Here is an 89393-nt window from a genome sequence, read left to right on the forward strand (position 1 = left end):
TAAGGTTGATGTTTTCGTTTTGAGCTTTGTTTGTAATATGTTTCCAACCTTTTCCCCCAGGTTGTATTTTTTTATAAAAATTATATAAAACTTTATCTTTTTCAGGAGAGGTTAAAAAGGTTGTTATTACCCATACTAAAGTTGTTATAAGTACAATAAACGGGAATTTAAACCAGCTAGGAAACACCCCTGTTTCTGAATTAAAAAGAACCTCGCCAAATGAAGTGAAATTTAATAGTATTGAAATTATACCAGAAGAAAACATTGCAGCAATTTCACTCCAGGCATTAATACGCCACCAAAACCAACGTAAAATAAATATAAGCCCTGTACCAGCTCCAAACATTAAAATAACTTCGAATAACTGTAGGGCATTTGTTAATAATAATGCGAATAAAGCACTAAATAACATTAAAACAACTGTTGAAACTCGACCTACTAGAACTAGCTTTTTTTCCGAAGCATTTGGATTAATTTGTTGTTTGTAAAAATCATTTACTATATAAGACGCTCCCCAGTTTAAATGAGTTGAAATAGTACTCATATATGCTGCTACCAAAGAAGCTAAAACAATACCTAATAAACCACTAGGTAGTTTTGTTAGCATGGCAGAATATGCTAAATCATGCCCTAACTTATTGTCAGCTACATTAGGAAAAGCTTCTTTTATACTAGCTAAATCAGGGTATAAAACTAAAGAAGCTAAAGCAACTAAGATCCATGGCCATGGGCGTAAAGCGTAATGCATAATATTAAAAAAGAATGTAGCACCTATAGCATGATTTTCGTTTTTTGCGGCAAGCATTCGTTGAGCAATATAACCACCACCACCAGGTTCAGCACCTGGGTACCAGGCACTCCACCATTGAACAGCAAAAGGTATTACTAATAAGGTAATAACAGCTTCAGTATTACTAAAGTCAGGTAGTATTGATAGTTTGTTTATAACGTTTTCATGTGTAACTAAGTTTTTTAAACCTCCAATTTCTGGTAAGCTAACTAAATACCAAGCAGCACCAATTGCACCAATCATTGCAACAAAGAACAATAAGAAATCTGTATAAACGACACCTTTGAATCCTCCTATAGCACTGAAAATAACTGTAATTACTCCTGCGTATACAATGGTTTGCCAAGGTTCTAAGCCAAGCATTATTTGACCAATTTTTATAGCGGCAAGTGTTACTGCAGCCATAGCCATTATATTGAATATGACACCAAGATATACGGCACGTAGCTTTCTAAGAAATTTTGCAGGTTTTCCACCATAACGCAGTTCATAAAATTCAATGTCTGTATTTACATTTGATTTTCGCCAAAGTTTAGCGTAAACAAATACTGTTAGTAAACCTGTTATTAGAAAAGCCCACCAAACCCAATTTCCAGAGACTCCGTTTTTTCTAACTATATCTGTAACTAAGTTAGGTGTATCAGTTGAAAATGTTGTTGCTACCATTGATAATCCTAATAACCACCAAGGCATGTTTCTTCCAGATAAAAAAAACTCTTCTGAATTTTTACCAGATTTTTTAGATACATATATACCTATTGCCAATACAATAGTGAAAAATAATATGATTATAGTGTAATCAAGAGAGCTTAAGTTAATCATTAATTAGTTTTTAAAAGTTGAAATCTAATGAAATTGAAAGGTTTATGGTAAATTAATTCTACCAACAACTATGTTTTTTTGATAAACAAAATAAAAACAAAGACAAAAAGCCTTTATTTTCATTAATTAATTATTGTTTAAAATAATTTGTTTTGTATTGTTTATGTATTTTCTACCTATAGGTATTCTTTTATTGTTTATATCTACTGAATTTCCTTCAACAGAATTTACTTTGTCAATAGCAATTGTATATGATCTATGAATACGTAAAAAGTTATTGCTTGGTAGTTCTTCTGTTATACTTGTTAATGATTTATGTACGATGTAGTTTCCATCAGTAGTACAAACTTTTATGTAGTCTTTTAAACTTTCTATGTACAAGAGGTTGTCATATTTTACCTTAACTAGTTTTTTGTCTACCTTTAAAAAAATATAAGAATCTTCATTTGTATGAATATTTTTCACATTTTGATTTAAATGTAGTTGTTGAGTAAGTTTATTAATCGATTTTAAAAATCGTGGAAAAGGTATAGGTTTTACTAAGTAATCAAGAACATCTAGATCGTAACTTTCTGCAGCAAATTCTCGATAAGCAGTTGTAATGATTACATGTGGTTTTACAGGGATATTTTTTAAGAATTCTAACCCGTTCATTTTTGGCATATTAATATCTAAAAACAAAACATCTATAGGGTCTTTCTCAAGAGTGTTTATTGCTTCTAAAGGGTTATTAAATGTATCTACAATATTTATGTTTTGAAATTCTTGTAGGTGGTTTTTTATAACATTAATAGCTAAAGGTTCGTCATCTATAATAACACAATTAATTTTCACTTTATTGTTTTTTGGTTAGAGGAATCTCTAAATTAACAGAATATAAATTATTTTCTTGTGAAATATCAAGTTTATAATTTTTTTTGAATATTAAATCAAGCCTTCTTTTCGTATTTGTATTTCCAATCCCTCTTTTTTTCTTTTGATTTAAAGAAGGCTCGAAACTATTTTTAAGACTAAAAATTAAATTGTTTTCTTGAGTTATTTCGAAACTAATATAGATATAAAAATCATTATTATTTTTATTTCCATGTTTAAAACAGTTTTCTATGTATGATAAAAAAATTAAAGGAGGCACTTTTGCGTTGGCTATATTTCCTTTTATGTTTAAATCTACTGTTGAATTTTTATTGCAACGAAGTAATTCTAAATCTAAATAGTTTTGGATGTATTCAATTTCTTTTAAAAGCTTTACCTTGGGTTCTTTTACATCATAAATAACGTATTGCATTATATCAGATAGTTTTAATACGACTGTTGATGCTAAATCTGATTTTTCCAAAGTTAAAGCATACAGGTTGTTTAATGTGTTAAAGAAAAAATGTGGCTGTATTTGGGTTTTTAAAAAGTTTAATTCACTTTTTAAATGCTCTTTTTTTAAATTTTCTATTCTATTGCGTTGGTTTACCCAGTCTACTGTTAGTTTTATAGCTGTAGCTAAAGCTAAAACATATAGTTCTCCCAGTGTAACAGCTATAATATGATTAAAGGTAAAGGCCTCTTGGTATCCTTCAGATTCTGGCCATATGTTTTTAGTGACTAGGAAATAATTAAGAGCTGTTCTAGCAGTGTATAAAAAACTTAGTGATATAAATAATGATGTAATATATCTTTTATACTTTTTTTGTATTAGGTATTTTGGAATAAAAAAATACAAATTAGCATAAACAATAAATATATGTAGAGGGAATTCTATTAAGTTAGATTTTAATGAGTACCAATAATCATCAAAATAGCTTCCCCATCTAATAACGTTAAAAAGAAAATAGCCAGCCCAAAAAAGGATATGGTACTTTCTTTTTATGGTTCTATTTGAGTATTTATTTTTTCTAAAATTCAAAATTAAAGTAAATTGAGTGTGTAATTTATACCATTTTTTTGGGTGTACCAAACAAGACTTAACATCTAAAATAGACTGATTTATGATAATCTATAAAATAGAGTCATTCATTGCCTATTTGATGTTGTTTGTATATAATATTTTTTTAACATTTTCAGAAGTGCATAACTTTAAGCAAACAATTAATTAACTTATTCATGAAAAAAAATAAAATTTTACTACTATTTTGTTTTTCTTTTTTAGTAACACAACTGGCTTTAGGTCAAGAAAAAACAATAAAAGGGGTAGTGACTTCGAAGTCAGAGGGGGGACCTCTTCCGGGGGTAGGAGTAATTATTAAAGGAACTACTAAAGGGGTTGAAACCGACTTTGATGGGAAATATCAAATTAAAGCCTCAGTAGGAGATGTTTTGCTTTTTACTTATTTAGGTATGAAAGCACAATCAAAAGCTGTAACCAATCAGTCAGTAACTATTAATATAGCATTAGAAGATGATAATGTTTTAAATGAAGTAGTTGTAACTGCTTTAGGAATTAAAAAAGAAAAAAAGGCACTTACTTATTCAGCTCAGGAAGTAAATGGAGATGAATTAACAAAGGTAAAACAAACAAATCCTATTAACAGTTTATCAGGTAAATCAGCAGGGGTAACTATCACAAGAAGTTCGTCTGGTGTAGGAGGAACTGCAAAAGTTGTATTAAGAGGTAACTCTTCTACTACTAATAATGATCCTTTATATGTTATTGATGGAGTACCAATGTTAAATAGTGGAAATGGATCTAATGGTTCAGAACCAGGAACTGATATTTTTGGTAGTCAAACAGGGAACAGAGATGGAGGAGACGCTATGTCTTTAATTAATCCTGATGATGTTGAATCTATAACAGTATTAAAAGGAGCGTCAGCTTCTGCTTTATATGGAAGTCAAGGTGCAAACGGTGTAATTCTTGTAACAACAAAAAAAGGAAAAGAAGGTAGATTGTCTGTAAATGTTTCATCTAGTTTTACAGTTGACAATGTAATGTCTTTACCAAAATTGCAATCTGAATATCAATCAGCTTCAGTGGGAAGTCCAATAGCTGAAAATGGTAGAGTAACTGACCCTAAATCATGGGGTGCAAAAGCTCAAGGATTAAGTAACGATGCTAAAAGTTTTTTTAATACAGGTTATACAGCAATAAATTCTGTAGCTTTAACATCAGGAAATGCTAAAGTACAAACCTATTTTTCATATGCTAATACATTAGCTGAAGGTGTTGTTCCAGGAAATAGACTAGTTAGAAATAATGTAACATTACGAGAAACGGCTAAATTTTTAAAAGATAAAATAAATATTTCTGCAAGTGTTAATTTATCTGATCAAAGAATATGGAATAGACCTACAAATGGTTTGTACTCGAATGCGTTAACAGGTGTGTACTTACATCCAGTAGGAATTGATAGAGATATTTATAAAAATAAATTTGAATATTTTAATCAAACAACTAATATGATGGATCAGTATGCTTCTTCTTTTGATGAAAACATTCAGCAAAATCCATATTGGTTAATAAACAGAAACCCGAGTCAAGATATTGTACAAAGAGTATTAGCAAATGTATCTGCTAAATATCAAGTAACAGATAACTTCTCATTACAGTCGAGAGTAAGTTATGATAAGTCATTTTTTACATTTGATAAAAAGCAATATGCAGGAACAGATCCTGTAAATTCTGGAGATAATGGAAGGTATGTTTTAGAGAAAACTGAAAACACACAACAATACATTGATTTAATAGCTAATTATTCTAAAGACTTTTCAGAAGATTTAACTTTTACGGGTTTATTAGGAACTAGTTTAACAAAATATTCTATTGGAGATCAAATTTTATTAGATTCTGGTAGAGATGGTAAAGGATTAAACTTTCCAAATGTTTTTACTATTGCTAATTTTGAAACAACTAATAATATAAGACAATCAGTTGGAAATAGAGAAGTGCAATCTGTATTTGGATCAGCAAATTTTGGGTATAAAAAAATGTTATTCTTAGATGTAACAGGAAGAACAGATTGGTCATCTACCTTAGTAAATACAAATTCAACTTCATTTTTCTATCCATCTATTGGTTTAACGGGGGTTCTTTCAGAAATGTTTGAAATGCCTGAGTCAATTAATTTTGGAAAGCTTAGAGTTTCTTATGCTGAGGTGGGTAAAGATATACCTGTATATGCTACATTACCATTAAATAAAATAAATCAAACGAATACAGGTATTAGTACGGCGCCTTTTGCTCCAATTGAAGGAGAAACATTAGAGCCAGAAAGACAAAAGGCATTTGAAATTGGAACTGAGTGGAGATTTTTAAACAACCGCTTAGGTTTTGAGTTAACGTACTATAGTACAAAAACATTGAATCAAATATTTTTTATTCAAGCTGAGCCTAATCCAAATGGATACTCTCAAAACATTGTAAATGCTGGAGAGATTTCTAATAAAGGTATAGAGTTAGTTTTAAATGGAAAGCCAATAAGGAATGAAAACTTTACTTGGAATACAGTATTAAATTTTGCACAAAATAAAAACAAAGTCGTTTCAGTTCACCCTTCATTACAAGATGGAGAGGCTATTGTTACTGCTAGAGGTGTAAATGGTTATGAGTTTTCATTAATAGAAGGAGAAGATTTTGGTAGTATAAAAGCAAGATCATTAGTGAGAGATCAAAATGGTGTGCCAGTAATTAATACTTCTGGAGCTTTAAAATCAACGGAATTTAAAACAGTAGCACATGCTCAACCTGATTTTACTTTAGGATGGAGTAATAGTTTTGATTACAAGAATTTTACTTTTAGTTTTTTAATTGATGGTAAATTCGGAGGAGATGTAGTAAGTGTTACAGAGGCTGTAAACGATAAATATGGTGTTTCTCAAGCAACAGCAGATGCTAGAAATACTAATGGAGGAATGATTAATGTAGTAAATGAAGCAGGTGTTGCATCTCAAATAACGGCTCAAGATTACTATAATGCTATTGGAGGTAGAGATGGAATGTTAGGTGAATATGTATACGATGCAACTAATGTTAGTTTAAGAGAATTATCTATAGGGTATAAGTTACCTGTAAAAGGAGACTTCTTTAAAAGCGTAAGATTGTCTTTAATAGCAAATAATTTATTCTTTTTCTATAAAGAAGCTCCATTTGATCCAAACATATCTGCAAGTACAGGTTTAGGTTTACAAGGTGTTGATATATTCAATCAACCATCAACAAGAAGTATAGGGTTTAATGTTAATATAAACTTTTAAGAAATGAAACGAACTTTTAAATATATACAACTATTAATAATTTTAGTAATTGTTAATGCGTGTACAGAAGATTTTGCTAAGATAAATACCGATCCACATGGTATCTCACAAGAAAGCTTAACACAGCAAAATAACCATATTGGATCTAGGTTTTCACCAATGTTTTCTAATATAATTCGTGTAGAGCCTGCATGGAACTACCAGTTACAACAGAACTTAAATGCTGATGTTTTTTCAGGGTATATGACAGCTCCAACACCATTTGCAGGAAATATAAATAATCAAACATACGCTTTAGTTAATGGGTGGAATGGTTTTATATGGAACGATGCATATGATGCAAATAACGGAAATGGAGTAATGCCATATGCAAGAGAGATAAAAGAGCAAGTAGAATTATCAAATTCACAAGGAGGAGAGAAATTTGTTTTCTTAGCCAATGTTATAAAAGTAATGGCAATGCATAGAGTATCAGATGTTTTTGGACCTATTCGTTATTCAAAATTTAATGATTACGGTACTACAGGTGAATACGATTCTCAAGAAGATGCCTATAAAGCGTTTTTTAAAGATTTAGATGATGCTATTACAGGATTAAAAAAATATGAAGGTGACATGCAATTTGTTCCGTTTGACGAGTCAAACTTAGCAGGAGATGTTGCTTCATGGAGAGCATTTGCTAATTCTATACGATTACGATTAGCTATTAGAGTATCTAAAGTAAATCAGGCTATGGCTAAAACTGAAGGAGAAAAAGCATTAGCTAGTGATGCAGGATTTATAGCAAACACAATGACAGTAAACATGGGTGGTTTTTCACATCCATTAGCAACTATTAGTGGAACTTGGGGAGATATTTGTATGAGTGCAGAAATGGAAGTGATTTTAAAAGGATTCAATGATGGAAGAATTTCTAAATATTTTAATGCACCAGCAAATGCAGCATTAGGAAATTATAAAGGAATTCGTCAAGGAATTGATATTAATGCGAAATCTCAATATGGTAGCCATTCTTTATTAGGAGAAGTTGTGATGACAGCTACTCAAAAAGTATGGATGACAACTGCTGAAATTCATTTTTTGAAAGCTGAAGCAGCGTTAAGAGGCTGGGCTGGAGCAGGAAATGCTAAAGTAAATTATGAAGAAGGTGTAAAGGCTTCTTTTACACAGCATGGTGTTGCAGGGGCTAGTACTTATTTAGCAGATGCAACGAGTACTCCAAACGATTTTGTTGATGCAATTAATGCAACTAATAATGTAGCATATTCAACAGATGTAAAAATAGCTTACAATCAGGCAGGAACAAATGAAGAGCAATTAGAGCAAATAATTACTCAAAAATGGATTGCAATGTTTCCTGATGGTCAAGAAGCATGGAGTGAATTTAGAAGAACAGGATATCCTAAAGTTTTTCCTGTTGTAGTTAATAACAGTGGAGGAGAAATAGATACCAATATTCAAATACGCCGTATCAATTTTGTGGATAGTGAGAAGAACACCAATTCAGCAAATGTTCAAAAGGCAGTTAGCTTCTTAAAAGGTTTAGATAATGGAGGAACCAGACTTTGGTGGGATACCGGAAGCAGTAATTTTTAACCAGTAAACTTTGTTATAAATAATCGGGGATGTAAGTATGCATTCTCGATTGTTTTTAGTAGCAGTTTTATGGCTATTTGTCGAAAAAAATCGCAAAGAGAGAACTGGTATTCTACATTTACAAAGTAATTTATTTTAAGATTAAGGTAAGCATGGTTATGTCAAATAATAAAGAAATGAAATATCATCTAGCAGGACAGTTTGAAGAAACACGTTTTGAAAAGAGTCATAACGTAATATTTGAAAACTCATTAGAAGCATCAAAATTAGTTGCTTCAGAAATAGCTCAGCTTATAAAGCAAAAAGCTAGTGTAAACCAAAAGTGTGTTTTAGGTTTAGCTACGGGTTCATCACCGATTAAAGTGTATGAAGAGTTAGTAAGAATGCATAAAGAAGAAGGGTTAAGTTTTTCTAATGTAATTACTTTTAATTTAGATGAATATTGGCCAATGCAACCAGATGATATTCAAAGTTATCATCATTTTATGCATGAGCATTTATTTAATCATATTGATATAGTTCCAGAAAGTGTTCATATACCTGATGGAACAATTCAACCAGAAGAGGTGTATCAATATTGTGTAGATTATGAATTAAAAATAAAAGAAGCTGGAGGATTAGATTTTCAATTACTTGGAATTGGAAGAACTGGTCATATTGGTTTTAATGAACCAGGGTCTCATTATAATTCTAGTACAAGAAGTATAACTTTAGATCATATAACAAGAGAAGATGCTGCGTCAGATTTTTTAGGAATAGAGAATGTTCCTAAAAGAGCCATAACAATGGGGATTAACACCATAAAAAAAGCAAAAAGGGTTATATTACTTGCTTGGGGTGTTAATAAAGCTGAAGTAATTCAACAGACGATTGAAGGGAAAATAACTTCACAAGTTCCAGCAACATATCTTCAAGAGCATACTAATGCAACTTTTGTATTAGATAAAGAGGCTTCTTCTGAATTAACAAGAATAAAATCACCTTGGTTAGTTTCATCATGTGTTTGGACAGAAGAGCTAAAAAAGAAAGCAATTTTCTGGCTAAGTGATAAAGTAGGTAAACCAATTCTTAAGTTAACAGATAAAGATTATAACGAGTACGGAATGTCAAGTTTGTTGGTAGAAGAAGGGAGTTCTTATGAATTGAATATAAAAATATTTAATGCATTGCAAAGAACAATCACTGGATGGCCAGGAGGAAAGCCAGGTGCAGATGATTCAAGACGTCCAGAAAGAAGTACACCAGAGAAAAAGCGAGTAATTATATTTAGTCCTCACCCTGATGATGATGTAATATCAATGGGAGGAACTTTTGATAGGTTGGTAGAACAAGGACATGAAGTACATGTAGCGTATCAAACATCAGGGAATATTGCAGTTTCAGATGACGATGCATTAAAATTTGCTGAGGTATTTAAAATGTTTGATCCAAATTCTAATAATACCGAAAATATTATTTCTTCTATTTTAAATAAAGAGGCAAACGAGATAGATACACTTGAAGTTAGGAAGTTAAAAGGAGGGATTAGAAGAGCAGAATCATTGGCTGCAACTAGGTATTTAGGAGTACCAGATGATAATATTCATTTTTTGAATCTTCCGTTTTATGAAACAGGAAAGGTTAAGAAAAACAATTTATCAAAAGAAGATATTGATATCATGTGCGCTTTGATTGAAGAGATTAAGCCACATCAAATTTATGCAGCTGGAGATTTGGCAGATCCTCATGGAACTCATAAAGTATGTTTAAATTCACTTTTTGAAGCATTAGAGGTTCTTAAAAATCAAAAATACATGAATGACTGTTGGGTTTGGTTGTATAGAGGAGCTTGGTTTGAATGGCAACCTCATGAAATAGAAATGGCTATTCCAATGAGTCCTGATCAGGTAGTGAAAAAAAGACATGCAATATTCTATCACCAGTCTCAAAAAGATAAAGTAATGTTTCAAGGAAACGATGCGAGAGAGTTTTGGGTTAGGGCAGAAGATAGAAACAAGTTAACTGCTGAAAAGTATCGTAACTTGGGTATGGCAGATTATGCAGCTATTGAGGCGTTTAAACGCTATTTCTTTTAATATGAAATATAGTGTATTAATCTTTTTATTACTATTACTGGGGTGTGGCATTGAAGAAGAGTCTAAAATAGAAGGAACTTGGCAACTAGTTTCAGCAAAAACTATAACAAAAGATTCTACCTTTTCTACAGTATCGCCCAATCAGGAGATGATTAAAATTATTAATAAAACTCACTTTTCTTTTTTAAGACACGATTTAAATAAAGGTAAAGATTCTTCAGCTGTATATGTAGCAGGAGGAGGAAGATATGTCTATAAAAAAGGTGTCTATAAAGAATATCTTGATTATTTGAATTATAGAGAATGGGAAGGGAAAGTTTTTGAATTCAATGCTAAAATAAATAATGATACTCTTATAATAACAGGGGTAGAGAAGATTGAAGAGCTAGGAGTGGATAACAAAATTATAGAAGTTTATAAAAAACTTTAAAAATATTATATGATAAAAAGAATAATAAATAACCTATTAACAATTTTATTATTTAGTGTTATAATGGTTAATGGTCAAAATAAATTATCAGAAACGTATAATTTAATGCCTTGGCCAAAGGAAATAAAAGAGAATAATAATAAGGTATATATTAATGAAGACTTTACTGTTTCTATTAATAATAAAGATGGAAGAGTTCACGGGGCGGCTATAAAATTTATAAGAAGGCTGACTAATAGAACTGGTGTTTTTGTAAAAGAAGGCTTTCCTTTTTTGAATAAAAAAAATGCAACTATTAAAATTACCTTTAATAAAGTTGCTGATATTCAGTTAAATGTTGATGAATCATATGAGGTTTTAGTAACAGGGAAACAGGTTGAGATTTTAGCTAAAACTGATGTAGGAGCTATAAGAGGATTAGAAACAGTATTACAATTAATAAGATATAATGAAAACTCTTTTTATGTAGGAGGAGTTACCATTAAAGATTCTCCACGTTTTATATGGAGAGGGTTAATGATTGACGTTGCAAGGCATTATCAACCATTAAGTGTTTTAAAAAGAAATTTAGATGCTATGGCGTCTATGAAAATGAATGTTTTTCATTGGCATTTGTCAGATGATCAAGGGTTTAGGGTAGAGTCAAAAGTGTTTCCTAAATTACACGAGCTAGGTTCTGATGGTCAGTATTATACGCATGAAAATATTAAAGATATTGTTTCTTATGCTAATAAATTAGGTATAAGAGTGGTTCCTGAAATTGATGTTCCTGGACATGCTACAGCAATATTAACAGCATATCCTGAATTAGGAAGTAAAAAAGGATATGATTATAAAATTGAAAGATTTTCTGGAGTTTTTCATCCCACATTAAACCCCATTAATCCAGAAGTATATGTTTTTTTAGACAAATTGTTTGCTGAATTAACGCCATTGTTTCCTGATAATTACTTCCATATAGGAGGTGATGAAAATGAAGGTAAGCATTGGGATGAAAATCATGAGGTACAAAAATTTAAGAAGAAAGAAGGTTTAAATAGTAATCATGATTTACAAACATTTTTTAATATCAAATTACAAGAGATATTAAAAAAATACAACAAGAAATTAATGGGGTGGGATGAAATAATGACTAAAGACATGCCTAAAACTGCTATTATTCATTCGTGGAGAGGTGTAAATGAAGGCTTTAAAAATGGAACATTAACTGAGGCTGTAAAAAATGGATACCAAGCAGTGCTATCTAATGATTACTATATTGATAGAATGCAATCTGTTGAGCATCATTATTTATTTGATCCTGCAGGAAATGGAAAGCTTACGAAAGAAGAAGAAAAAAGAGTTTTAGGAGGTGAAGTAACTATGTGGAGTGAACTTGTTACTTCGTTAACTATAGATTCTAGAATATGGCCAAGAACGGCAGCAATTGCAGAAAGATTTTGGTCGGTTAAAGAAGTGAAAAATCTTGAAAACATGAGAAAAAGACTGCGTCCAATTAGTCTTCAGTTAGAAGAGTTAGGAATTAGTCATTTTAAAAACAGAGATGTCATTTTAAGAAACATAACTAAGAGTAATGATATAAGTTCTTTAAAAGTTTTAACAGGTGTTTATGAACCTGTAGAGATCTATACAAGAAATAAAGGAGGAACAGAGTATAAATCATTTTCACCATTTACGCTTTTTGCTGATGCTTGTTTTGCTGATGCAATTGATGGGTATAACTTTAAAAAAACAATGAATTCTTATTTAAAAACACCTAGCGTAATTAAAAAGAAAGAGTTGATAAATTATTTTAATAAATGGATTAAAGGGTATAACGACTTTTTGAAATTACAGTCAAACCCTAACACAGGTTTAATAAAAAATCATTATAAGAAACTTAAGGAGTTATCACTTGTTTGCGTTGAGGTTCTTAATGGTAAGAAGATTACAAAAAAGGTAAAAAAGGAGGTAAATGAATGTGTAAAAGTTCTAAAAGAACCACTAGTAGATACTGAATTAGTTGTTTTACCTGTAATAGAAAAGTTCTTGAATGAATAGATAGTAAGGATCTATGACGTAAAGTTATGCCAAATAAATATTTTCAATAGGTTTATAGGTAAGGTATCTATAAAATTAATATAACCCCAAATTAATAGCTTAATTATATGAATTATAACGTAACATTAAAAGAAATAGCATTAAAATCGGGAGTATCAGTGTCAACAGTTTCAAAGGCATTAAATGATAGCCATGAAATTAGTAGTATAACTAAAGAAAGGATTTCTAAAATAGCAAAGTCATTAAACTACAGACCTAATTTTTTTGCTAAGAATTTAAAAAGAAAAACGAACTTTATTATTGGAGTTATACTACCTGATTTAAAAAATGATTTTTTTTCTAACTTATTAGTAGGTATTACTGAAGAAACATGTGAAAAAAAACATAGAATTATGGTTTATCAAACGTGTAATAGCCCAGAAAAAGAAATTACGTACACAAAATTATTATCTGAAAATATTATTGATGGTTTAATTATATCACCTTCATTATTTCCTGAACGCCATGCTGAAGATAATAAATATCTGATCAAACTTTCTGAAAGACATTTACCAATAATAGTTATTAATAAAATGGTTGATAATGTTGTGTATACAAATACGCAATTAAAGCAGTCTAATAACGGACTTAAATTAGGTAAAGATTTAGTAAGTAATATGATTAGTAAAATCAAAAATTATAATTTACAGTTAGAAGTTTCTTAGATAAAATGATATTAATTGCAGATAGTGGGTCAACAAAATGCGATTGGATTTTGTTAGAAAGCCTAGATTATAATATAGTAAGAAGAATTAGAACAAAAGGGGTGAATCCTTCTGTTTTAAAGAAAAAAGATATAGAAAATATTCTTGAAAACTGTAGCGAATTATCGTTTTATAAAAAGTTAGTAACAACTATTTACTTTTTTGGAGCAGGGTGTAATAATAAAAAAGGGAGTGATAAAATAAAGAATATTTTTGAGAAAAAATTTACCAACCTATCAAAAATTGCCATAAAAGAAGATTTAATGTTAGCTGTTTTTGCTGCTTCAAGTAAACCTTCGGTGGTTTGCATATTGGGTACTGGGTCTAATTGCTGTTTTTTTAATGGAAAAGTAATTGAGCAAAAAGTAAAAGCAATGGGCTACATCTTAATGGATGAAGGAAGTGGTAATCATTTAGGAAAAGAACTCTTAAAAAGTTATTATTATAGAAGTTTACCAGAAGACCTTAAGTTTTCTTTGGAAAAAGAGTTTAAGCTAGATGATGATATGGTTTTATCAAAACTCTATGGGTCAAAAATGCCTAATAAATATTTAGCGCAATTTGCACGTTTTTTATTTGAGAATATTGAGCATCCTTACGCAAAAGAAATGATAAGTTCTTGTATAGGGAACTTTATAGATAGACAATTAGTTAATTATAAGAATGAATTAAATGAAGTCCCCCTTTATTTTATTGGCTCTGTAGGATATCATGCAAGAGATATTATTAATGAAGAACTTAGAAAAAGAAAAATGAAGCCTCCCGAAAACTTCATAAGGAGACCTTTGAAAGCTTTTATTGAATCTATTAAAGAAGATAGACTCTTCTTAAAAGAGGTAGTGTAAAGTAAATATGAAGGATACTCAACCAATGAAATAATTTTATTGATGTTGTTGTGTAGTCTATAGTTTTGCCAATAGTTTTGTATAACATAAGTGAGGAGGTAGGCAATTCGAGAATTGTTAGCCGAGCTTCAAGCACTAAATTTAATAAATAAATTACAGATAGAAAGTCCGTAAGGATTTTCGTAAGTAGGCTTGCGTTAGCAATTTATTTTATATGGCTTAAGTTTACAAAGTAGTAAATTTAAGTATTAAAAAAGAAAACTTTATAGGTGTATGGTGATTTTGCTACGTCCATACTTAATTAAAAAACGTTCATGTATTTTTTATATAATAATAGTTGATTTATTGTAAATTTAAAGAGTTGTGTGTGGTTATGCATCGTTTTTATTTACCAACTAATTAATTTAAAAATCACTCTTTATTAAAAAGAGAAATGAATAAAAAAATGATAAAATCAAACTCTAATAAAGAGCCATTTAAAATTGTAGACAGTTCTCAACCCGCAAATGATTTAATAGATAAAGTATATTCTTATTATAATGAAATGCCAATTGCATGGGGAAGGTATTTTACTACTGGTTACCCTGTGGAGTATTCGCATAATTTAGAAAATAATACTTTACATGAAAATAATATAAAACTACTACCTATTGCAAGGCATACAAACCATGTAGGAGGTTCTTATTCACAGGGGGTAACAGATGCTAAGCAAGGAGTAAATGATCTTTTTTCTACCTTTACTGTCAATTATTGGAAGTCACAAGGGAGTGAGTTTTTCTTTTTTTTAGATGTTGAAGGAAATGTAAGTGGAAGTAATGGCTCCATATCTGAAGAGTACTATAGAGGTTGGTCAGAGACTTTAATTTCCTATAGTAAGGAAAAAAGTGAAAATTCTGTAACTATTCTTCCATGTGTTTATGCAAATTATCATGATAATACTACATTTTCAATATTAATTAAAGGTGAAATAACATGCTATGGTTTATGGATTGCTAGGTATCACAGTTCTCCTGAAAAATGGCCTTCATGGAATGAGAATTTTGCAGTGCCTAAATTAATACAAAACTCATCAATACCAGTTTTTTTGAGGCAATATGCAAGTGGAGAGCAAGTGAATGAAGAATTTGACCTTGATCAAACGAACCCCAATATTATTGGATTTAAAGAAAGGTTTTTAAACAAACTTATTCTTCCTCCTTCAAGTAATATATCTTAAATTATTGATTTTTAGGATTTAAGAGAGGAGTTAAAAGTCGGGATGAGAGGATTCGAACCTCCGATCTCTGGTCCCCCAGACCAGCACTTTAACCGGACTAAGCTACATCCCGAGTTTAATTTGGTTAGTATACAAAACTAAAAAAAATTCTAGGAAAAGACCTAGAATTTTTATCAAGAATAAATATCATATTTAAGGGTTTAGATAATTAATTATAGCACCCTTAATTTTATAACGTGCTTTTTTAGGAAAAAGTATTAGGCCGTTAATGGTTTTCCTTTTAAACGTTTGTCTATACGTTGTTTAACAACGGTTAAACGTTTCATTAAGTCCATTAAGTTACTATCTTTAGTTTCTTTATAAACTTCATTAATTTCTAAAATTAACGCTTTAGCTTCTCTTGAAGCTAATATTCTATCACTAGTAGTAACAAATTTGAATTTTCTGGTTTCAAACTCTTCTCCTTTACTAATTAACTCTGAATTCATATTAAGTGCTTCTTTCGTTTTAAATTAAAATAATCTTTACAATTTAGGTTTGGTGTTGATTTAAAATTGAAAAAGATATAACTCTTATAGTCTATTTAAGACATCTCATTAATTTTTTTATAACAATATTGTAATAAAAAACTGGGGGTCAAATATAGCGTTATTTACGGTTTTATATGTTAAAAAACAATCAAAATATATTATTTTTTTATAAGTTTTTCTTATTTAGGAAGATAAACTCGTTTTTTTACCACTTATAATGCTATAAATTAGTAGGTATTTAACCAAATATAATAAAACTTGTTAATTTTTCAAAAAAGAATTAAATGTTTTTTTTATAAGATTAATAAGATTTGATGTTTAATATTGTTTTTTTATGTGAAAAATGTAATGAAGTTAGGCTATATAAGTAAATAGCACAAAGAAAAAAATAGTATGTAGAATTTATTTTTAAGTATAAACAAGTTTTTTTTTAAAAAAAGAAATCTTAGTTTGTGTTATGTGTTTGGTATTTAAATGTTTATAATGTATATTTCTTGTTGAAAAGCAAAGAGATTGTTCTTGGTAATTTTTAAATAATTACTCTATTTAAAATAGATGTTTATATATTGATAAAGTGGAATTTGTTAATTTTAAAAAAAGTTATTGTAACATAATTTAACTCTAGTATCTTCACCAATAATTGAACTTATTAAACATAAATTGATGAAACATTTTTTTGTATTTATTACTATGATAACAATGGTATCATGTAATTCTCAAGGAAAAAGAAAACAACTTGGTAAAACTGATTTTCAAAAGTCATTAAATTCTAAATTTAAAGATGCTACAACTTCTCCGTTAACAAAAAAAGGATTGAAAAGTTTTACAGGGTTAGATTTTTACCCAGTAAATGAAACTTATAAGGTAAAAGCAAAGATAGAAAAGACTCCAGATTCGCCTACTTTTAATTTTCCAACAACAACAGATAGGGTGGCTGTATATGAAAAGTATGGAGTAATTACTTTTACAATAGAAAATAAAGAATTAAAATTAGCTATTTATAAAAATAAATTTTCAACAGAAAAATATAAAAACCATTTATTCTTACCTTTCTTAGATAAAACAAATGGAACAACTTCGTATGGAGGAGGAAGGTTTATTGATGTATTAACTACCGATGAGCAAAAAGACGGTACTATTGAAATAGATTTTAATAAAGCTTATAATCCATACTGCGCTTATAGTGATAGATATTCTTGCCCAATAACTCCAAGAGATAATTATTTAGATATTGAAATAAAAGCGGGAGTAAAAGCTTACAAAAAGTAAAGAAGTTTAAAACTTCTTTACTTTTAGTTTTGAATTTTTAATATAATTATTTAGAAGGAGGAGTTAAACCTTCTTTTATGTCTTGCTGTATAGCTTTTTCTATCTTTTCTAAAGAAGTTTGTCTTACTTTTAGTTTCGTAGCGGCATGTGCTTTAGGATTTAATTGTGTGAACATTTCAGCAATTTTAATTGCAGTTGGTAATATATGTTCTTGTGGAACAATTTTGTCTAAAAAACCAGCGGAAATAGCATCTTTAGGAGTGTAGATTTCTGAGTTATTTACACTACGATTAAGAGATACTGGAGTTAAGCGAGCTTTTGCAATTTCGATTCCTGCATTATGCATAGTCATTCCAATCATTACTTCATTTAACCCTATTTTAAAATCACCATCGGTACCTAAACGATAATCAGCGGATAATAATAAAAAAGCTCCTTTTGCTATAGCATGACCGTTACAAGCTATTATAATTGGCATAGGGAAAGAAAGCATTCTAAGTGATAATTTTGATCCTTTAGTAACAAGGTTTAATGCTGATTCTGGAGATGCTGTCATGGATTTTAAATCGTACCCTCCTGAGAAAACTCCAGATTTTCCTGTTAATATAACAACTTTTTTATTGCTTTCAGCTTTGTCTAAACATAGGTTTAAATTATCAATAACTTCATGAGAAATAGCATTTACTTTACCATTATTTAAGGTAATAATTGCATAGTTCTCTTCTTCTTTATACTCTGTTAAATTGGTCATTATTATAAAAATTTAGTTAAAAAGATTCCGCCAAAAACGGCCAAGAATCCAACAATAAAACTAGTTATTGTGTATATGACAAAAGTTGTAAAATCTCCAGCTTTTAAAAATACATGATTTTCGTATGCAAAGGTTGAAAATGTAGTAAACCCACCACAAAAACCTGTAGCTAGTAAAAGCGTATAGTTTTGAGTTAAGGTTTCGTTTTTTGCAGCAAACCCTAAAATGATACCAATTAATAAACTACCTAAAATATTAGCAACAAAAGTACCATAAGGAATACCAGTTTGAGAATTGTTTAAAAGCTTACCTACTAAGTATCTTAATACGCTTCCAGTTCCTCCACCTATAAAAATTAATAGCAGTTGTTTCATTATATGCGAATATAATAAAACCTCACAAAATTTGTGAGGTTTTAAGTATCTATAAAAAGTTGTTTTATTTTAATGTTATAATTCTACATCATCAGCATCTGTCCAATTCCATTTACCATCAATAATACCTTTTTTAACAGTTACTATTCCTGGGTTAGCTCTAATTACAGTTTTTATAGCTTTCTCGTCACAGCTACCAAAAGTGTATGGTAAATTGTACTCTTTTTTGAAAGCATTTAAAGCTTCATAGTTTTCTTCATAAATAACGTCTGCCATCATCATATCTGATGTTAGAATATAAATTTCATAACCGCTGCTCTTAGCTTTGGCAGCAACTTTTGAAATTTCAAGCATACCTTCTTTGTTAACTTTTTCTGTAGTGGTCATAAGAATTAGCATTGCTTTGTCTTTAGATAGCATTTCTTCTAATTTATCACCATCTACTGTACTAATTTCAAAATCATGAATAGGAGGAGCATCATCACTTCCTTCTTGGTATTGCATACCTTGTTCAATATTTGTTCCTATAGCATAAGCTCTAAAATCAACAATTGGTAAATGGTTTAAAACATAATAAGCAATAATTAAAGAAATGAAAACAGAAATATAAGTAGATAATGAAGCTATTTTATTTGATATTAAGGGTTTAATGAATTTTATACCTAAAATTAAAATTACAATAAACACCATAAAAATAACATTCTTGTAAAAGGTTTCTTTAGGAGTTAGCTTTATAGCGTCACCAAAACAACCACAGTCAGTTACTTTGTTGTATGTATATGAATACCAAGTTAAAAATAAGAAGATTAAATTTAAACCAAATAAGCTCCAAACAGTAAACTTAGGTTTAAAACCAACTAACAGCATAACACCTAAAACTAATTCAGAAACTATTAAAAGAATGGCAAAAGGCAGTGCAACTGGAATTAAAAATTCTAAATTTAAAACTCCTTCACTAAAATATTCTTCAAATTTATATTGAGACCCTATTGGGTCAACTAATTTTACAAATCCAGAATAAATAAATAAAAGACCTACTAGTATTCTTGAAATATGAGTTAGTAATTTTAATATCATAATTAAGGGTGTTTTTTAATATTGTTAACTGTCTAATTCTGAGTGATGAATTAAAGCAAAAATAGCATAATTTATCATATCTTGATAATTTGCGTCAATTCCTTCAGAAACTAATGTTTTTCCTTTATTGTCTTCAATCTGCTTTACTCGAAGTAATTTTTGCAAAATTAAATCTGTTAATGATGAAATACGCATGTCTCTCCAAGCTTCACCATAATCATGATTTTTGTTTTCCATTAACTCTTTAGTAATGCTTAAATGTTTATCGTATAATTCACCAGCTTTTTCAGTTGATAGATCTGGTTGATCTACAATACCCAGTTCTAACTGTATCAAAGCCATGATAGAGTAATTGATAATTCCTATAAATTCAGATTTCTCTCCTTCATCAACTTTACGAACAGTATTTTCCTGTAATTGACGTATACGTTGAGCTTTAATAAAAATTTGATCTGTAAGAGAAGGTAACCTTAAAATTCTCCAAGCACTGCCATAGTCAGACATTTTTTTAACAAATAAACTTCTACATTCATCAATAACTAAGTCGTACTGTTTTGAGGTATTTTGCATTTTTTGTTTTCTGAAATAATAAGGTAAAAATAATAAAACCATTAGGTTTTCCTTTATTTTTACCTAATAATTTATTTTTAGAGTATGAAATTAAATAACATTGTTGTTTTTTGTGGTTCTAGTCTGGGCTTCAATGAAGTCTATAAAAATATTGCAGTTAATTTAGGTAGTTATTTTGCAAAAAATAATATTACCCTAGTTTATGGTGGTGGTAAAATAGGAATGATGGGTGCTATAGCCAGTGAAATTATTGAAAAAAGAGGTAAGGTTGTTGGGGTAATTCCTGATTTATTAAAGAAGGAAGAAGTAGTACATTCTAATATTTCAAAAATTATTATTACTAAAACAATGAGTGAACGTAAAGTAATAATGAGCAAAATGATTGATGGTTATATAACATTGCCAGGAGGATTTGGTACTTTAGATGAACTTTTTGAAGCTTTAACGTTACAGCAGTTACATATTGAACAAAAACCTGTTGGAGTATTAAATGTGAATGGTTTTTTTGATGCTACAATTAAACAGTTAGATTTTATGGTTAAAGAAGGGTTTTTGAAACCTGAAAATAGAGCTTTATTGTTAATTGATGAGACTATAGACGGATTAATGGAGAAGATGAAAAATTATACAGCTCCTGAAAAAACACATGTAATTAATAAAGTTGTAAGCTAAATGACGATTAATTGTAAAGGAAATTTAATAGATCTATCATCTCCAAAAGTTATGGGGATTTTAAATATTACTCCAGATTCGTTTTTTGATGGTGGAAAATATAATTCAGAGAAAGATATAATACACCAAGTAGAAAAAATGTTGAACGAAGGTGCTACTTTTATTGATGTCGGCGCTTATTCGTCTAGGCCTGGTGCAAAGCATATTTCTGAACAAGAAGAATTACAACGAATTGTACCAGTAATAGAGTTGTTAACGAAAGAATTCCCTGAAATTCTTATTTCAATTGATACTTTTAGGAGTAAAGTAGCTGAAGAAACAATTTTAAAAGGAGGTGCAATTGTCAATGATATCTCAGGAGGTGCAATGGATGCTAATATGTTTACAACAATTACAAAATTACAAGTACCTTACATAATAATGCACATGCAGGGTACTCCACAAAACATGCAAGCCAATCCGCAGTATGATAATATAGTAAAAGAAGTGATTTCCTTTTTTGCGGCGCAGTTATTTAAACTTAAAGAAAAAAAAGTGAATGATGTTATTATTGATGTTGGTTTTGGTTTTGGAAAAACAATAGCTCATAATTTTGAATTATTAAAAAATTTAGAGTTATTTAAAAACTTAGATGCACCTATATTAACAGGTGTCTCTAGAAAATCTATGCTATATAAAACCTTAGGTTGTTCAGCCAAAGAGGCATTAAACGCTACTACAGTGGCGAATACAATTGCTTTAATGAATGGTACACATATATTGCGTGTACATGATGTGAAAGAAGCTGTAGAAGCTGTTACTATTTTTAATCAATTGTAGAAAATTAAATGTAATGAAAAGAAGAAAATTTTTAAAAAAATCTATTTTTGGTACTATAGGCTTAGGTTTGTTAACTGGTTTGTATACATGGCAAATAGAACCTTTTTGGTTAGAGTTTGTTAAGAAAAAAATGCCAATTAAAAATTTACCTTCCGCATTAGAAGGCAAAACATTAATGCAAATAAGCGATGTGCATATTGGTAACAGATTTGACTATCAGTACATCATAGATAGTTTTAAAAAAGCGCAAAAGTATAATCCTGATTTTGTAGTATATACTGGAGATTATGTTAGTTATGAGAATGAAGAACAATTTACTCAGTTAGAAACAGTTTTAAAACATGTAGTAAAAGGAAATTTAGGAACAGTAGGGGTTTTAGGAAATCATGATTATGGACATAATTGGCTAGAACAAAATGTAGCAGATAAAATAACAAGTTTACTTGAACAATCTGGAGTTACCATTTTAAGTAATACTCATAAAGAAGTAGCTGGTTTAAATTTTATAGGATTTGATGATTATTGGGGGCTTAATTTTAATCCTGAAAAGGCGATGGCTACTTTTGATATAAACAAAGCGAATGTAGCATTATGCCATAACCCAGATGTATGCGATATAGATATATGGAGGGGGTTCAATAGCTGGATACTTTCTGGACATACTCATGGTGGGCAATGTAAAGCACCTTTTTTACCACCACCTATGCTTCCTGTTAAAAATAAAAAGTATTCTTCAGGTGAAATTGATTTAGAAGATGGTAGAACTTTGTACATAAATAGAGCAGTGGGACATTTATGGCAAGTGCGATTTAATGTAAGGCCAGAAATAACTGTTTTTGAACTAACAAATGCTTAAAAAGTGTTGTTTTAAAAATTAGTACATTTACAAAAACTCTACTAAAAACATAGATTTGGATTTTATTGATTTTTCTTTTTTAGATGTATTAGATATTATTTTAGTAGCTGCTCTTTTATATTATATATACAAGTTATTAAAAGGTACAGTAGCTATAAATATCGTAATAGGTATTGCATTTATTTTTATAATATGGAAGATGACTCAAGCACTAAATATGGAAATGTTGAGTGGTATTTTAGGGTATTTATTATCTGGTGGAGTTATTGCTTTAATTATTGTATTTCAGCAAGAAATAAGAAAGTTTTTATTAATGATAGGAACTACTAATTTTTCAACTAAAAGAGGTTTTTTAACTCAGTTAAAATTTTTACAATCTGAAATTAGTTTTGAGGTTGATACAGAAGTAATTTTAAATGCCTGTGTTAATTTATCAAAAACGAAAACAGGAGCATTAATTGTAATTGAACGAACTAATAATTTAGATTTTTTAGTAAGTACAGGTGACAAAATGAACGCATTAGTAAACGAAGCAATTCTTGAAAGTATTTTTTATAAAAACAGCCCTTTACATGATGGAGCTACAATAATTAGAGATAATTATGTGGTAGCAACTCGTGTGATTTTACCAATTTCTGATAATTCACAAATACCTTCTCGTTTTGGTTTACGTCATAGGGCAGCAATAGGAGTTTCAGAGAAAACGGATGCTATTTGTATGTTAGTCTCTGAAGAAACAGGGGAAATTTCATATATAAAAGATGGAGGTTTTGAGCTATACAACAGCTTAGAAGAATTATCAAAAAAACTCCAAAAAGACGTAATGGAATAAAAAAAGATTCTTCAATATGAAGAACCTTTTTTATAACTAAATATAGTTAAATATGCTTATTTAGCTGGTGCCATTTTTGATTGAATAGCACTCATTACGCTGTTAAATTTCTTAACACCATCAGCATCTAAAGTTTTTACTAACTCAGCACCTTTAGTAGCTAATTCAACACCTTTAGTAGCTAATTTAGAACTTTTAAGAACATCACCTTTAGCAGCAATATAATCTTTAGCATAAGTAGCATAATCTTTTAAGTGTTGTTCTACTTTTTCGTTATCAAAACTAGGAATAGAAATACCTTCTAAAGCAGATTGTACAGCTTCAGCAGCTTTATCAACAGTTTCTTCAGCTTTTTCAACTACTTTAGTAGCAGCTTCTTTTGTAGCTTCAGTAACTTTTTCAGTAGCCTCTACAGTTGCTTCTTTTGCTTCCTCTTTTGCCTTTTTACATGAAGTTGCTAATAATGAAGCAACAACAAACGCAGATAAAATTACTTTTTTCATCGTTTTATGATTTTTAGTTTTTAAGATTGAGTAACAAATGTAACATTTTGAAGTTTGTAATCAAACTTATTCAGTGCTTTCATCACTAAATTGTTTGTCATATAAGTTTCTGTAAAAACCATCTTTTTTCTGTAATAAATTTTTGTGGCTACCTTGCTCTACAATTAAGCCTTTATCCATTACAATTATCGTATCTGCTTTTTGGATAGTTGCTAATCGATGTGCAATAACAATAGAGGTTCTATTTTTTGTAATTAAATCAGTTGCATCTTGTATCATTTGTTCTGAATGAGAATCTACCGATGAGGTAGCTTCATCCAAAATTAAAATACTAGGTTTACTAACATAAGCTCTTAAAAATGCAATTAATTGGCGTTGACCAGATGATAGCATAGCACCTCTTTCTTTTACATTATAACTATAGCCATTAGGTAAGCTCATAATAAAATCATGAATACCAATTTGTTTAGCAGCAGTTATTACTTCTTCAGCTGAAATGGTAGTATCATTTAAAGTAATATTGTTATGAATAGTATCAGAAAACAAAAAAACATCTTGTAAAACTACAGCTACTTTTTTTCTTAGCGAGCTAATATTATACTGTTCTACAGGAATGGTGTCTACGGCAATTTCACCACTATCTATTTCGTAAAACCTACTAATTAAATTAATAATGGTAGACTTTCCAGCGCCTGTAGCACCTACAATAGCTACTGTTTCCCCTTTTTTAACATCAAAACTAATTCCTTTAAGTACTTCTTCACCTTTAATATAGCTAAAATGCACATCATTAAAAGTTATATTTCCTTTTAAATTAGTAGCTTCAATAGTTCCTTTTTTATCAATAGAACTTTCAGTGTCTATTACTGCAAAAACTCTTTCACCAGATACAATTCCCATTTGTAATTGGTTAAATTTATCGGCAATTTGACGCAAAGGGCGAAATAACATTTGTGCCATTTTTATAAATCCAATAATAGCACCAACAGTTACTGTGCTATTTTCTACCACTTGAAAACCTCCATACCAAACAATTAAACCTATAGCTATAGATGATAAAATTTCAGCAATAGGAAAAAATATTGAATAGTACCATACTGTTTTTATATGTGCTTTTTTATGTTTGTCATTAATTCCAACAAAATTTTTATATTCTATTTTTTCACGATTAAAAAGTTGAACAATTTTCATACCTGTTACCCTTTCTTGTACAAAACCATTTAGGTTAGCAACCTGGTTTCTAACATCTTGAAAAGTTGCTTTTATTGCAATTTGAAAAAGCTTAGTGGCGTAAATTAAAATTGGTAAAACAGCAAGAGCTATAAGTGCTAATTTCCAATTAATAACAAGCATAACTACAATAACAACAAGCATTTTTAAAATATCACTTACAATCATAAAAACACCTTGTGTAAAAAAATTGGCTATAGTTTCAATATCAGAAACTACTCTGGTTACTAGTCTACCAACCGAAGTTGTATCAAAGTAACCCATTTTAAAGTCCATTATTTTTTTAAAAACAGTTGCTCTTATGTCTCTAATAATGTGTTGTCCAACCCAGTTAGCATAGTATATAAACAAGAATTGCAAGGCAACTTGTATTAATAAAATAACTAACATTATTACTGTGTAGTTCAGTAACTGATTAAGGTTTTTTGTTGTTGTAAAATCATTTACAGCATGCATTAAAACATACGGGCTTGCCGCTGATGCAATAGCTAATAATATTGTTGAAATTACAGCTGTACCAAATTTTAATCGGTACTGTTTTGCAAAACTCATTAGTCTTACAAAAATTTTTAGATCAAATGCTTTTCCTGATTCTGTGCTCACTATATATAGTTATATGCTACGTTTGTTAAAAATAATCCTTTTGCTGGAACTGAAAGTCCTGCATTACTTCTGTTTTTACTCTCAATAATTTTTTTAAAATCATTAACTGATATTTTACCCATTCCAACATCTAATAAAGTACCTACAATTGCACGTACCATATTCCTTAAAAATCGATTGGCAGTGATATGAAAGGTTAATTCATTTTCATTAAGTACCCACTTAGCATTACTTATTTCACAAATAAAAGTATGAACATCTGTTTTTACTTTTGAAAAGCATTCAAAGTCTTCATATTCAAGTAATATCGTAGCTGCCTCATTCATAAGTTCAATATTAATATTCTTGTATTTATGATGCAGTTGCCAAGTAGTATCTAATAAAAAAGGATTCCTTCCAAGCCAAATTTTGTATTCATAACTTCTGCTAACAGCATCAAATCTTGCATGAGCATCTTCTTCAACAGGTATGGTATTGTAAATAACAATATCATTAGGTAAAACAACATTTAATTTATAGGTAAAATTAGCATCAATAATTTTTGATGTATCAAAATGAGCATACATTTGTGATGCATGAACTCCAGCATCTGTTCTACCTGCACCTACAACAGCAATATTACTTTGTAAAATTTTATTTATTGCGTTATTAATTTCTTCTTGTACGCTTATAGCATCTGGTTGAATTTGCCAGCCATGGTAGTTTTTTCCATTGTATGAAAGCTCAATAAAATACCTCAAAAAAATAATGTTTTAAATAGCTAAATTATGGAATTTTAACCGCATGATTTAGAAAAAGGAAAAGTTAATTTAAACAAGAATATTGATAAATTATATAAAACATAAAAATATGTGCAAAAAATTATGTTTTTATAATGGTTAAATAGTTTTTTTTTAGTATCTTTAGGGTATAAGACAATAAGTCCCCCCGTAAGTCTGACCCCTTAAGATATTGAACCCGCAATATATTTATATATTGCGGGTTTGCTTTTTTAATAATAAATTGCGCCATTATGAAAAAAGTCTTATTGTTATCAGATACTCATAGTTTTATTGATGAGCAAATACTAAAATTTGTAAAACAGGCCGATGAAGTTTGGCATGCTGGAGACATCGGTAATTTAGAGGTAACAGATACCTTAAAAAAGCACAAACCTTTAAGAGCTGTTTATGGAAACATTGATGATAAAGATGCCAGAGCTGAATTTCCGTTAGATGCTAAATTTATGGTTGAAGGAGTTTCTGTTTGGATAACACATATAGGTGGCTACCCGAATAAATATAATCAAAGAGTTAGAGAGGCTTTAAAAAATGACCCTCCTAAATTATTTATATGTGGCCATTCTCATATTTTAAAAGTTCAGTTTGATAAAAAACTAAACTTACTACATTTAAATCCTGGGGCAGCTGGTAAGCACGGATTTCATCAAGTACGAACTATGTTACGATTTGAATTAGAAAAAGGTGATATAAAAAATTTAGAAATTGTTGAGTTGGCTAAGCGGTAACCAAACTTCTGTTTTTTATAGGAACAGTAATAGTAGCTTTTGTTCCTTTTTCTTTGGCAGATTCTATTAAAAAATTTCCATTCATCATTTGAATTCTAGCTTCTATTTGATTTAAGCCTAATCCTGTTTTTATTTTATTGTCTTTATAATTAAAACCAATACCATCGTCTTCAATTAAAACAGAAAGAAATCCATTTTTATCTTCTAAAACAATATGAGCATTACTAGCTTTACTATGTTTTAAAATATTATTAATCAATTCGTGAATAACATTGTATAGTTTTATTTCAAATTCTTGATTATACCTACTAATGTTACTAATATTTGTATGAAAATGAAGCTCAGAATTTGAATATTTGCTACCAATATCTTTTATGGCATATCCTAAACCAAATTTTAAAAGAATAGACGAAACTAAATTATGAGAAAGATCTCTAACTTTTTGTGACGCTTCTAGAATAATTTGTTGCGTTTTTTCTAATTCAACAGGAGTATTACCGTTAAATTGTTTTTTTGTAGCACGTAAATGCATGTTGGCAGAAGATAGTAAAGCACTTACACTGTCGTGAAGAGTTTCTGCAATTTGTTTTCGCTCAGTTTCTTTACCGTCTATGGTAGCATTTAAAATTTTAATTTGAGATTCTGACTTAATACGGTCAATATTTTGCTCTTCTATTAATTTATTTTGAGATATTTTTAATTGTAAGTTATTTTGACGTAGTCTATAATTATAAATAACAACACCAGAGATAATTAAACCAAGAATACTTAAAATACTTACTAATAAAGTTGACTTATTTTTCTGAACTTTTAATAATTCGGTTTGACTTTTGACCAAATCAACTTTTTGTTGCTCCAATGTTTGTTGATGACCAGTTGTTATTTGAGCTATTATTTTTCTTACTTGTTTTTCTCTTTCTTTATCTTCAATTTCATAAGATTTTTCTTGGTAGTCATATGCTTTATAATCTTTTAAATTTCGAAGAGCCCAAGCTAAGTTGTAAAATAATTCAGCCTTTAAGCCAATTAGTTTTTCACTACTGTCATCTTCAATTAAGTCAATTCCTTTAAAATATAATTCTTTAGATTTAGAGTATTGATGCTGTACCAAATAGATATTTCCTAAGTTATTATATGCTCCTCCTAGATTTTTTTTATCATTATTTTTTTTATGAATTATAATTGATTTATTAGCATAATCCATTGCTAAATTATAAAGAGAATCAACTTGATAGATGCCAGAAATATTATAGTATGATATAGCCTTTAGTCTAGTAATTTTTTTATTTAAATCTTTTATGTTTTCTAATTTATTATAGAAATAAAAGGCGCTATCTTTATAGTGATTTGCTTGTTTTTTTGAATCGGAACTTGAATCGTTAGGTATGTTAAAACTTAATTTTTGATAAACACTTCCCAGGGAAAGGTATGCTTTAGAGTAAAAAAGATTTAAATTAGTTTTTTCAAATTTTCGAGAATAAACATCTGCTGATTTTATGGATTTTAAATGATATTTAATAGATTTATTAAAGTTATTAGTTTTATCATAGATATTGCCTAATAAACTTTCTGATTTGTATATTAATAATTTGTGATCTTGGTTTTTGCTTTGTTCATAGATATTTAATATGTCTTTTAAGGCATCACCGTAGTTAGTTTTGGAGTATTTTTCTAAAGCATTTTTATAAGCAATATTTAATATTGCTTTTTTTTGATCTATTTCAATAGAAAAAACAGCTTCATCATTGAGGGAAGCTGTTTTACTTTGTTTTTTATAAAAGAAATAGGATAAATATAATATTAACATAAAAGTTAATATAGTATAAACTTTTGTTTTCTTTTTTAATGTCATATTTATCTAAAATGATATTTTTTAACTTTCAAAATCTAATGATGCTAGTTCATTACCAATATGAACTTTAGGTTTTCTAGTTGACGATTCTGAAGTTCTTGCCATTTTATTTTTGTTAAATTTATGGTTTACAAAATCAATTTTTAATTGCTTGCTACTTGATACATTAAGGGTTCTTATGAATTTTGTGTTTTTACATAATCCAATAGATAAATGTACTTCGTATATTTCTTTTAGTTCATTATAAATAAATTCAGTTTGCACATTATTATTCACTTGAAAATCAAGAGTAAAAGTACCGTCTTCATTTTTAGTAACACTATAATTATTTAAAAACTCAGTGACTCCTTTTTTAGCAAAGGTAATGTTTTCATCTTCAACAGTAATTTGTGTTTTTTTACCATTATTATCTTCCAAAAAGCCAATTTTTAAAAAGTCGTTTTCTAGGTTGAAGTTATTGCTGTGTTTTTGGGCTTGTTTTTGTACAGCTTCTGATAATACTATTTCATTAGACTTATCAGAATTTTTAAAGGTGTTAACTTCTGTGTTTTCTTTTACATCAAAATCAATAGAGTACCTACCATTAGCATCTCTTTTTAAAGTATATGATTTTAATTTTGTTTCGTTTTTTTGCAATAATTCAGCGTCATTTTCAGTAGATGAACATGATGCAAAAATAAGAGTAAGAGCTAGGAAAAGTGGGGTAATTTTATTCATGCTTGCATTTTTTAAGGTTAATGATTTAAGGAAATTTGTTTAAGAGTTTAATTTTAAAAAAAAGGCGACGTACTTAGTATAGATTAATGGAGATACGGGGGACGTTCTCATAAATTAGGGGATAAAGAAAACAAAATGAAGGGGTTTTCTAAACTATGTTATATAATAACACGTACATCGCCAGATATATTTTGGTTGTTGTAGTTTTTAGCGACGTAATTAATTAGGAATTTATAGGTTTTGGGGGAGTTTTCTTTGGGGGCAAAGAAAAAATAGAATGAAAGGATTATACTATATTGTTCCTAACTGCATACATCGCTAAACCTACTACATTTTTCACTTTTAGTTTTTTATATAGGCTTCTGCGATATGTTTCAACAGTTTTTACACTTATTCTTAACTTATCGGCTATTTCAGATGAACTTTTTTCTTGGGCAATCAATGTTAACACTTCTAACTCTCGTTCAGTTAGGTCTTTGTGAGATTCCTCTCGTTTGATTTTATTTTTTGAACCGGTAACGTATAAATTAAAAAGTTTGCTTTTAATATCTTCATTAAAATATTGCAACCCTTTATTTACAGCTCTAATAGCGTCTACAATATGTTCGCTAGCAGAACTTTTTTCTAAAAATCCATTTGCACCTAGTACAATCATTTCTTGTACAAGCTTTGGATCACTTAAGCTAGATAAAATAATAGTTTTAATTTTTGTATCACGTTGTTGAAACGTTTTTAAAACATCTATTCCATCCATCTCTGGCATATTAATATCTAATATCAATATATCAGCAGTGTTTTTTTTAGACCAGTTTATCACTTCTCTTCCTGTTAAAGAAAAGCCTTCGACTTCAATGTCATCTTCGATATTTATTAGCGCTATCACTCCTTCTATAAGGATCTTATGATCATCGGCTATATGAACTTTAATCTTGTAACTCATTTGTTGTTTACGTTTACAAATTTATGAGAGAAGCAGAGTTCTCACAATACTCAATACCCCTAAACGGTGTTTCAGGGTTTTTACTAACGGTATCAGGGTAAACCCTTAGATACACTTTAACATTTGAAGGTTAATTTGTTGTTTTTTAAGTGTTTGCATAGTTTTTTAGCTTTGTTTTTTGTACAAGTTTAACTAAAATAATGTATCAAAAAGCATTTAAAATTATAAATTTTATTATTCTTATTAAAGAAACTTTTATATTAAAACTAAAAAAGAGAAAAAGTTATATGCTTGCAAAAAAAAGTAAATAAAAAACCGAGAATAAATTCTCGGTTTTATCGCACTAAAATATACTAAGATGTTAGGCTTATCGTAATCTATCAACAGATTTTACAAGATCTTCGTCCTTTTTAATTGCTTTATTAGCTAAAACTACTAGCAAAATAACAATAACAGGTAAGAACATCCCAATACCTTTCTCAGAAACAGTATTTTCTCCAGGTAATGTTAGCGATAAATAAATCAATAATCCTAATAAAAAAAGGTTTGTCAACATATTTAATCTACCTAATACAAATTGTAACTGTCTATTTTTAAATAAAAATATGGTAACAATTGATAATAAAGCAGAGGTGAAAAATAATACAGGAACTATTTTTTGAGAAATAGAATCACTAGTAAATAAGTCTATTATATATATAGGTGTATTTTCTTTAGCTTGTATCCATAAATTAACTAAAAAAGTTAATCCTCCAGAAATAGCACCTGCTAATAAAAGATATATTGATTGTATTCTTTGTATCATTTTTCCAAATTGGAAGGCAAAAATAACATTTCTTTTTTTAAAAAGAAATATTCCAAGTTAAATTATTTGTATATATTTGCCTTGTAAGTAACTACACATTAATTGTTATATACTTCATATAACTAACAATCAGATTATAAAACAAACAATAACTTTTTAAATTCTTTACTTATACAAAGTGAGAGGATTTTAACCAAATATTTTAACGAATGTTCGAGATTTCGGAATTAAAAGCTAAGAAACTTACTGATTTACAAGAAGTAGCCAAGAAAATTGGGTTAACTAAAACGAGTCAGTTAAAAAAGTTAGATTTAGTTTACAAAATTTTGGATGCTCAGGCTGAAGCTACTAGTAAAGAAGAAAAGCCGGCAAAAAAAGAAGCTCCAAAAGAAAAGCCAAAAAGAAAAAGAATTGCCAAAAATGCATCAGTTTCTCAAGAAAAGAAAGAGGAAGTTGTTGTAAATAAGCAAGAAGAACAAGTTGTTCCTAAAAAAGTTGAAAAGGCTCCAAAAGTAGAAAACACTCCTAAGAAAGAAGTAGCTGTAGATAAAAAAGAGGTAGTTGTTGAAAAAACAGTGAACAAGGAAGTTGTAAAGCCTAAAGGAACTAATAATAGAGGTAAAGACGCTCCAAAACCAAGAGAAAGAAGTAAAACTGAAGAGGTTAAAAGAACGGACGATAGAAAGCCGCAACATGCTCAAAATAATAGGCCTCAAAGAAATACTCAGAATAAGAACAACAATAATAATAACAACAATAAACATCATCAAAATAAAAATAATAACAACAAGCATCATCACAAGAGTGGTAATAAATACCGCGATCCTGATTTTGAGTTTGATGGAATTATAGAAAGTGAAGGTGTATTAGAGATGATGCCAGATGGATACGGTTTTTTACGTTCATCTGATTATAACTATTTATCATCACCTGATGATATTTATGTATCACAATCACAAATAAAATTATTCGGTTTAAAAACTGGAGATACTGTTTTAGGTAATGTGCGTCCTCCGAAAGAAGGAGAAAAATACTTTCCTTTAATCAGAGTGTCAAAAATAAATGGATTAAGTCCGAATATTGTACGTGATAGAGTGTCTTTTGAACATTTAACACCACTTTTTGCAAATGAGAAATTTAATTTAGCAGAAAGAGGAAGTTCACTTTCAACAAGAATAATTGATTTGTTTTCACCAATAGGTAAAGGGCAACGTGGTATGATCGTAGCACAGCCAAAAACGGGTAAAACAATGTTGTTGAAAGATGTGGCAAATGCTATTGCAGCGAATCACCCAGAAGTTTATCAAATAGTTTTATTAATTGATGAGCGCCCTGAAGAGGTTACTGATATGAAACGTAATGTACGTGGAGAAGTTGTAGCATCTACTTTTGATGAGCCAGCTGATAAGCATGTACGAGTTGCTAATATAGTTTTAGAAAAAGCAAAACGTTTAGTTGAATGTGGTCATGACGTAGTAATTTTATTAGATTCTATTACACGTTTAGCAAGAGCTTATAATACTGTAGCACCAGCTTCGGGTAAAATATTATCTGGAGGTATTGATGCTAATGCATTACATAAGCCAAAGCGTTTCTTTGGAGCAGCTCGTAATATAGAAAATGGAGGATCTTTAACCATTATAGCTACGGCACTTACTGAAACTGGTTCTAAAATGGATGAAGTTATCTTTGAAGAGTTTAAAGGTACTGGTAATATGGAACTTCAGTTAGATCGTAATATTTCTAATCGTAGAATTTACCCTGCAATTGATTTAATAAAATCAAGTACACGTAGAGATGATTTATTATTAGATGAGAAAACAGTAAAACGTATGTGGGTATTACGTAAGTATTTAGCTGATATGAACCCAATAGAAGCCATGGAATTTATTCAGCAACGAATAAAAACATCTATAAATAATGATGAGTTCTTAATTTCTATGAACGGATAGTTATAGAAATACAATATTATATATTTAAAAATCCTGCAAAATGCAGGATTTTTTTATTGAGGGTAAATAACTTTATCTAAAGGAATGTCAAATTCATTAATGTCTTCTATAGTGTCAATGGGTTTAAAAAAATTGAGACCTATAGTTTTTACATCTTTTTTACAGGAAGCCAAAAAACGATCATAAAACCCTTTTCCGTAGCCAACTCTATATTTTTTTGCATCAGAAATTAATAAAGGAACAAAAACTAAATCAATTTCTTTTACATTTATTTCTTTAGCATTAACAGGCTCAGGAACACCAAATTTGTTAAGTTCAAGTTTTGTATTCTCATCTAATAAGTAATGCGTTAAAGAGTCGTCATGAAAATTGCATCGACTTACAATTATCTTTTTATCAAGGTCTCTGAAGAATTTAATGATAGGAGTAGTGTTGATTTCATTAAACTTTTCCATTGATAAAAATAAATGAACATTCTTAATATTTGTTATCTTTATATTAAAAACTTGTTGGTAAATATTTTGCTCTAGCTCTTCTTTTTGAACATTCGATAAATCTTTTCTTCTTTGTTTGTATTGAATTCTTAAATCATTTTTTTTCATAGTACTATAAGGTGTCTAATTCAGTTTTTAGTTTTTTTGTAAGTCCTTTAACTACTAGGTTATATGAATGGTCAATCAATTCAAAGGCAAAATTATCAGAAACATCATTGTTTAAAATAACAGTGTTCCAGTGTTTTTTATTCATATGAAATCCTGGGTTTATACTATCGTAATTAGTACGTAATTCTTCGCTCCATTCAGGATTACATTTTAAGTTTATTTTCTGGTCTCCATTTTCCCACTTATCTAAACCTATGAGAGCATACATTTTTCCCATAACTTTAAATACTAAAGTAACATCATCAAAAGGAAAGTGTTCTGTTACTCCCTTTTTAGAATTACAGTAATTATGTAGTTGTTCTATGTTCATATTTATTTTTTAAAATGGTAACGATTAAAAAGATTGTAGATGTTATACCAAAAATAAGTAAAAAGTATTTGACTATGTTAATAGTGATAAACAAAGCAAAACCGTCAGAAATATCTGAATTGTCAATTTTTCTCTGCCAATTTACTAGTTGTTTTGAAGTTTCAATAAAGTAATAAGTAGCAAAAGATAAAATTGCTACTATTATTAAAAATACTTTTTTATTATGGTTGGGAGTATTGTTAATCAATTAACGTTATTTTTTCATTAGGAAGTTCCAATGAAGAGTAGTCTAATTTCCAGCCAATGGTTTCTACTAGGCTATTCATTAGCATAATTGCTTCTAAGGCTTCTCTATTGGCAGTTTGCATTAGGTTACTTTCTGGTACTTTTTGAGAAATGTGATCTTTGGCTTCAGCGTTAACCTTGGTTAAATCATCTGAACTAAATTTATTTAAAAAACCATTTTGAATATCATAAAAACGAATAGAAGGCTCTATTGAGAAAATTTCAGGTTGAGGAAATTCAGATAATGAAATTGTTTTGCTTTTAGTATCTGCTAACATTTTAATTTTTCTAAAATCAAAACCAATAAGAACTTTAGCGTTAATTAATATAATAGCTTTCTTTTTACTGGTAAAAAGTCCAAGGAACTTTTCTTGGGAGTTTTCATGATGGTATATTTCTGCGAACTCTCCTTCAACAGTTATTAGTTTTGAAACTTTTTTAATTTTATCTAACAAAACAACAGATTGTTTTTGTGTTAGATTTTTTTTACTACTTAGTGCAAATTTTTGAAATATAAAATAAGAAGCAATAGCTCCTCCAGCCAAACCTAAAAAAAGTAATTCCATAAATACGAAGTTACAAAAAGTTATTATTCTTAATTATTAAAAAATAATGTAAAAAATAAAACCTTGTAAACGTATAGAGTTTACAAGGTTTTTGATTTGATATAGTCCAGGTGGCAGGATGATAACTAAACCGCCACTATGTAGTAATATCAATGCTTTACGGAATAGATTAAAACAGTGTGAACCGAATTGTTGACCTATCTGTTAGATTGAAATAGTATTTTTTATCTGAACGTCTCTATACAAATTTACGATTTTAACTATATTAAAACTAGGTAAATAGCATCATTTTTTATGATTAATTAATCAAGTATTTGTTGACTATTTCCTCTTCAATTCCACTATACTCAGCGAATTCTTTAATTGTAATAAATTGATAAGATTCTTTTCCAAAGAAGTTTAAAATGTTTTCTCGAATATTGACATTGCTTTTTATGTAAAATGTAAAAGAGTAAGTTTTAAAACCTATATCCAAAGCCATATGTAATATGAAGATCATTATTTTGTATACCTTCTAAGACTATACTCTCATAGTAATTATTTAATGATAACCTTGCATATAAGCCTTTGAAAAGAAGAATTTTTGTGTTAAAATCTAACCATAAGCGTTGATAATTCGATTTTGTGATATCAAGATGGTAAATGCTGAATACGTTAAAAATAATTTTATCTTTAAAAGGGTTGAATGAAGCATTTAGTCCAAAATTGATATTCATTCCGTTTATTTCATTACTACTATGACTATCAAAGTCTTTGAAGTTTGTACCATTAAATTTTTGCCAAGAATAACCAATTAATACCCTTGGATAGACTGTTATTTTTCCATTATCAATCAATTTATATTGAATACCAATTAAAGGCTTTATAGAACTTCTTAATTTTTTAATTCGTAATGTTTCAAAATAAAAACCTATTATTGGGTTCCATTTTTTGTTAATTTTCAACATAAAATAATTACTAGTTCTGTAATCGTTCTCTTTTGAATTACCTCCAGCTGTTCCGTATATGTACCTGTTTTTAGATTGGAAATTTGTTTTCCCTGAATGACTTTCAATCTTAAAATTAGCATTATTAATCAATAAAACACGCTGAGTGTTACCAGTGAAAACATTACCAGTAAAATTAATATCGGTTGTAAATTTGTGTTGCTTAGTATCTTGTGAAAAAATACTTAAAGAACATACTATACTTAGAAATATTACACTTGTGATTTCTTTTTTCATTTTTTTAATTATAAAATACTATTTCTAAGAACCTTTGCTTTCTATACTAGAATTTCCTCTTTGTTTTTGAATAAAAAACAGCGCTAAAAGAACCAATATCATTCCAGGAATATATGCAAATTCAAATGTTTCTATTTTAATTAAGGCGCCAATAATCACAACTATAATAGGAGTTAGAAAACCATAAGCGCTTACTTTGGTTGCTCCAATTTTTACTACACCGTATTGAAGAAGAAAAAAAGTAAGTAGTGTAGAAAAAAAAGATAAATATAATATTCCTCAATATACTTTAGAGTCTAATATTAACCAATCGGTTTCTAAGACATCTTTCCAAGAAAATAATAGAATGCATAAACTCCCTATTAATAGTACCCAAAATGTCATTACTTCTAAAGGTTCTTTTTTATAAAGCCTTTTTACAAGGGGGTTATAGAAACCAAGGGTGAGCGTTCCTATAAAAAATATTAAATCACCATAATTTAAATCCAATGATAGCATTGAGTTTAGACTTCCTCTAAACACAATCCAAAGAGCACCAATAGTACCAATAATTAAACCTATTGCTTGTGTTTTCTCTGTTAGTTCTTTATTTATTATATAAGCGAGTATCGCTGTAATGGCAGGTAAAATAGTATATATAGCTCCTGTATTAAGTGCAGTAGTATATTTTAAACTTTCGAACATACACCAAAAGAAAATTACCAAAGGAAGGCTCAAAATAAAATAGCCGAAAAGGGTTTTCTTATTTGGAATACTTTCTTTTTTTCTAATAATAAACGGAAGAAAGAACAATGCCGAAAGGAAAAATCTTAAGAAGAGTAATAGTTCAGGAGATAAAGCATCTGTTATTAATGCTGCGATGGGGAAAGATGATGCTGCCAATATACTCATGACAATCATTAATATGTGGACAAAAGATGATGATTTTACAAAAGATTTTTTCATTATTATTTTGATACTTTTTATATATTTAGAAGCACTTTAGTTTTTATTAGCCACTTGTCTAACTTTCTTGTTTTTTTCAATATTTAAACTCTTTGAATCATAACAAACAAATTCTACTGAATTTCCGTCTGGGTCGTAAAAATGAATTGAATGCCAACCGAAAACTTCATAGGTTTCACTTTTAAACTCTATTTCTAATTCTTCCAGTCTTACTTTTTCTGACTCGAAATCTTCTTTTTCGAGTGCAAAAGCAAAATGATGTAGTGTTCCTAAACCATTATCTGACTTTCCTTTTTGTAAACCTTTTGGACCATGAAACCCTTTAGAATTATCAAATATTGCCAAAATTTGAGGATGTCCTTCAAAATCATCAGCAACCTTTAAAAATCTGTTTTTCTTAAAACTAGCATATAATTCAAGTCCAACTACATTGATATAAAATTCAGCTAGAGTATCTACATCAGATGTTCTTAATACTAATTCTCCTAATCGTTTTTTGTTATGTGTCATTTGTTTAGTTTTAAAAATTAATAGGTGTTATAATTACCATTAAATTTAATAGTTTTTATAACACCTATTTAGTGATTAACTAGAATTAGATTCGATGAATCTTAGTGGCTAACTTTTTCTAATAATTTTGGTGCTTCTTTATTTGAGAAATCTATCCAAGGATTTTTTCCCATCCATTTATCTAGTTTAACCGTTGGTTCCTCATAACGCATTACAAACCTTTCTGGGCCATGTGCAAATGCAACTACTAATCCATATTCAGAATCTAAAAATCCACCGTGTGGACTTATCCCTGGGTAACTTATTCTCCAGCCTAAACCATCAATTTTTACATGACCTAAAGTTAATTTTCCAACAATATTATTAGGTAATACAAAAAACCATGTCCAAGGACCACCTGATACAATCGTCATAACTTCATCAATACCTGTTCCTTCATCTGTACTATTTACATGTAATTTTCCAAATTTATCCTGAAGAAAAACGGTTACTTCTGGTGATAATGCTTTCATATCATAAACTTGAGGGTAAGGGGGTCTATCATCTTCTTTAGTAACTAAAGATCCTCCATTTTCTGCTACTGGTTTTCTACCAGCTTTTTCTATTTGGTTAAGTAAACCTTTTCTGTCTAAATGAAAAGCAGCTATTAAATCACTAGTTTCTTTTTTATCTAGAGCTCTTGTTTTTGATATTTCAAGAATTGGTTTTGCAATCTCTGGTAATTCTACTGTGCTTACTCGTACACCAACCGAACTTAATACTGCATTAATATCTACAAGACCAATGGCATCTGCTCTACCATCACTAAATGATAGTTTGATATCTTCTTTAATTTCTTTTTGAGGTGTTACTTTCACTTCTTTTTCAGAATCTTTTTTTGATGTTTTATTAGCACAGCCTGTTGCTACTACTAATAATAATACAGCTATGAATAAGCTACTCAATTTAGTTTTCATAAATTTTGTTTTATTGTTCAATATTTTCATTTTACTTGTTTTTAATTACTATACAAAGGTTGCTCTTATTTGAGATATAAAAATTAAGGTATCTTAAGAAAGGTCAACTATCGTAATTAGCTTGATGCTTCTACTATTTGTTTAATAGCTCTTTTTAATTCTTCATATGATTGTGCTCCAGGAACCTTATGTGTTCCGTTTACAACAACAGTTGGAACACTATGTACTCCAATTCTATTAGCTTGCGTAATTTCAGCTTTAACAGATTTTAGGGTTTCTTCCGATTTAACATCCTTTTTAAATTGTTCAATATTTAAATTCAATTTTTTAGCTATTTCAAGATGTGTTTCATTTGCATCAATGTTTTTTCCTTCTACAAAAAAGGCATGCTGAATAGCATCAAAGAAATCCCAATGTAGATTAATGCCACCTTGATTTTCTGCTGCTTTACTTGCTATTAAACCAGGCATAGAGTATGGGTAATCAAATGTTCTTGACTCCATCAAATCAGTGTCAATTTTTTGATCGCCTTCGTCTAGCCTTACTGCCGCGTGTCTCCAATGGTCCATGATTTGACGTTTCCCTTCTTCTTTTGAACCATATCGACGTACTATGGTTTCTTTGCTAGGAAATAAAGCAAAACTATGATGGTTAACAGTTATGTTAGTGTCATTCTCTGCCAATTTTCTAATACGTGGAGAAAGTACATAACACCATGCACAAATTACGTCATGATAAAAATCTATAGTTACGGTCTTATTAGTATTCATAATTGTTTACTTTTTCAAAAATGCAGAATACATCCATATTAATTTTTCTTGTCCTCTAATATAATCACTCATTAAGGCGTTGGTTCCTTCATCATTCATTTCATCTGTAAAGTCAAGAATTTGTCTTTGTTTGGTGAGGAATATTGTAAATGAAGATAATATATCTTCTACAGCTTTGTAACCGTTAGTTACTTCTGTGTTTTCAGAAATAGACGACTCATTTAAGTACTTTGAAAATTTATGATTTGGAGCATATCCAAGCGTTAAAACTCTTTCAGCTATTTCATCAATTTTTTCAAAAAGATCATTGTATAATTCTTCAAACTTCAGATGTAATTCAAAAAAACTATCTCCTTGAATATTCCAATGAATACCTCTTGTATTCTGATAAAAAATGGAATAATTAGCTAGTAAATCGTTTAAAAGTTCTGCAAGTTTTTCGCTTTTTTTGGCATCAAGACCAATTCTATTTAAGTTGTCCATATTTAATATTTTTATGTTTGTGTTAATTTAATTACTTTATAAAAGCCTGTATAGCTTCATTTAATTTTGAACCCTCAATTGGATCTGATATTGTTAAATTTTCAATATCAAATTTGTTATTAAAATCCCCTAAAGAATACGTGCTAGTTAAATTACCAGCCCAGTATGGTATAAGGTTTCCTAATGTTTGTAAATGTGATGCACCTCCATATTCTCCTGGTGAAGTACTCATTAACAGTACCGGTTTATCTCCAAAAAACTTTTGATCTACTCTTGATAGCCAGTCAATAATATTTTTAAGAAAGGCAGAGAGAAGTCCATTATGTTCTGGTGATGCTATCATAAACCCGTCTGCTTTTGTAAATAATTGAAAGAGTTCTTTTATGGGCTTTGGTATGCCTTCTTCTTCAATTTTTTGGCTATATATAGGAATATTTTTGTCAGATAACTGAACTAAGTTTACTGAATCTTTTGGTAGTTTATTAATTGCTGTAATTAATAACTTTTCGTTGATTGAATTGGGGTTGGTACTACCTGTAAATGCAATGATATTTTTCATCTGTACTATTTTTAATTTAACAGTACAAACTTCTGATTATATCATTGCAAAAAAATTAAGATACCTTAAGAAAGTTTATTGATGTAGGTTTTTTCGAATAGTGCTTAAATGTTCTGGACTAATACCTAGATAAGAAGCTACCATATATTGCGGTACACTTTGTTCTATTTCTCTGTGCTTTTTTATAAAATTTAGATAACGGCTTTCGGCTGTTTCGCTCATCGAATTTATTGTACGATTTAAGTTAGCTACATAGGCTTTTTCCATTTTAATTCTAAAAAATCGTTCCATTGCAGGTACTTTGTTAAAAAGCTTTTCCAATTCATCTCTATGAATTTGCAAAACAGTTGTTGGTTTAAGTGCCTGAATAAAATATTGTGCTGGTGTTTTAGTTAAGTAACTATACAAATCATTAATCCACCAATTCTTTATTCCAAATTGTAGAATATATTCTTGCCCAGCTTCATTGATGTGATATGACCTTAAGCATCCATAAGAAATAAAACGCATATGGTTGGAAGTGTCTCCTTTAAAAAGTAAAATTTCTTTTTTTGTTAAACTTTTAGGTACGAAAGCATCTATAATTAATTCTATATCTTTATTAGAAATAGTAACTAATTCTTTGATGTTTTTTATTAAAGGAGAGTAAATTAGGTCATAGTCAACCATAATACTTTACATATGATTTTAATTAATGTATTTGTAAAAATAGTTTAATTTCTAAAAATCATTATACCTTTTTTTAAGTAATTGGTTTTTGGATTCTAATTTTTGTTTTAACTTATTTATATCATTACTTACTTTTCTCTCTATTACTCGAGCATAAATTTGAGTCGTTACAATTTTAGAATGCTCTAATAATTTTGATACAGTTTCTATAGGTACACCGTTGCTTAAAGTGACAGTAGTAGCGAATGTATGACGTACCATATGAAAGGTTAAATTCTTTTTTATTTCACATAGATCAGCTATTTCTTTTAAATACGCATTGAGTTTTTGATTTGAAATATTAGGGAATAAAGTTTTTGTTTTCCTAGTTTTAATATGCCATCTGTATTTATTTATGAATTTTTCAGCCATTGGTAATATTGGAATTTTAACTTTGTTATGTGTTTTTTGTCTATTAGTTATTATCCAATAATTACCATCTATACCAATAGCAATATTATCTTCGTTGAGGTTCATTACATCAATATAAGACAGACCTGTATAACATCTAAAAATAAATAAGTCTTTGACAAGGTTTAATCTTTCAATTTCGAATTCTTTATCAATAATAGTTTGTAGTTCATCATCACGTAAAAACTCACGTTCTTTTTTGATATATGTGGGTTTAAACTTGATAAAAGGATCTTTGTCTATCCATTCCATTTTGTAAGCCAATGTAACCATTTTACGAAGTCTTTGAATATGTTTCATAATGGTATTGTTCTCCATTTTCTTTTGATGGTCTAGAGGAACATAAGAACGTAGAAATTTTTCAAAATCAACTAAAAAGCGAAATGTTAGTTGTGATAAATAAAGCTCTTGAGTTTTTCTCTTTTCAACCAGGAACAACTTGATATATTTTTGAGTAGTGAAATAATTCTTTAAAGTACCATAGGTTAATGATTCGCTCATTTGCGTATTATGATAATTAACCAAAGTAAGTAAAGAGTATTCTTTGTTGTCTTCTCCTAAAAAACGTGCTTTGATACTTTGAGAACAAATGAAGATTTTTTCTTTTACAAGTTGATCATGGGCTTTATAAACTCGATTTTTAACCAGGTCTAAATATCTATTAAGTAGTCGAGATTCTTGTTTAGTACCTCGTGCTTTTCCTTTATTAGAATCCCATTCAGATATTTTTTACTTTTCGCTTTAAACTAATATTGGCACGTTTTCCGTTTACTGTTATTCGCGCATAGACAGGAGAGCAATTATTAATTGCTCTAGTAGCGTTTATTCAAAATGATAAACTAAAGGTGTTTTGTGATTGCATAGCTGTCGTCTTTAAATTAAACATTCATTCAAGACGAAAGTCAAATCAACTATTTCAAAAACAGAATTTTAAGTATTTGTTCGGTTCACACTTTTTAATTTGTAAACTGTGAACCGAATTAAATCATATAATATTAATTCTTATGATAGTCTAAAAACTACAAAACCTTATTAATCATAAGATTAACAAGGTTTTAGTTGTAATTCATATTACTTTTAGTCGGGGTGGCAGGATTCGAACCTGCGACCTCCTCGTCCCAAACGAGGCGCGATGACCGGGCTACGCTACACCCCGAATTATTTCGGACTGCAAATGTATAAAAAAAAAGTAAACAACAAATAAAAAACATATAAAAATGTAATATTTTTATTCTTTATCGACTTATAATCAAAATATATAATACTAAGAGGATAAAAAACAAAAAACTACTACATTTGTAGTTACTAAATAATACATAGATATGGCAGAAAAAATAAAATGTTTAATCATTGGTTCTGGACCAGCAGGATATACAGCAGCAATTTACGCAGCTAGAGCAGATATGAAACCAGTAATGTATACAGGTATGCAAATGGGAGGTCAATTAACTACTACTACTGAAGTTGATAATTTTCCTGGTTACCCTAATGGTACTGATGGAACTGCTATGATGGAAGATTTAAAAAGTCAAGCTGAAAGATTTGGAACTGAGGTTCGTTTTGGTATGGTAACAAGTGTAGAGTTTTCTGATAAAGAAGGAGGTATTCATAAAGTTATTGTAGATGAAACTACAGAAATTGAAGCAGAAACTGTAATTATTTCTACTGGAGCTACGGCTAAATATTTAGGATTAGAAAGTGAACAACGTTTAATAGGGGGTGGAGTTTCTGCTTGTGCAACTTGTGATGGTTTCTTTTATAAAGGGCAAGATGTTGTTGTAGTTGGTGCAGGAGATACTGCAGCAGAAGAAGCAACATATTTAGCTAATATTTGTAGTAAAGTAACTATTTTGGTTCGTAAAGACTATATGAGAGCTTCTAAAGCGATGCAACACCGTGTTAATAAAACAGAAAATATTACTGTTTTATATAATACTGAAATTGACGAGGTTTTAGGTGATAATGTTGTTGAAGGTGTTAGAGTTGTAAATAACCAAACTGGTGATAAAACTGATATTTCTGTTACTGGAGTGTTTATTGCAATTGGCCATAAACCTAATACGGGTATTTTTAAAGGAGTATTAGATATGGATGATACAGGATATTTAATTACTAACGGAAAATCAACAAAAACAAATATGCCTGGAGTATTTGCTGCAGGTGATGTTCAAGATAAAGAATACAGGCAAGCTGTAACTGCTGCAGGTACTGGTTGTATGGCAGCCTTAGATGCTGAACGTTATTTAGGTGCTTTAGAATAATAAAAAGTATATAAGATATTAAGAAAAAAGAGATTGCTGGAAAGCAATCTTTTTTTTTTGTTACATTTTTTAATTAAAAGGTCTTCCTCATCGTGAAATTAAATGAATGTTTAAAAAAAACAATTAATTTGTAACGTTTTTAAAAAAACAGAGTTTATCAGTTTGTAAAATCAACTAACACAATTAAAACTTGGAAACATTATCAGATAATTCATTAATGCTGAAGGTGAAACATGGTGAAAACCATAAACTAGGATTGTTGTATGAAAGGTATAAAAGACGATTATTTGGTTTTTTTTATCAAATGAACAAGGATGCTAGTTTAAGTGAAGATTTAGTGCAAAATGTATTTATTAGGGTTTTAAAATATAAGCATACCTATACAGAAGAAAGTAAGTTTATTACCTGGATATTTCAAATAGCAAGAAATGTAAACTACGATAATTTTAAAAAAATCAAAAAACACCAACATAAAAATATAGAAGAAGTAGATTATACATTAAATGGTTATGATGATATACAAAAAGATATTGAAACATCAGAAAACACATTTATTTTAAAAAAAGCAATGCAATTATTATCTAATGAAAAAAGAGAGTTTTTAACTTTAAGTAAGTTTAAAGAATTGAAATATAAAGAGGTTGGACAAATAATGGGGTGTACTGAAGGAGCGGCTAGAACAAAAGTTCATAGAGCTTTACAAGAATTAAAAGAAGTTTATTTAACCTTAGATAAAAGATAAGATGATGGATTATAAAGAATATAAAAATACAATTATAGATTATTTGTCAGAAAATTTATCTGAAGTTAAAAAACATGAGTTTGAGAGCTTTCTTAAGATGAATCCGCAGCATAGAGAAGAATTTGATCAGATGAAGTCATTTTGGAGTATTGAAGAATCTACTCCAGAACCTAGCACAGCAATGGACGTGAAATTCTATACAATGTTAAATGCTGAAGAGCAGAAGAAAGAAAGTGTATCACTTTTAAAAAGAATAGAAACTTTTTTATTAGGGAGCGTAACAAAACAACTCGCATATACAGTGGTGATTTTGGTTGCAGGTTTTTTTATTGGTAAACAAATGACTAGTTCTTCAGGAGTATCAGAAGACTCAATAAAATATGCGCAAAAAGAAACAGAAAATGTACGTTCACAATTGGTGTTAGCATTACTAGAGCAACCGTCTGCAAATAAACGATTACAAGCAGTAAATGAGGCCAATAAACTCAATGAGGTAACAGAAACTATAATAAAAGCATTGTTTTCTACACTGAATAATGATACAAATGTAAATGTAAGATTATCAGCTGTTGAAGCATTGGGTAATTATACCGATATACCAATAGTAAGAGAAGGATTAATAGCATCAATTTCACTTCAAAAAGCACCTTTAGTACAAATAGCTTTAGCAGATTTAATGGTGATTTTACAAGAGAAAAAAGCTGTAAAATCATTTAAAAAACTGATAGAAAAAGAAGATGTAAATGAAAGTGCAAAAGAAAAAATGAAAGAAAGTATTCAACAAATTATTTAATATAAAATATTTATAAGATTGATGTAGATGGCATATCCTAGGCAAGCTTTTTACAGAAATACCCAAAAGTCATTCATCAAAAAACGAATAAATATGAAATTTTTAAAACTAATTACAATTACTGTCATTTTATGTTGCTCAAATGCAATGTTGGGACAAAAACAAAAAAGCAATAAAAAACTAAAAAGTACGCATACTTTAAAAAAAGAATTACAATTTACAAACGCCTCTTTAGAAAATATATTGGTTGTAGATAATGTATACGGATCTATCGATGTAGAAGGATATAATGGTTCTACAATTCAGGTTGAAGCTACTAGAACAGTTTATGCTGATAATGAAGAAGATTTAAAAAAAGGTGAAAAAGAAATAGGAATTAAATCGTCTAAAAAAGGAAATGCAATTTATGTGTATTTAGATTCTCCTTATTCTCACTTTGATATTGAAACTGGTAATTTTGAGCATAGAGAATTTAATTTTAATAATAGGCGAAGCTACAAGCATAGAACTAAGAGAATGTATAAGTACGTTTTAAATTTTAAAATTAAAATACCGAAAAAGGCAAGTGTAGATTTAAAAGCTATTAATAAAGGAAATATAACTGTAGAAAATGTACATGGAAAATTATTGATTGCTCATAATATTAATGGAGCAATTAGTTTACAAAATGTATCAGGAAAAACTGATGTAAATGCCTTGAATAAAAATATAGATATAACCTATGCAGAGAACCCTAAAGAAGAAAGTTGGTATCGTTCTTTAAATGGTGATATTACTATAAAGTTTATAAAAGATTTAGATGCAACAATTAGTTACAAGACGATGAATGGAAAGTTTTATACGAATTTTGATGTTGAAAAAACAGTACCAAAAATTAAGAAAACCAAAGAAAGTAAAAGAAAAAAAGTAAAGTATAAAATAGATTCGAATTCGAATTTTAAAATTGGAAAAGGAAATGTGCATTTACATTTTAATCAGTTAAACGGAGACGCAATCGTAAAAAAATAAAAAAATGAATACAAAAAATATAAAATTAGTACTTGTTAGTATGTTGTTTTTATTAACAACGAATATTATAGCTCAAGAAACTGTTAGAGTTCCCTTAACAAACCCAGGGAAACCAGGAGTTTTAAAAATGGGAATTATTAATGGATCAATTACTGTAAAAGGAACATCTAGTAAAGAAGTCATTATAAAAGGAACAAAAAAGGAAGGAGATATCCGTCATGGATCGAGACATAAAAGAAAGAGTTCTAAAAAAGGGTTAAAAAGAATATCTAATACTTCTTTAGAGTTTAGTGCAGAAGAGTTTGATAATATAGTACGAGTAAATAGTTCGCCACAAGGAACAACAGATTTTGAAATACAGGTACCTAGGAATTTTTCATTAAAAATATCAACTATAAATAGAGGGTTTATTTTAGTAGAGAATGTAAATGGCTCTATGGATATTAGTAACGTAAATGGAAAAATTACATTAAAAGATGTTAGTGGATCTGTAAGCGCAGATGCTTTAAATAAAGACATTGTAGTTAATTTTTTAAAAGTAACTCCAAATACAGCAATGGCGTTTAGTAGTTTAAATGGAGATATAGATATTACTTTTCCTAAAAAAATTAAAGCAGATATAAAAGTAAAATCAGATAGAGGTGAAATTTATACCGATTTTGATTTAAAAGCAAAACCATCTAAAGCAAAAGTTACAAAAGGAAACTCTAAACGAGGAAATGCATATCGTGTGAAAGTTGAAAAATGGATTAAAGGATCTATCAATGGAGGAGGACCAGAGTTTTTATTTAAGAACTTTAATGGAGATGTTATTATTAGAGCTAACTAAGTTAATAATTAAGGTTATATGCAAAAAAAGAGATTGCTTTTATAGCAATCTCTTTTTTGTTATGTAAAAAGTAAAATCAGAATTAAGCTGTAACTGAAGCTTTCATTGATTTTCTATATAAAAAAGAATTAAAAATATTTCTTTTACCAAAGTTGTTTATTGATTTGGCATTTATAAATTTCCCAAAAAGTATACGATTAACACCAAAGTATTCGTATGTGTTTCCGTCAGTAAAAGTAACTTCCAAACGCATACTTTTGTGTTGGTAGTCTGCAACTTGGAATTCTGTAATAGTGGTTTTATAAGCCTCTAAATTAGCTTCTTTAGTCTCAGGAGCAATACTCACTAAAAAATGATAAGCATCAATTATTTTAGTACTCATTTCTCCAGCCTCTTCTTTTTTATCTTCGTCTTGAAATTTATCAGGGTGCCATTCTTTTACTAACCCTCTGTAGGTAGTTTTTAATTCTTTTAAATTAATGGCTCCTTCTACTTTAAATAACTTCTTATATTCTTTAATTCGCTTCATGATTGTTCTGTTTTCAGAATTGCGTGCAAAAGTACTGGTATTAAATAAATTATAGTATGTTTTTTTATTGTTTATGCTAAAAAAGTTTAGTTATTAAAAATAAGCAAGTTCTTCTTCTTCTTTTTCATGTAATGAAAAAGCTACATCTTTAATAAAATGATCTATTTGATCTTTAGTAACATTAGGCATACAAATTATATGTGTAATATCATCTTCAGTAGCTAATTGCCATTTTTCTTTGATAGTATTAGACATTTTAGGTAATACAACAGTTATAGCTCCTGGATTTCTCCATGCATTAACACCAATTTTAAGTAATTCTTGATTACAATATTTGGCAACTTCTAAACTGTGATTATATCTAGCTTTCAAACCATCTATGCCAAGTTTATTTATTGCATACCATAAAAATAATGGACTATGTCCGTTTCTTGAGCCTGTTATAGTTGTATCTAAAGAGCCAATGTATGAAATACCTTTTGATACACGATCACGTAAAGAGCGCCTGGTAACAATAACTCCAGCAGGTATTGGTGAGCCTATAAATTTATGCCCGCTAATTGAAATACTATCAGCACCATCCATAAAATCAAAAGGAATTTTTGGTTCAACAAATGCTCCAAATGATCCTGCAAGTGCTCCATCACAATGAATATAATGATCTTGAATGGCTAATTTTTTTAAAATACCCTTTACTTTAGAAACATCATCCTTTGCTTCTTTCATTGTGGTACCGTAAGTGGTTAAAACAATTGCAGGCTTATGTCTGTTAAATTTTAAAGTTTCTTCTAAATCGTTATAATCTATTTCTCCATTTTCTTGTGAGCGAATAACAATACTTGGGATATTTAATAAATGGATATTTTTTTTAACACTATAATGCGTAGATTCTGAGTAATAAACCATCGCTTTTGGATACATTTCTCTAGCAATATATAAACCATACAAATTACTTTCCGACCCTCCATTGGTAACATATCCCCAGTAATCTTTTGGATTTGCTCTAAATAATTTTGCGAAAAAATTTACAACTTCTCGTTCAATTTCATGAGTCTGTACTTTGTAGGTACTGTCTTCAAATGGATCTCCAAGATTATTAATAGGGTATTTTAAAAACTCGTAAAGTTCTGAATAATCAAAATCTTTAGATACTGGATAGCCTAAAAAAGTATCTCTAGCTTTAGTAATCTTCTCTAAAAGCTGGTTAAGACGTTCTTGTTGTGTAGTAGCTTTCATGATTATTAATTTTATGTGTTTTTGTTTTCATGCAAATCTATAGTTTATTAGAATTTTAATCTAGTTATAGTATTAATTAAGAAAATAAATCTTTTTTATTTGTTTTTAAAGATTATTGTTACTTTTGGAGAGGTCGAAAATTATTAGATTTAGAAAAGAGTTCTTTTATGGATAAAATAGACAGAGAAATACTAATGCATTTACAAGAAAATGCTAAGCAGAATACTAAAGAAATAGCTACAAAAATTGGTTTAACAGTAACGCCAACCTATGAAAGAATTAAAAAGTTAGAGCAAAGTGGTTTTGTAAAAAAATATGTTGCTTTATTAGATAGAAATCTTATTGGTAAACAAATAATAGCTTATTGTCAAATTACATTATTCAAACATCAAAAAGAGTTGATTGATTCTTTTAAGGAAAATATTTTAAGTCTTCCAGAAGTAATGGAGTGTCACCATGTATCTGGTAATTTTGATTTCTTATTAAAAGTAGCAGTAAATGATATGAACCAATTTCAAGGATTAATTAACGACAAACTTTCGGTATTCGAAGGAATCTCAACTATACAAAGCTCATTTGTTATGAATTCTTTTAAAGACACTACAGTGTTTTATTTATAAAATTATTATTTTCTATTTGCTTTTGAGTATTCGTCTAATTTTTCTTTTTCTTTTGCAGTTAGTTTGTCAATACCTTTTTTATGGATTTTTTCAAGTAAAAGATTAAATTCTTTTTTATTTAGTGCTCTTTCTTCGTTGTATTTTTCATCAATAGTTTGATGCTTTTTTTGAGTTTTAAAAGGATTATCAACGAGCAATAAATGAGGTTTTACCAAAATAAAAAAGATAAATATTAATGTTGGTACAAGAGAAAGTAGAATAGGGATGTAGTTTTGGATTAATGAACTAGGGCTAATTATAATTGCTGTAATCATTCCTATTACTGCTCCTCCTAAATGAGCTTCATGCCCTATATTATCATTATTAGATTTAATACCATAAATTGTATAGCTAATGTATAAAAGACCAAATAACCAACCAGGAATTGATACCGGTAAAAATAAAATACCTACTCCAATGTTAGGAATTAAAGCTATTGAAGCAAATATAACTCCACAAACAGCTCCAGAAGCACCTACAGCACTATACTTTCCATGGTTTTTATGAATCAATAAAGCGAATAAATTCCCTGCAAGTAAGCTAGTAAAGTATATTAAAGCAAAGTAAATAGATCCTAATCGAAGTTCTAAACTCGCTCCAAAAGAATATAAACTAAACATATTAAAGATAAGGTGAGTCCAGTTTACATGTAAAAAACCAGAACTTATTAGCCTTTTATAATCTTTGTTGATTAATATTTTGTCAACCTGAAATTTATAGGTATTTAAAAATTGCCAATTTTCAAAACCTTGATAAGAAACAAAGCCATTAGCAATTAATATAAGTAATCCGACAGTTCCAATATCTGGCATTATTTGTATTTGTTTTTTTAGTTATTTCCAATGATTTTATGGGCTATGTAAAACCCATATTCAAAGATAAATATTTATAAGAAAAAAGACCGTCAAAAACTAATTTAACGATCTTTTAAACAAACAACTAAATTCTAAAACCTATGAAAGTTAAAGAAGGTTTTTATACTCTTTCGAGTAAATATTTTTAGAAGCAGTATTTATTTTCTGCTTTTAATTTTTCTGCGATTGTATTACGTAATTCAACGATATTAGGGTAGTTAGCATATTTTGTAAAACGCTTTAATCCCATTAACATCATGCGCTGCTCATCACCTTCAGCAAAAGAAATGATTCCTTCTTTAGCGTTTTTAGTAATAATGTCAACAGCATTGTATAAATATAATTGAGTCATAGCAATTTGTTCTTTTTGAGAAGCTTCACCAGAACGTTTCACGTTTTTCTCAGTTCTCAAAATAGCAGACTCTGCCATGTATGTTTCAATTAAAATATTTGAAGCAGCTGTTAATAATTGTTGATGTTGCTCTAATTCTGGTCCAAATTTTTGGATAGCAGCACCAGCAACCATTAAGAATACTTTCTTTAATTTACCAATAATCTCTTTCTCTTCAGCAAATAATTCAGAATAATCAGGTGTATCAAAAGAAGGAATACCTAATAACTCTTCACCAACAGCCATAGCAGGATTTAATAAATCTACATGACCTTTCATTGCTTTTTTAACTAACATTCCAACAGAAAGTAATCTGTTAATTTCATTAGTTCCTTCATAAATACGAGCAATACGAGCATCTCTCCAAGCAGACTCCATAGGAGTTTCTTCTGAGAATCCCATACCTCCAAAAATTTGAATTCCCTCATCAGCACAATTTTGTACGTCTTCAGAAACAGCAACTTTTAAAATAGAACATTCTATAGCATACTCTTCAACACCTTTTAATTCAGCTTCTTGATGAGTATTTCCTTCTGATTCACGAATAGTAATTCTATCTTCAATGTTTTTAGCAGCTCTGTATGATGCAGATTCACCAACATATGCATTAGTAGCCATTTCAGCTAACTTAGATTTGATAGCTCCAAATTCAGAAATAGGAGTTTTAAATTGCTTACGTTCGTTAGCGTATTTTACACCTTCAGTAATGATTCTACGTTGAGAATCTAAACAAGCAGCAGCTAATTTAATACGCCCTACATTTAACGCATTCATGGCAATTTTAAATCCACCACCACGAACAGATAACATGTTTTCAACTGGTACTAAAGTATCATTAAAAAATACTTGACGTGTTGAAGAAGCACGAATACCTAATTTATGCTCTTCTTCACCTAATGTAACACCATTAGGGTTGTTTTTATCATATTCTAATATAAAACCAGTAATGTTTTTATCATCACCAATACGAGCAAAAACGATAAAGATTTCAGCAAAACCTGCATTTGAAATCCACATTTTTTGACCGTTAATTTTATAGTTTTTACCATCTTCTGTTAATTCAGCAGTGGTTTTTCCAGAGTTTGCATCTGATCCAGCACCAGGCTCAGTTAAACAGTAAGCACCAAAGCGCTCACCCATTGCTAAAGCAGGAACAAATTTTTGTTTTTGTTCTTCAGTACCGTATAAGGTAATAGGCATAGTACCAATACCAGTATGCGCACCAAAAGCAGTACTAAAAGATCCAGTTCCACTAGAAATATAGTCACAAGTAAGCATTGTAGAAACAAATCCCATTCCTAAGCCTCCGTAAGCTTCAGGAACAGATACTCCTAAGAAACCTAATTCACCAGCTTTACGCATAGTTTCTTCAGTTAAAGCATAATCTTTAGCCTCGAAACGAGTTTTATGTGGAATGATTTCACGATCGTTAAATTCCATAACGGCCTCTTTCATCATTCTCTGCTCCTCAGAAAAATCTTCAGGAGTAAATATATCTTCGCAATTAGTTTCTTTTACTAGGAATTGCCCACCTCTTAATAAATCTGACATTTTGTTTTGTTTTTTTAGTTTAAGAATTCAAAAATACCTGCTGCACCTTGTCCAGTTCCTACGCACATAGTTACCATTCCGTATTTTCCTTGCATGTTACGCTTACGCATTTCATCAAATAATTGAACTGATAATTTAGCTCCAGTACAACCTAAAGGATGTCCTAATGCAATTGCACCACCATTTACATTAATGATGTCTGCATTTAATCCTAATTCACGAATTACAGCTAATGATTGAGAAGCAAATGCTTCATTTAATTCAATTAAGCTAATATCTTCTTGTTTTAATCCTGCTTGTTTTAATGCTTTTGGAATAGCAGCAACTGGTCCAATTCCCATAATTCTAGGAGGTACCCCAGCGGCAGCATAACTAACCATACGAGCAATTGGTTTTAGGTTTAATTCCTTAACCATTTCTTCGCTCATTACCATTACAAAAGCAGCACCATCACTAGTTTGAGAAGAGTTACCAGCAGTAACACTTCCATTAGTAGCAAATACTGGACGTAAACGCTCTAAACCAGCAATGTTTGAACCTTTACGAGGTCCTTCGTCTTTAGTTACTGTATATTTTCTTGTTGCTCTTTTACCTTTAGCATCTATATAAGTTTCTTCAACTTCTATAGGAACAATTTGGTCTTGAAAACGATTTTCTTCTTGAGCTTTTAATGCTTTTAAATGTGAGTTTAAAGCAAATTCATCTTGATCTTTACGAGAGATATTGTATTTCTGAGCAACTTCTTCAGCAGTATTACCCATTCCCCAATAATAATCAGCATGACCAGCAGCTACTGTATCGTAATTTAATTCTGGTTTAAACCCTGTCATTGGTACAGAACTCATACTTTCTGCTCCACCAGCAATCACACAATCAGCCATTCCTGATTGAATTTTTGCAACTGCCATACCAATAGTTTCTAATCCTGAAGAACAAAAACGATTAACGGTAACACCTGGAACGTCTTCAATTTTTAAACCCATTAAAGAAATTAAACGAGCCATATTTAAACCTTGAGAACCTTCTGGCATTGCATTACCAACAATTACATCATCAATACGTTTTTTATCGAACTCAGGTAACTGCTCCATCATATATTCGATAGTTTCAGCAGCTAATTCATCAGCTCTTTTAAATCTGAACGCACCTCTTTTAGATTTTCCTACGGCGGTTCTATATCCTTTTACTATATATGCTGTTTTCATTTTTCTTAGTTTCTTAATGGTTTACCAGTTTTTAACATGTGCTGAATACGCTCTAATGTTTTGCGCTCTGTACATAAACTTAAGAACGCTTCACGCTCTATGTTTAATAAATATTGTTCAGAAACTTTTGTTGGTTCTGATAAATCTCCACCTGCCATTACATAAGCTAACTTATTGGCAATTTTTTGGTCATGCTCAGAGATAAACTTACTAGCTTGCATTGAATCGGTAGCAACCATAAATGCACCTAAAGCTTGTTTACCTAATACTAAAACATCTTCACGTTTTACGGGTTGTGTATAACCAGCTTCTGCTAATAAAACAGCATGCTTTTTAGCTTGTGCAATTTGACGTTCTTTATTTACAACAACAACATCTTTTCCTTTTTGTAATAAGCCTAAGTCAAAAGCTTCATAAGCTGAAGTTGATACTTTTGCCATACCTATAGTTAAGAAATATTCTTGAAGTACATTTAATTGTACATCTCCTGTACGGAAAGTGTCTGATGCTCTTAAAGCCATCTCTTTAGAACCACCTCCACCAGGGATAACTCCAACTCCAAACTCAACTAATCCCATGTATGTTTCAGCAGCAGCAACTACTTTATCAGCATGTAATGATAATTCACATCCACCACCTAAAGCCATACCATGAGGTGCAGAAATTGTTGGGATTGATGAATAACGCATACGCATCATAGTATCTTGGAAATACTTAATAGCCATATTTAATTCATCATACTCTTGCTCAACTGCCATCATAAAAATCATTCCTATGTTAGCACCTACTGAGAAGTTTGCCGCTTGATTACCAACTACTAATCCTTGAAAGTCTTTTTCTGCTAAATCAATTGCTTTGTTTAATCCAGCTAAAACATCTCCACCTATAGTGTTCATTTTAGATTGGAATTCACAATTTAAAATACCATTTCCTATATCTTCAATAACTACTCCTGAGTTTTTAAATACCTCATTTGTTTTACGAATATTATCTAAGATGATAAATGAATCTTGACCAGGCTTTTTAGTTTGAACTTTTGCATTTACATCATAGTAATAAGTTGCTCCTTCTTTAACTGAATAGAAAGAAGATGAACCTTTTGCTAACATTTCAACAACCCAAGCAGCAGGCTCTTTACCTTCAGCTTTCATTAATTCGATACCTTTTTCTACTCCTACAGCATCCCAAATTTCGAAAGGTCCATTTTCCCATCCGAAACCAGCTTTCATGGCATCGTCAATTTTGTATAATTCATCAGATATCTCTGGAATTCTATTTTGAACATACGCAAACATAGCTGCGAAATTCTTACGGTAAAATTCACCCGCTTTATCTTTTCCTCCAACTAATACTTTAAAACGATCAATTGGTTTGTCAATGGTTTTTGTTAATTCTAAAGTAGCAAACTTTGCACGTTTTTTAGAACGATATTCCATCGTGTCTAAGTCTAATGATAAAATTTCCTTTTTACCTTCAGCATTCACTGATTTTTTGTAGAAACCTTGTTTAGTTTTACTCCCTAACCATTTGTTTTCCATCATGGTGTTGATGAAATCAGGAAGCTTAAATAAATCATGAGCTTCATCATTTGGGCAGTTTTCATAAATACCATTAGCAACATGTACTAAAGTATCAAGACCTACAACATCAACAGTTCTAAAAGTAGCCGATTTTGGACGACCAATTACAGGACCAGTTAATTTATCAACTTCTTCAATAGTTAATCCTAATTCTTTTACTTGATGAAATAAAGATTGAATTCCGAAAATTCCAATTCTATTTCCTATAAAAGCTGGGGTATCTTTAGCTAAAACAGAAGTTTTTCCTAAAAACTTAGAACCATAATCCATTAAGAAGTCAGTAACTTCTTGTTTACATTGAGGACCAGGAACAACTTCAAATAATTTTAAATAACGAGGAGGATTAAAAAAGTGAGTTACTGCAAAATGTTTTTGAAAATCTTCACTTCTTCCTTCATTCATAAACTTGATAGGAATTCCTGAAGTATTTGAAGAGATAATAGTACCAGGAGTACGGTGTTTTTCAACTTGTTCAAAAACACTTTGTTTTATGTCTAAGCGTTCAACAACAACCTCCATTATCCAATCTACATCTTTAATTTTATGTAAATCGTCATCAATATTACCAGTGGTAATTCTATCTGCAAATTTTTTACTGTAAATAGGAGATGGTTTTGATTTTAAAGAAGCGGTTAGTGCATCGTTAACCAAACGGTTACGTACAGCTTTGTCTTCTAAAGTCAATCCTTTTGCTTTTTCTTTGTCATTAAGTTCACGAGGAACTATATCTAATAATAATACTTCAACGCCAATATTAGCAAAATGACATGCAATACCAGATCCCATAATTCCAGAACCTATAATCGCTACTTTTTTAATTCTTCTTGTCATTAGTTTAATGTTTTATACAGCTTGTTTATTTATATCATCACCATAAATCAATTTGTCTGTAATAAGTTGATTTATAGTTCTTGTTACTTTAAAGAAGTTTTCTAGTTCTTCATCAGTAATATGTTTTCTTACTTCATTATTAAATTGATATACGTGCCCTTTAGATACTTCACGCATTTCTTTACCGTAATCAGTTAGTTTAATAATAACACTTCTTCCGTCGTTTGGGTTTTTTTTCCTGAAAATCATTTTTTTATCTTCCATTGTTTTTAATAAACGAGAAAGACTTGTAGGTTCCATACCCATTAGTGGTCCCAGCGCGGTAGAGGGAGTTCCATCTTCAAAATCAATATTAAGTAGAACAAAAGCTGTAGCCATAGTGCTATTATGCTTTGCAGCTTGCTCATTATACATTTTAGCAACTGCTTGCCATGTAGCTCTTAATTGATGATCTATTGATTTGTTTTTTTCCATACTGGGTCAAATATATAAAAAAAATATTATGCATGCATAGTAAATTGTAAAAAAATTATGCGTGCATAGTATTTTTTTTGATAGAAAATCATAAAATCATAGGGAAAGTAAAATAGTGATTTGGGAAACATATTAGGAAGAATACTATGGAAGTAGTTCATTTTTGTGTGATATTTTAAACAAAAAAGAAAATGATGAAAAATACTTTAACGCTATTTATTCTAATAACTACGTTTTTTAGTGTTAGCGCACAAAATGTAAACATTCCAGATGCTAATTTTAAAAACTATTTAGTAAATAATACAAGTATCAATAGGAATGGAGATAATGAAATACAAGTAAGTGAGGCAAGTAACTATTGGGGGTCTATTTATGCAACTAACTTAGGGATAACTGATTTAACAGGGATTGAAGCTTTTGTAAATTTAAAAGGTTTGCATTGTAACGATAATCAGATAACTAGTATAGATGTGTCTCGTAACTTAAGATTAAAGCATTTATGGTGTTTTAATAATCAGTTAACAGATATAAATGTGACCTATAATACAAGTTTGTTAACTTTAATTTGTGGTAGAAATCAGTTAACAAGTTTGACTTTAGGTAATAACTTGTCTCTTAGAACCATTTTTTGTGAAGATAATAAGTTAATAAGTTTAGATATTTCTAGAAACATAGGGTTAAAAAAATTGTCGTGTTTTAAAAATCAATTAACAAGTTTAGATGTTTCTAATAATTTAGAACTTCGAGATTTACACTGTTATGAGAATAACTTAACTAGTTTGAATTTTGTAAATAATAGCAAATTATCTAACGTTGCTGTTAATGATAATCATTTAACCAATTTTAATATTGCTAATGGTAATAATAGAGTAATTAGGTATTTAGGAATGCGTAATAATCCAAACTTATTTTGTGTACAAGTTGATGATCCTGCATATAGTATTGCTAATTGGAGATTAAAAGATGCGCATACAAACTATGGCATAAATTGTAATACTTCTGTGTGTGATGTAACAATTCCAGACGCTAACTTTAAATCATATTTAGTAAATAACAGTTTAATTAATACTAATGGAGATACAGAGATCCAATGTAGTGAGGCAACAGCTTTTACTGGAGTAATATACTGTCAAGGGAAACAGATTACAGATTTAACTGGGATAGAAGCTTTTGTTAATGTAACAAAACTATATTGTAATGCGAATCAATTAACTAGTTTGGATCTTTCTCAAAATATTCATTTAACAGAGTTGTTTTGTGAAAGTAATCAATTAACAAATTTGAATATCACGCAAAATATTGATTTAGCAGTTGTAAATTGTGAGGGTAATCAATTAACTACTATAGATTTTACTAATAATGTTAACTTAGTAGAATTAAATTGTAAGAGAAATTCATTGGCAACTATTGATTTAACTCAGAACCTAGCTTTAAGTTATTTGGAATGCGGCTTTAATCAATTGACAGGTTTGAATATTAATAGTAATGTAGATTTAAAATATGTATCATGTCAAAATAATCAAATAACTACTCTTGACATTTCTAACAATAGTAAATTAAAATCTTTAGAGTGTAGTTATAATCAGGTAGCAAGCCTTGATTTGACTCAGAATATAGATTTAATTGCTGTTAGAGCTACAAATAATCAGCTAACAGCTTTAAATGTAACAAATGGGTTTAATCAAAACATGTTAGACTTTAGAATAACGAATAATCCAAACTTACTATGTGTACAAGTTGATAACCCAGCTTATAGCTCAACAAACTGGACATTTAAAGATTCACAGACAAGTTATAGTGCTAATTGTAATAGTGTTTGTACTGTAAATATTCCTGATGTTAATTTTAAATCATATTTAGTAAATAATAATTTGATTAATACTAATGGAAATACTGAAATAGAATGTAGTGAAGCAGTTGCCTTTACAGGTATAATAAATTGTTCAAACAAAAGTATTGCTAATTTAACAGGTATTGAAGCTTTTACAGCATTAACAAGGTTAGATTGTAGTCAAAATCAATTAACAAGTTTAGATGTTTCAGTGAACACAAATTTAAGATATTTAAACTGCAGATCTAATGCATTAACGACTATAGATGTTTCAAATAATTTAGGGCTTAGAATATTTAATTGTAGTCAAAATCAATTAACAACTATTGATGTTACCAACAATACTGGTTTAGTAAACTTATACTGTAATCAGAATCAATTGACAAGTTTAAATGTCACTACAAACGCAAGTTTAAAATATTTAAATTGTAAATTAAATCAACTAACAAGCTTAGATGTTTCTAACAATTTAGCGTTAGATATTTTTTATTGTGGTAATAATTTAATAGGTGATTTAGATGTGTCTAATAATCCAAATTTAAGATATTTTAATAGTAAAAATGGTGCTTTAAAAAATTTAAATGTTGCTAACGGGCAAAATTTATCTATAGCTTCTTTTGATATTAGAAATAACCCAGATTTAACCTGTGTTCAAGTAGATGATGTAGCACACAGTACAAGTTCTTGGACCAATAAAGATTCTCAAACAAATTATAGTACACTTTGTTCTACTGTGCCAATTGTTGCTCCAATGCTATCAAAAGCTTTTAAAGAAATTAGTATGTATCCTAATCCAGCAAAAAGCATGTTGCATATAAATAGTGAAGAAAATACTGTTTCAAAAATAGAAATTTTAGATTTTTCAGGTAGAGTTTTAAGAGGGGAAATAAATATAAAGAAAGGAATAGATATTTCTAATTTAAAGTCTGGTATATATTCAGTGAAGATATTTTTAGAAAATGATTTTATAATTAAACGTTTAATTAAAGAGTAAAGTTACCTCTTTGGATATTCTTAAAATAGCTACAGTTTTTAAAGTTAATTTAAAAACTGTAGCTATTTTTTTATGCTTTGATGTAACAATTGAAGATTAGAGCATACTAATTAAATATAAAAAATATGTAAGTTTGTTAAAGCTTGCTATTAAGACAGCTATTAATTAACCAAAAAATCAATGAATAATTTACTAGAAATTAATAATGTGGTAAAACGCTATGGGGATTATACTGCATTAAATGATGTGTCAATACATGTTCCTAAAGGAAGTGTATTTGGGTTGCTTGGTCCTAACGGAGCAGGAAAAACTTCGTTAATCAGAATTGTTAACCAGATAACAATGCCAGATAGTGGTAAAATACTTTTAGATGGAGAAGCTTTAGCTCCTCATCATGTTGAATATATTGGTTACTTACCAGAGGAAAGAGGGTTGTATAAAAGCATGAAGGTAGGCGAACAAGCATTATATTTAGCTCAATTGAAAGGATTGTCTAAAACAGAAGCAAAAAAACGTCTTAAATATTGGTTTGATAAGTTTGATATTGGGGCTTGGTGGGGAAAGAAAATAGAAGAGTTGTCAAAAGGAATGGCTCAAAAAGTACAATTTATTGTTACTGTATTGCATCAACCAAAATTATTGATTTTTGATGAGCCTTTTTCAGGTTTTGATCCAATTAATGCTCAGTTAATAGCTAAAGAAATTTTACAACTTCGAGATGAAGGAGCTACTATTATTTTTTCTACACATCGTATGGAAAGTGTTGAAGAGATGTGTGACTATATCGCTTTAATTGATAAGTCTAATAAAATTTTAGATGGAAAGTTAGATGATGTTAAAAGGGAGTTTAGAACAAATACTTTTCAAGTTGGTTTAAATACTACAAATACTAAGGAAGTAGAAGCTATATTAAAAGAGAAATTTAAAGTTTTACCAGCTGATTTTAGGTCACTAAATGACGGATTAAAGTTAAATGTAAAATTAACTGAAGGTAATACGGCAAATGATTTATTGTCATTTTTAACAACTCAAGGGCAAGTACAACATTTTGTAGAACTAATTCCAAGTGCCAATGATATTTTCATTGAAGCAATAAATAAAAACAGTTAAACGATGAGCAGGTTAAGATTAATTATTGAACGCGAGTTTATTGCTAAAGTTAGGAATAAATCATTTTTAATGATGACTTTTTTAAGTCCGTTGTTAATGGTAGGTATGGGAGCATTGGTTTTTTTCTTGATGAAAAAAAACGATGAAAAGGTTAAAAACATAGTATATGTTGATGAATCTGGATTGTTTTCTAAAGATATATTTAAAGATTCAAAAACTATTAAGTATCAAGATTTTACAAAATTAGGACTTGAGGAAACGAAAAAGAAAGTGGAAGGGGGAGATTATTACGGAGCTTTATATATACCTAAATTAGATAGTATAGAAGTGTTAGCTAAATCGATAGAATTTTATTCTAAAGATTCTCCAGGGATGTCTGTTCTAGGTAATATAGAAAGAAAGATAGAAACACGTTTTCGAAATTTAAAACTTAATAATTTTGGTATTGATTTAGCTAAAATAAAAGCGTCTAAAATTTCTTCTAATATTAAGATGTTTAATTTCTCTGGAGAGGAATCTTCAAAGGCGAAAAATTTAGCAAGTATTATTGCTGGAGGAGCTGCTGGGTATTTACTCTTTATGTTTGTAATGATATATGGAACCTCAGTAATGAGAAGTGTAATTGAAGAAAAAACAAGTAGAATTATTGAAATAATAGTTTCTTCAGTAAAGCCTTTTCAGTTAATGTTAGGTAAAATTATAGGTAATGCGTCAGCAGGATTGCTGCAATTCTTTATTTGGGGAGTTATTATGCTTATAATAAGTGTTGTTGCGTCATCTTTATTAGGAGTTGATATGATGGAAATGCAAACCTCAAAAGTTTCTACTGAACAAATGGATGCAATGAAAGAGGCTGCAAGTGGAGGTAAACTTGAACAAATTATAAAGGAAGTATTGAATCTTCCTTTGTTTAAAATTTTCTGCTTATTTATTTTCTATTTCTTGGGAGGATATATGTTGTATAGTTCATTGTTCGCAGCTGTAGGTGCAGCAGTTGATAATGAAACAGATACACAACAGTTTATGATGCCAATTATGCTGCCTTTAATGTTGGGGATTTATGTTGGTTTTTTTACTGTAATTAATGATCCACATGGGCCAATATCTGTTCTGTTTTCATACATACCTTTTACATCACCTATTGTAATGTTAATGCGTATACCCTTTGGTGTAGCTTGGTGGGAAATAGCAATTTCTATGATATTATTAGTAGTAACTTTTATGGTAATGGTATGGTTAGCAGCTAAAATTTATAGAGTAGGTATTTTAATGTATGGTAAAAAACCTAGTTATAAAGATTTATGGAAATGGATTCGTTATAACGGATAATATATTCTAATAGTTAAAATTAAAAGTAGTTATTGTAAAAGATAACTGCTTTTTTTTTGTGTAAAATAAAATATTTACCATAATTTTATTCATGTGAAAGAACTTAATAATATACTTAACTATTCGTTTAAATTTAGTAAAGAAATAAGCATAAGTGTTAAAGCTATTTTAGTCTTAATACTTGTACTGGTAATTGCCTCTATACTTTTAAAACTTTTTAAAAAGCTAGTAGTAAAAAGGCTTGAGCAAGATGATAAAAATAAATTTGACACTGTTTTTTCTTTTGTTAGTTGGCTATTATACATAACTATTTTTCTTACAACTCTTAGTACATCCGGTGTAAATGTAACAGCAATATTTGCAGCTTCTGCAGCCTTGTTAATTGGTGTAGGTTTGGCTTTACAAACTTTTTTTCAGGATATAATTTCTGGTATTTTTATAATTGTAGACCAAAGTGTACATGTTGGTGATATTATTGAATTAGATGATAAAATAGGTAGAGTCGAAGAAATAAAATTACGAACAACAAGAGCGGTAACTATTGATAATAAGGTGTTAATTATACCAAATCATAAGTATTTAACGAGTAGTTTATATAATTGGACACAGAATGGAACAACCACAAGAGAAAGTGTTGAGGTAGGAGTTGCTTATGGTAGCGATTTAGAGTTGGTTAAAAAACTATTACTAAGAGCCGCTAATGAACATCCAAATATATTAAACAACCCTGAACCTCTAGTTTTGTTTATGAATTTTGGAGATAATTCGTTAGATTTCAAGTTAGTGTTTACTTTAAATGATAGCTTTATGGCTTCTATACCGCAAAGTGATATTCGTTTTAAAATAGATCAATTATTTAGAGAACATAATATATCTATACCATTTCCACAAAGAGATGTACATGTTGTTAAAGAGTAGGGTTTAATGAAAAAAAGAAATGTATTAAGGTTTTTATTCTATATAACCTCAGCTCTATTCATTATGTTTTGTATTTGGGAAATAGAAAATGCTATAATTTTCTTTATTCCTTTACTAGTATTTCTGATAGTTTTGAAAGTACTTGAAGTAATAAAATTTTATAAAAATAAAAGAAGGTTGGTTAAATTAGGGGAGAGAGAATTCTTTTTAAATCAATACATTGTTTCTTTTTTAATTTTAATAAGTTTTATAGTTTATGTTGTACATGTTTCAAAATTTAACTTCGATTTAAATACAGAATTCGCCTACTTTTTTCTAGGTGAAAATGGAAATTCAGGTTTTTTTTATGGGTTGCTTATGTCTTTGGTAATAAGAGGTTTATTTGAAAGTAATTATGAGGTTTATTTAAAGGATAAAGGAATTGTAAAGGGAAGAAGTTATTTTGAAGATTATCTATGGGAAGATTTTTTAAGTTTTGAAATAATAAAGGAACAGTCTTTGATTCGTTTTAAAAAGAAAAATGATAAATTTATTTTTATAAAGTACGAAGAAGATACATTTAAAAATAGAGAAGATCTAATAATAAGTAAGTTGAATAAAAATCTAACGGAAGATGTCAAAAATATTAATAATTGAGGACGAAGCAGCAATTCGTAGAGTATTAAAAAAAATTATTTCTGAAGAAAATGATGCTTATAAGGTTGAAGAAGCTGAAGATGGATTGGCAGGAATAGAAATGATTAAAGATAAAGATTATGATTTAGTATTATGTGATATTAAAATGCCTAAGATGGATGGTGTTGAGGTGTTAGAAAAAGCTAAAAAAATAAAGCCAGAAATACCAATGGTTATGATTTCTGGGCATGGAGATTTAGATACAGCGGTAAATACAATGCGATTAGGTGCTTTTGATTATATTTCAAAGCCACCAGATTTAAATCGTTTGTTAAATACGGTTCGTAATGCACTTGACAGAAAAGAATTGGTTGTAGAAAACAAACGATTAAAAAAGAAAGTTAGTAAAAGCTATGAGATGGTTGGTGAAAGTGATGCAATTACTCATATAAAAGATATCATAGAAAAAGTAGCTGCAACTGACGCCCGTGTTTTAATAACTGGACCTAATGGAACTGGAAAAGAGTTAGTAGCTCACTGGTTACATGAGAAATCAGATAGATTAAAAGCTCCAATGATTGAAGTTAACTGTGCTGCGATACCTTCTGAGTTAATAGAAAGTGAATTATTTGGGCATGTTAAAGGGAGTTTTACAGGAGCTAATAAAGATAGAGCTGGTAAGTTTGAAGCTGCAAATGGAGGTACTATTTTCTTAGATGAAATAGGAGATATGAGTTTATCAGCGCAAGCAAAGGTATTAAGAGCTTTGCAAGAAAATCGTATTCAACGAGTAGGATCTGATAAAGATATAAAAGTAAATGTTCGCGTTGTAGCAGCAACAAATAAAGATTTAAAGAAAGAAATTGCTGAAGGGCGATTTAGAGAAGATTTATACCATCGTTTAGCAGTAATTTTAATTAAAGTACCTGCTTTAAATGATAGAAGAGAAGATATTCCATTATTGATTAACTTTTTCACTGATAAAATTTCAAAAGAACAAGGAACTCCTAAAAAAGGTTTTTCTGCAGCAGCAATAAAGTTATTACAAGAATATGATTGGACAGGAAATATACGTGAATTACGAAATGTAGTTGAGCGTTTAATTATACTTGGCGAAAAAGAAGTTTCAGGAAATGATGTAAATATGTTCGCTAGTAAATAATCAAACCTTATGCTTTAAAAGTTAAACTATAAATAAAGTTGATGTTAAAATAAAAAATTAGCATCAACTTTTTTATTACAAACTTTTTTTCGGTGGTATATTTGTACTTGTAAAAAATAAATATTAATCATTTAAAATTATAAAAATGGCTACATTAGTTGGTAAGAAATTCCCAAATTTAAACGTTGATGCAATGAACGAAATGGGGGATACATTTAAAGTAAATGTTTTAGAAGAGGCAGTAAATAACAAGAAAAAAGTATTGTTATTTTGGTACCCTAAAGATTTTACTTTTGTTTGTCCTACTGAGTTACATGCTTTTCAAGCTGCCTTAGGAGAATTCGAAAAAAGAAATACTGTTGTAATTGGAGCTTCATGTGATACGCCAGAAGTACACTTTGCATGGTTAAACCAATCTAAAGATAATGGAGGAATTGAAGGTGTAACTTACCCATTATTAGCTGATAGTAACCGTAACTTATCATCTATCTTAGGTATTTTAGATATTTCTAACGAAACTTATGATGAAGCTACTGGTACTGTACAGGTAGAAGGAGATAACGTAACTTATAGAGCTACTTATTTAATTGACGAAGAAGGAACTGTTTTCCATGAAGGAATTAACCACATGCCTGTTGGTCGTAATGTAAGTGAATTTTTACGTTTAGTTGATGCTTACACGCACGTACAAGAAAAAGGTGAAGTTTGTCCTGCAAACTGGGAAGAAGGTAAAGATGCAATGCAGCCTAATGCAAAAGGAACTGCTGAGTATTTAGCTTCTCACTAGAATACATTAAAAGTTCGTGTGAAAATAATAAATTAAGTAGCACGAACTTTTCTTCTCAACACTTTAGTAAAAGTGTGTCTTTTTAAGAGTTCTTTCTTAATAATTAAAAAAATAAAATCATGGTACAAGAATTAAATCAAGACAATTTAGGACAAATTGTTTCAGATAATAAAACTGTTGTTGTTCAGTATGCTGCTACTTGGTGTGGTAACTGTAGAATTATGAAGCCTAAATTCAAGAAATTAGCTTCTGAAAATGAAAATATGGTATTCATCATAGCTGATGCAGAAAAATTTCCAGAGAGTAGAAAATTAGCTACAGTTGATAATTTACCAACATTCGCAACTTTTGTTGATGGTAAATTTGTAAATCAAACTCAAACTAACAAGTTTGATGTATTAAAAGAGTTAGTTAACGAAGTTGTGTAAATAACCTGTTAAAAAAGAAAAACATGAAATTACCTGTAATAAAACATTTAACTTCTTTTATAGAAGAAAATGATGAAGATTTTGTAATAGAAACTATTGAAACATTAGAAGCTTTAACCGAAGTTTCATCATTAAAAGATGAAGAGTTAGATGTTATTGGAGAATTGATTTCTAATATGTATGGAGCAGTTGAGGTACACAAAATGATAAAAGAAGGAGCACCTAAAAAAGAAGCGTTAAATACTTTTATGAAACGTGTTTTAGGATCTATAGATAAATAAAAAAACCGAGCTTTTAAACTCGGTTTTTTATTTAATAACGAACAGTTCTGTTTGTTATGTTCTCATCATATTTTTTAGCAAACTTTTTGAGTTTAGCTAAATTTATTTTACCGTCCATTCCTAAAACTTTATTTCTTATTAAAAGTTTAATGACGTATTTCCATCCTCTAAATTTAATTCTTCCTGACTCAATTTTTATTTCTTCATTAGTAAAGAATAACTTTTTATAATCATCCTCTTGATAACTATTGGTTCCATTTCTTTCGTGGAACATTTCTGCGATTTCATTTTCTCCATCAAGAGAATAAAGTGTTATTTCTGAGCCTAAAAAGCCATTTTTTTCATAGCTTAAGATTTCTTTTTTGTCAACAATTACTTTGCCTTTTTTGAATCTTACTTTTTGTGAGTATCCAAAAGAAGTAAACAATAGGGCAACTGCAATTGATGCTACCATTTTTTTTTTCATATGCTTTTTTTTTAGTTAATTAAGCAAATTTATTACTTTTTAAAATAATAATGACTTAAGTAACTAAAAAAACCATGTAATTAATTATTTACTCTATAGGTTATTTTCTTATTTGTGATAACAGTTGTTATTGCAACACCTAAGGTAAAACGATTATTATTTTGTATTGAGTTTACATTAGTAAAGCTATAAGTGTTACTTCCTAAGTCAGTTGCTCCAGAAATAGGAGTTTCATCATCAAATATACCATCGTTATCTGTATCAACAAGTAACCTTAAATTAGCAGTGTTTACTCCAGTAATTCCTGTTAAATCAAACCTCATATCAATTGAGCCAACATCTACTGTTGTTCCAGAAGTGTTTACTTCACTTACCCTCCATATTCTATTTAATCTACTTTTAATAATCTCAGGGGCATTTAATCCCGTATTCATTTGAAAGGTTCCATTGTCATGACCCCACATAAAAAATTCACTATCATTAAGGTTTGACGGGTTTAAAACTCTTACAATCCCAGTTCCTTGAGAATCATTATGTAAATTAGTTGAATTTACTCTTCCAATACCAGCAACATCATGATCATAATTTCCAGATGCAGGTGTATCTTCATTATATACATCAGATAAGGATAATGAATAGTTATATTTTGCAGCTAAATAATTTTGGACAATTATTATTTGTGCTTCATTGATTAAATTATCAAACATAATTATTTCTGAAATGTTACCATTAAAGTAGTAGTTTGGGGTGTTTGATTCATTTCTACCAGCTCCAACTCTAAACGGTCTTGAAGTATTTGAAGTCATTGTATGAGTTGCAGTAGAAAAGGTATTATTGTTAATAGAAAGATTTTTTTCTCTTGTTGTACCATTATATCTCATCATTTGTGATGACCAATTTGCGGTAGTATTAATATTACCTTCTACAGTTTGCCAAGGGCCACTATCTCTACCTGTCCAGAATGACCAATTATTTGTGCCTGGACGAGAATATAAAATAAAACCTCTTGTAGGTGATCCTGAAGGGTCGTCTCTATTAGATAATACTGCTTTATATGATCCAGAACTTGCAACACTAGATGCTGAGAATATAGTAAATGAAGTAGGAGTTAATCTGCTTTGAAATGGGTGTTGAAAGTAATTACTTGTATCATTAAAGCTAAAAGAAGGATAGCTATTTACTGAATTTGTAGTAAATACCGCTCCATTACCATCAGTAAAATTGTGACCATACCCTGAATTATCTGGCCAATTGTTTGTTAGCGTTCCGTTAGCTACACTTACATTATTTGCGTCAAGCCATAGAACTAAATTTGAACTTCCATCTGTTATTCCAACTCCTCCTGGTCCTGTTTGAGAAAATAATAAAGAAGAAAATATCAGGTTGAATAAAACAAAAAACTTTGATTGTAAGCTCATACCACTTTAATAAATACAATATTTAAATTTAGAATAAAAGTACTATTATTTTTTTAGTATTTAACTTTTGCATTATTCTATTATTTAAGATAGCTTTTTTTTTTGTTAAAAGCTAGTTGTTTACTCTATAGGTTATTTTTCTATTGGTTATAACAGTTGTTATTCCAATTCCAATTGTAAAACGATTGTTGTTTGTAAGTGAGTTTACACTATTAAAACTATAAATATTACTTCCTAAATCTGTAGCGCCAGAAATAGGAGTTTCATCATCAAATAAACCATCATTGTCAGTATCAATAAGTAATCTTAAATTAGCAGTATTAACACCTGAAATACCAGTTAAGTCAAATCTAATATCAATAGCACCAACATCAACAGATGTTCCAGAAGTATTAACCTCACTAACTCTCCAGATTCTGTTTAATCTACTTTTAATAATAGAAGGAGCGTTTAACCCAGTATTCATTTGAAAAGAATTGTTATCATGACCCCACATAAAAAATTCATTATCGTTTAGGTTTGAAGGATTTAAAACTCGAACTAAACCTGTACCTTGAGAATCATTATGTAAATTACTTGAATTAACTCTACCAATACCGGCAACATCATGATCAAAGTTACCTGCAGCTACATCATCTTCGTTATATACATCATTTATAACTGCTATACTTCCAAATTTTGCACTTAAATAATTATCAATAATTATTTTTTGAGCATCATTTACACGACTGTTATAAAATATTATTTCAAAAAAATCCCCACTGGCTTCATCAGCGCCACTAGAGTTTCTACCAATTCTATCTAAAGGTATACCAGCGGTTGTAGAACCAATATTAAGGTTTTGATTAGCCCCATTTACCCTTACTTCTAGTAATGATGATCCAGTAGTTTTATGATAGGAAATTATAGAGTTTATACCAAAAGGTGAAACAATAGCAGTTGAATAATCAGCAATACCATATCTAGTAAAACCAACTCTGTTTGTGTTTCTCCATTGTTCAACTCTTAATGAAGCTGAAGAGTGGTCAAAAAGAGAGTGTGAATTCCCATTATTAACAGGGTTTGTTACAAAAAAAGTACTTGCATTAGCATAAATTCCTGAAATAGATCCGTTCATAAACTTAGCAGCACCAGTGCTAGCATCAAATCTAGCGGTATTAAATGTTCCAGTTGTATTGTAGGTAGGTCTTCTTGTTCCAGATTGTGTGAAGTTATTTGAATTCCCACTAAAATCAGACCAAGTTGATATTAAAGTGCCATTAGCAGGATTGTTACTAATATCTCCATCGGCATTTAAGTCATTGGCTCTTAGCCATACAATAAGAGAGGAAGAGCCATCTCTAGCACCTACACCTCCTGGACCTGTTTGAGAAAAAGAGGTTATGGTGAAAGAAATAAAAATATAAAATAATTTTTTTTTCATTAAAAAGAGCTTAACCATTGATATTTAGCATAAATATACTATCATTTTTTTTAGTTCCTAAAAAATTACTGTATTTTTATAGCCTGGCTATTTTTAGAGATTAAACTCTAGAAACTAAATATTTATTTTATGAAAATAAAAATACTATTTTTTTTCATTTTTGTGTCTTTTTCAGTTTTTGGTCAAATAGATGCTAATTCTTTAATGGGGCTTCCAACTGCAACAAATGCAGAAATGGTTTCACTTACCGGAGTTAGTATTGGTTCTTTATTGTTTAATACTACAGACCAAGAAGTATATAGGTTTACAAGTACAGGTTGGCAAAAACAAGACGGTAGTCAAAATGCATCTCAAGTAAGTATTGTAACACCAGTGGATGTAAATAATATAACAGGAGAGCCAGGCGCAGGTAATGAAAGTACTGTTGAAGAAGTGGTTCAAGCGATAGCTCCAATAACATCAAAAGCAGCTCGAGTGTTTTACCCACCTTCAATAGCTATTTCTACTGCTAATCCTACATTTACAGTTAATTTATACAGTCAATATACCTTGCAGTTTGCAACACCAACAGCAAAGAGTACTTCAGCTCCAAATGCAATACCTACATACGCAGCAGGAGATTTATATTATTATGTTACTTATGCTGACCCAGCAGTTTTTAGTGGATTATCAATTACAGATGCGGGTGTTCTTACAGGTAATATAATAGGGCAACCAACTGATTTGAATTCGTTAATAAATGTTGTTTTTGTAGTTAAATAGCGATGTTAACTCTTCTTAAATAAATTAAAACTTAATTCTCTTTTTGTTCATTTACTTTTTTAATGATAGACTTTAAACGTTCTTTAGTACGTTGTTTTTCTAAACGAAGTTTATTTTCTTTCTGTTTCATTAAACGAGTATGTTTCGCTTTATTAACAGTGTTTTTTGCTTTTCCTTTTTTAGCCATTTTTTGAAGTTTTAATAGCTAGTAATCCTAGGAAAGTAAGAAGTCCATTTAAAATTAGAATAAAAAATTCAAAATCAAATTTCCATAAATAATTGGTTAGATAGTTTATTTCAAATGCTAAAAATGGAGAAATGATACAAATTAGAGGAACTAGTTTGTCTTTTACATTAAATTTAGTAAATAACCCAAAAGCGTACAAGCCAAGTAAGGGTCCATATGTATAACCCGCAGCTTTAAATATGTTAGAAATTACACTATCATCTGCGATAACATATTTAAAAAACAGAATAGTAACAATTAGTATAAGAGAAAATAATACATGGATTTTTTTACGAACGTTTTCTTTTTCATGCTTATCGTCTTTTTTATCAATTTCTAATATATCAATGCTAAAAGATGTTGTTAATGAAGTTAAAGCACTATCTGCACTAGAATAAGCAGCAGCTATTAATCCTAATAAAAAGAATAATGAAGTAGCTAAACCTAATTTACCACTCATTGCAATCGTTGGGAATAGCTGATCTTTATGGGCGTTTATTTCATTTGCTGTCGCATAATCAGTTAATAATATGCCTAATGCTAAAAAGAAAAAGTTAACAACAACTAAAACAATAGTAAACCAAAACATGTTTTTTTGTGCGTCCTTTAAATTTCTGCAGGTTAAGTTTTTTTGCATCATATCTTGATCTAATCCAGTCATAACAATAGCTATAAAGGCGCCTGCAAAAAAGCGTTTCCAAAAGTAATTTCCAGCTTTTATATCTTCGAAAAAAAATGTTTTGGATAGTTTGTTTTCAGCGATGTAAGAAAATAAATTATCTATTTGCATTTCATCTTTAATCATAACAATACATACTCCTACAGCAATTAGCATAAATAATGTTTGTAAAGTATCTGTCCATACAATTGTTTTTATACCGCCTTTAAAAGTATAAAGCCAAATAAGTAAAATTGTAATCGTTACGGTTACCCAAAAAGGAATACCATAAGAATTAAACAAAATTAATTGTAAAACATTGGCAACTAAAAATAGACGAAATGCAGCACCTATAGTTCTTGATAATAAGAAAAAAGAAGCTCCGGTTTTGTATGAGTAACGACCAAACCTATCTTCTAAATAGGTGTAAATAGAAGTTAAATTTAAGCGATAATATAAAGGAAGTAATACTAAACCTATTACAGCATATCCAACTACATAACCTAATACCATTTGCATATAGCTCATTTGTTGGCCTTCAATCCAACCTGGAACTGAAATAAATGTAACTCCAGAAAGTGAGGCTCCAATCATACCAAAAGCAACCAAATACCAAGGAGATGAATTATTTGCTTTGAAAAAAGTAGTATTATTTGCTGATTTACTTGTAATATATGAGATGAAAATTAAAACACCAAAGTATCCTAGAATAAGTAATATAATGTGTAAAGGTTGCATATGCTTAAATTACGAACTACGAATGTACTAAATTTCACATTCGTAATTCATAACTTAACTTACAAACAAATAATTATTTAAAAAAAACACCAGACCCAAGGGGATAAATCTGATGTTAAAGGGAAATAAATAACGGGGCACTGTAATAAATTGACACCTAAAATTTATATGCTAAACCAAAATTTATATGTTCAAAGTCAATTCCGATATTAAACTCATGTGTTGATTCATGTTCACCATTAACTTTTTTTGTTTGGTACTGTAAAGCCCCCCAAAAAGCTTCAATAGCAAAATGTTTGTTGAGAAAGTATGTTATTCCTGGACTTAACCCAATTTTGTAACCATTCTCTTTTATCTCTAAATTTCCATCTTTGCTTTTTGAAGATAAATAGTCAAACCCAAGTTCTCCAAAAATAGAAAACTTATGCCCTGGGGTAAAATCGTATCGTCCAAACAAACCGATTAGTGTATGTGAAACATCAATATTTTTATGTAATGTACCTTCTATAATTTCATTATCTAAACTTAATTTTATACCTCCAGTAAGTGTATTAGAAAATAAATAACCTAGTCTACCAGAGAATTCAACGGCAATGTCTTTTTCATTGCCTTTTGTTTCTGAATCAAAACCAAATAAGGCTGATACAAAAATGTCTCCTTCTTCAAATTCACCTTTTTCATCATAAGAATCATTCTTGTGAGTTTTATTAAGATGATGGTCTTGTGAGTGTATAACTGTAAAGGGGGACACTATACAAATAATTAAGAGTAATTTTTTAAACATGATTTGATTATTTCTATATATTAAAACTTAGTATGCTCATACAACGATGTTATTTTGTTGTAGGCTTTAGTTAGTTTATTTGTTGTTTTATAAATTTCGTTATTACTATACTTCTTACTTTTAAGGTTCTCTTTTTTTAAAGAATCCCAGATAGTTAACGTTTCTGCTATTTTTTCATCTACCATATCACTATCAAAATCTGAAATTAACAATGGAGTGTTTAATGTTTCCATTTCATCGTAAGTCTTTTCTAAGGTTTTTTTCGAGTTTTTATTTATTAAGTTTTTATTTTTAGCTAAATAATAAAGAGCCAATCTTTGGGCAAGCATTCTTTGTCTTCCAGAAATAATAATAACCTTTTTTAAATTCGCATCTCTTTCAAGGAAATTTGCGTTATGGCTTATTTCTTTGTTAGCTTGATTTGCTTCACCAGAGATAAACAGTGCTATTTTTTCAGAAGCGTTAAGTAATAGTGTATTAGTATTAATTATCTTTTTAGCATTTTCATAACTAGGTTTTTTTTCAATAAGTTTTTTAAAATTGTCCCATATGTTTTCAACAGCTTCAATTCTATTTTTAACTAGCGTACTGCTTGAATTATTTTTTAATATTTGATTTTGCTTTTCAAAAATAATTTTACTAGTTAAAAGATCTTTTAAGACTGTTTTATTTTGTGGATTATCTAAAGCATAGAGATAATCTTTTGCCATTCTTTGAATTAACATACTTTGTTTCTCTGAAATGTTAATAGCTTTATTAAAAGAGAGCATACCATATTTGGGGTTAGCTTGCGCGTAAGATTTATTGCTGTTAAAAAGGCTAAGGATTGTTATAAGAAACAACGCAAAGTAACTATGGTAAAAAAAAGGTTTTTTCATTTTATTTTAATTTATCGTATTAATAATCGTCAAGAATTAGTTTTGTAATTTTTTTATTTGGAGATATTCCAATTATTAGTAGTAAAGAGTTATGATCAAATTCGGTTAAAAACCTTTTAGCATCATTATCATCTATCAAAAAGGAAGAAGAGCCCATAATACCAGCCGATTTATGATAATCTTCAATAAAATGTTTCACCTTGTCTAAGGTGAATGTAGTTTTTAAATCAGAAGAAAAAGATTCAAATATTTTTTTGCTATCTTTTAAATTATAGCTTTTTCGTAAATTGGTTATTACTTCTGTATAATCATTTTCAGTCTGAGAATATGATATTTGTGAAAGGAAAAAAAATAGTAGTAATGTTGTTTTCTTTATAATTGCCATATCTATATTTAATAAAATAATAGTGAGTTATGTTAAAATCTTGGCAAAAATAAATTTACATTCTGTAGAGAATCTGTAGATTTTATAAATGTTTGTTTTTTTTTAAAAGCTTTATAATCAGAGCTTTTTTTGAAAGAAAAGATATAGATTTGTGTTTTTTTTGAAAGATGAAGATTTTAATTATTGAAGATGAAATTTTATTAGCGGAGGCTATTCTAGAATATTTAAGTAAAGAGAAATATGAGTGTGAATTGGCTAATAATTTACTAGTTGCTAAGCAGAAAAGTTGGGATGATGAGTACGATTGTATTATTGTAGATATCAATCTTCCAGATGGGAGTGGGTTAGATGTAATTACTCAAATTAAAGAGATGAGGTCTAAAGCTGGAGTTATTATTGTATCCGCTCGTAATTCTATCGATGATAAAATTAAAGGATTGGATATTGGGGCTGATGATTACCTTACAAAACCATTTAATCTTGCAGAGTTAAACGCAAGAATAAAATCAATCCTTAGAAGAAAAAAATTTGAAGGACAAAATTATATAGTATTTAAAGAAATTATACTATGCCCAGATGAAAAATGGGTAAAAGTTAATGGTAGTAGTCTTAAGCTTACTAAAAAGGAATATGAATTGATGTTATATTTTATGTCAAATATTAATAGAGTGATACCTAAAGATGCTATAGCGGAGTATTTATGGAAAGACATTATGGGAAGAACCAACTCATATGATTTTATTTACTCGCAGTTAAAAAATATTCGAAAAAAAATAGAAGCTAAAAATGGTAATAATTATATTCAAACTGTATATGGCTTAGGTTATAAATTTTCTGATCAATGAAGTTAAAATTACTCAATTTTTCCAATCTATATTATTTTATAGGGTTGTTTATAATGTCAATCATTGGAGCTTCGTCTTCTTATATTGTTTTTAAAAAAACAATATATAATGAATTTAATAAGAAGTTATATGCAGAAAAAGAAGAGCTAATAGAGGAGCTTTATAGTCATGAAAATATACTAAGTACCTATAGTTTAAATATAGGAGATAATATTTATATAAAAAAGGTAAAGGAAAATCCTAAAATAGAAACAATTGTAAAAGACACTATTTTATATAATAAGTTTTATAAAAAAGAATTGAACTATAGAAAAATTATTTTTTCTAGTGAGGTAAAAGGCCAGTTTTATGTTTTAACAATAGCAAAATCACTACTTTCTACAGAGTATTTATTAAAAGGGATTACTGATATTATAATTTTCGTCGGAGCTTTATTTTTCTTAACGATGTTCTTTATAAGTAATGTTGTGTTTAAAAAAATATGGAAACCATTTTATAGTACATTAGAACAAATAAGGAAGTTTAATGTTAAAAAACCTAACCCGTTATTTTTTAAGAAAACGAAAGTAATCGAATTTGAAGAGCTAAATACGTCATTAGATTTAATGGTAAATCAAGCTGTTAAAGACTATAAAAACCTCAAAGAGTATACCGAAAACATATCTCACGAAATTCAAACACCGTTAGCAATTATAAAAAATAAGGTAGAGTTATTAATTCAAGATTCTAATCTTACAGAGCATCAGTTAATAGCGCTTAATAATATTTATAAATCAACAGATAGGTTGTCTAAACTTAAAGAGAATTTGTCTTTTTTATCTAAAATAGATAATAATCAATTTATTGAAACTTTAGAATTAAATGTAGCTGATTTTTTACGAGAAATAATTAGTAATGTTGAGGAGTTAATTCAAATGAAGAATATAAATTTAAAAATGAGCTTAGTTGAGGGATATAAGGTTAAAATAAATGAGGCATTAGCATATACTTTGTTTAATAATTTAATAATTAATGCTATAAAACATAATATAGAATATGGAGAGTTAGAATTAGTTTTAAATAAGACAAGTTTAATTATAAAAAATACTGGAGAACCGTTAAAAGTGAATGAAATAGAATTATTTGAGAGATTTAAAAAATCAAGTATTAATAAAGACTCTACAGGTTTAGGGCTTTCATTAGTACAAAGAATCGTTGAGTATTATGGTTTTTCCATAAAGTATATCAATAAGAATAACAGTCATATTATAACACTTAATTTTTTATGAAAAAAGCCCTCTTTAAATAAAATATTTATTATTTGAAGAGGGTATACTGGGGTGATAATTGATTTATAAATCAATTATCATGTTTTCTGTTTTTTTACGAACTTTTTTTAAGTCTTTCATGTAATCATCTTCAGCTCTAAAACCTACAGGAAGTACTAATACAGATGTTAAACCATGTTTGTCTAATTCTAAAATTTCATCATATTTTTCAGGAATGAAACCTTCCATAGGGCAACTATCTATTCTTTCGTTAGCTGCTACAGTCATTAAATTACCTAAGGCTATATATGCTTGATTTTTATTCCAGATATTTAATTCTTCTTGAGTTTTTGAAGCGATTGAATTGGTAAGCATTTCTTTAAAAGGAGCTAAAATTTCATTAGGGGTATTTCTAATGCTTTTAACTAAAGAAAAATAATTGTCAATGTCATTTGTAGTAAATTTTTTTTGAATACATATAACTAAAACATGTGATGCTTGGGCTACTTGAGGTTGATTCCAAGAAAACTCAACTAATTGCTCTTGAATACTTTTATTTTTAATAACCACTAATTTAATAGGTTGTAAACCATAAGAAGTAGCGGTTAAATTAAAAGCTTCTTTTAATGTATTTATTTGAGTTTCTGAAAGAGATTTATTTTCGTCAAATTTTTTAACAGCATAACGCCATTGTAAATTTTCTATACTATTCATTTATATATCTTTTTATATTACAAAATTACTATAGAAATAAGAATTATAACACAAAAATGATTGTTTAATTTTATAAAGCTATTGTTTTAATCATTTATAATGAAGATGACTTACATTGATTATTTAAGAGAGGAGTTTTAAAAGTTATTTATGTTGGTGTTTTGTTCTTACTTTGCTGTTTTTTATAGAGTTAAAATTGAAAAAACACTAGTTGTTTGAAATTTTTATACCTTTAATCAAATTAAATTGCTAATTAATTATTTTATGAAAGAAGATTTTTTACACTATGTGTGGTTGCACATGTTATTTAGTACTCAAAAAATAACTACTACCAATAACGAGTCTTTAAATGTTATAAAGGTAGGAATGCCGAATACAAATTCAGGCCCCGATTTTTTAAATGCACAACTTCAAATAAATGCTCAAACTTGGGTTGGAAATGTTGAAATACATGTAAAATCGTCTGATTGGTATTTACACCAACATGAGTCAGATGAAAATTACGATGCAGTAATATTACATGTCGTTTGGGAACATGATTCAGAGGTTTTTATGAAAAATAATAAAGCCTTACCAACTTTAGAGTTATGCCATTATGTGGATAAAGATTTAAGTGATAATTATTTGAATTTAGTATCCAAAAGGATGAAATGGATCCCTTGTGAAAAAGAAGTAGCTACTATAGATAGTTTTTTACTGAAAAACTGGATGGAAAGATTATATTTTGAAAGGCTAGAGGCTAAATCAATTTTGGTTAACCAACTGTTAGAAGAATCTAATAATGATTATGAAGCTGTGTTATTTAAATTACTAGCTAAGAATTTTGGTTTAAAAGTAAATGGAGAAGCGTTTTTCAAATTAGCAAGATCTTTTGATTATTCAATTTTGAGAAAAACTTGTTTTGATGAATATATTTTAACATCATTATTATTTGGACAAGCTGGTTTTTTAGAAGAGGATATCCAAAATAAATACTTTTTAGGGTTGAAAAATGAATATGAATACTTGAAACATAAATATCAATTAAAATCGTTAAAGAAAAATCAATTTCAGTTTTTTAGAATGCGGCCTGCAAATTTTCCAACGATTCGATTTGCACAGTTAGTAGCATTAATGCATACCCATCAAAACCTATTTTCTAAATTAATGAAGTGTAAAAAACTAAATGAGTTCTATGATTTGTTTTTAGTTGAAATCAATAATTTTTGGAAAGAACATTACACTTTTGAAACAAGGAGTAAAAAATCATCTAAAAGGTTAACTAAGTCATTTATTGATTTGTTAATTATTAATACAGTGATTCCGTTAAAGTTTGTTTTTTTTAAGAGCAGAGGAGGAGTAAATGAAGATGACATATTGAATTTAATAAAAGAATTGAAGCCAGAAAAAAATAGTGTTATCAGTAAATTTTCTGAATTAAAAATAACTTCAGAAAATGCTTTTGAAACGCAGTCCTTATTAGAACTTAAAAATAATTATTGTGAGAAATATCGTTGTTTGGAGTGTGCTATAGGGAATGACTTGTTAAGAAATAATGATATATTATAAAATCATTTAATCTGTTCTTTTTGTAAAACTCATATATTTGTTATAAAATTTACTAAAAATGAAAAAACTATTTATTACAATTGTTTCATTGTCTATTTTATTTATGAGCTGTAAAGGAGGCGATAAGTCGGAAAAAACAGCAGAAACAGCAACGGAAGAATCAGAAGTGAAAACAAGTACAGCTATTTGTTTACTTGATAAGTTGTCTATAAGAGAAACTCCTTCAGCAAAAGGAAAATGGATAACTTCTATGAGTTTAGGAGAAACTGTTACTTTTACTGAAGAAGAAGAAACTGATGCAACAACAAAGAAGTTGTATTACAAAGTAAAATTAACTGATGGAAAGGAAGGATGGACCAGAGCTACTTTTTTAGCAGTTAATGGAAAAGTTGGATCTATGTTAGAAGAAGCAAGTATGTATAAAAGGCCAGATTTACTTACTAAAACTGATAAAAAATACAGTGTAATGGATATTATAGCTGTAACAGAGAATAAAGGTGATTGGATGAAGGTTAAAGGTCGTAGAGCGGAGGGAGAGTATATTGAAGAAGGTTGGATAAAATCATCTAATATATCAAATGATGAAATAGATATAGCTACTGCTAAATTTGCCAGATCAGCAATGTCTAAATCAACAATGACGGAAAGAATCAAAGCATTAGAAGAGGTTATTAATAATCAAGATTTATCTTCTTCAAAATTTATTAATGTTTTGAAAAGTAAAATTGCTGATTACAAAACAAAAAATGTAGCTATCGATGTAAAAGATGTTAAGGTAGAAGAAGTAGCTAAATAATATATAAACTTAACTAATAAAAAAGCGTTTTTAGAAATTTCTAAAAACGCTTTTTTATTATGTGTAAATCTTTGTTTAGTAAAGACTTTTGAATTTTTCAGGGTTAGATTCATGCATAATTTCATACACTTTTTCAAATACATCTTCTGCAGATGGTTTAGAGAAATAATCTCCATCTGTCCCATAAGCAGGTCTGTGTGCTTTAGAAGTTAATGTTGCAGGTTTACTATCTAAATGTTTATATCCATTTTGAGTTTCTACAATTTCTTGTAATAAATAAGCTGAAGCTCCTCCAGGAACATCTTCATCAACTACTAATAACCTGTTTGTTTTTGCTATTGACTTAACAGTGTCATGATTTAAATCAAAAGGTAATAAACTTTGAGCATCAATGATTTCAACACTTATTCCTACTTGAGCTAAATCTTTAACTGCTTCTTCAACAATACGAATGGTAGAACCATATGATATTATAGTAATATCTGTACCTTGTTTAATTGTTTCAATAACACCAATTGGAGTTTTGAAATCGCCTAAATTGGTAGGTAGTTCTTCTTTTAAACGATAGCCGTTTAAGCACTCTATTACTAAAGCTGGATCATCACCTTCTAATAAAGTGTTGTAAAAACCTGCAGCTTTAGTCATGTTTCTTGGAACTAAAACATGAATACCTCTTACATTATTTATTATTCCTCCCATTGGAGAACCAGCATGCCAAATACCTTCTAAACGATGTCCTCTAGTACGGATAATTAAAGGAGCTTTTTGTTTACCAAAAGTACGGTAACGTAGCGTAGCTAAATCGTCACTCATTATTTGCAAAGCATACAAAAGGTAATCTAGATATTGTATTTCAGCAATCGGTCTTAAACCACGCATTGCCATACCAATACCTTGTCCTAAAATAGTAGCTTCTCTAATTCCAGTATCAGAAACACGGAATTCACCAAATTTTTCTTGTAAGCCTTCTAGCCCTTGATTAACATCTCCAATGTAACCAGCATCTTCTCCAAAAATTAATACTTCAGGGTGCTTTTTTAAGATTGCATCAAAGTTATCACGCATAATAACTCTAGCATCTACTAGTTTTTCTTCACTAGTATATTCTGGAGCTACTTCAGTAATATTCCCAGTAGCTAATTCAGTTTCACTCATTAAATGAGAAGAGTACTTAGAATATGCTTCTTGTAAATATTTTTTAATAAAGTTTTGAAGTTCTATTTTTTCAGAAAAGTTTTCATCTTTTAAATATCGTAGAGTTTTACGAGTAGCAATTAGAATATCTTTACGGATAGGTTCATTAATAGCTTCTAAATCATTTTTTAATTTAGAAATAAATGTACCATTACTACTTTTCTCTGAAATTCTAGTAAGTAAACTGATAGCTGTTTTTGTTTCAGCTTTTATTTCTCCAGTAAAAGCTGCCCAAGCATCTCTTTTAGCTTTACTAACTGATTTTTTAGACTCTTTTTCTATATTTATTAAATCTTCTTCTGAATCAACAAATTTTAATACTTTGCCATCCTCATCTTGTAATTCAAACTCTAAAATCCATTTACGCATTTGAGTAACACAATCAAAATCTTGTTCCCATTGTAAACGTTCTTTAGATTTATATCTTTCATGTGAACCAGAAGTTGAATGACCTTGAGGTTGTGTTAATTCTTTTACATGAATTAATACAGGTACATGCTCTTCCCTAGCTATTTTAGAGGCTTTGTTGTAAACATCGATTAATTGTACATAATCCCAACCGTTAACAACAAAAATTTCATATCCTTTATTTTTAGTATCTCGTTGAAAACCTTTTAATATTTCTGAAATACTTTCTTTAGTCGTTTGATGCTTTGCATGAACAGAAATTCCATATTCATCATCCCAAACATTCATAACCATAGGAACTTGTAATACTCCAGCAGCATTAATAGTTTCAAAAAAGAGCCCTTCACTTGTACTAGCGTTACCAATAGTACCCCAAGCTACTTCATTCCCTTCATTTGAAAATGAGGTGTGATTTTCTAAGCCTTTAACATTTCTGTAAATTTTAGAAGCTTGAGCTAATCCTAATAAACGTGGCATTTGACCAGCAGTAGGAGAAATATCTGAAGACGAGTTTTTTTGAGCAGTTAAGTTTTTCCATTCACCATTTTCGTTTAATGAATGTGTTGCAAAATGACCTCCCATTTGACGTCCAGCAGACATAGGATCTTGGTTGATATCAGCATGAGCATATAAACCCGCAAAAAATTGTTGAGCAGTTAATTCTCCAATAGCCATCATAAAAGTTTGATCACGGTAATACCCAGAACGGAAATCTCCATTTTTAAAGGCTTTAGCCATGGCTAATTGTGGAACTTCTTTACCATCACCAAAAATTCCGAATTTTGCTTTTCCTGTCAATACTTCTCTACGACCAAGTAAACTACACTCTCTACTAATACGAGCAATTTTGTAATCGTTTAGTACTTCTTTTTTAAAATCATTAAAAGAAAGTTTTTGAGTATTAGCTATTTCGGTACTTTGCATCATAAGTCATCAAATTTAGGAACGGTTACAAAGATAGTTTTTTTAATTGAATTTTAAAAATCAATCTTTTTATTGAATATTTCTCAATAAAAAGATGAAATTTGAAGTATTTTTGAATATTCTATAATAAACCTCTTCGTATAAAATTATAAATCCTATCAATATTAGTTGTAATTACAAATCTTATTTTTGAAGGATATGCAGATTTATTTATTTCCCAACCTTGATTTGTATATATAGGGAAGTAAAATTCAAAGATATTAGGGATAAAATTAATTTTAATTCCATTTTCATAGAAAAACTCAGGTGATTGGTTTCTGTTTTTTAACATGGCAATATCATTATAAACCTGAGTCCATTTCCAAATACTAACGCTAGAATTCGCAGCTAGTATAAACTGATTAGCTGTTTTTGGGGTATTGTATTTTGATTTAAATCCTGCATCAGAAATAACAAATTGTTGGCTAAAAAGCCCAGAACTTTCTGATCTTCCAAATAAATTATGCTCAAATAAGTAATCAGAGCTTCTGTTTAATCCAAAACTAAAATAATCACCAATAGAATTATTGGTAATAAACATTCCGCCAAAAAAACGAAAATCATAACTTTTGTCTGAAGCAAAAAACTTACGATACCTCACATCAGTAGATAACTTTGTAAAGTTATTACCCAATTCAAAATTAACTGCATATTGAAGTCTTTTAATAATATTAGGTTTGTTGTAGATATATCTAAAGTTAAGTACTTTGTACCTATCCCTTTCGGTGATTTCAGCTCCAGGTTCTACTTCTTTATTAATATAAAATAATCGAGTAGTCAAAAATTTTGACCCCACATCTCTTAGTGTTTTTCTTCTAAAAGAAATACTTACAAAAGGGGCTAGTGAGTTATAACCTAATTCAGGAGCATAATGAAAATTACTACCACTAATACCGTATCTGATTTTATAGATAGATGAATTTTGCATAAAATGATCATATCCTATAGAAAAAGCTCCCGTAAAGTTTTTGCTTTTCGTACTATAGTTTGGAGTTATTGAAAAGTTAAAATTATGAGGAATAATTGGTTGGTTGTTTATTTTAATTCCTAAAATGACTCCGTCGTATAAATTATATTTAAAATCAGGTTTATAAAAAATTTGATTGTAGTAGGGGTCTTCAACATCTTTTAAAAATCTTAATTGAAAAGGTTTACTCAACAATTTATTATCTGTTGTTCTAAAGTTGTTAAGAGAATTATATTCAGGATAAATATTCTCATAGTTTAAGGCTAGTTTATTAAAATTTCCTTTTTTTATTTTAATAGTCTTTATCGAATCGATATTAGTAACCCATTTTTTAAATTTAATTTTCTTGTTATTAATACCATATAAAGCTACTGGAGCCGAGAAATTACGCTTATTTTTTATTGTTACAAGTAAAGAGTCTTTTTGTTGGTTTTCTTTTATAGAAGTAATTTTATAATCTATTTTTTTTGTTGTTTTTAAATAATCAGTATAAAACCAATTTAAGTCTTTCTTGGTGTTATTTTTTAAAATAGATTTGAAAGAAGTACTTGGTGCTGTTTTTAAGTGATTTTTGAATAAATATTTTTTAATAGATTTTTGAAAAATACTATCACCAATAAAATCTTGTAAATATTTAAAGCCTAAGCCTATTTTATATTTACTAACAATTTTTCGGTTAAAGTTCGATAAAGAGTCAGCTGGTGTTGATAATGATTGGTCATAAAACCTTCTAGCGCTAAATTGATATACAAAAGCAAATTTATCACCTTGTTTAAGTTTACTTATATTATAAAATTTTAAAGGCCAGTAATTTGAATATTTACCTAGAATCGTTGTTTTAGGATGATGCTTTTTTAAATACTCCATCATTAAAAATGTTTGTAGTCCATCAGAAAACCAATAGTCATTACGTTGATTATGAAGTAAAATATCATTAATGTATTTAGAACTTAAGGCTTTAAAAAAGTTAATTTCCCACCTAAAGTTTTTAGGAAATGGTTTAAGCCAACTCGGTAGTCCATATATTTCATGTAAAGAGTTTTTATTAATAGTATTAGCATCAACAAAAATTTCTGTATGTGGGTGTTTACCTATATAACTTTCTATAAATTGAATTTGTTTTGTAATAATACTAGTAGTAGTTTTTAATGATATATTCTTAGTATAAGCATCAGTTTTAATTTCTTGAGTTTTTGTTTTAAAAGATTTGAATTTTTTTCCCTGATTGATATGCAGAATAATATCTTTCTTTTTATTACCAACTAGGTGGTAACTAGTAGTATTTTCTTTTTTAATTTCAGATTGATATAGGTTACTTTCTAAAGTGTATTTCTTGGGTATTTCTATTTTAATAACATAATTAGCAACATCTTGGTATAAATCATCAATATTCAAATTACTCATAATGTGCCACTTTTCATTGTATATGGCTGGAACTATTTGCCAAAAGCGTAAATGATAACCCATTTTAGTTTTTCCATAACCAGTAAATTTAGCACTCGGAACTTTGATAGTGTACATAATAGAAATTCTGACGCTATCTTTTGGTTTTAAAGGTTTTTTTAAAGATACTTCAATGATATCTGAATGGTTTTCAAGCTCTTTAAATGGAACTTTTAGGTAATTAAGAGTTAGATTTTTAATTTTAGAATAGCCCTTTTCTTTTTTTTTGGAGAAATAAAAATCTTTTTGATAATCTTCAATGAAGCGTTTTCCTAGAGGAGTGTTATTGTTTTTAAAGCTATTAGCCCAATTGTGTAGAAATATTTTTTTTAGAGGAGTGTCCGATTTATTGTAAAAAATTATTTTTTGCTGAATATCTAATGTATTAACACTATCATTTAAACGTATTACTGATTTTATTGAATTTGTTTGCGCTATACCTATAGCGCAGTTTAAAATGAATAAAAGAAAATAATAAAAAGAAGTGTTTTTCAAAATACCAAAAAATAAAAACTCGTTACATAGGTAACGAGTTTTAAATATAGTTTATTTTTTTAGAAGTTAGGCTTTAATTCATATTTAGCATAGAATTTATTAAAATGCTCAACGGCCTCATCTGCTGTATCTACAATTCTAAATAAATTTAAATCTTCAGGACTAATATTTCCCTCCTCAATAAGAGTGTTTTTAACCCAGTCAATTAATCCGCTCCAGAATTTTTTACCAACTAAAACAATAGGGAAACGACCTATTTTTTTAGTTTGAATAAGAGTGATAGCTTCAAAAAGTTCATCTAAAGTACCAAAACCACCAGGCATAACAACAAAACCTTGAGAATACTTTACAAACATAACTTTTCTAACAAAAAAGTAGTCGAAATCTAAACTTTTTCCTTGATCAATCCAAGGATTATCATGTTGTTCAAAAGGTAACTCTATATTAAGTCCAACAGAGGTACCTTTTCCTCTATTTGCACCTTTATTACCAGCTTCCATAATACCAGGTCCACCACCAGTAATAACACCAAATCCGCTTTGTGTTAATTTAAAAGCAACTTCTTCAGCTAATTTATAATATGGATGATCAGGCTTTGTACGTGCAGAACCAAAAATAGATACACATGGTCCTATTTTACTAAGTTTTTCATATCCTTCAACAAATTCTGCCATTATCTTAAAAATGGCCCAAGAGTCATTTGTTTTTACTTCATTCCAAGTTTTCTGTTGTAATTTTTCTCTAATTTTTCTATCGTCATTTGGACTCATACTCATGTAATTTTTAAATTTAATTTCTTTCGAAGAAAGCCTGCTAATTTAGTGTTTTTTGTTGTTATACATTGATAATGATAAAATAATTTATAGTAAAAATTTACTTCTAAAATCAAAGAACAATAGTAATCGTTATTTATGGTGACTTAATTTAGAGTTTTACCTATTGCTTTTTGAGGTTATTGAATGTATAAAAAATAGTATTTAACATGTTTTAAAACAGTGTTTTATGTTTTTTTTAAGGCGATTTTGATGCTTGCTTTGTAAAACAAAAAATTAACTTAAAATAATTTAAAAATGCAAAACAAAATAAGTTATTCATCAGTAATGAATATAGTAGATCATGAAACTTTCGGATCTAATGAACGAAGAACTGTTAGAAATTCAGGGATATTTCTTTTAGATAGTTCAAAAAAAACGAATCAACTGTTTTTCATGGGGAAATGTGGAGGAGAAGTTCGGATAGAACTAACTATTAACTTCCAACAAAATACAAATGGTACATTATCAATTAAAGAATCAGCAAAACTTTACGAGGGAGCTTCAACTAATAGTAGAGATTTAGATGGTAAGGCTTCAAAAAATACACTTGTAGGTATAAATGAAAATAAAACAATATCATTTAGAGTTAGAAATACTGATGAAGGAGGAGATTATGCTGATATTACATTACAGGTGTCAAATGTAGTGATAGATGAAACTGATTGTGAAAATAGTATTAAGGCAAAAGCACAAACATTGGGGAGTGGTTTTACAGGAAGTGCTACGTCAAATATTAATAGCCCTACATCAGTAAGAGGAGGAAAGAGAGTAACTTTTCAAAAGTGTGACATTTATTGCTCTCCACAAACAGGACCTCACGAAATACATGGAGCAATTAGGCAAAAGTATAATTCTGTTGGAGGTCCAAATAATGATTTAGTTATACCAGCAACCGATGAAACTACAACTCCAGATGGAAGGGGGAAGTTTAATCATTTTACTGGTAATGGAAGTATATATTGGCATCCTACAACTGGTCCAAAATTAGTTAGAGGAGGAATTCGTCATACTTGGGCTAAGACAGGTTGGGAGAGAGGTACTTTTGGTTATCCTACTTCTGATGAAATTAGAATTGATCCAAGCAAAGCAGAATGGTTTAGCGATTTTCAAAATGGAGTTATTTATTGGACAAAAAATAAATCAATAAAGCCTCATACAGCATCTTTAAGCGGTGCAAAAGTTAGAAAAATGTTTGAGAAAATATTTAAAGAAAAAGCAAAGGATCAGAAAGATTTAAATGTTGAATCTGTACGTATTTCAACCGTTAGTGATACTGGGTATGATTTTACACGTAGTAAAAATAGAAAGGTTACTTTCAAAATTAGCGGTAATTATGAGAGTGGTATTTTTTTTATTCCTAATCCTTCATATACAATAACGTTAAGAATTGCTTTTGAGAGTGATAAAAATCCAGATGGAAAAGTAGCATGTACTTTAAAAGCAAGATTAGATCATTGGCATATCCATACATCGGGAGTAGGGCATGATAAATTATTAAAAGGATTAAAAAAAGCAGTTTTAGAGGGGTTTAATAAACCTTTTGAATTAGGAGATGTACCTAAAAACACAGGTTTTTTAAGTTTTAAAGTGATGAAAAATGGAGGGATAAAATTATATTTTAAAGGTGATGTATTAGGAAGTTTTGCAGCCTTAGTTGCGCAAAAAAAGCTTGATAAAATGTAATAGATTTGTTTATTAAATAATTAATATATAAAAGAGTTGGCTTCAAACCAACTCTTTTTTAATTAAAGCTTTTCTTAACAAGAAACACCTTCTCCAGCTATATAATGACATCTTCCTGCTATTACTATACATGAAGTTTCATTTGTTGGAGGACAAATTGGATTGTTATAACAACAAATAAACCTTCCTCCATTAATTTGTTTTTGTTCAATTCGATTTAACGTTTTACCTAAGTTTAAAATTTGTTTTTTCATGATTAAAAAATTTAGAATTTAGTAATCCTTGATCATTTTAAGACACCCAAGGTTTTGTCTATTCTTCGCGAGAGAATTTCTTTTATTTAATAATATTTTTAAGTTGATAGAAAAATCGTTCTATCAAACGTAAATCTTCAGTTATTATGTTAGCTGTACCTTTCATCTCTTGCCTAAACTCTATGTTTTTATCATAAGTAGTTTTTAAATCTTGAGGCAACATTACATCTATTAAATAATTTCCTTCCGCATCTGCTATTGGAGATATTGATTTCACCTTTCCATTTAATTCTCCAAATTCATCTGAAGGATAATTCAGTAATTGTATTTGTACTTTTTGGCCTTTTTTTATTTTCCCTGAATTTGCTGCAGGTGCTTTTATTTTCCCAATAAAAGAATCACTTTTTTCGGGAATTATTGTAAATATTAAATCTCCTGTTTTTACAGTTTGATTTTCACTCCAGAATGTTAAAAATGAAACTTTTCCATTTATTGAGCTAGTTAAAGCGTATTGCTTAAGCCAATCTTTTATTGCTTTTTGTAAATATAAAAACGACTGAATAGCCTTTTTCTTTAAACGAGTGTCGTTTTGTGTTTTCTTAATAGTAGTTCCTACTAAGTTTTTCTTTGAATTATTAATAAACTCTCTTAATTGAGAAATTGAACTTTCTGAATTTTCATAAGACCTTTTCGATTGTAATATTTCTATTTCTTTTTGCTCTTTTTCTTTAGCTGAAATAACACCTTCGTTAAACATTTTTATACTTCGTTCTAAATCTTTTTGTTTTATTTCTAGTTCTTTTCTGCTAAACTCTCTTTGGGAACGTAAAATTTGTAATCGTTGTTTAGCTTCAATAACAGTCATCCTGTTAGCAAAAGATTCTGATTTGTATGGTGTTAATTCTTTATTTAAAACATATTCGGAATATTGATTTTCAAATTGAGAATAACTGGTTGTAATATCTCCTAATAATAAAGGAGGTAACTTATCAATGGGAAAAGAAAAAATTTCTTTTTCTTTATTTATTGTATCTGTAATACTTTTTAATAATAAAACATCTTTATAAGAAGCACTATTTTCTATGACAGCTAATACTTCATTTTTAGTTACTTTTTTCCCTTCATGTGTTAAAAAAACTTCAAATTGGCCAGCTGATTTTGCATAGATTTTCTCTGGGGGAAAAGAAGTAGTTACCATTACCTCTGTTGCTATTACATCAGGATATTTTACAAACCAAGAAATGAACAATAACATGATAATTAATAAAAAAAACAAAGTGTTTCCCCAACGAATCATCCAATTAGGCACATAACTTAATATTTCTTGTACTTCTTCACTTCGTATTTCTATGTCTTGATTATTTTCTGGCATATATTTAAATTTTAATCAATACAGATTCTTATATGAGAACCTGTATTGATTTTTAATAGTTTAATTATTGAATTGTAATTGCTTTTTATTTAACCTAATTGTAATAAAATACCTAATTATTTTAGTTTGGTTAGCTGTCGGAATTTTACTATTTGTAAGGAATTATTGTTATAAAAAACAATTTTTATTCTTTTATAAACAACATTGTCCGTTAACTATTGTACCTCTGTTGGCACCACCCATTCCATTTGGAACAGCGCAAGCGTCTCCATCTTCACAGTCAAAAGCACAGAAAAAGAAAGGAGAGCAAGCTCTTCGTCCTCCATTGATTTCTTTTTGTTCAGCTTTGTTTATGGTTTTTCCTAAATTTAAAATTGATTTTTTCATTTTAAAAAGATTTAATTGGTTTGTTAAACCCTTGATCATTTTAAGACATTCAAGGTATATGTCTATTCCTCGCGAGAGAATATTTTTGTCATGACCAATGGAGTGATCTAATTTTAAAGAGAGAACTTCGTTATTTCATTCCTC

General features: G+C 29.2%; 88 protein-coding genes and 2 tRNA genes (1 of these 90 cut by a window edge). 36 read left to right on the forward strand and 54 right to left on the reverse strand.

Annotated features, from left to right (window positions below; translation table 11 throughout):
• The 3 genes from DS884_RS17740 to DS884_RS17750 form a co-directional block, all read right to left on the reverse strand.
• Positions 1-1612, reverse strand: partial view of a sodium:solute symporter family protein gene (locus tag DS884_RS17740; RefSeq protein WP_113787718.1) — the 5' portion only. The gene continues 203 nt to the left of window position 1, outside the view; only the first 1612 of its 1815 coding nucleotides appear in the window; it begins with the start codon at positions 1610-1612; the stop codon falls past the left edge of the window.
• A gap of 126 nt (positions 1613-1738) precedes the next feature.
• Positions 1739-2446 (reverse strand): LytR/AlgR family response regulator transcription factor, encoded by a 708-nt coding sequence (locus DS884_RS17745; RefSeq protein ID WP_093869144.1) that lies wholly within the window; start codon positions 2444-2446, stop codon positions 1739-1741.
• A gap of 1 nt (position 2447) precedes the next feature.
• Positions 2448-3506, reverse strand: coding sequence for a sensor histidine kinase (locus DS884_RS17750; protein ID WP_233487186.1), 1059 nt, complete (start codon positions 3504-3506; stop codon positions 2448-2450).
• A 197-nt stretch (positions 3507-3703) separates the two neighbouring features.
• On the opposite strand from DS884_RS17750, the gene DS884_RS17755 reads away from it, so the two are divergent.
• The 8 genes from DS884_RS17755 (at position 3704) to DS884_RS17790 (ending at position 15735) form a co-directional block, all read left to right on the forward strand.
• On the forward strand, positions 3704-6790 hold the full coding sequence (locus DS884_RS17755; RefSeq protein ID WP_113787719.1) for a SusC/RagA family TonB-linked outer membrane protein: 3087 nt from the start codon (positions 3704-3706) through the stop codon (positions 6788-6790).
• A 3-nt stretch (positions 6791-6793) separates the two neighbouring features.
• The gene (locus DS884_RS17760) at positions 6794-8386 is read left to right on the forward strand and encodes a RagB/SusD family nutrient uptake outer membrane protein (protein ID WP_113787720.1); all 1593 of its coding nucleotides are present in this window, start codon (positions 6794-6796) and stop codon (positions 8384-8386) included.
• A 158-nt stretch (positions 8387-8544) separates the two neighbouring features.
• Positions 8545-10461, forward strand: coding sequence for a glucosamine-6-phosphate deaminase (nagB, locus tag DS884_RS17765; protein ID WP_113787773.1), 1917 nt, complete (start codon positions 8545-8547; stop codon positions 10459-10461).
• Between the two features lies 1 nt (position 10462).
• On the forward strand, positions 10463-10891 hold the full coding sequence (locus DS884_RS17770) for a hypothetical protein (RefSeq protein ID WP_093869141.1): 429 nt from the start codon (positions 10463-10465) through the stop codon (positions 10889-10891).
• Between the two features lie 9 nt (positions 10892-10900).
• Positions 10901-12931, forward strand: a complete 2031-nt coding sequence (locus tag DS884_RS17775) for a beta-N-acetylhexosaminidase (RefSeq protein WP_113787721.1) — start codon at positions 10901-10903, stop codon at positions 12929-12931.
• Positions 12932-13038: 107 nt separating this feature from the next.
• The gene (locus DS884_RS17780) at positions 13039-13635 is read left to right on the forward strand and encodes a LacI family DNA-binding transcriptional regulator (RefSeq protein WP_093869139.1); all 597 of its coding nucleotides are present in this window, start codon (positions 13039-13041) and stop codon (positions 13633-13635) included.
• Between the two features lie 5 nt (positions 13636-13640).
• The gene (locus DS884_RS17785) at positions 13641-14519 is read left to right on the forward strand and encodes an N-acetylglucosamine kinase (RefSeq protein WP_113787722.1); all 879 of its coding nucleotides are present in this window, start codon (positions 13641-13643) and stop codon (positions 14517-14519) included.
• Between the two features lie 445 nt (positions 14520-14964).
• On the forward strand, positions 14965-15735 hold the full coding sequence (locus DS884_RS17790) for a hypothetical protein (RefSeq protein ID WP_113787723.1): 771 nt from the start codon (positions 14965-14967) through the stop codon (positions 15733-15735).
• Positions 15736-15772: 37 nt separating this feature from the next.
• Here DS884_RS17790 and DS884_RS17795 read toward each other — a convergent pair.
• Positions 15773-15847, reverse strand: a tRNA-Pro gene (locus DS884_RS17795).
• A 145-nt stretch (positions 15848-15992) separates the two neighbouring features.
• Complete coding sequence (locus DS884_RS17800; RefSeq protein WP_093869135.1) at positions 15993-16223, reverse strand: hypothetical protein; 231 nt, start codon at positions 16221-16223, stop codon at positions 15993-15995.
• A 705-nt stretch (positions 16224-16928) separates the two neighbouring features.
• On the opposite strand from DS884_RS17800, the gene DS884_RS17805 reads away from it, so the two are divergent.
• Positions 16929-17534, forward strand: coding sequence for a DUF1684 domain-containing protein (locus tag DS884_RS17805; RefSeq protein ID WP_113787724.1), 606 nt, complete (start codon positions 16929-16931; stop codon positions 17532-17534).
• Between the two features lie 46 nt (positions 17535-17580).
• On the opposite strand, the gene DS884_RS17810 is transcribed toward DS884_RS17805, so the two are convergent.
• From DS884_RS17810 to DS884_RS17825, 4 genes are all read right to left on the reverse strand, one after another.
• A complete protein-coding gene (locus DS884_RS17810) occupies positions 17581-18285 on the reverse strand; it encodes a crotonase/enoyl-CoA hydratase family protein (protein ID WP_113787725.1) in 705 nt (234 codons plus the stop codon).
• Between the two features lie 2 nt (positions 18286-18287).
• Positions 18288-18659: a fluoride efflux transporter CrcB gene (crcB, locus tag DS884_RS17815; RefSeq protein WP_113787726.1), complete on the reverse strand. Its 372-nt coding sequence runs from the start codon at positions 18657-18659 to the stop codon at positions 18288-18290.
• Positions 18660-18734: 75 nt separating this feature from the next.
• Positions 18735-19736, reverse strand: a complete 1002-nt coding sequence (locus DS884_RS17820; protein WP_113787727.1) for a DoxX family protein — start codon at positions 19734-19736, stop codon at positions 18735-18737.
• Between the two features lie 24 nt (positions 19737-19760).
• Positions 19761-20306 carry a DUF1599 domain-containing protein gene (locus DS884_RS17825; protein WP_113787774.1) on the reverse strand — a complete coding sequence of 182 codons (546 nt, stop codon included), beginning with the start codon at positions 20304-20306 and terminating at the stop codon, positions 19761-19763.
• A gap of 84 nt (positions 20307-20390) precedes the next feature.
• Here DS884_RS17825 and DS884_RS17830 point away from each other — a divergent pair, with 84 nt between their 5' ends.
• From DS884_RS17830 to cdaA, 4 genes are read left to right on the forward strand one after another with little or no spacing between them, the layout of a single operon-like run.
• A complete protein-coding gene (locus DS884_RS17830; protein WP_113787728.1) occupies positions 20391-20978 on the forward strand; it encodes a TIGR00730 family Rossman fold protein in 588 nt (195 codons plus the stop codon).
• On the forward strand, positions 20979-21797 hold the full coding sequence (gene folP / locus DS884_RS17835; RefSeq protein WP_113787729.1) for a dihydropteroate synthase: 819 nt from the start codon (positions 20979-20981) through the stop codon (positions 21795-21797).
• Positions 21798-21810: 13 nt separating this feature from the next.
• A complete protein-coding gene (locus DS884_RS17840) occupies positions 21811-22653 on the forward strand; it encodes a metallophosphoesterase (RefSeq protein ID WP_113787730.1) in 843 nt (280 codons plus the stop codon).
• A gap of 49 nt (positions 22654-22702) precedes the next feature.
• Positions 22703-23485, forward strand: a complete 783-nt coding sequence (gene cdaA, locus DS884_RS17845) for a diadenylate cyclase CdaA (protein ID WP_199488233.1) — start codon at positions 22703-22705, stop codon at positions 23483-23485.
• A gap of 56 nt (positions 23486-23541) precedes the next feature.
• Here the strand turns inward: cdaA and DS884_RS17850 are convergent, their stop codons facing one another.
• The 3 genes from DS884_RS17850 to truA all read right to left on the reverse strand — a co-directional run bounded on the left by DS884_RS17850 (position 23542) and on the right by truA (position 26561).
• Positions 23542-23988: a hypothetical protein gene (locus DS884_RS17850; protein WP_093869125.1), complete on the reverse strand. Its 447-nt coding sequence runs from the start codon at positions 23986-23988 to the stop codon at positions 23542-23544.
• Between the two features lie 66 nt (positions 23989-24054).
• The gene (locus tag DS884_RS17855; RefSeq protein ID WP_369813904.1) at positions 24055-25770 is read right to left on the reverse strand and encodes an ABC transporter ATP-binding protein; all 1716 of its coding nucleotides are present in this window, start codon (positions 25768-25770) and stop codon (positions 24055-24057) included.
• Between the two features lie 50 nt (positions 25771-25820).
• On the reverse strand, positions 25821-26561 hold the full coding sequence (gene truA, locus DS884_RS17860) for a tRNA pseudouridine(38-40) synthase TruA (RefSeq protein ID WP_113787732.1): 741 nt from the start codon (positions 26559-26561) through the stop codon (positions 25821-25823).
• A gap of 272 nt (positions 26562-26833) precedes the next feature.
• Between truA and DS884_RS17865 the strand changes: the two genes are divergently transcribed.
• Positions 26834-27328 (forward strand): metallophosphoesterase family protein, encoded by a 495-nt coding sequence (locus DS884_RS17865; protein WP_113787733.1) that lies wholly within the window; start codon positions 26834-26836, stop codon positions 27326-27328.
• Here the strand turns inward: DS884_RS17865 and DS884_RS17870 are convergent.
• From DS884_RS17870 to DS884_RS17885, 4 genes are all read right to left on the reverse strand, one after another.
• A complete protein-coding gene (locus tag DS884_RS17870) occupies positions 27318-29135 on the reverse strand; it encodes an ATP-binding protein (RefSeq protein WP_158530878.1) in 1818 nt (605 codons plus the stop codon). The two genes, DS884_RS17865 and DS884_RS17870, sit on opposite strands and share 11 nt — an antisense overlap.
• A 66-nt stretch (positions 29136-29201) precedes the next feature.
• The gene (locus tag DS884_RS17875; protein WP_113787735.1) at positions 29202-29897 is read right to left on the reverse strand and encodes a hypothetical protein; all 696 of its coding nucleotides are present in this window, start codon (positions 29895-29897) and stop codon (positions 29202-29204) included.
• 286 nt (positions 29898-30183) lie between these two features.
• The gene (locus DS884_RS17880) at positions 30184-30837 is read right to left on the reverse strand and encodes a response regulator transcription factor (RefSeq protein WP_093869119.1); all 654 of its coding nucleotides are present in this window, start codon (positions 30835-30837) and stop codon (positions 30184-30186) included.
• Positions 30838-31204: 367 nt separating this feature from the next.
• Entirely contained in the window at positions 31205-31642 is a 438-nt protein-coding gene (locus DS884_RS17885; RefSeq protein WP_113787736.1) for a DUF4293 domain-containing protein, read from the reverse strand.
• Between the two features lie 209 nt (positions 31643-31851).
• Between DS884_RS17885 and rho the strand changes: the two genes are divergently transcribed.
• Positions 31852-33594, forward strand: a complete 1743-nt coding sequence (rho, locus tag DS884_RS17890; protein ID WP_113787737.1) for a transcription termination factor Rho — start codon at positions 31852-31854, stop codon at positions 33592-33594.
• 53 nt (positions 33595-33647) lie between these two features.
• Here rho and DS884_RS17895 read toward each other — a convergent pair whose 3' ends face one another.
• From DS884_RS17895 to DS884_RS17970, 16 genes are all read right to left on the reverse strand, one after another.
• Complete coding sequence (locus tag DS884_RS17895; protein WP_093869116.1) at positions 33648-34196, reverse strand: 5-formyltetrahydrofolate cyclo-ligase; 549 nt, start codon at positions 34194-34196, stop codon at positions 33648-33650.
• Between the two features lie 4 nt (positions 34197-34200).
• Positions 34201-34566 carry an MmcQ/YjbR family DNA-binding protein gene (locus tag DS884_RS17900; RefSeq protein ID WP_093869115.1) on the reverse strand — a complete coding sequence of 122 codons (366 nt, stop codon included), beginning with the start codon at positions 34564-34566 and terminating at the stop codon, positions 34201-34203.
• Entirely contained in the window at positions 34544-34813 is a 270-nt protein-coding gene (locus tag DS884_RS17905; protein WP_113787738.1) for a hypothetical protein, read from the reverse strand. Before DS884_RS17905 ends, DS884_RS17900 begins: the two co-directional genes overlap by 23 nt.
• Positions 34806-35417, reverse strand: a complete 612-nt coding sequence (locus DS884_RS17910; protein ID WP_093869113.1) for a DUF4230 domain-containing protein — start codon at positions 35415-35417, stop codon at positions 34806-34808. Before DS884_RS17910 ends, DS884_RS17905 begins: the two co-directional genes overlap by 8 nt.
• Positions 35418-35875: 458 nt before the next feature.
• Positions 35876-36640, reverse strand: a complete 765-nt coding sequence (locus DS884_RS17920; RefSeq protein ID WP_113787740.1) for a DUF481 domain-containing protein — start codon at positions 36638-36640, stop codon at positions 35876-35878.
• Positions 36641-36664: 24 nt separating this feature from the next.
• Positions 36665-36916 carry an EamA family transporter gene (locus DS884_RS18815; protein WP_113787741.1) on the reverse strand — a complete coding sequence of 84 codons (252 nt, stop codon included), beginning with the start codon at positions 36914-36916 and terminating at the stop codon, positions 36665-36667.
• A 3-nt stretch (positions 36917-36919) separates the two neighbouring features.
• A complete protein-coding gene (locus DS884_RS17930) occupies positions 36920-37585 on the reverse strand; it encodes a DMT family transporter (RefSeq protein ID WP_113787742.1) in 666 nt (221 codons plus the stop codon).
• 36 nt (positions 37586-37621) lie between these two features.
• A complete protein-coding gene (locus DS884_RS17935; protein WP_113787743.1) occupies positions 37622-38095 on the reverse strand; it encodes a VOC family protein in 474 nt (157 codons plus the stop codon).
• 101 nt (positions 38096-38196) lie between these two features.
• Positions 38197-39051 carry a hypothetical protein gene (locus tag DS884_RS17940; protein ID WP_199488232.1) on the reverse strand — a complete coding sequence of 285 codons (855 nt, stop codon included), beginning with the start codon at positions 39049-39051 and terminating at the stop codon, positions 38197-38199.
• Positions 39052-39167: 116 nt separating this feature from the next.
• The gene (locus DS884_RS17945; RefSeq protein WP_113787744.1) at positions 39168-39821 is read right to left on the reverse strand and encodes a DsbA family protein; all 654 of its coding nucleotides are present in this window, start codon (positions 39819-39821) and stop codon (positions 39168-39170) included.
• A 6-nt stretch (positions 39822-39827) separates the two neighbouring features.
• A complete protein-coding gene (locus tag DS884_RS17950) occupies positions 39828-40304 on the reverse strand; it encodes a Dps family protein (protein ID WP_113787745.1) in 477 nt (158 codons plus the stop codon).
• 31 nt (positions 40305-40335) lie between these two features.
• A complete protein-coding gene (locus DS884_RS17955; RefSeq protein WP_113787746.1) occupies positions 40336-40863 on the reverse strand; it encodes an NADPH-dependent FMN reductase in 528 nt (175 codons plus the stop codon).
• A gap of 75 nt (positions 40864-40938) precedes the next feature.
• Entirely contained in the window at positions 40939-41532 is a 594-nt protein-coding gene (locus DS884_RS17960; RefSeq protein ID WP_113787747.1) for a Crp/Fnr family transcriptional regulator, read from the reverse strand.
• A gap of 51 nt (positions 41533-41583) precedes the next feature.
• Positions 41584-42483 (reverse strand): site-specific integrase, encoded by a 900-nt coding sequence (locus DS884_RS17965; RefSeq protein WP_233487188.1) that lies wholly within the window; start codon positions 42481-42483, stop codon positions 41584-41586.
• A gap of 217 nt (positions 42484-42700) precedes the next feature.
• Positions 42701-42808, reverse strand: a complete 108-nt coding sequence (locus DS884_RS18820; RefSeq protein WP_410529737.1) for a hypothetical protein — start codon at positions 42806-42808, stop codon at positions 42701-42703.
• 255 nt (positions 42809-43063) lie between these two features.
• Positions 43064-43138, reverse strand: a tRNA-Pro gene (locus DS884_RS17970).
• A 166-nt stretch (positions 43139-43304) separates the two neighbouring features.
• Here DS884_RS17970 and trxB point away from each other — a divergent pair.
• The 5 genes from trxB to DS884_RS17995 all read left to right on the forward strand — a co-directional run bounded on the left by trxB (position 43305) and on the right by DS884_RS17995 (position 47615).
• Positions 43305-44243 carry a thioredoxin-disulfide reductase gene (trxB, locus tag DS884_RS17975; RefSeq protein WP_113787748.1) on the forward strand — a complete coding sequence of 313 codons (939 nt, stop codon included), beginning with the start codon at positions 43305-43307 and terminating at the stop codon, positions 44241-44243.
• 190 nt (positions 44244-44433) lie between these two features.
• Positions 44434-44985, forward strand: coding sequence for an RNA polymerase sigma factor (locus tag DS884_RS17980; RefSeq protein ID WP_093869111.1), 552 nt, complete (start codon positions 44434-44436; stop codon positions 44983-44985).
• A 1-nt stretch (position 44986) separates the two neighbouring features.
• Positions 44987-45778 (forward strand): HEAT repeat domain-containing protein, encoded by a 792-nt coding sequence (locus tag DS884_RS17985; RefSeq protein ID WP_113787749.1) that lies wholly within the window; start codon positions 44987-44989, stop codon positions 45776-45778.
• Between the two features lie 93 nt (positions 45779-45871).
• Positions 45872-46786, forward strand: a complete 915-nt coding sequence (locus tag DS884_RS17990; protein ID WP_147239427.1) for a hypothetical protein — start codon at positions 45872-45874, stop codon at positions 46784-46786.
• 4 nt (positions 46787-46790) lie between these two features.
• Complete coding sequence (locus DS884_RS17995) at positions 46791-47615, forward strand: DUF4097 family beta strand repeat-containing protein (protein WP_113787751.1); 825 nt, start codon at positions 46791-46793, stop codon at positions 47613-47615.
• Positions 47616-47697: 82 nt separating this feature from the next.
• Here the strand turns inward: DS884_RS17995 and DS884_RS18000 are convergent, their stop codons facing one another.
• The gene (locus DS884_RS18000) at positions 47698-48144 is read right to left on the reverse strand and encodes a KTSC domain-containing protein (RefSeq protein ID WP_093869107.1); all 447 of its coding nucleotides are present in this window, start codon (positions 48142-48144) and stop codon (positions 47698-47700) included.
• A 93-nt stretch (positions 48145-48237) separates the two neighbouring features.
• Positions 48238-49380, reverse strand: coding sequence for a histidine decarboxylase (locus DS884_RS18005; RefSeq protein WP_093869106.1), 1143 nt, complete (start codon positions 49378-49380; stop codon positions 48238-48240).
• A 167-nt stretch (positions 49381-49547) separates the two neighbouring features.
• On the opposite strand from DS884_RS18005, the gene DS884_RS18010 reads away from it, so the two are divergent.
• Entirely contained in the window at positions 49548-50000 is a 453-nt protein-coding gene (locus DS884_RS18010) for an Lrp/AsnC family transcriptional regulator (protein WP_113787752.1), read from the forward strand.
• A 5-nt stretch (positions 50001-50005) separates the two neighbouring features.
• On the opposite strand, the gene DS884_RS18015 is transcribed toward DS884_RS18010, so the two are convergent.
• From DS884_RS18015 to DS884_RS18035, 5 genes are all read right to left on the reverse strand, one after another.
• Entirely contained in the window at positions 50006-50851 is an 846-nt protein-coding gene (locus DS884_RS18015) for a rhomboid family intramembrane serine protease (RefSeq protein ID WP_113787753.1), read from the reverse strand.
• Between the two features lie 187 nt (positions 50852-51038).
• Entirely contained in the window at positions 51039-52835 is a 1797-nt protein-coding gene (locus DS884_RS18020) for an acyl-CoA dehydrogenase family protein (protein WP_113787754.1), read from the reverse strand.
• A 14-nt stretch (positions 52836-52849) separates the two neighbouring features.
• Positions 52850-54040 carry an acetyl-CoA C-acyltransferase gene (locus DS884_RS18025; protein ID WP_093869102.1) on the reverse strand — a complete coding sequence of 397 codons (1191 nt, stop codon included), beginning with the start codon at positions 54038-54040 and terminating at the stop codon, positions 52850-52852.
• A 5-nt stretch (positions 54041-54045) separates the two neighbouring features.
• Positions 54046-56451 (reverse strand): 3-hydroxyacyl-CoA dehydrogenase/enoyl-CoA hydratase family protein, encoded by a 2406-nt coding sequence (locus DS884_RS18030; RefSeq protein ID WP_113787755.1) that lies wholly within the window; start codon positions 56449-56451, stop codon positions 54046-54048.
• Positions 56452-56463: 12 nt separating this feature from the next.
• Positions 56464-56925, reverse strand: coding sequence for a MarR family winged helix-turn-helix transcriptional regulator (locus DS884_RS18035; protein WP_093869100.1), 462 nt, complete (start codon positions 56923-56925; stop codon positions 56464-56466).
• A gap of 191 nt (positions 56926-57116) precedes the next feature.
• Here DS884_RS18035 and DS884_RS18040 point away from each other — a divergent pair, with 191 nt between their 5' ends.
• From DS884_RS18040 to DS884_RS18080, 9 genes are all read left to right on the forward strand, one after another.
• Positions 57117-59750, forward strand: coding sequence for a T9SS type A sorting domain-containing protein (locus DS884_RS18040; protein ID WP_113787756.1), 2634 nt, complete (start codon positions 57117-57119; stop codon positions 59748-59750).
• Between the two features lie 180 nt (positions 59751-59930).
• Positions 59931-60860 carry an ABC transporter ATP-binding protein gene (locus tag DS884_RS18045; RefSeq protein WP_113787757.1) on the forward strand — a complete coding sequence of 310 codons (930 nt, stop codon included), beginning with the start codon at positions 59931-59933 and terminating at the stop codon, positions 60858-60860.
• A gap of 3 nt (positions 60861-60863) precedes the next feature.
• A complete protein-coding gene (locus tag DS884_RS18050; protein ID WP_113787758.1) occupies positions 60864-62189 on the forward strand; it encodes an ABC transporter permease in 1326 nt (441 codons plus the stop codon).
• Positions 62190-62282: 93 nt separating this feature from the next.
• Positions 62283-63107, forward strand: coding sequence for a mechanosensitive ion channel family protein (locus DS884_RS18055; RefSeq protein ID WP_233487189.1), 825 nt, complete (start codon positions 62283-62285; stop codon positions 63105-63107).
• Positions 63108-63113: 6 nt separating this feature from the next.
• Positions 63114-63743 (forward strand): hypothetical protein, encoded by a 630-nt coding sequence (locus DS884_RS18060; protein ID WP_147239428.1) that lies wholly within the window; start codon positions 63114-63116, stop codon positions 63741-63743.
• A complete protein-coding gene (locus DS884_RS18065; protein WP_093869094.1) occupies positions 63721-64884 on the forward strand; it encodes a sigma-54-dependent transcriptional regulator in 1164 nt (387 codons plus the stop codon). The genes DS884_RS18060 and DS884_RS18065 overlap by 23 nt, the downstream gene beginning before the upstream one ends.
• 145 nt (positions 64885-65029) lie before the next feature.
• A complete protein-coding gene (locus DS884_RS18070) occupies positions 65030-65671 on the forward strand; it encodes a peroxiredoxin (protein WP_093869093.1) in 642 nt (213 codons plus the stop codon).
• A gap of 119 nt (positions 65672-65790) precedes the next feature.
• Positions 65791-66099 carry a thioredoxin family protein gene (locus DS884_RS18075; protein ID WP_093869092.1) on the forward strand — a complete coding sequence of 103 codons (309 nt, stop codon included), beginning with the start codon at positions 65791-65793 and terminating at the stop codon, positions 66097-66099.
• Positions 66100-66122: 23 nt separating this feature from the next.
• Complete coding sequence (locus DS884_RS18080) at positions 66123-66380, forward strand: DUF6952 family protein (protein ID WP_093869091.1); 258 nt, start codon at positions 66123-66125, stop codon at positions 66378-66380.
• Positions 66381-66411: 31 nt separating this feature from the next.
• Here DS884_RS18080 and DS884_RS18085 read toward each other — a convergent pair whose 3' ends face one another.
• The 3 genes from DS884_RS18085 to DS884_RS18095 all read right to left on the reverse strand — a co-directional run bounded on the left by DS884_RS18085 (position 66412) and on the right by DS884_RS18095 (position 69687).
• Positions 66412-66846 carry a hypothetical protein gene (locus tag DS884_RS18085; RefSeq protein WP_113787761.1) on the reverse strand — a complete coding sequence of 145 codons (435 nt, stop codon included), beginning with the start codon at positions 66844-66846 and terminating at the stop codon, positions 66412-66414.
• Positions 66847-66926: 80 nt separating this feature from the next.
• Entirely contained in the window at positions 66927-68264 is a 1338-nt protein-coding gene (locus DS884_RS18090; protein ID WP_113787762.1) for a hypothetical protein, read from the reverse strand.
• Between the two features lie 112 nt (positions 68265-68376).
• Positions 68377-69687 carry a hypothetical protein gene (locus DS884_RS18095; RefSeq protein WP_113787763.1) on the reverse strand — a complete coding sequence of 437 codons (1311 nt, stop codon included), beginning with the start codon at positions 69685-69687 and terminating at the stop codon, positions 68377-68379.
• A gap of 129 nt (positions 69688-69816) precedes the next feature.
• On the opposite strand from DS884_RS18095, the gene DS884_RS18100 reads away from it, so the two are divergent.
• Positions 69817-70449 carry a hypothetical protein gene (locus DS884_RS18100; protein ID WP_233487190.1) on the forward strand — a complete coding sequence of 211 codons (633 nt, stop codon included), beginning with the start codon at positions 69817-69819 and terminating at the stop codon, positions 70447-70449.
• A gap of 31 nt (positions 70450-70480) precedes the next feature.
• Here DS884_RS18100 and DS884_RS18610 read toward each other — a convergent pair whose 3' ends face one another.
• From DS884_RS18610 to DS884_RS18120, 5 genes are all read right to left on the reverse strand, one after another.
• The gene (locus DS884_RS18610) at positions 70481-70636 is read right to left on the reverse strand and encodes a hypothetical protein (RefSeq protein ID WP_176974339.1); all 156 of its coding nucleotides are present in this window, start codon (positions 70634-70636) and stop codon (positions 70481-70483) included.
• Positions 70629-72071, reverse strand: a complete 1443-nt coding sequence (locus DS884_RS18105; RefSeq protein ID WP_113787764.1) for a sodium:solute symporter — start codon at positions 72069-72071, stop codon at positions 70629-70631. Before DS884_RS18105 ends, DS884_RS18610 begins: the two co-directional genes overlap by 8 nt.
• Positions 72072-72228: 157 nt before the next feature.
• On the reverse strand, positions 72229-72855 hold the full coding sequence (locus DS884_RS18110) for an outer membrane beta-barrel protein (RefSeq protein WP_093869087.1): 627 nt from the start codon (positions 72853-72855) through the stop codon (positions 72229-72231).
• 20 nt (positions 72856-72875) lie between these two features.
• On the reverse strand, positions 72876-73565 hold the full coding sequence (locus DS884_RS18115) for a hypothetical protein (protein WP_158530880.1): 690 nt from the start codon (positions 73563-73565) through the stop codon (positions 72876-72878).
• Between the two features lie 187 nt (positions 73566-73752).
• Positions 73753-74118, reverse strand: a complete 366-nt coding sequence (locus DS884_RS18120) for a hypothetical protein (RefSeq protein ID WP_093869085.1) — start codon at positions 74116-74118, stop codon at positions 73753-73755.
• Between the two features lie 167 nt (positions 74119-74285).
• Here DS884_RS18120 and DS884_RS18125 point away from each other — a divergent pair, with 167 nt between their 5' ends.
• Positions 74286-74963: a response regulator transcription factor gene (locus tag DS884_RS18125; RefSeq protein WP_093869084.1), complete on the forward strand. Its 678-nt coding sequence runs from the start codon at positions 74286-74288 to the stop codon at positions 74961-74963.
• 53 nt (positions 74964-75016) lie between these two features.
• Complete coding sequence (locus DS884_RS18130; RefSeq protein WP_158530881.1) at positions 75017-76231, forward strand: sensor histidine kinase; 1215 nt, start codon at positions 75017-75019, stop codon at positions 76229-76231.
• 63 nt (positions 76232-76294) lie between these two features.
• Here the strand turns inward: DS884_RS18130 and DS884_RS18135 are convergent, their stop codons facing one another.
• Positions 76295-76924, reverse strand: coding sequence for an NAD(P)H-dependent oxidoreductase (locus DS884_RS18135; protein WP_113787766.1), 630 nt, complete (start codon positions 76922-76924; stop codon positions 76295-76297).
• A gap of 264 nt (positions 76925-77188) precedes the next feature.
• Between DS884_RS18135 and DS884_RS18140 the strand changes: the two genes are divergently transcribed.
• Complete coding sequence (locus DS884_RS18140) at positions 77189-78472, forward strand: DUF2851 family protein (RefSeq protein ID WP_113787767.1); 1284 nt, start codon at positions 77189-77191, stop codon at positions 78470-78472.
• 58 nt (positions 78473-78530) lie between these two features.
• A complete protein-coding gene (locus DS884_RS18145; protein WP_113787768.1) occupies positions 78531-79268 on the forward strand; it encodes an SH3 domain-containing protein in 738 nt (245 codons plus the stop codon).
• A gap of 75 nt (positions 79269-79343) precedes the next feature.
• Here DS884_RS18145 and DS884_RS18150 read toward each other — a convergent pair whose 3' ends face one another.
• The 3 genes from DS884_RS18150 to DS884_RS18160 all read right to left on the reverse strand — a co-directional run bounded on the left by DS884_RS18150 (position 79344) and on the right by DS884_RS18160 (position 85508).
• Positions 79344-81797, reverse strand: a complete 2454-nt coding sequence (locus tag DS884_RS18150) for a thiamine pyrophosphate-dependent enzyme (protein WP_113787769.1) — start codon at positions 81795-81797, stop codon at positions 79344-79346.
• Between the two features lie 118 nt (positions 81798-81915).
• Positions 81916-84738: an aminopeptidase gene (locus DS884_RS18155; protein WP_233487191.1), complete on the reverse strand. Its 2823-nt coding sequence runs from the start codon at positions 84736-84738 to the stop codon at positions 81916-81918.
• A 59-nt stretch (positions 84739-84797) separates the two neighbouring features.
• The gene (locus tag DS884_RS18160) at positions 84798-85508 is read right to left on the reverse strand and encodes a TIGR00730 family Rossman fold protein (protein ID WP_093869078.1); all 711 of its coding nucleotides are present in this window, start codon (positions 85506-85508) and stop codon (positions 84798-84800) included.
• A gap of 300 nt (positions 85509-85808) precedes the next feature.
• On the opposite strand from DS884_RS18160, the gene DS884_RS18165 reads away from it, so the two are divergent.
• Complete coding sequence (locus DS884_RS18165; protein WP_113787770.1) at positions 85809-87236, forward strand: LGFP repeat-containing protein; 1428 nt, start codon at positions 85809-85811, stop codon at positions 87234-87236.
• Between the two features lie 74 nt (positions 87237-87310).
• On the opposite strand, the gene DS884_RS18170 is transcribed toward DS884_RS18165, so the two are convergent.
• The 3 genes from DS884_RS18170 to DS884_RS18180 form a co-directional block, all read right to left on the reverse strand.
• Complete coding sequence (locus DS884_RS18170) at positions 87311-87490, reverse strand: hypothetical protein (protein WP_093869077.1); 180 nt, start codon at positions 87488-87490, stop codon at positions 87311-87313.
• An 82-nt stretch (positions 87491-87572) separates the two neighbouring features.
• Positions 87573-88862, reverse strand: a complete 1290-nt coding sequence (locus DS884_RS18175) for an HlyD family secretion protein (protein WP_093869923.1) — start codon at positions 88860-88862, stop codon at positions 87573-87575.
• Positions 88863-89054: 192 nt separating this feature from the next.
• Positions 89055-89249 carry a hypothetical protein gene (locus DS884_RS18180; protein ID WP_113787771.1) on the reverse strand — a complete coding sequence of 65 codons (195 nt, stop codon included), beginning with the start codon at positions 89247-89249 and terminating at the stop codon, positions 89055-89057.
• Positions 89250-89393: the final 144 nt, after the last annotated feature.

Origin of the sequence: Tenacibaculum sp. E3R01, from assembly GCF_003318185.1 — a bacterium.
Lineage (GTDB): Bacteria > Bacteroidota > Bacteroidia > Flavobacteriales > Flavobacteriaceae > Polaribacter > Polaribacter halocynthiae.

Bases quoted from the DNA above. Each gene is read 5' to 3' on its own strand.
- DS884_RS17950 (WP_113787745.1), bottom strand. From the start codon at position 40,304: ATGGACAACTTAAATAGAATTGGTCTTGATGCCAAAAAAAGCGAAAAA.
- DS884_RS18115 (WP_158530880.1), bottom strand. From the start codon at position 73,565: ATGGCAAAAGATTATCTCTATGCTTTAGATAATCCACAAAATAAAACA.
- DS884_RS18095 (WP_113787763.1), bottom strand. From the start codon at position 69,687: ATGAAAAAAAAATTATTTTATATTTTTATTTCTTTCACCATAACCTCT.
- trxB (WP_113787748.1), top strand. From the start codon at position 43,305: ATGGCAGAAAAAATAAAATGTTTAATCATTGGTTCTGGACCAGCAGGA.
- DS884_RS18000 (WP_093869107.1), bottom strand. From the start codon at position 48,144: ATGAAGCGAATTAAAGAATATAAGAAGTTATTTAAAGTAGAAGGAGCC.
- DS884_RS17855 (WP_369813904.1), bottom strand. From the start codon at position 25,770: ATGAGTTTTGCAAAACAGTACCGATTAAAATTTGGTACAGCTGTAATT.
- DS884_RS17865 (WP_113787733.1), top strand. From the start codon at position 26,834: ATGAAAAAAGTCTTATTGTTATCAGATACTCATAGTTTTATTGATGAG.
- DS884_RS18105 (WP_113787764.1), bottom strand. From the start codon at position 72,071: ATGCAACCTTTACACATTATATTACTTATTCTAGGATACTTTGGTGTT.
- DS884_RS17790 (WP_113787723.1), top strand. From the start codon at position 14,965: ATGATAAAATCAAACTCTAATAAAGAGCCATTTAAAATTGTAGACAGT.
- DS884_RS17840 (WP_113787730.1), top strand. From the start codon at position 21,811: ATGAAAAGAAGAAAATTTTTAAAAAAATCTATTTTTGGTACTATAGGC.
- DS884_RS17810 (WP_113787725.1), bottom strand. From the start codon at position 18,285: ATGACCAATTTAACAGAGTATAAAGAAGAAGAGAACTATGCAATTATT.
- DS884_RS18035 (WP_093869100.1), bottom strand. From the start codon at position 56,925: ATGGAAAAAAACAAATCAATAGATCATCAATTAAGAGCTACATGGCAA.
- DS884_RS18060 (WP_147239428.1), top strand. From the start codon at position 63,114: ATGAAAAAAAGAAATGTATTAAGGTTTTTATTCTATATAACCTCAGCT.
- DS884_RS17900 (WP_093869115.1), bottom strand. From the start codon at position 34,566: ATGAACATAGAACAACTACATAATTACTGTAATTCTAAAAAGGGAGTA.
- DS884_RS18015 (WP_113787753.1), bottom strand. From the start codon at position 50,851: ATGCCAGATATTGGAACTGTCGGATTACTTATATTAATTGCTAATGGC.
- DS884_RS17820 (WP_113787727.1), bottom strand. From the start codon at position 19,736: ATGATATTAAAATTACTAACTCATATTTCAAGAATACTAGTAGGTCTT.
- DS884_RS18070 (WP_093869093.1), top strand. From the start codon at position 65,030: ATGGCTACATTAGTTGGTAAGAAATTCCCAAATTTAAACGTTGATGCA.
- DS884_RS18135 (WP_113787766.1), bottom strand. From the start codon at position 76,924: ATGAATAGTATAGAAAATTTACAATGGCGTTATGCTGTTAAAAAATTT.
- DS884_RS17945 (WP_113787744.1), bottom strand. From the start codon at position 39,821: ATGAATACTAATAAGACCGTAACTATAGATTTTTATCATGACGTAATT.
- DS884_RS17930 (WP_113787742.1), bottom strand. From the start codon at position 37,585: ATGAAAAAATCTTTTGTAAAATCATCATCTTTTGTCCACATATTAATG.
- DS884_RS17985 (WP_113787749.1), top strand. From the start codon at position 44,987: ATGATGGATTATAAAGAATATAAAAATACAATTATAGATTATTTGTCA.
- DS884_RS18005 (WP_093869106.1), bottom strand. From the start codon at position 49,380: ATGAAAGCTACTACACAACAAGAACGTCTTAACCAGCTTTTAGAGAAG.
- DS884_RS18030 (WP_113787755.1), bottom strand. From the start codon at position 56,451: ATGACAAGAAGAATTAAAAAAGTAGCGATTATAGGTTCTGGAATTATG.
- DS884_RS18075 (WP_093869092.1), top strand. From the start codon at position 65,791: ATGGTACAAGAATTAAATCAAGACAATTTAGGACAAATTGTTTCAGAT.
- DS884_RS17885 (WP_113787736.1), bottom strand. From the start codon at position 31,642: ATGATACAAAGAATACAATCAATATATCTTTTATTAGCAGGTGCTATT.
- DS884_RS17895 (WP_093869116.1), bottom strand. From the start codon at position 34,196: ATGAAAAAAAATGATTTAAGAATTCAATACAAACAAAGAAGAAAAGAT.
- DS884_RS17940 (WP_199488232.1), bottom strand. From the start codon at position 39,051: ATGAAAACTAAATTGAGTAGCTTATTCATAGCTGTATTATTATTAGTA.
- DS884_RS17920 (WP_113787740.1), bottom strand. From the start codon at position 36,640: ATGAAAAAAGAAATCACAAGTGTAATATTTCTAAGTATAGTATGTTCT.
- DS884_RS18110 (WP_093869087.1), bottom strand. From the start codon at position 72,855: ATGTTTAAAAAATTACTCTTAATTATTTGTATAGTGTCCCCCTTTACA.
- nagB (WP_113787773.1), top strand. From the start codon at position 8,545: ATGTCAAATAATAAAGAAATGAAATATCATCTAGCAGGACAGTTTGAA.
- DS884_RS17955 (WP_113787746.1), bottom strand. From the start codon at position 40,863: ATGAAAAATATCATTGCATTTACAGGTAGTACCAACCCCAATTCAATC.
- DS884_RS18140 (WP_113787767.1), top strand. From the start codon at position 77,189: ATGAAAGAAGATTTTTTACACTATGTGTGGTTGCACATGTTATTTAGT.
- DS884_RS17850 (WP_093869125.1), bottom strand. From the start codon at position 23,988: ATGAAAAAAGTAATTTTATCTGCGTTTGTTGTTGCTTCATTATTAGCA.
- DS884_RS17870 (WP_158530878.1), bottom strand. From the start codon at position 29,135: ATGTTAATATTATATTTATCCTATTTCTTTTATAAAAAACAAAGTAAA.
- DS884_RS18085 (WP_113787761.1), bottom strand. From the start codon at position 66,846: ATGAAAAAAAAAATGGTAGCATCAATTGCAGTTGCCCTATTGTTTACT.
- DS884_RS17785 (WP_113787722.1), top strand. From the start codon at position 13,641: ATGATATTAATTGCAGATAGTGGGTCAACAAAATGCGATTGGATTTTG.
- DS884_RS18175 (WP_093869923.1), bottom strand. From the start codon at position 88,862: ATGCCAGAAAATAATCAAGACATAGAAATACGAAGTGAAGAAGTACAA.
- DS884_RS17965 (WP_233487188.1), bottom strand. From the start codon at position 42,483: ATGAGCGAATCATTAACCTATGGTACTTTAAAGAATTATTTCACTACT.
- DS884_RS18165 (WP_113787770.1), top strand. From the start codon at position 85,809: ATGCAAAACAAAATAAGTTATTCATCAGTAATGAATATAGTAGATCAT.
- DS884_RS17990 (WP_147239427.1), top strand. From the start codon at position 45,872: ATGAAATTTTTAAAACTAATTACAATTACTGTCATTTTATGTTGCTCA.
- DS884_RS18020 (WP_113787754.1), bottom strand. From the start codon at position 52,835: ATGTCAGATTTATTAAGAGGTGGGCAATTCCTAGTAAAAGAAACTAAT.
- DS884_RS17755 (WP_113787719.1), top strand. From the start codon at position 3,704: ATGAAAAAAAATAAAATTTTACTACTATTTTGTTTTTCTTTTTTAGTA.
- DS884_RS18065 (WP_093869094.1), top strand. From the start codon at position 63,721: ATGTCAAAAATATTAATAATTGAGGACGAAGCAGCAATTCGTAGAGTA.
- DS884_RS17805 (WP_113787724.1), top strand. From the start codon at position 16,929: ATGAAACATTTTTTTGTATTTATTACTATGATAACAATGGTATCATGT.
- DS884_RS18080 (WP_093869091.1), top strand. From the start codon at position 66,123: ATGAAATTACCTGTAATAAAACATTTAACTTCTTTTATAGAAGAAAAT.
- DS884_RS17960 (WP_113787747.1), bottom strand. From the start codon at position 41,532: ATGGTTGACTATGACCTAATTTACTCTCCTTTAATAAAAAACATCAAA.
- DS884_RS17935 (WP_113787743.1), bottom strand. From the start codon at position 38,095: ATGACACATAACAAAAAACGATTAGGAGAATTAGTATTAAGAACATCT.
- DS884_RS18010 (WP_113787752.1), top strand. From the start codon at position 49,548: ATGGATAAAATAGACAGAGAAATACTAATGCATTTACAAGAAAATGCT.
- DS884_RS18045 (WP_113787757.1), top strand. From the start codon at position 59,931: ATGAATAATTTACTAGAAATTAATAATGTGGTAAAACGCTATGGGGAT.
- DS884_RS17825 (WP_113787774.1), bottom strand. From the start codon at position 20,306: ATGCAAAATACCTCAAAACAGTACGACTTAGTTATTGATGAATGTAGA.
- DS884_RS17800 (WP_093869135.1), bottom strand. From the start codon at position 16,223: ATGAATTCAGAGTTAATTAGTAAAGGAGAAGAGTTTGAAACCAGAAAA.
- DS884_RS18170 (WP_093869077.1), bottom strand. From the start codon at position 87,490: ATGAAAAAACAAATTTTAAACTTAGGTAAAACGTTAAATCGAATTGAA.
- DS884_RS17910 (WP_093869113.1), bottom strand. From the start codon at position 35,417: ATGGAATTACTTTTTTTAGGTTTGGCTGGAGGAGCTATTGCTTCTTAT.
- DS884_RS17875 (WP_113787735.1), bottom strand. From the start codon at position 29,897: ATGAATAAAATTACCCCACTTTTCCTAGCTCTTACTCTTATTTTTGCA.
- DS884_RS18130 (WP_158530881.1), top strand. From the start codon at position 75,017: ATGTCAATCATTGGAGCTTCGTCTTCTTATATTGTTTTTAAAAAAACA.
- crcB (WP_113787726.1), bottom strand. From the start codon at position 18,659: ATGAAACAACTGCTATTAATTTTTATAGGTGGAGGAACTGGAAGCGTA.
- DS884_RS17995 (WP_113787751.1), top strand. From the start codon at position 46,791: ATGAATACAAAAAATATAAAATTAGTACTTGTTAGTATGTTGTTTTTA.
- DS884_RS18610 (WP_176974339.1), bottom strand. From the start codon at position 70,636: ATGGCTAAAAAAGGAAAAGCAAAAAACACTGTTAATAAAGCGAAACAT.
- DS884_RS18125 (WP_093869084.1), top strand. From the start codon at position 74,286: ATGAAGATTTTAATTATTGAAGATGAAATTTTATTAGCGGAGGCTATT.
- folP (WP_113787729.1), top strand. From the start codon at position 20,979: ATGACGATTAATTGTAAAGGAAATTTAATAGATCTATCATCTCCAAAA.
- DS884_RS18180 (WP_113787771.1), bottom strand. From the start codon at position 89,249: ATGAAAAAATCAATTTTAAATTTAGGAAAAACCATAAACAAAGCTGAA.
- DS884_RS18120 (WP_093869085.1), bottom strand. From the start codon at position 74,118: ATGGCAATTATAAAGAAAACAACATTACTACTATTTTTTTTCCTTTCA.
- DS884_RS18100 (WP_233487190.1), top strand. From the start codon at position 69,817: ATGAAAATAAAAATACTATTTTTTTTCATTTTTGTGTCTTTTTCAGTT.
- DS884_RS17760 (WP_113787720.1), top strand. From the start codon at position 6,794: ATGAAACGAACTTTTAAATATATACAACTATTAATAATTTTAGTAATT.
- DS884_RS18050 (WP_113787758.1), top strand. From the start codon at position 60,864: ATGAGCAGGTTAAGATTAATTATTGAACGCGAGTTTATTGCTAAAGTT.
- DS884_RS18150 (WP_113787769.1), bottom strand. From the start codon at position 81,797: ATGATGCAAAGTACCGAAATAGCTAATACTCAAAAACTTTCTTTTAAT.
- DS884_RS18090 (WP_113787762.1), bottom strand. From the start codon at position 68,264: ATGAGCTTACAATCAAAGTTTTTTGTTTTATTCAACCTGATATTTTCT.
- rho (WP_113787737.1), top strand. From the start codon at position 31,852: ATGTTCGAGATTTCGGAATTAAAAGCTAAGAAACTTACTGATTTACAA.
- DS884_RS17770 (WP_093869141.1), top strand. From the start codon at position 10,463: ATGAAATATAGTGTATTAATCTTTTTATTACTATTACTGGGGTGTGGC.
- DS884_RS18040 (WP_113787756.1), top strand. From the start codon at position 57,117: ATGATGAAAAATACTTTAACGCTATTTATTCTAATAACTACGTTTTTT.
- DS884_RS18160 (WP_093869078.1), bottom strand. From the start codon at position 85,508: ATGAGTCCAAATGACGATAGAAAAATTAGAGAAAAATTACAACAGAAA.
- DS884_RS17780 (WP_093869139.1), top strand. From the start codon at position 13,039: ATGAATTATAACGTAACATTAAAAGAAATAGCATTAAAATCGGGAGTA.
- DS884_RS17830 (WP_113787728.1), top strand. From the start codon at position 20,391: ATGAAATTAAATAACATTGTTGTTTTTTGTGGTTCTAGTCTGGGCTTC.
- DS884_RS18025 (WP_093869102.1), bottom strand. From the start codon at position 54,040: ATGAAAACAGCATATATAGTAAAAGGATATAGAACCGCCGTAGGAAAA.
- DS884_RS17880 (WP_093869119.1), bottom strand. From the start codon at position 30,837: ATGAGTTACAAGATTAAAGTTCATATAGCCGATGATCATAAGATCCTT.
- DS884_RS17775 (WP_113787721.1), top strand. From the start codon at position 10,901: ATGATAAAAAGAATAATAAATAACCTATTAACAATTTTATTATTTAGT.
- DS884_RS18145 (WP_113787768.1), top strand. From the start codon at position 78,531: ATGAAAAAACTATTTATTACAATTGTTTCATTGTCTATTTTATTTATG.